Below are 115,343 nucleotides of genomic sequence, written 5' to 3'. Positions count from 1 at the left end.
GTGCAGCAAAGCCATGCCGACTACAGCCTGCTGGTGCCGGCCGGCGCCGAGGCCAAACGCATTGCGGTGATGCCCGGCGATCGCCTGACCCAGCTGTAATCCTGCTCGAATAACCGCCAAACGCTCGGCACGACGTTGCACCCTCAGGCGAAATTTGCAATATTGTGCCGGCCTTGTCCCCGTAGTTTAATGGATAAAACAAGCCCCTCCTAAGGGTTAGATGCAGGTTCGATTCCTGCCGGGGACGCCAGCCATCGATCCTCCCGCGCCTTTTCTGCTACATTGGCCCCAGCTTGATAACGGGAGCCATTCATGACCAAGTCTGTTCTGATCACCGGTTGCTCAACCGGCATTGGCCACGCCGCCGCTCATTACCTGCACCGCCGGGGATTTCAGGTTATCGCCTCGGCCCGGGCCGAACAGGACGTGGCGCAGCTGCAACAGCAGGGGCTCAGGGCGGTGCAACTGGATCTGGCCGATGACGCCAGCATAGAGCGCGGCCTGGAGCAGGCCCTCACGCTCACCGGCGGCCAACTCTACGGCCTGTTCAACAACGGCGCCTATGGCCAGCCCGGCGCCCTGGAAGATCTGCCCACCGCGGCCCTGCGCGAGCAGTTCAACACCAACCTGTTCGGCACCCACCACCTCACCCGGCTGGTGCTGCCGCTCATGCTCGAGGCCGGCGAAGGCCGCATTATTCAGAACAGCTCGGTGCTGGGGCTGGTGGCCATGCAATACCGCGGCGCCTACAATGCCACCAAGTTCGCCCTCGAAGGTTACACCGACACCCTGCGGCTGGAGCTGGCCGGCACCCGTGTGCATGTCAGCCTGCTGGAACCCGGCCCCATTGAAACCCGCTTTCGCGCCAACGCCAAAGCCGCCTTTCTGCGCCATATCGACATGGCGCACAGCCGGCACAAGGCCGGCTATCAGCAGACCTTGGCCCGGCTGGAAAAACCCGGCCCCGGCTCCCGCTACAGCCTGCCGGCGGACGCCTGCCTGCCGCCCCTGCTGCACGCCCTCACCAGCGACCGTCCCAAAACCCGCTATCCGGTCACCCGTCCCACCATCATGCTGGGCTGGCTGCGCCGGTTGCTGAGCGACCGGGCACTGGATCGGCTGATGCTGAAGGCCGGCGGCTGACGTCCACCTCTTATCATCACGGCTGGCATGCCAAGCGGAGAGTCTCATGAAACGGATGTTGCATTTTTTACTGTGGCTGTGGTGCACTCAGGCACTGGCCGCCCCCGCTCTGTGGCAGGCCACCAAGGGAGAGCGGCAACTGTGGTTGTTCGGCTCGGTTCATGTTGCCGATGAACGCCTTGCCACCCTGCCGCCGGCCCTGCTCGCGGCGCTGGATAGCAGCGAGCTGCTGTTGCTGGAAATCGACCCCCTTGCCCTTCACTTTAACGACTTCGCCCACCTGATTGAACGCGATACCGACTGGCGCGAGCGGCTCGGCCCCCGGCTGGCCTTCGAGCTGGAGCAGGCCGTGGCCCGCAGCGGTCGCCCGGCCCTGCGCGAGCTGCCGCCCTGGTTTGTGGCCCTGCAACTGACCCAGCTGCGCGCCGCCGAGCTGGGTTTTCACAGTCGCCAGGGCGTCGACATGCAGCTGCGGCTGCTGGCCCGGGACCGGCAACTGCCGGTGGCCGGGCTGGAGCAGCCGGCGCTGGTGATGGGACTGCTGTCGTCGCTGCACCGGCGCGACCTTGAACGGGACTTTGTGGCCCACAGCCTGGACGAACTCAAGCACATGCAGGATCACCTCGATCATTTGCTCAGAGCCTGGCTGAGCGGCGACGAACAGACCCTGCTGGCCTTGTTGCAGGATGAGCAAAGCCCGACGCTCACCCGTTTTATCGAGAATGAGCTGCTGGCACAACGCAATCGCATGTGGCTGACGCGGCTGGAGCAACTGGCGCCCCGGCGGGCGCTGATGGTGGTGGGCGCGCTGCACCTTTATGGTGATCGGGGTCTCATTGCCCTGCTGAAACAAGCGGGTTATACCCTCAATAAAGTGGAGGACCCGCCGCTTTATTGATCAGGATCAGCATGTGCCACTGTGGTCCCGTTAGGATGGCTTCAACGGAGAGCGCGAAAGGAGACATCCCATGGAATTCTGGCTCGATTTGATGTTTGGCAGCGATGTGGGCTTGATGTCCATGCTGGTCATCATTGCCACCACCCTGTTGATCAGTTTTTACGCCGGTTACTTCATTTACAAGGTGATGAAGTCAGAGCCCGGCCACGAAGCCGGTAAATAACCCTCAGGTTTAATAACGGCGGAATCCGACCTCCTCCTCCCCCGGGTTCCGTCGTTCCCCCTTTTATCCCATTTGCTTATACTGCGGCTATGCCTGAATCAAAGGAGCCGCGCCATGAGCCATTCCGACTGGTCGTCCTTTCTTGATGAACTGGACGGACTCACCCCGCTGGAGCAGGATACCCTGCCCACCGGCCACCGCGACCCGCGGGACGCCGTCGCCCTCGCCGAACGCCGTCGTGCCGCCGAGATCCAGGCCGAAGCCGCCGATCCCGGCCTGTCGCTGGACAGGGTGGTACTGCTACGCCCCGACGACATGATCAGCTACAAGAAGCCCGGGGTGCAGGACGGCGTGTTCAAAAAGCTGCGCCTGGGCAAATATCCGTGCGAGGCCCGGCTCGATCTGCATCACCACAGCGTGGAGCGGGCCCGGAGTGCCCTGCTGAACTTTATTCGCGCCTGCCTGCGTCAGGATCTGCGCTCCGTGATCATCGTTCACGGCAAGGGCGAGCGCAGCCAGCCGCCGGCCCTGCTCAAGAGTTATGTTTCCGGCTGGCTGCCCCAATTGCCGGAGGTGCTGGCCTGCCACAGCGCCCTGCGCCAGCACGGCGGCAGCGGCTGCCTGTATGTTTTGCTGCGCAAGAGCGAGCAGGCCAAACAACACACCCGCGAGTGGCTGCAAAGCCACCGGGGCTGACTTTTTAGCGCAAGGATCACCGCATGTCTTATTCCGCACTGGAACAACATTTTGAACAACTGCACCACCTGCAGCATCTGGGCGCCATCTGTGGCTGGGATCAGGCCACCATGATGCCCCCCGGCGGCAACGAGGCCCGGGCCGAGGCTTTGGGCACCCTGGCGGTGCTGTGCCACCGGCAACTGCAGGATCCGCGCCTGGGCGACTGGTTCGCTCGGGCAGAGAGCGAGCCGCTGTCACAGGAGCAACAACAAAGCCTGGCCGAAATGCGCCGGGCGTGGCGCGATGCCACCCTGCTGCCCGCCGACCTGGTGCGCGCCCGCTCCCTGGCCGGCTCCCGCTGCGAGCACGCCTGGCGCAGCCTGCGTCCTGCCAACGACTGGGCCGGCTTTCTGCCGCTGTTCGAGGAGGTGGTGGCGCTGTCCAGGGAAGCCGCCGCAGCCCGGTCCGAGGCACTGGGGCTGTCGCGCTACGACAGCCTGCTCGAGCTATACGAGCCGGGCATGCGCACTCAGGCGCTCGACACCCTGTTTGGCGAGCTGAGTGGCTGGCTGCCCGGACTGATTGCCGAGGTGCAGGAAAAACAGCGGCTTGAAACCGTGCTGTCGCCGCAAGGCCCCTTTGCCACCGATAAACAAAAAGCCCTGGGGCTGGAAGTGATGAGCTGGCTTGGCTTTGACTTTCACCACGGCCGGCTGGATGTCAGCGCCCACCCCTTTTGCGGCGGCGTCAGTGAAGACGTGCGCCTCACCACCCGCTACGACGAGGCCGACGTGGCCCAGGCGCTGATGGGCATTATTCACGAAACCGGCCACGCCCGTTACGAGCAGGGTCTGCCCGCGGCCTGGCGCCGCCTGCCGGTGGGGCAGGCCAGATCCATGGGCGTGCACGAGTCCCAGAGCCTGTTCTTTGAGATGCAGCTCGCCCGCCACCCGGCCTTTATTGCCCGGCTGTCGCCGCTGCTGGCACGATACTTCGGCGATCAGCCGGCCTTTGAACCCGGCAACCTGGCCCGGCTCTACACCCGGGTGCAGCCCGGGCTCATCCGCGTGGATGCCGACGAAGTCACCTACCCCGCCCACATCATGCTGCGTTACCGCATCGAACGGGATCTTATCGAAGGCACGCTGGCGCCCCGTCATCTGCCGGAACGCTGGAACCAGCTGATGCAGCAGTACCTGGGGCTCAGTACCGAAGGCAATGATAAAGACGGCTGCCTGCAGGACATTCACTGGACCGACGGCAGCTTCGGCTATTTTCCCAGCTACACCCTGGGCGCTATCTACGCCGCTCAGCAGGCCGAAGCCATGCAGCAGCAACTGGGGCCTTTTGAGCGGCTGATCGACGACGATCTGACCGCCGTATTTGGCTGGCTGGAGCACCACATCTGGCGCCACGCCAGCCTGTGCTCTACCGGGGAGCTGATGGCCCGGGCCACCGGCCATGTGCTTGACGCCGCCCCCTTCCGCCGTCACCTGGAGCAACGTTACCTGGGCTGATTCAGGCTATGCTTAAGTACAGGCCTCAGGGAAGCAGGCCAGGGAGGGCAAACATTGGATGAAAAAAAGCCGCGCCACCGGCTGGTGGTGTTTTATGACGGCTCCTGCGAGAGCTGCATCAGGGACCGGGCCCGCTATGAACGCTGGGCCGGCGACAGGGGCCACGAGATCTGCTGGTTTGACATCACCGACCGGGAAGAGGTGCTGCTCAGCCTGGGCATCAGCCCCCAGCAGGCGCTGCAGGAGCTGCATGTGCAAACCGCCGAAGGCGAGATCTACTCGGAGCTGGACGCCTATATTCTGCTGATGCGACGCGTGCCCCGGCTGAGGCCACTGGCCATGCTGATTGGCCTGCCGCTGATACGGCCGGTGCTGTCCCGGCTCTACCGTTACTGGGTACGCAGCCGGCTGGAGCGGGAAGGCCGGCTGTAAAGCCGGGTGACAGTGCCCTCGGGCTTGGGCATAATCGGTTGAAAACCCATCAACCAACGGGAATGCCATGCGTTATGCCAATATCACCGGCTGGGGCAAGTGCCTGCCCCCGGCCGTGCTCAGCAACGACGATCTCGGTAGCTTTCTCGATACCTCCGACGACTGGATTCAAAGCCGCACCGGCATTCGCACCCGGCGTATTTCCCACGTCAATACCTCTGAGCTGGCCACGGTAGCGGCAAGGCATGCCCTGGCCGCCGCCGGCCTTGAGCCAACCCAGATTGACGGCATTATTCTGGCCACCGCCAGTCCCGACAGCCTGGTACCCAGCGCCGCCTCGGCGGTACAGCGCAATCTGGGCATTCCCGCCGCCGCCGTATTTGACCTTAACGCCGCCTGCACCGGCTTTCTCTATGGTCTGAGCGTGGGCTCGGCGCTGATCAAGGCGGGCGGCATGAACCGGCTGCTGGTGATCGGCGCCGAGCGCCTGACTCACTACCTGGACTGGACCCGCCGCGATACCGCCGTGCTCTTTGGCGACGGGGCCGGCGCCGTGGTGCTGGAAGCCTCCGAGGCGCCGGTGGGCCTGCTGGCCGACAAGCTGGGCTGCGACGCCGAGGCCAGAGACATACTGGCGGTGCCCGACTCGGGCACCTGCCGTACCCGCTTTGCCCATGTGGACGGCCTGTTTGAAGTGAACTTCGAAGGGCAGGAAATCTTCAAGCGGGCGGTACGGGGCATGGGCGAGGCCGCCGCCGTGGTACTGGACCAGGCCGGCGTGGGCCCGGAGCACATCGACTTGCTGCTGCCCCATCAGGCCAATGTGCGCATCATCGAGACCCTGGCCAAAAAAATGGCGCTGCCGCCGGAAAAGGTCATGATCAATATCGCCGACTACGGCAATACCTCGGCGGCCACCGTGCCCATTGCCCTGTGCGAAGCCCTGGAACGAGGCCGCATTCGCCCCGGAGCCCTGCTGCTCACCGCCGCCTTTGGCGCCGGCCTCACCTGGGGCGCCGGTGTAATCCGCTGGGGGGAACGGGTCACGCCTCTTGGCCGCAGCCAGGCCGCCCTGCCCCCCTGCGAGCACAGTGCGCTGGAGCTGCTGGCGCCGGCCATTGAAGGCTGCCGGCGGGCTAAACGTGAGACGTAAAACGGGAGACGTGGAGACGTTGGAAACATCAGACGTCAAACGTTTACGTCTGATGTTTGACCTTGAGCAACTCAGGCGGTGGCGTGCACCGCCTGCACTACCTCCAGCAGGCGCTCGGGCTGCCGGGGCAGGCAGGCATTCAGTTGGCCCTGCATGCGCGCCAGAGTGCGGGGATGCAGGTTGGCGGCCACTTCCGCCGGCAGTTCATCGCGGGAAGGTTTAAGCGGCTCGCCGCGCATGGCCAGCAGCAGCCGCAGGCTGTCCTGTTGCAGCTCTCCCGCCAACTGGCTCAGACCGGTGGCCCGGGCCTGGTCCACCGCCTCGGCAAACAGGGGTGGTGTGGGCTCGGGCAGGGCGAAGTGAGCCCGCCAGTCCGGCTCACTCAGCCCGGCGGCCGGCTCATCAATGCGGGGCAGATCCCGCGCATCGTCCGACAGCATGGCCAGCAACAGGCCAAAATCGCCGCGCCGGCCCTGGTGGACCGCCCGGTTAAGGCTGTCTCCCAGCTGGCTGTCGTTGATCAGCAGATTGGCGTGAACCGGTGTGGCCATAATGCGAGAAAAGTTTAAAAGTTAAGCGTTTAAACCCTTATCGGCCGGTAAACGCCGAATTTTAGTAAATTAATTGCCTTTCAGGGGTTCACATCGCCGTTCGTTTTGGTAGTATGCGCCCCACTGATGTGGAGGGGTTCCCGAGTGGCCAAAGGGATCAGACTGTAAATCTGACGGCTCAGCCTTCGCTGGTTCGAATCCAGCTCCCTCCACCACCTGTTCAGCTGTAACGCACTGGCGTTAAGCACACAATTTGCAAGTTTACTCGTGGAGGGGTTCCCGAGTGGCCAAAGGGATCAGACTGTAAATCTGACGGCTCAGCCTTCGCTGGTTCGAATCCAGCTCCCTCCACCATCATTGAAAAGCCGGTGCACTGCACCGGCTTTTTTGTATTTGTTGCATGGGCCATACTTGAAGTATCTCCGAGCGCCACGACACCGGGCCGTGGCCGAGCAGTAAAGGAGATATGTCATGGCATATTCATTCGTTCACACCGGCCGTTGGTGGCTGCCCCTGCTGGCGGCCCTGCTGCTGTCTTCACCGGCCCAGGCCGACAGGGAAAGCCGCTGGCACGACAACCGGCTGCGGGGCTATGACCAGCCTTACGGCCAGTACCGGCACCAGGGCCTGCGCCACCGGCATGAGCACAGGCACAAGACCTATGGTCATTACCGCAAGCACAGGCACTACCGCCCCCGGGTACGGGTAATTGAGCGTTACCATTATTCGGCACCGCGCCATTATTACCACGCACCGCGCCGCGATCACGACAGGCCCCGGGCCGGCATCTCGATTGTTCTGCCCCTGGGCAGCCTGGTCCGCGAGTTGCCCGGCGGTTACATCAGCCTGCATTTCAACGGCCATCCCTACTATTACCACGGCGGCAATTACTATCGCCCCCACCGGCGCGGCTACACGGTGGTGGCTCCGCCCGGCTGGTAAGGATCAGTCGGCCTCGCTCAGCTCGGCCGTCAACCGGCGCTGCTGATGCTGTGGCGAGCGGGTGCCCCGGGCCAGCATGCGGTACATGGCCGGCACGATAAACAGGGTGAGCAGGGTGGCCAGGGCCACACCGCCAAACACCACCATGCCCACCGCCTGACGGCTTTCCGCCCCGGCTCCGCCGGCCAGGATCAGCGGCACGGCGCCGGCCACGGTGGTAAAGGCGGTCATCAGAATGGGCCTGAGCCGGCGCACCGCCGCCTCGGTCAGGGCATGATCGAAGTCCTGGCCCTGATCCCGCAACTGGTTGGCGAACTCCACAATCAAAATGCCGTTTTTGGTCACCAGGCCGATCAGCATCACCATGGCAATCTGGCTGTAGGCATTGAGGGTAATGCCCGACAGATACAGCCCCAGCAGGCCCCCCACCAGCCCCAGCGGCACCGTCAGCAGCACGATGAAGGGATGTACAAAGCTTTCGAACTGGGCCGCCAGGATCAGAAACACCACCACCAGCGCCAGCCCGAACACAAAGGCCACGTCGCTCTGGTTGGAGCGGTATTCCAGCGACTCGCCCTTGTAATCGACGGTGGCGGTATCGGGCAGGTTGTCCCGCACCAGGCCGTCGAGGTAGTCCAGCGCCTCGCCCAGGCTGTAGCTGCCTTCAAGGTTGGCGCTCAGGGTGATGGCCTTTTTACGGTTGTAATGATTGAGCGAGCCCGGCGCGCCCTGCTCACGCAGATCGACCAGGTTGTCGAGGGACACCAGCTCACCGCCACCGGTGCGCAGATAAATGGAGGCCAGATCATCCAGCCGGCTGAAGTCGGCCTCGCGGCCCTTGAGGAAAACGTCATACTCCTCGCCCTGGCGGGAATAGGTGGTAATGGCCTGACCGCCCAGCATCACATTGAGGCTGTCGGCCACCTCGGTCACCGAAATGCCCAGGCTGGCGGCCCGCTGTTTGTCGACCTGTACCAGCAACTCGGGTTTGGTGCGGTCAAAGTCGAGCTCCAGATCACTGAGCCCCGGGTTGTTGCGGGCCAGGGTCCTCAGCTGCTCGGCCCATCCCAGCAGTTCATCGTAATCGGCCCCGCCCAGCACGAATTCCACCGGCGTGCTGGAGCCGCCGCGAATGGAGGACGGCAAAATGGGGATCACCAGCACGTCGGTCACATCCCGGGTCAAGGCACGAATGCGCCCGGCCACCGCTTCTGCCGGCATGTCCCGTTCATTCCAGCCGGACAGGCTGGCAAACATGATGCCGCTGTTCACGCCACCGCCAAAGCCGGGCGTGCGCACCGTCAGGCTGCTGATGACGCCCTGTTCACGCAGCGGCATCAGCCGGCTTTCCACCTCGCCCATGGCCCGGCTCATGCGCTCAAAGCTGGCGCCTTCGGCGCCCTTGACCATCACGAACACCACGCCCCTGTCTTCCTTGGGGGTCAGGCTCTGGGGAATTTCCCGAAACAGCAGCACCATCACTCCCAACGCCGCCACCATGACCACCGGCGCCCACCAGCCGTGGCTGAGCTCCTGCTCCAGCAACCGGCGGTAGCCCGCCTCAAGGCGGGCAAACAGCGCATCGAAATGGCGCGCCAGCCAGCCCGTGGACGGTTGCACCCGCAACAGCTTGCTGCCCATTACCGGGCTCAGGGTCAGCGCCACCAATGAAGAAAAGCCCACCGCCGCCGCCAGCAGCACCGCAAACTCGGTAAAGATACGGCCGATCACTCCGCCCATGAACACGATGGGCAAAAACACCGAGATCAGCGTCAGGGTGGTGGCGATCACCGCAAAGCCCACCTCCCGGGTACCGTGCCAGGCCGCCGCCAGCGGCGAGCGCCCCCGCACCAGATGATGATGGATGTTTTCCAGCACCACGATGGCGTCGTCCACCACCAGGCCGATGGCCATGATCAGCGCCATCAGGGTAATGAGGTTGACCGAAAAGCCCATGACCAGCGCCACGATAAAGGCGCTCACCAGCGACACCGGCACCGTCACCGCCGGGATCAGGGTGGCGCGCACCTGGCCGAGAAAAATGTAGATCACCAGCACCACCAGGGACATGGTGATCAGCAGGGTCTGATACACCTCGTTGATAGCGCTTTCAATAAACACCGAGCTGTCGTAGGTCCAGGTGAGCTCGGTGTTGTCGGGCAAAAACGGCTGCTGGGCCAGCACCGCGCGCTTGACCCCGGCGATCACGTCCAGGGTATTGGCCTGGGTCTGCTTGACGATGCCAAGGCCCACCACGTTCTGGCCGTTGGAACGAAACAGGGTATCTTCCGGTTTTTCTCCTTCCCGAATCTCGGCCACGTCCCGCAAATACACCCGCTCGCTGCCAAGGCGGCGGATCACCAGATTGCTGAAATCCTCGGCGCTCTTGTAACCCCGGGCAATGCGGGCGGCGAAATTCTGCTGCTCGTTTTCCAGAGTCCCCGCCGGCAGCTCCACGTTCTGGCTGCGCAGGGCGGCGGCAATGTCGGCCACGGTCACCCCCCGCACCGCCATGGCGGCGGTATTGAGGCGCACGTTCATCACCCGCTCCTTGCGTCCGCCCACCCACACCGAGCTGACCCCGTCGAGCAGGCTGAAGCGATCCGCCAGCACATTTTCGGCGTAGTCTCCCAGCTCCAGCGCCGACAGCCCGGTGGATCTCAGGGTCACCCACAGGATCACGTCGTTGCGGCCGGTGTCCTTGGTGACCACGGGGGCATCGGCGTCGCCGGGCAACTGACGCGAGGCCCGCGACACCGCCTCGCGCACATCACTGGCGGCGTTGTCCAGATCCCGCTCGGGGTTGAATTCCACGGTAATGCGGGAGCTGCCATCACTGGTGCTGGAGCTGATAAACTTGACACCGCTGATCCCCGACAGCTCGTCTTCCAGCCGTTTGGTGACCTGGCTTTCCATCACGCTGGCGCTGGCGCCGGTGTAGTCGGTGCGCACGGTGACAATAGGCGAAGTGGTGTCGGGCATTTCCCTGAGCGGCAGCTCAAAAAAAGCGATCAGGCCAAATACACACAGCATCAGGCTGATCACCGTGGCCAGCACCGGCCGGGCAATGGCGATGTCAGAGAGCTTCACCGGCCACCTCCACCTGCACGCCGTCGCGCAGCTTGACCACACCTTCGCTCACCACCCGCTCACCGGCGCTCAGGCCGGCGCTGACCTGGACCCAGTCCCCCAGGTTGCGCCCCACTGTGATGCTGCGCCGGCTGACCGTGCCGGCCTCGTCCACCACAAACACATAGCGCTGGTTGCCGGCATAGAGCAGGCTGCTGGCCGGCACCGCCAGGCTGGCGCCGTCGTCCAGGGTCAGCTGCACCCGCATCAGCATGCCCGGCACCAGGGCGCCGTCGCTGTTGTCGAATTCCAGCCGCACCCGCGCATTGAGGGTGTCGGCATCCACCGCCGGTGCCACCACCGCCAGCCGGCCGCTAAACCGGCGATCACCGTGCGCCTCGGTGGTGGCCTGCAGGGTGTCCCCCACCTTTAATTTAAGAAAATGCTTTTCCGGCACCGCCAGATCCAGCTTGAGCCGGCTGGCGTCAAACAGTTCGGCCACCTGCTCATTGGCGCCGAGCAGGCTGCCCGGGGCCACATCGGTGAGCCCCATCACGCCGGCAAAGGGCGCCTTCAGGCGGAGGTAATCCGCCTGTACCCGGGCCGCCTGCAAGCGGGCCTCGGCCATCGCCACCGCCGCCTGCTGGCCTTCCAGCTCGGTCTGGGTGACCGCCTTGCGTTTGAACAGCGCCTGGTAGTTGACCAGAATGCGCCGGGCATCCTGCAGCGCGGCCCGGGCCTCGCTGATGTCAGCCTTCGCCGCCCGATCATCCAGGCTCAGCAGCAACAGCCCTTGTTCCACCCGCTGGCCCGGCACAAAGTGCACCCCGGTAACCCGGGCGCCCACCTGAGGGGCAATGGCCACCCGCCGGTTGGCCTTGAGGGTGCCCACCAGCTGCAGCCGGGCCGGCAGCTGCTGCTCGGTGACCGTAATGGTGCTGACCACGGGGCCGCCCCGGCCGGCGGCAACGGCGGAAAACAGCAGCAAGCCGAGCGCCGCCAGGGAATAATGATGTTTTTTCATGCACTTGCTTCCAATACAGACTACTCCCAGTGTACCTGTTTGGCATGCACAGACTATGTCAATGTCCGGCAAAGTTGTCACAAAATGTGGCAGGGGCATCAGACCGGCGGCAGCGGGCAAAAATCCCGCTACGCTTATTGTGACAAGGCGGCACGCAGGGAGGCGGCATGAACAGCGGCAATATCGTGATCACCGGGGCGGCCCGCGGGCTGGGACTGGGCATGACCCGTTATTTTCTGGGGCACGATTATCAGGTGCTGGGCGTGGATCTCGACAAGGAAGCCCTTGCCCGGCTGGATCAGGCACAGGTGCCGGGGCTGCAGCTGGTGCACCTGGACGTGACCGAAGAGTCTTCGGTACAGAGCCTGGCACGGCTGGTGGAAAGCCGCTTTGGCCGCCTGGGCGGCATTATCAACAACGCCGCCATCAGTCAGCCTTACCATGAACCCATCGACAAGCTTTCACTCAGCCACTGGCAGCGGGTGCTGGCGGTCAATCTCACCGGCCCCATGCTGATCTGCAAGCACTTGTCACCGCTGCTGGAGCAGGGAGGCGCCATCGTCAATATCGGCTCCACCCGGGCACATCAGTCAGAGCCCAACAGCGAGGCCTATGCCGCGTCCAAAGGCGGGCTGGTGGCGCTGACCCACGCCCTGGCCATCAGCCTGGGGCCACGGGTGCGGGTGAATGCCATCAGCCCGGGCTGGATTGACGTGTCGGCGCTGCAGCCCGGTGACACCCCGGCCCCGGGACCGGAGGATCACGCCCAACACCCGGCCGGCCGCGTGGGACTGGTCAACGATGTCGCCGCCATGGCACGCTTTCTGCTCTCAAATGAAAGCGGCTTTGTCACCGGCCAGGAATTTATTGTGGACGGCGGCATGAGCCGGCGCATGATCTACCGGGATTGTGCCACCGACACACCGGCTGCCGAGTAGGCCGCTTTCTGCTAGCATGGGGCCAAATTTTTCAACCCCATTGCATCATGAAAATCATTTCCTTCAATATCAACGGCCTGCGCGCCCGCCTGCACCAGTTGCAGGCGCTTATCGACAAGCACGCTCCCGACATTATCGGCCTGCAGGAAACCAAGGTGCACGACGAGGCCTTTCCCCTCGAAGCGGTGCAGGCCATGGGCTACCACGTCTATTTTCACGGCCAGAAGGCCCATTACGGCGTGGCCCTGCTGAGCAAGGAGCCGGCCCAGGCCATTGTGAAGGGCTTTCCCACCGACGACGAAGACGCCCAGCGACGCATGATCATCGGCCGCTTTGCCCGCCCCGACGGCAGCGCCATGACCGTGCTCAACGGCTATTTTCCCCAGGGGGAAAACCGCAAGCATGAAACCAAGTTTCCGGCCAAGGAGCGTTTCTACCGGGATTTGCAGCAGTACCTGAATGAACATCACCAGCCCGACGAGGCGCTGGTGGTGATCGGCGACATGAACATCTCCCACACCGATGCGGACATCGGCATCGGCGAGCCCAATCGCAAGCGCTGGCTGCGGGACGGCAAATGCTCGTTTCTGCCGGAAGAGCGGGAGTGGATGGAGCGCCTGCTGGGCTGGGGCCTGTACGACACCTGGCGCAAGCAGAACCCGGACAACGCCGAGACCTATTCCTGGTTCGACTACCGCAGCAGGGGCTTTGACGACAACCGGGGCCTGCGCATCGATCTTATCCTGGCCACCCAGCCGCTGCTGGCGCAGCTGGCCGACACCGGAATCGACTATGAACTGCGCGGCATCGACAAACCCTCGGATCACGCTCCCATCTGGGCCAGCTTCAGGGATTAAGAGCGTCTTTAAGCCCGGGGCTGTAGGCCCCAATTTATTGGGGCAATAGCGTTACGGTATGTATGGCTTGCCCGAATAAATTCGGGCCTACCAGTCCCTATTCCCCGGGTCAGGCCTTGCGCGGCCGCAGGTGCCGGAACCAGCGGTGTTCCAGCCGGCGAAAGCCCCAGACCAGCAGAAAAGTCAGGCACATATACAGCAGTCCCGCCGCCAGGAACGCCTCAAAGGGCGAATAGTAGCGGGAATTGACGATACGGGCCGCACCGGTGAGATCCACTATGGTAATCACCCCCGCCACCGCCGAGCCGTGCAGCATGAAGATCACCTCGTTGCTGTAGGCGGGCAGTGCCCGGCGAAAGGAATTGGGCAGAATAACGCGCCGCAGGGTGGTCAGCCGGCTCATGCCAAAGGCATAGGCCGCTTCGATTTCCCCTCTGGGCATGGCATTGATGGCACCGCGAATAATCTCGGCGGTATAGGCGCCGGTATTGAGGGTAAAGGCCAGCACGGCACAGAACCAGGCCTGACTGAACCACTCCCAGGCCGCCGACTCCTTCAGCCACTGCCACTGGCCGGCACCGTAATAGATCAGAAACAGCTGCACCAGCAGCGGCGTGCCGCGAAAGAAATAAATGTAGGCCCAGGCCGGCCCCTTCAGCAGCCAGTTGCCGCTGTTGCGCATGATGCCCATGGGCACCGCGATCAACAACCCCAGCACCAGCGCCAGCGCCACCAGCCAGACGGTGGTGTACAGTCCCTGCCAGTACACCGGCCACTCGTTGAGAATGATTGAAAAGTCCATGGCTTACCTTCCCGGAATGGCGTAGTGGCGTTCGGCCCAGCGCAGCATGGAGGTAGACAGGCTGGTGAACAGCAAAAAGATCAGCGCCACCGCCATATAAAAGGTAAAGGGCAACTGGGTGGCCCCCGCCGCCAGTGACGCCTTGCGGACCATGTCGTCGAGGCCAATGATCGACACCAGCGCCGTGGTCTTGAGCAGCACCAGCCAGTTGTTGCCCAGGCCCGGCAGGGCGTGGCGCATCATCTGCGGAAACAGCACCCGGCGAAACACCAGCCAGGGGCGCATGCCGTAGGCCCGGGCCGCTTCCAGCTCGCCCTTGTCCACCGCCAGAATGGCACCGCGAAAGGTTTCCGCCATGTAAGCGCCGAAGATAAAGCCAATGGTGACAATACCGGCAATAAAGGGACTGATCTCGATGTAGTCGGGCACATAGCCGGTCCACTCATGGCCGGGGTCGCCACCGCCAATCCACTCATTAAGGGTTTCGTTCAGACCGTAAAGGGAATTGTTCAGCAGTACCTGGCCGCCAAAAAAGATCAGCATCATCAGCACCAGATCGGGAATGCCCCGAATCAGGGTGGTGTAAATCGTCGCCAGCCAGCGGGCCGGGCGCACCGACGACAGCTTGGCCAGCGCCCCCAGCAACCCCAGGGTCACCGCCAGCAACAGAGACAACAGGGCCACCTGCAGGGTGACCCAGGCGCCGTCCAGCAGGGCGCCTTCATAACCTTTTAAATCGAACATCACGACTTCCTGTTATGCCGGCCTGTAGCTCCACTCCGCCCATCGGTGAAAGTCAGCTTCAACCGCAGACTCGCCGTAAACCCATCCATGGGGGCTCCGCCGCGCCGTCCCTGGCGCAGAGGGTCTGCTTGTCGAAGCCTGACTGTCACCTTGCCGATACCAGAGCCGGTGCCGGCCAGCGCCGATTACTCGCCGTATACGTCGTAATCGAAGTACTTGCTGTTCACTTCCTGGTATTTGCCGTTTTCACGCAGATCCAGAATGGCCTGGTTCAGCATCTCTTTCAGCTCCTTGTCCTGCTTGCGCACGGCAATGCCAAAACCCTCACCGAACCAGCGTTCATCGGTCACCGAAGGGCCGACGAACTCAAAGGCATCGCCGCCTTCCTTGTTGAGCAGACCTTCCTCAATGGCGGTGGCGTCGAGGAATACATAATCCACCCGGCCGGCCTTGAGATCCAGGTAGGCATCGTCGGCGTTGCCGTAGCGCACCAGGGTAACATCATCACCAAAGTTGTCGGTCAGGTACTTGTCGTGGGTGGTGGCGATCTGCACCCCCACCTTCTTGCCGGCCAGGCCTTCCTTGCTCAGCTCAAACTCGGCGCCTTTCGGCGCCACAAACTTGTTGGGCACCAGGGCATACTTGCCGGTAAAGTCCACGGTGCGCTTGCGCTCTTCGGTAATCGACATGGCGGCAATAATGGCGTCATACTTGCGCGCCAGCAGGGCGGGAATAATGCCGTCCCAGTCCTGCGCCACCAGCTGGCATTTCACCTGCATCTGCTCACACAGGGCATTGGCCATGTCCACGTCAAAGCCCTGCAGCTCGCCGTTTTCATCGGTCCAGGAAAACGGCGGATAGGCGCCTTCAATGCCGAACCGCACGGTTTTCCATTCCTTTGCCTGCACGGCGCCTGCCGCCAGGGCCGCCATAATGGCGCCCGCAACCCACACTTTTTTCATGGACTTGCTCCTTGTGTTATTCACCTTGATTCAGTAAACCGAAGAAATAAATTGCCGGAACCGCTCGGAGGAAGGGTGGGCAAACACCTGTTTCGGATCGCCCTGCTCTTCCACCACGCCCTGGTGCAGAAACATCAGCTTGTTCGACACATCCCGGGCAAAACTCATTTCGTGGGTCACCACCAGCATGGTACGGCCTTCTTCCGCCAGGCTGCGCATGACCCCGAGCACCTCGCCCACCAGCTCCGGATCCAGCGCCGAGGTGGGCTCGTCAAACAGCATGACTTCCGGCTCCACCGCCAGCGCCCGGGCAATGGCGGCGCGCTGCTGCTGACCGCCGGACAAATGACCGGGGTAATAATCCCGGCGCTCGTAGAGTCCTACCCGTTTGAGCAGCGCTTCCCCCTTCTCAATGGCTTCTTTTTTGGGTACGCCCAACACATGCACCGGCACTTCAATGATGTTCTGCAGAATGGTCATGTGCGACCAGAGGTTGAAACTCTGAAACACCATGGCCAGGCGGGAGCGAATCCGCTCCACCTGACGCATGCTGGCCGGCTCGCGTTCACCGGCGCGGTTGGTGCGCATTTCAATCAGTTCGCCGTGCAACCGCACTTCACCGGCGGAAGGCATTTCCAGCAGGTTGATGCAGCGCAGAAAGGTGGACTTTCCCGAGCCGGAAGAGCCGATAATGGAGATAACGTCTCCCTTGTCGGCGGTGAGATCGATGCCTTTCAGTACTTCCAGCGAGCCATAGTGCTTGTGCAGGCCCGTGACTTCGAGGGCGGGTTTGCTCATCCGTTAGACCTTTAGTTGCCGGGCCGTTTGCGTGGCCCTGTCCTTTACCTGAATGGTTAACAAGCTGTTAACCTTTGCGAGAAAAGTTACCACTTGTCCTGCTCAATAACAACATAATCAGCCATAAAGAGCCAATGACGTCGGTTTTTTATACTAAAAATAGACACTCCACAGTATAAAATTATGCACCAAACCAGAATAAAATATCACCCCCAAATTTCGCACCACAGTACAGAGCGCACCACAGCGCTGACAGAGTGCATAAGCAAGTAGAATCAAGCCGTTACTCATAAAAGCCGATATCCGCGGCTTTTTTTTAACGACTTGCTCACGTATGCTGTCGCAACGAACATTAATGGTCAAAAATTGCGCCTTAATCCCGAACAGGAAGATTATTCTCATGTACTCCGGCATGCTCATCGTCTTATTGCCCCTGGCCCTGGGCTACTGCATTCCCTGCCGCTCCCAGTCGCTGGTGCACTTTATCAATGTGGCGGTGGCACGCATGGTGTACCTGATCCTGTTCCTGATGGGCATCAGCCTGGCCTTCGTCGATAATCTTAGTACTCATCTGGGAACAATCTTCACCCTGTGTGGTGTTTTTCTGGCCTGCATCACGGTGTGCAACCTGGCCGGACTCTGGCTGCTGGACCTGCGCCGGGGCCGGACGGAAGGCGAGCGGGGCGCCCCCGTCATCAGCAAATGGGCGCTGTTGCTGGACTCCGTCAAGCTGTGCCTGGTGATCCTCGGTGGCCTGGCCCTGGGCCAGTTTCTCGACCCGGAGTGGTTCGCGGTAGACACCCTGAGCGAGTGGGCGCTGATGCTGCTGCTGCTGCTGATCGGCGTTCAGTTGCGCAATTCGGGCATGAAGCTGCGTCAGATACTGCTGAACCGCTGGGGCCTGGCCATCGCCCTGATGGTGGTGGTCAGCTCCTGGCTCGGGGGCCTGATGGCCGCCTGGCTGCTGAGCCTGCCACTGAGCCAGGGGCTGGCCTTTGCCTCGGGTAACGGCTGGTATTCGCTGTCGGGCATTCTGATTGGCGATGCCCTCGGCCCGGTGATAGGCAGCGCCGCCTTTCTCAATGACCTGGCCCGGGAGCTGATTGCCATTCTGATCATTCCGGCGCTGATGCGCCGCCATCCGTCCTGTGCCATCGGCTATGGCGGCGCCACCGCCATGGACTTCACCCTGCCGGTGCTGCAACGCTCCGGCGGCGTGGCCATCGTGCCGGTGGCCATCGTCTCGGGCTTTGTGCTGAGCCTGGCGGGACCCGTGCTTATTCTGAGCTTTCTGTCGTTTACCGCCGGCTGAGCCCGTCACGGCCGGGGTCAAAAAACCACCAGCGCATTTTGCTTTCCCCTTGCACCTTTGCGCGCAATCAGTATTGTGGATGGCAGGTTTTTTGATTCTCTTTCAAAGAAAGGACACTGAATGATGAAAAAAGTAGGTCTGGTCGGCTGGCGCGGTATGGTCGGCTCCGTTCTGATGAGCCGCATGGTGGAAGAAGGCGATTTCGCCCGTATCGATCCGGTCTTCTTCACCACCTCCCAGGCCGGTCAGCCTGCCCCCGACTTTGGCAAAAGCGCCGGTACCCTGCAGGACGCCTACGACATTGAGGCCCTGAAGGCGCTGGATGTGGTGCTCACCTGCCAGGGCGGCGACTACACCAAGGAAGTCTACCCCAGACTGCGTGCCGCCGGCTGGAACGGCTACTGGATTGATGCCGCCTCCGCCCTGCGCATGGACGACGAGGCCCTGATCGTGCTGGATCCGGTCAACGGCAAGCAAATTCAGGACGCCCTGGCCAAGGGTACCAAGACCTTTGTCGGCGGTAACTGCACCGTGAGCCTGATGCTGATGGCCCTGGGCGGCCTGTTCGAGCAGGATCTGGTGGAGTGGGTTTCCGTTGCCACCTACCAGGCCGCGTCCGGCGGCGGCGCCCGCCATATGCGCGAGCTGGTCACCCAGATGGGCATGCTGCGCGACGAAGTGGCCGAGGAGCTGGCCGACTCAGGCTCGGCCATTCTGGAGCTGGAGCGCAAGATCACCGAGAAAACCCGCAGCGGCGACCTGCCGGTCGACAACTTCGGCGTGCCCCTGGCCGGCAGCCTGATCCCCTGGATCGACACCCAGCTGGACAACGGCCAGAGCCGGGAAGAGTGGAAGGGTCAGGCCGAGACCAACAAGATACTGCAGACCGGCGCCACCATTCCGGTGGATGGCCTGTGCGTGCGCATCGGCGCCCTGCGCTGCCACAGCCAGGCCTTTACCATCAAGCTGAAGAAAGACATTTCCATTGCCGAGATCGAAAAGCTGCTGGCCAGCCACAACGACTGGGTGAAGGTGATTCCCAACGATCGCCAGCAGTCCATGGACGAGCTGACCCCGGCCGCCGTCACCGGCACCCTGAGCGTGCCGGTGGGCCGCCTGCGCAAGCTGAACATGGGTCCCGAGTACCTGTCCGCCTTTACCGTGGGCGACCAGCTGCTGTGGGGCGCCGCCGAGCCCCTGCGCCGCATGCTGCACCTGCTGCCGTAAGCAGCTCCCACTGTTGCTGAAAACGCCCGCCCCGCGCGGGCGTTTTTGTTTCCGCTTGTTCAAATTATCGCCCCGGGTTAGGATCGCTCCCCTTTTTTGCCGATCACGCCCGAGGTACCCATGAAAACCTTTATTCCCAGCAAGGATGCCGCGCTGGAAGACTCCATCAGCCGTTTCCAGGACAAGCTGCAGGCCCTGGGCTTCAACATTGAAGAAGCCTCCTGGCTGAACCCGGTGCCTCATGTGTGGTCGGTACACATTCGCGACAAGGACTGCCCGCTGTGCTTTACCAACGGCAAGGGCGCCACCAAGAAAGCGGCACTGGCCTCGGCCCTGGGCGAATATTTCGAGCGTCTGGCCACCAACTACTTTTTTGCCGACTTCTATCTGGGCCGCAACATCGCCGAGGGCGACTTCGTGCACTACCCCAATGAGAAGTGGTTCCCGCTGCCGGCCGACAACGGCCTGCCCGCCGGCCTGCTCGACGACTACACCCGGGGTTTTTACGATCCCGAGGGCGCACTGACCGCCGACATGCTGATCGATCTGCAGTCCGGCAACGAGGAGCGCGGCATCTGTGCCCTGCCCTTTGAGCGCCAGGGTGACAACCAGACCATCTACATTCCCATGAACATCGTCGGCAACCTGTATGTGTCCAACGGCATGAGCGCCGGCAACACCAAAACCGAGGCCCGCACCCAGGGGCTGTCGGAGGTGTTTGAGCGCGCCATCAAGAACCGCATCATCAGCGAGCGCATCAGCCTGCCGCAAATTCCCGACGAGGTGATGGCGCGCTACCCGCACATTCAGGAGTCCATCGCCACGCTGGAAGCCGAAGGCTTCCCCATCTTCGCCTACGACGCCTCGCTGGGCGGCCGCTTCCCGGTGATCTGCGTGGTGCTGTTCAACCCGGCCAACAGCACCTGTTTCGCCTCCTTTGGCGCCCATCCGCGCTTTGCGGTGGCGCTGGAGCGCACCGTGACCGAGCTGCTGCAGGGCCGCAGCCTGAAGGATCTGGACGTGTTTGTGCCGCCCTCGTTCGACGACGACGAGGTCGCCGATCACCATAACCTGGAAACCCACTTTATCGACTCCTCCGGCCTGATCAGCTGGGATCTGTTCCGGGAGCAGGCCGACTACGACTTTGCCGACTGGGACTTCAGCGGCAGCTCCGAGGAAGAGTTCAATCACCTGATGGCCATCTTCAACGAGCTGGAGCAGCCGGTGTACATCGCCGACTATGAACATCTGGGGGTGTATGCCTGCCGTATTCTGGTGCCCGGCATGTCCGACATCTACCCGGTGGAAGATCTGGAACTGGCCAACAACAACATGGGCGCCGGCCTGCGTGCCACCCTGCTGAGCCTGCCGGGCAGCGATGCCGACGGCGAGCAACTGATGGGCCTGTATGACCGGCTGGAAGAAGAAGGTCTGGACGACTTTACCCGGGTGCGCGAGCTGATTGGCATCGCCCCGAACAAGGGCACCGCCTGGCACACCCTGCGGGTGGGTGAGCTGAAGTGCATGCTGGCGCTGGCCGCCGGCGAGCTGGAAACCGCCCTCGACTACGCCGACTGGACCCTGAGCTTTAACGCCTCGGTGTTTACCGAGGAACGCGCCCGCTACTACCGCTGCCTCAAGGCCTCGCTGGAGCTGCATCTGTCCGAAGACCGCGAGCCGGCCCAGTACCGCGCCGCCTTTGACCGCATGTTTGGCGAGAACACCGTGGCCGAGGCCTGGGCCCAGATCGACGGCAGCGCCCGTTTCCACGGCCTGACCGCCGCCGACGAAAGCCTGACCGACTTCGCCGCTCACCAGGCGCTGCTGGCCACCTACGAGAAACTGCAGAAGGCCAAGCGTGAGGCCAGCTGGAAGTAAAACACGGGGACTAGGGACTAGGGACTAGGGACTAGGGACTAGGGACTAGGGACTAGGGACTAGGGACTAGGGACTAGGGACTAGGATGACAGGTTGGCGATGAGCACAGCGAATCCCAACATTTAGCCTGCACTGCGCTAAAACAAAAAGACCCGGGCCTTGGCCCGGGTCTTTTGCTATCGGAAGATGGAAAAACCGGAACGCTTTCACGCTCTCTGGTCCATTCCCTAATCCCCGCTTTTAATTACGATTTCTGCTTGGCCAGAATGTCCTTCAGGCCGGCTTCATCGATGGCGCCGGGCACCAGGGTGCCGTCGGGAAACACCAGGGCCGGGGTGCCGTTCAGCCCCAGCGCCCGGAACAGGGTCAGGTTCTGATTGAGCTTGTCGGCGATGACGTCGCTGTCGGCTTTGGCCTGCAGCTCTCGGGCGTTCAGACCGGCCTTGTCGGCGATGGTCGCCAGTGCCGCCGCCTGCACCCGCTTCTGGCTCATCAGCGCCTGGTGCAGCTCTTCATACTGCTTGGGGGCATCCTGGGCCGCCGCCAGCGCCAGGCGCGCCGCCTTGACCGAGTCCGGCCCCAGAATGCCGATGTCCTTGACGATAATCTTCAGCTCCGGCTCGCTCTTCAGCACCTCCAGCAGGGTCCGGTTCAGCCGGTGGCAATAGGGGCAGTTGTAGTCGGTGAAATACACCATCTCAATCTTGCCCCTGGGGTTGCCCATGATGCCGTCGGTCTTGTTGGCAAACAGCTGGGCCGACTGCTCCTTGAGCTGTTTGGCAAACTCGGCCTGCTGGGCCAGTCGGTCGTTCTCTTCCAGCTTGACGATGGCATCCCGCAGCATCTCCGGCTCGGCCATCAGGGCTTCCCGCACCCGTTGCTGAAATTCTTCCCGGCTCAGCTCGGCCAGAGCCGGGGTCGCTAGGCCAAGGGCCAGTATGGGAACCAGAATTTTCAGTGCACGATGTTTCATGTTGTTCTCGCTTGTACGCAATGAGTCGACACAGCCTACCAGAGCCCGCCGGCCACCAGAAGCCATGTTACCTGTTGTTCAGGTAGTCCCTGTCATAAAAGGTGCACATCCACTGGGGCCGGAACACCACCAGCAGGGTAATGGCCATGCCGTTGAGCAGCGCCTCCGGGAACAACAGCAGCGGCAGGATACTGAGATAGTCGCTCTGCACCGTCTGCCAGCCGTATTGCCCCGACCACACCATGTAAGCGGCCATGGCCAGGCTCTTCACCGCCATGGTCAGCGCCGCATTGAAAAAACCGGCCACGAAGATATACACAAACAGATGCCGGTACAGGTAACTGTAGGTCAGCAGAAACACGAAGTAGCTGACCGCGATGGGCAGTATCACGCCCAGCCACAGATTGACGCCAAACTCCGGCCAGCTTTCCACCCCAAAGGCGGTGACCAGCAGCAACGCCAGCAACGCCATCAGCTGGCTCAGGCGCCAGCCCAGCATCAGCGCCAGGGTGGTCAGTCCGAGGAAATGCACCTCCAGGCCGTCGCGAATGCCCGCCTGCAGCATCCACAAGAACACCAGCGCCATGGCCGCGCCAAAACACAGATGCTGCCGGCCCTTGTCCGCCAGCAGGGCACGCCAGTCTACCCGCCACGCCACCAGCAGCATGATTACCGCGCCCAGAATCCACATCATGTGTCATGCCCTTCATGTCTGCCCTGCCTTCAGGGTATCACAGAAGCCCAAAGGCCCGAATGTCACCCGTTTCTCCCGGATTTTATTCCGAATTTTCAGACCATACTGCCAAAGGTTTCTGAAAATCCGGAACCCCTCCCCTCCACACCCTATATAAATCAAACGGTTACCTTAAATAACAAACGAGAAACAAGTGGCATCAAAACTGCAACACTGGTGGCGCAACTACATAACCAAGGGGATTGACTCAATGAAACGGATCAAACTTTGCCTGCTCGGCGCCTCCCTGGCGCTGTCGGTGACCGCCGCTCAGGCCGGCGAATTTATCAACGTGCTCACCGGCGGCACCAGTGGTGTCTATTACCCGCTCGGGGTGGCCATGTCCCAGCTGTATGGCAAGGAGATTCCCGACGCCCGGGTGCAGGTCCAGGCCACGCGGGCATCGGTTGAAAACCTGACCCTGCTGCAAAAGGGCCGGGGTGAAATCGGCTTCGCCCTGGCCGACAGTGTGGCCGACGCCTGGAACGGCGTGGAAGAGGCCGGCTTCAATGCGCCCCTCAGCAAGCTGCGGGCCATCGGCGCCACCTATTCCAACTACATTCAGATCGTGGCCCGGGCCGACAGCGGCATCACCAGCCTGGAAGATCTCAAGGGCAAGCGCGTGTCGGTGGGCGCCCCCCGCTCCGGCACCGAACTCAATGCCCGTACCATCTTTCAGGCCGCCGGGCTGAACTATGACGATTTCGAGCGCACCGAATATCTGCCCTTTGGCGAGTCGGTGGAGCTGATGAAAAACCGCCAGCTCGATGCCACCCTGCAGTCTGCCGGCCTCGGCATGGCCGCCTTTCGCGATCTGGCGTCCCACGCCCCCGTGGTGTTCATTCCCATTCCCGCCGAGCTGGTCGCCGGCATCGGCAACGATGCCTATCGCCCCGGCGTGATCCCGGCAGGCACCTACTCCGGCCAGGACAGCGACGTGCCCACCGTAGCCATCAGCAACCTGCTGATCACCCATGACAAGGTCTCTGACGAAACCGCCTACCAGATGGCAAAACAGGTCTATGAAAACCTGCCGGCGCTGCGCAATGCCCATAACGCCGCCAACGGCATCGATCCGGCCCAGGCCACCGCCGGCCTGCCGCTGCCGTTGCATGCCGGGGCCGAGCGTTACTTCAGGGAAAAGGGCCTGATCCAGTAAACAACCGGCGCCTTCGTCCCTGAAGGCGCCATCCCTTCGGCCAATACCGACATAACAACAGCCTGGCCGTTCTGCCAACGGCACGGGCGGGGAGATAATAATGAGCAGTTCCGAGACCCGGCATCATGCGCTGATCTTTTACGGCGCCCTGTGTTTTTCCATTTTTCAGGTGGTGACCGCCGCCTTCAGCCCGCTGTCCACCACGGTAGTGCGGGCGGTACACGTGGGCTTTTTGCTGTTTCTGGTCTACCAGCTTTACGGTGGCCGTGGCCAGCCGCTGGCCCGCCCTTCGGTGTGGGGCATGCTGCTTGGTGCCGCGGCCCTGCTGTTTGCCTTTTATCACTGGTGGTTTGAGGCCGACCTGATCTACCGGGCCGGCGACATGAGTCAGGCCGACTGGGTGATCGGCAGCGTCACCCTGATCATGGTGTTTGACGCCGCACGCCGGCTGATGGGCTGGGCCCTGCCGCTTATCTGCCTGAGCTTCGTGGGCTATGCCCTGTTTGGCCAGTACCTGCCCGACGCCCTGATGCACCGCGGCTATGGCCTGGATCAGGTGGTGTCCCAGCTCGCCTTTGGCACCGAGGGCATTTACGGCACCCCCACCTATGTTTCATCCAGCTACATTTTCCTGTTTATTCTGTTTGGCGCCTTTCTCGAGCAGGCCGGCATGCTCAGGCTGTTCAACGATGTGGCCATCGGCTCGGTCGGCCATACCCGTGGCGGTCCGGCCAAGGTGTCGGTATTGTCCTCGGGCATGATGGGCACCATCAACGGCTCCGGCGTGGCCAACGTGGTCAGCACCGGTCAGTTCACCATTCCCCTGATGAAAAAGTTCGGCTACAAGGCCGACTTTGCCGGTGCGGTGGAAGCCACCAGCTCCATGGGCGGTCAGATCATGCCGCCGGTGATGGGCGCCGTGGCCTTTATCATGGCCGAAACCATCAACGTGCCCTATGTGGACATTACCAAGGCGGCCCTGATCCCCGCCGTGCTCTACTTCTTTACCGTGTTTCTGATGGTGCACCTGGAAGCCGGCCGCGCCGGCCTCAACGGCCTGCCCAGGTCCGAGTGCCCCAGGCCGCTGGCGGCGCTGAAACAGCGCTGGTACCTGCTGATGCCACTGGTAGCCCTGGTGATCATGCTGTTCTCCGGCTTTACCCCCCTGTTTGCGGGCATGATGGGCCTGGCGCTGACCGTGGTGCTGATCATGGGCAATGGCGTAGCCAGAAAACTGAACGCGAAGGGATTGCGTTACGGCTTCTGGATCCTGCTTGGCCTGGCCTGTGCCAGCTTCAACCACTTCGGCATTACCGCCATTTTTGCGGTGGTGGCCGTGCTTACCCTGTTGCTGCTGGTCAAGCGTGAGCAAAGCATGCTCGCCACCGTGGTCAACGCCCTGTACCAGGGCGCGCTGCATGCCCTGCCAGTGGGGGTGGCCTGTGCCCTGGTCGGGGTGATCATCGGTGTGATTTCGCTGACCGGCGCCGCCACCATAGTGGCGGGCTTCATCATTCAGCTGGGTGAGCACAGCCTGCTGCTGTCACTGGCACTGACCATGGTGACCTGCCTGGTGCTGGGCATGGGCATTCCCACCATTCCCAACTACATCATTACCAGCTCCATCGCCGCCCCGGCACTGCTGGAACTGGGCGTGCCGCTGATCGTCTCGCACATGTTCGTGTTCTATTTCGGCATCATGGCGGATCTGACCCCGCCGGTGGCCCTGGCCGCCTTTGCCGCATCCCCCATCGCCAAGGCCTCGGGCCTGCGCATAGGCCTGCGCTCGCTGCAGATCGCCATCGCCGGCTTTGTGGTGCCCTATATGGCGGTCTATGCCCCGGAGCTGATGTTGCAGGGTGACGCCGGCATGCTGGCCACCGTGTTCGTGGTGTTCAAGGCGCTGCTGGCCGTGTCCCTGTGGGGCATGGGCGCCATCGGCTACTGGCTGCGGCCCTTTGCCCGGTGGGAGCGGCTGATCGCGGTGACGGCCGCCGCCCTGCTGGTATTCTCGCTGCCGATGACCGACGAACTGGGACTGGCCCTGGCCGCCCTGGTGCTGGGTCGCCACTGGTGGCAAAGCCGTCGCCGGCACCCCGTGGCGGTAGCTGGATGATCTGCCTGCTTTCCGCCTCCACCACCGTGATGCTGCTGACCGGCAGCATCACCCTGAGCTGGCAACACTCGGTGGAAAAAACGCGCTGGGAGGAGACCTACCGGGCCGAAGGGCGGCAACTGCGCCTGATCGAGGCCAGTGTTCAGGGCTCGGGGGCCGGCATGGAGCCGCCCCCCGAGGCCCGGCTGGAGCAGGGAGTCTGGCGCTGGCAGCCAAACCTGCTGCTGGACCAGGTCACCCTTGCCGGGTCGGCGTTTACCGGCGAATATACCCTCTGTGACGCATACGAGCGCTGCCATCCGCTCAGCCACTGGCTGCCCCCCGGACAGACAGTGACCCTTGCCATCTGTGACCCGGAGGCCCACTGAAGCCCTTATTGAAAAAGCGCCTGCCCTGGCTGCTCGCCCTGCTGGTGTTTGCCCTGTTGCTGACCCTGGTCTGGCGAGCCAGCTGGCGGCATCAGGTTGAAGAGCAGGAACTGCGCGCCCAGCAGCAGCTGCAGGTCTACCGCACCGCTCTGGAGTCGGAAATTACCCGGTTTGAAAATATTCCCCGCGCCTTGCAGTCTCACCCGGTACTGACCCGCGCCCTGCAGTATCCTAGCCGGGACGACGCCATCGAGCAGGCCAACCGGCTGCTGCAGCACCTGGCGCAAGAAACCGGGGTGGAAGCCCTGTATCTTATCGGCGCCGACGGCGTGACCCTGGCCGCCAGCAACTGGCACCTGCCACACAGCTTTATCGGCCAGAACTACCGTTACCGCCCCTATTTCAGTGATGCCCTGCGCGGCAGCGTGGGCGAGTTTTATGCTCTGGGCGCCACCACCCGTACCCCCGGCTACTTTTTTGGCCTGCACATGACGGGCCCGGATGGCGCCAAAGGCGTGCTGGCGGCCAAGATCACCCTGCTGCCACTGGAGCACAGCTGGCAACCGGCCCGCGAACTGGTGCTGGTGGTGGACAGGGAAGAGGTCATCGCCCTGTCTTCCCGGGCCGAGCTCAAGTTCCGCACCCTGGCACCGCTGACTCCGGCGGCACGCCAACGGCTGGAAGACGCCCGCCAGTATACTCCCATGCCGCTGACGCCCCTGGCCGTCACCTACGACCGGCACCAGGTGGAGTGGCAGGGCGAGCAGTACGGTGTCAGTGAGCTGGCCCTGCCCCGCCTGCAGTGGCGCATGCAGCTATGGTGGCCAAGCCGGCAGCTGGCCATGAATGCCACCCAGCTGAGCGCCCTCACCGGCGTCGGTCTTATCGCCGTGCTGCTGCTGTTGCTGTACTGGCGCCAGCGCCGGCGCTATTACCGCATGCAGCTCAGGGCCCGCAGCGAGCTGGAGCAGCAGGTGATGTCCCGCACCGCCGCCCTGGCCGCCACCAACCGGGAGCTGGAACAACAGATACAGGAGCGTATTCAGGCCGAAGCCAGGCTCAGATCCATGCAGCATGAGCTGATCCACAGCAACCGGCTGGCCGCCCTTGGCCAGATGGCCGCCGGTGTCGCCCATGAGGTCAACCAGCCGCTGACGGCGTTGCGCAACCAGTCGGTGAATACCCTGCTGCTGAGTCAGCATGGCCGCCATCACGAGCTGGAAGCCAGCCTGCAGACCATGGGCCGGCTGATTGATCGCATCGCCCGGCTGACCTCCCAGCTCAAGCTGTTTGCGGCCACCCGCCGCCATACCCGTGGCCAAACACGGCTGAACGAGGCGCTCGACAACATACTGAGCTGGCTGGCGCCCCGGCTGGCCGAGCAGCGCATTCATCTGGAGCGTCCCACAGCGGACGAGGTGATCCTGCCCATGGAGCTGCACGCCCTGGAGCAGGTGCTGGCCAACCTGCTGACCAACAGCATCGACGCCCTGACCGGCACCAATCCGGCCCGCATCATCATTACCGCCGGACCAGACTGGCTGCAATGGCAGGACAATGGCCCGGGCATTTCCCCTGAACTGGCCGACAAGGTCACCGAGCCGTTCTTCTCCACCAAGCAGACAGGCCATGGCCTGGGCCTGGGTCTGTCCATCGTGCGTGATCTGGTGGAGGCCAGCGATGGCCGGCTGAACATTCAACACCCGCCCGAGGGCGGTATTCGATTTCGTATTGACTGGAGTAACCATGACCCCGACACCCATTGACGTCTGGCTGGTGGAAGACGACGATGACGTACGCCAGACCCTGCTGCAGACCCTGCAGCTGTCCGGCATCGGCGCCCGGGGCTTTGCCCGGGCAGAGCAGGCATTGCAGGCGCTGCCGGCCGAAGCTCCCGTGGTCATGCTGTCGGATGTGCGCATGCCGGGCATGGACGGCCTGACCCTGCTGAAACAGCTTCAGGCCCGCGATGCCGAACTGCCGGTGGTGCTGCTGACCGGCCATGGTGACATTCCCATGGCGGTAGAGGCCATGCGCCTGGGCGCCCACGACTTCTTTGAAAAGCCCTACCCGCCCGAGCGGCTGCTGCACAGCCTGCGCCGGGCCATGGACAAGCGCGCCTTGGTCCTCGACAACCGCCGGTTACGCCAGCAGCTGGCCGCAGGCAGGGATCCCGGCCTGCTGCTGGGCCACACACCGCAAATCGAATTGCTGCGCCGGCAGATTGACAATATTGCCGATACCAGCGCCAGCGTGCTGATCCTCGGTGAAACCGGCACCGGCAAGGAAATGGTGGCCCGCAGCCTGCACCAGGGCAGCGGACGCAAGGGCCACTTTGTGGCGGTCAACTGCACCGCCCTGCCCGAGTCCATCTTTGAAAGCGAAATGTTCGGGGCCGAGCCCGGCGCCTTTACCGGCGTAACCAGGCGGCGCATCGGTAAAATCGAGCATGCCGACAACGGCACCCTGTTTCTGGACGAGATTGAAGGCATGCCCGTGACGCTGCAGGCCAAGCTGCTGCGCGTGTTACAGGAATCTGTGCTGGAGCGGCTGGGAGGCAACCGGCTGGTGGAAGTGGATGCCCGCATCGTGGCGGCCACCAAGGTCGATCTGCAGGAAGCCGGACGCGCCGGCCTGTTTCGCCCGGATCTCTACTTTCGGCTGAATGTGGTGACCATGTTCCTGCCCCCGTTGCGCGAACGACGCGCCGATATTCCGCTGCTGTTTATGCATTTCGTTGAGCAGGCCCGCACCCAATACAACCGGGACGCCGCGCCGCCATCCGATGACTTGCTGCAACAGCTGATCTGCCGGGACTGGCCGGGCAACGTCCGTGAGCTGCGCCACGCCGCCGAACAGTATGTGCTGGGCGTGCTGCCGGTGGCGGAGCAACCGGCGCCACTCTCGCTTCCCGGCCAGCTCGCCGCTCTCGAACAACAGCTGATCCTTGAGGCCATGCACAAGGAAAACGACAATGTGGCACGGGCCGCCGAACGCCTCGGCATTCCCCGCAAGACGCTGTACGACAAACTGGCCAGATACCGCCGTTAACCTGCATTCAGCACGACCAGTCATGTCCCGTCAGTGCGCGGAGGAAGACACCTTTGCCAGCCGGTAAGCCATCTTGCTGAGGGTGGCGGTCACCGCCAGCTGGCGGTTTTCCTCGTGGCTGATCTGCACCAGCAGGTAGTCGAGCTCGGGGGCCACCCAGAAGCGGGTTTTGCGTTTGCTGTCGCCCCGGTCACGCTCCACGATCAGGGTATCCAGGGTGCCAATGCCGGTGCGCAGCGCCTCGGTACCCACCACCTTGAAGGGGGTGGCCTTGATTTCGCCGTCGCGGATCACCCTGTAATCAAAGGCCTGTTTGCCCGCCATCAGATCGCAGCGGGCCTCAAAGAAAAAGCTGACCGGGTCAAACACGCCCCCCTGTGCCGACAACAGCTTGTCGCCGTCCTTGTCCTGGTAGAGCACCATGTCGGTGCTCTGATCGAACACCAGCCGCTCTTCCCGGGTAACCCCCAGGGCCTTGGCCTTGTAATTGAAGGTGTCGGGCCGGGCGGTGCAATCCTGCCAGCCGAAACTGGCCTTCTGATCCACGTCCAGCAGCCAGTGGCGCAGGGAAAAGTGCACATGGTACTGATCCCGGTTGCGATCTATGGTCAGGGTGTTGACCCCCCGGGTGGGGTCGCCGTTGAGAATGACCGAAAATTCGGCGCGCAGCTGCTCTATGTCCCGTGCGGCGGCGGTGCTTGCCATCATCAGGCCGGCCATCGCCAGCAGGCATTTTTGCAACATCATTGTTCCTCTTGTCAGTGGGCCTGAACATCTGGCAGGCCCTGTGCCAACCATACACCAAGAATCGTCAGCAGCGAAAACACCAGGATCACCGCCAGCCCCGACAACAGCGCCAGCAGCATGCTCAGCGCCCCTGCTGCCAGCAACAGCAAGCCCATCAGGGTATTGCTCACCGCCACGTAATCGGTGCGTCTGTCGCCACCAGCCAGATCCACCAGAAAGGTTTTACGGCCCACCCTCACCCCGGCGTGAGCCAGGCTGAGAATAAAGACGACCCCGGCAAAATACCCCGCCGGCGCCGTTCCCCCCAGGCTCAGGTGCAGCCACACCGCCAGCCCCAGGCCGGCGGCGATCATGCCGGCCAGTTGCATCACCCGCCGGGACGACACATCCGCCAGCCGGCCCCAGACCCAGCTGCTGGCAAACTGCGCCAGCCCCTGGGCGAGCACCAGTCCGCCCAGGGACTGCAGGCCGCCCAGGGACTGCAGGCCGCCGTTGTAGTCCCGGGCCAGCAGCACATAATAGGGCGTGACCAGGGCGGTGGACATCAGCAGGGTACGCACCAGCAGAAAACGCCCGAAGGCCGCATCGTCCCGCACCAGCCGAAGGCTGTTAATGGCATGGCGCCAGCCATTCACGCCCCCCTCGGTGGCGCCGGGATATTCCCGTATCTGACGGTAACAGAGCATGCCCAGCGCCCACACCAGCGCCGCCGCCAGCAGGATCAACACATAGCCCCACAGCGGCAGCTCACCGGCCAGGGTCAGCAGCAAACCAAACACCAGGCCCACGCCGCCCGCCAGGCTGGCGCCGGTACCGGTCACCCCGCCCCGCTCGTTTTTGGGAATGGTTTTGCCGAGCACGTCCTTGGCGGCAATGGAACAAAGCCCCCGCGACAGGCTCATCAGCGCCAGCAGCAGCAACAACAGCACACCGGCCAGCCAGCCACTGCTCAGCAGCGCCGCCACCGCCATCAGCACCAGGCAGGCCGCCTGCAGCCCGGCACCCCACAACCAGGCCCCCTTGCGCAGCGGCATTTGCCGTACCCGCGCGCCCAGCATCAGCTGGGGCAGCATGGAGCCGCTTTCGCGTATCGGCACCAGCCAGCCGATCAGCCATACCGGCGCGCCTACCGCCTGAAACAGCCAGGGCAGCACGGTTTTGGCATTGATCATCAGCTCGGCCAGGGCGGTGGCCAGCTGCGCCAGGATCAGCCTGCGCCGGTTGCCGGCTACCTGCCGGCAGGCGTCATCGGGAATGTCCTTGCAGACACGGGCGTCTTCATCGTTACTCAGCAAGCCTGCCAGCAGGGACTGACGCTTGCCCGAGGATGGCGGATTATGGCCAGACATCGTTCAGCTCATTCTGTCGGATCACGAAAATGGCGCCAGGCGGTTCTCAGCCAGGCAGCAAACCCCTATCATACAATTAAAAGTGGAATCAGCTTCCATTGAATACTTTACCGAACACAAGGATGCAGCACTGATGGACACGGGTTACAGCATTATTATTGCCGATGACCACCCCCTGTTTCGCAACGCCCTGCATCAGGCCGTGCAACTGGCGGTGCAGGGCGCCCGCCTGCAGGAAGTGGACAGCATCGACAACCTGTTGCAGTTGCTGGCGAGCACCGACGAGGTCGACCTGCTGCTGCTGGATCTGAAAATGCCCGGCGCCAGCGGTTTTTCCGGCCTGACCCGGCTGCGCGCCCTGTATCCGGCGCTGCCGGTGGTAGTGGTGTCGGCCAGCGAGGAAGCCGCCGTGGTGCAGCAGGCCATGCGCCTGGGGGCGGTGGGCTTTATTCCCAAGTCGGCGCCCATGGCCACCCTGGTGAGCGCGCTCAACACCGTGCTGGAGGGCGACGGCTGGTTTCCCGAAGGCATCAGCCCGGACGACGCCCCCGAAGATGACATGGCCGAGCGCCTGGCCAGCCTCACCCCCCAGCAGTTCAAGGTGCTCACCATGCTGTCGGAAGGCAAGCTCAACAAGCAGATTGCCTACGAGCTGGAGGTGTCGGAAGCCACCATCAAGGCCCATGTCACCGCCATTTTCCGCAAGCTCGGGGTCAAGAACCGCACCCAGGCGGTGATCGCCCTGTCGCAACTGGAAGGTGGCGAGTTCTGACAATAGGGACTAGGGACTAGGGACTAGGGACTAGGGACTAGGGAACAGAATAAACTCCCGCTAATCCCTAATCCCTCAGTTCACGAAACCGCAAGCGCCTTCATGTTGGAATTCGCTGCGCTCATTCGCAACCTACTCATTCCCCTTATCCCCCCTTCACCAAATGCTGCAACAGTGCCCGCAGCTTCAGCGGCTTGACCGGCTTGCTCAGGTAACCGAGATCCTGCTGCTGCAGTTGCTGCTGCAACTCGGGCTGGCGGTCGGCGCTGATCACCACCGCCGGAATGCGGCCAAACTCCAGCCGCAGCATGTTGATCGCCGAGACCCCGTTTTCGCCGTCGTCCAAATGATAATCGGAGAGGATCACCTGAGGCGAAAAACCGTCACGGCACAACGCCCTGGCCTCATCGCCACCGCCGGCCAGACGCACCTCGCAGCCCCAGCGCCCCAGCAGGCTGTTCATGGCGGTGAGAATGTCGGCCTCGTTGTCGATACACAGTATCTTCAGCCCGGCCAGCCGGTTGCCGCCGCCGGCCACCGCCACCGGCACGGGCACTCCGGCGCCGGGCGGCCGGTGAGCCCGCGGCAGGGTAATGCTGAATACCGAGCCCCTGCCTTCCCTTGACCGCACCCCGAGCCGGTGGCCCAGAATGCCCGCCAGCCCCTGGGCGATGGCCAGGCCCAGGCCCAGGCCCTGCTGATGGCGCTGGCCCGCTTCCAGCCGGGTAAACTCGTCAAAGATCAGATCCAGCTTGTCGGCGGGAATGCCGGGACCGTTGTCCCACACCTCTATGCGCACCTGCTCGCCGGCCCGCCGCAGCCCCAGCACAATGTGGCCGCCGGCGCTGTAACGCAGGGCATTGGTGAGAAAGTTCTGCAATATGCGCCGCAACAACCGGGGATCGCTGTGCACCCCAAGCCGGCTGCCCACCACCGAAAACGCGCCCCCCTGCTGTTCAGCCAGCACCCCGAACTCGGCCTTGAGGGTGTCGAACAACTCCTCAATGGCAAAATCCTGGGGTTTGGCGGTGAGCTTGCCCGACTCCAGCCGGGACATGTCAAGCAAATCGCCGATCAGCTCTTCTGCCGCCGTCAGGGAGCGGTCGATATGGCCAGCCAACCGCCGGCTTTCATCGTCACTGGAGGTTTCCAGCCAGGACGAGGCAAACAGCTTGGCGGCGTTGAGCGGCTGCATCAGATCGTGGCTGACCGCCGCCAGAAAACGGCTCTTGGAGGCATTGGCCAGCTCCGCCTGGCGGTTGGCCGCCAGCAGTTGCTCGTTCACCGTCGACAGCTCGCGGGTGCGTTCCGCCACCCGCTGCTCCAGCATGACGTTGGCGTCTTTCAGCACCTGCTCGGCCTGGCGAAAGGTGGTGATGTCGTTAAAGGTCATCACAAAGCCACCGCCGGGCATGGGATTGCCCTGCACCTCGATCACCCGGCCGTCGGGCCGGGTGCGCGCCGACACATGGCGGCTGCCCGCCTTCATAAAGGCCACCCGCCGGGACACATGCTGGTCCACATCGCCGGGGCCGCACAGGCCCTGCCCGGCGTTGTGACGAATAATGTCGGCAATGGGCCGGCCCACCCGGATCAGCCCGGGCGGATACTGGAACAGCTCCAGGTAGCGCCGGTTCCAGGCCACCAGCCGCAACTCCTTGTCCACCACCGAAATGCCCAGGCTGATGTGCTCGATGGCGCCCTGCAGCAGGCCCCGGTTAAAACGGAACACATCGCCGGCTTCGTCGACGATGGTGGCCAGCTCGTCCAGCTCCATGGAGCGGCCCTGCACCGCCGACGCCAGCACCAGCCGGGCCGACGAGGTGCCGAACACCCCGGCCAGCACCCGCTCGGTATGGCGGATAAGGCTGGCCGGGGCCTGCATGCTGCCTTCCAGGGTGCCCTGCTCGCCGGCATAGCGGGCAAAGGCCCGCTTGACTCTGGCCTCGCCCACAAAACGCGACGCCAGCTGCTCCAGATCCCGCACCGTCACCTTGGCCCGGTACACATCGTCGTCATCCTTGTGGGGACGTCCCACAAAGGCGGCGGCCTGAAAGCGCTCGCTCACCGAAGGCACCGACAGCCAGGAGCCCGCCAGGTAGCCGGCCAGGTTGCACAGCAGGCTGAGCAGAATGCCCCAGGTCACCGGGCTCATCTCGGCCAGCCAGCCCACAGTCGGCGGCGTCAGCAGCCAGAGCACCACGTTGGTGCTGGCGTCGCCGGCAAACAGCCCGGTTTCCGCCATCAGGTTGAGCAGCCACATCAGCATGCCCAGGCTCAGTCCCCAGTAGGCACCGCGGCGGTTGCCGCCGCGCCACAGCAACCCCAGCACCAGCGCCGGGGCAAACTGGGCGATGGCGGCAAAGCTGAGGTAACCGATGCGCGACAGGCTGCTGATGTCGCCCAGCCACAGAAACACCAGCCAGGCGGTGGCCATGATCACCATAATGGCGGTACGGCGCACATTGAGCAGCAGCTGGGCCACGTCCTCAAAGCCGGCCCCCTGCAGCTGGCGCCGGCGCAGGATCATCGGCAGCACCAGATCGTTGCTGATCATGATGGCCAGGGCGATGGTGGAAATGATCATCATGCCGGTGGCGGCCGAGGCGCCGCCGATAAAGGCCAGCATGGCCAGATTAGGGTGCCCCAGATCCAGGGGGAGGCTGATCACATAGGTATCGGGCGAGGTGCCCGCCGACAGCCACTGCTGCCCCGCCAGCGACAACGGCAGCACCAGCAGGCCAAACAACAGCAGATACACCGGAAAAATGCGCCGGGCCCAGCGCAGATCCGCCGGACCATGGTGCTCCACCACTGCCACGTGAAACTGGCGCGGCAGGCAGATAATGGCGCTCATCGACAGCAGGGTATACACGCCGATGTCAAGCAGGTGACCGCCGCTGACCACACTCAGGGAGCGAATAAAGTCCTCGGTTACCATCACCCGCTGCTGGTTGGGAAAGGCCAGGATCAGCCAGAGCGCAAATCCGCCCACCACGATAAAGGCCACCAGCTTGACCACCGACTCGGCGGCAATGGCCACCATGACCCCGCGCTGGTGCTCGGTGGCGTCGATATGGCGAGTGCCGAACAGCAGAATAAACAGGGTAAACAGCAGGGTCACCATCAACGCCACCTCGCCGGCGTTGCGGCCGGCGCCGGCCACCACGTCCGGCGCCATCAGGTTCAGCCCCATGACGATGGCCTTGAGCTGCAGGGCGATGTAGGGCAGCACACCCACGATGGCGATCAGGGTGATGAACACCGCCAGCCGCTGGGACTTGCCGTAGCGGGCGGCGATAAAGTCGGCAATGGAGGTAATGTGCTCGCGCTTGGCCACGTCGATCAGCCGGGCGATAAAACGCCCGCCCAGGGTGAACATCAGAATGGGGCCGAGATAAATGGTGAAATAGGTCCAGCCGTCGGTGCTGGCCTGACCCACGGTGCCGAAAAAGCTCCAGGAGGTACAGTACACCGCCAGCGACAGGCTGTAGAGCAGAGGCCTGAAGCGCCGAATGCGGTTGCCCATGCGCGGCTGATCCCCCAGCCAGGCCAGCAGAAACAGCACCCCCAGGTAGGCCAGTGCGATATTGATTACGGTCCAGCCCTGCATCATGGCTGCTTTTGCTCCTTCAACAGGGGCCTGGCCAGCAGCCAGGCCACCGGCAGCACCATCGCCGCCATTAACCAGAAAGTGTGCCCGCCAAACTGCCCGTAGAGCGGGCCCGACACCATCAGCACGACTCCCGACACCATGCCGAGAGAAATGGACGCATACAAGGCCTGCGCGCCAAAAACCGCGCCCTCATCCAGTTCCCGGCTGATAAAGCGCACCGCCCCCAGGTGGCTGAGCCCGAAGCTGCCCGCGTGCAGCAGCTGGGCCAGCACCAGCCACACCAGTTCGGTGGTGGCGCCCAGTATCAGCCAGCGGCACAGGGCACAACACAGGCCGGCCAGCAGCAGGGGCCGGGCCCCCAGGTGACCGAGCCACTTGCGATCGCCGGCAAACACCAGGATCTCCGCCAGCACGCCCAGCCCCCACAGATAACCGATCACACTGGTGCTGTACCCCTGCTGCTGCCAGTACAGGGCACTGAAGCCGTAGTAAAAGGCGTGGCTGCCCTGCAGCAGGGCGGTGATCAGCAAAAACCGCCCCACCCCGGGGCGGCGCAGCACACGCCCGATGCCCTCGCCGGCCCGGCTGGCCGGCTGCTCCGCCGGCAGCGGCTGAGGCCGCGTCAGGCTGAGCAACAGCATCAGCCCGAGCGACATCACCATGCTGTGCAAAATCCACTGGCTGCCCAGCCGCTCGTCGAGCAGGCCCACCACCAGGTTGGCGGCAATAAAGGCCGCCGATCCCCACAGTCGGGTCTGGCCGTAGTCGAGCTGAATTTGCACAATATAGCGGCTGGCCATGGCCTCGCTGAGGGGAATAAGCGCCGGGTAGATCAGGTTGACCAGCACCGTCAGCACCAGCAGCCCGGTGCTCGACTGCCAGCCGTAAAAGGCGGCAAAGCCCAGCAGGCTGAGCAGACTCAGCCCCTGCATCACCGGCAGCAGGTGACGGGCCGCCCGCACCCGGCTCATTACCCCGAGAATGCCCACGCAGCGCACCGCCATGCCCAGCCCCAGCAGCAGGCCAATCAGCCCCGCCGTGGCGCCGGCATGCTCCAGCCACAGCGCCCAGAAGGGCAGAAAGGTGCCGTAGCCGAAGTAATACAGGGCAAAAAACAGTGAAAGCCAGTATGCGGGCGCCATGTCCGTATTGGTTGGAGTAGGATGCCGGCTATGATAATCACTTTACCGGCGAATTGCCGTTAACCATTTATTGAAAGGTGACTCATGCGCTCCCTGATCACAGTGCTGCTCACCCTGGCGCTGCTTGGCTGCCAGGCCGAGGCCACTCCGCCCGCCACCCTGTTTGACTACCGCTTGCTGGATGACCAGGGTCGCCCGGTCTCGCTGGCCGAGGCCGCCGGGCGGCTGGATCGGGCCGATGTGATCATGGTGGGCGAGCTGCATGGCCATGCCGGCGTGCACCGCTTTCAGGCCGAGCTGCTGGCGCAGTTGCTGACCCGGCCCCGGCCGCTGGCACTGGCCATGGAGCAGTTCAGCCGCGACAGGCAGACCGAGGTGAATGCCTACCTGGCCGGTGAGCTGGGCGAGGACGCCTTTATCGAGCGGGCGGATGCCTGGCCCGGTTACCGTCGCGACTACCGGCCGCTGGTGGAGCTGGCCAAAGCCGCGGGCATTCCGGTGCTGGCCGCCAATGCGCCCCGGGCCATCGTGCGCTGCATTGGCCACGAAGGACCGGATTACCTGAACCGGCTGCCGGCCAGCCACCGGGGCTGGGTGGCCGAGCGACTGACCCTGGACAACGACGCCTACAAGGCCCGCTTTATGGCCAGCCGCTTTCACGGCCAGGCTCCCACCGACCACCAGTTCGCCGCCCAGACCAGCTGGGACGACACCATGGCCGAAAGCATTGCCCGCTACCTCGAGCGTCACCCCGGCCACCGGGTGATGCTGACCGTGGGCCGCTTTCATATCGATGAGGGCCTGGGCACCGCCCAGCGTCTGGCCCGGCGCAACCCCAACCTCAGCATCGCACTGATTTACCCGGTGCTGCCCGGCGAAACTGCGCCGCCGGGCTGGACGCTCAGGGTGCAGGCCCTGCCCACGCCCCGGCTGAAGGGCGAACCCCTGCCGAAGATCAACATGAGCACGCCCGAGTGCCGCTAGCCCGGCTGCTGCCCGTCAGCCGGCAGCCATGCAGCGGTTGCGGCCCCCGGCCTTGGCCCGGTACAGGGCCTCATCGGCCCGCTTGATAAGCTGCGCATAATCCGGATGACCATCAAAGGTGGCGACACCGCCACTGATGGTCACTTTCAGTGACTGCTGATTTTCCAGCTCCAGCTCGCTGTTCATCAGCTTTTCGCGAATTTTGTCCGCCACTTTCAGGGCATTTTGCGCATCCGCTTCCACCAGCACCACCAGCAGCTCTTCACCGCCGTAGCGAAAGCAGAAGTCACTGCTGCGTATACTGCCGGCCACCAGCCCCGCCACCTGCTGCAATACCAGGTCACCGCCCTTGTGGCCGTGGTTATCGTTAATGGATTTGAAATGATCCACATCGAACAGCACCACCGAGAAGGTGCCGCCGCCACGCATGGCCAGGCGCACTTCCCGGTTGAGCACCGCCGGCAAAAAGCGCCGGTCCAGCAGCCGGGTGAGGGTGTCCCGGCCATGCTCAAGTTCGATAAAGCGATCAAACAGCTTGCTCAGCACATAGGACACGGCGCGCAGCTGTTGCTGCAGGGCGGCCATGTGCTCTGCCAGCCGGGCTCTGTCTTCCAGCACGCAGGCCAGGGCCGGCAGATGCTGCTCATCAATCTGGTTGAGAATCTGCTCGATTTTTTCAAGCTCGGGAGCACCTTCAAACACCGACACCGCCTGATGGTAAAACCAGAGCCCGAACTCGGACTGACGCAGCGGCTGCAATGACATGCCGGGCTGATGCAGAGTAAACATCAGCTCCTGACTCCAGTCGAGCAAGGACGCCCGTTGCCGCTCCCGCTCCACCGACAGGTTCAGCCCCAGGCTGTGCAGCCGGTAGGCCTCGGCCGCCCGGCTCTTATCATCCGCCTTGGACACAAATGCCAGGCTCATCAGCTCAATGGACAGGTCAATCACCTCGGCCAGATAGGTGGCCGCCTGCAGCCAATCACCGGGGCCGGACCAGTGCTGCGTTACCTGCTCAAGCAGACGCTTTTTATGCAACCGGGCCCCGGCCGAGACCAGGCTGATGGGCAGGTTGATGCGGGCGTGCACCCGACCCACTTCAAACTGACGCTCCACCGCCTCATCGACCTGAGTGAGTTCCTGCACCGAAAACACCTGCTCCAGCCAGCGGGTCATGGATGCCTTCAGTTGCCGGTTGACCTGCTCATGTTCGAGAAAGCGTCGGGCGTCGGGCTGCTCCATCATTTGCTGATAGAAATTCACCGCCAGCGCCCGGCTGTGAGCCCGCACCAGCTCGCTCATGTCGTGGCGCAGTACCGGTGAGTAGTCGTGAAGAATTTGCCGCCACTGAGACCGGCCATAATCAAGAGGATTTATCATAAGAAAAAACGACGTCGAAAGGTTGATACTGGTTACGAAAGCAAGGCAGAACCGTACTCGGCGGTCAGTTTACGATAAACTCGCCCATATCGACCGTTTCTTTTGTAACTGAGCCGAATGTTGATGAATGCATATCTGCTGCTGACTCTGGCCATTGCCGCGGAAGTGGTGGCCACCACGGCCCTCAAGGCCGCCGCCGGCTTTACCCGGCCGGGGCCGTCGCTGCTGGTGGTGGCCGGTTATGGCCTGGCCTTCTGGCTGCTGGGGCTGGTGGTGAAAACCGTGCCGGTGGGCATCGCCTACGCCATCTGGTCCGGCGCCGGCATCGTGCTGGTGACCCTGCTGGCGGTGCTGTTTTACCGGCAGATGCCGGATCTGCCGGCCATGCTCGGCATGGCGCTGATCATTGCCGGTGTGGCGGTGATCCAGTTGTGGTCCAGGACCGGGGGACACTGACATGAAGCTTTGCGGCCACCGGGGCGTGGCGGCGCTGGCGCCGGAAAACACCCTGGCCGGCCTGCGCGCCGCAGATGCACTCGGCCTGAAGTGGGTGGAAATCGACGTGCAGCTCAGCCGCGATGATGAGGTGGTGCTGATCCACGACGCCACCGTCAACCGCTGCAGCAATGGCCGGGGCCGGGTGCGCGAACTCACCTGGCCGGAACTGGCCCGGCTGGATGCCGGCGGCTGGTTTGGCGCCGAGTTTGCCGGCGAGCCCCTGCCCCGGCTGGCGGATTACCTCTCCCTGGCCGGTACACTGGGCATGAGCGTGAACATTGAACTGAAAATGAATCCGGGAGCCGATCCCGAACGCCTGAGCCGGCGGGTAAGTAAGGTGGTTAACGAGCAGCTAATGCCCGCCGGCGCCCTGCTGTTTTCCAGCTTTGCCCCCGCCTGCCTGGCTCACCTGCGGCAACTGGCCCCGGCCATTACCCGCGGCCTGCTGGTGGAGCGGCTGCCCCCCGACTGGCACGCACAATTGCTGCGACTGGGCTGCGTGGCGTTACACTGCAACCAGCGCTACCTGACCCAACGCCAGGCCCGGGCCGTCAAGGCCGCCGGTTTTTTGCTGCACTGCTATACCGTGAACGACCCCGACCGTATGCGCACGCTTGACCACTGGGGCGTGGACATGGTCTTTACCGACGATCCGCGCGGGTATCACGCCGGCTGACACCGCTTTTTATGGCTTTTGCCGCTTTTCTGTTATCATGCCGCCACTTTGCCCACCGGCAATCCCTCAATCGTCCGCCAGGACCTTGTTAGTTCGGAGTCTCATGTCATTTGCTTCCCTCGGCCTGAACGAAAAGCTCGTTCAAGCCATTCACGAATGTGGTTACACCCAGCCGACCCCCATTCAGCAGCAGGCCATTCCGCTGGTGCTGAAGGGCGGTGACCTGCTCGCCGGCGCCCAGACCGGCACCGGCAAGACCGCCGGCTTCGGCCTGCCCATGCTGCAGCGCCTGAGCGAAACCCAGGCCCGCCCCCTGGCCAACGGCCGGGCGCCGGTGCGCGCTCTGGTGCTCACGCCCACCCGCGAGCTGGCCGCCCAGGTGGAAGAAAACCTGCGCGCTTATGCCAGGCACACCAACCTGCGCACCCTGGTGATGTTCGGCGGCGTCAGCATCAACCCGCAAATGAAAGCCCTGGGCCGCAAGGTGGACGTGGTGGTGGCCACCCCGGGCCGGCTGCTGGATCACGTGTCCCAGCGCTCCATCGATCTGTCCCGCATTGAGATGCTGGTGCTGGATGAGGCGGATCGCATGCTCGACATGGGTTTTATTCGCGACATTCGCCGCATTCTGGCGCTGCTGCCCAGACAACGGCAGAACCTGCTGTTTTCCGCCACCTTCTCCGACGACATCAAGGCCCTGGCCGAAGATCTGCTGAACCAGCCCGAGCACATTGAAGTGGCCCGCCGCAACGCCACCGCCGAGACCATTGCCCAGCGCTTTTTTGAGGTGGACAAGGGCCGCAAGCGCGCCCTGCTCAGCTACCATATCGGCCATCACAACTGGCGTCAGGTGCTGGTGTTTACCCGCACCAAGCACGGCGCCAACCGCCTGGCCGAACAGCTGAGCAAGGACGGCCTGCCGGCCATGGCCATTCACGGCAACAAGAGCCAGGGTGCCCGCACCAAGGCCCTGAGCGAGTTCAAGAGCGGCGGCATTCGCGTGCTGGTGGCCACCGACATCGCCGCCCGCGGCATCGACATCAGCGAGCTGCCCCACGTGGTCAACTATGAGCTGCCCCATGTGGCGGAAGACTATGTGCACCGCATTGGCCGCACCGGCCGGGCCGGCAGCAACGGCGAAGCGCTGTCGCTGGTGAGCGCCGAGGAAAAACCGCTGTTGAAGGCCATTGAAAGGCTCATCAAGCAGACCGCCACGCTGGAGCGGGTGGCCGGTTTCGAGCCCGATCCCAACGCCCCGGTGACTCCCCTTGAAGACACCCGCGGCGGCAACCGTGGCCGTAATGGTGGCGGCCAGCGCTCTGGCGGTCAGCGCAATGGTGGTAATGGGGGCCAACGCAATGGCCAGCGTGCCGGTGGCAACCGCAGCGGCGGCAACGGCCAACGCAGCGGTCAGCGTGCCAATGGCAACCGCAGCGGTGACGGCGACGGCCCGCGCGCCGGTGCCCCCCGCCGCCGCTCACGCCCTCAGGCCGAGCACAGCAGCTGACAGCAAAACCCCGGGGCTTGCCCCGGGGTTTTTATTTTAAGGGCGGCGCCGGCTGTTCAGCCAGTGTACTCCCCCGCCAATCACCAGCCCCCAGAAGGCGCTGCCGACACCGAGCAACGACACCCCGGACGCGGTCACCATAAAGGTGAGCAGGGCCGCATCCCGCTCCTGCTCGTCGCGCAGGGCCACGGTCAGGCTGTTGCCAATGGTGCCGAGCAACGCCAGGCCAGCGATGGCCATGATAAGCTCCCCGGGCAGGGCCGCAAACAGCGACACCACGGTGGCGGCAAACAGGCCCATCAGCAGGTAAAACAGCCCGGCCCAGAGGGTGGCCCTGTAACGCCGCTCGGGGGCGGTATCCACCTCCGGCCCCATGCAGATGGCGGCGCTGATCGCCGCCAGATTAAAGGCAAAACCGCCAAAGGGCGCCAGCACCACCCCGGCCAGGCCGGTGACACTCACCAGCGGCGAGGCCGGTACTTCATAGCCGTGGGCGCGCAGCACCGCCACGCCCGGCACGTTTTGCGAAGCCATGGTCACCATAAACAGCGGTATGCCCACGCCAATCAGGCTGGCCAGGCTGAACTCGGGCCACATCAGCACCGGCATGGCCGGCCGCCAGTCGAGCCGCTCCATATGCAAAAGTCCCTGCCCTGCCGCCAGCGCCAGCCCGGCCAGCAGACACAGGGGGATCACATAGCGGGGCAGGCGCCGGCGCAGCGTCAGGTAGACCGCCAGCATGGAGAGCACCAACGCCGGCGCCTGTTGCACCGACACAAACAGGTTCAGACCAAAGTCGAGCAGCACGCCCCCCAGCATGGCTGCCGCCAATCCCCCGGGCAGCAGCCGCATCATGTGATCAAACCAGCCGGTGAGGCCGCACAGCAGCAACAGCGCCGAGCTGAACACAAACACCCCCACCGCCTCGCCCATGGGCAGGCCGGCCAGGGCGGTCACCAGCAGCGCCGCCCCCGGGGTGGACCAGGCGGTGAGCACCGGCTGGCGGTAACGCAGGGTCAGCAACAGGGTGGTCAGGCCCGAGCCCAGCCCCAGCGCCCACAGCCAGGAACTGGTCTGGGCCTGACTGGCGCCGGCCGCCGCGGCAGCCTGAAAGATAATGGCGGCCGAGCTGCTGTAGCCGACCAGCACGGCGATAAAGCCCGCGGAAAGATGAGACAGGCTGAACATGAAGGCTCCAAAAAAACAGGCGCAGCCGGGCTGCGCCTTGTTTCACGACAACAGTGATTAACCCCGGCTTTTCAGCAGCTCGGCGCACAGACGCACAAAATCGGACGAAGTCACCATGCCCTGCAGCCGGCCCTCGTCGTCCACTACCGTCAGGCAGCCATGCTTGTTGCTGAGAAAAAACTCCACCACCTCGGTCAGCGGCGCCTGCACATCCACACTTTCCATGTCGGGGTCAATGATCTCCATTACCCGGCACTGGCGTTCGCGCCGCTCCAGGGCACTGACGCCATAGTCGGACAGCAGCCCCATGATGGTGGCGATCATGCGCTTTTGCGTAAGCACCCCCAGCAGCTTGCCGGTGAGTGGATCCACCACCGGAATATGGCGAATGCTCTTTTCCCGCATCAGATCATGGGCATCCTTCAGGGTCGCGGTCTGATCCAGGGTGAGCAGCTCACGGGTCATGATGTCACCAACGTATTGCAAAGCCATGAGAAACTTCCTTTTTCCTGTTTATCACTACAACCAGTTAGTATGTGTCCTGTTTTGGCACAGTGGCGAATTGGTTGCAACAAAAACAAAATCCCGCGGGCCGAAAGACACGGGCGTGCCGGTTACCGGATCAGGTACAGCCCTCCACCAGAGCGTCTCCGCTCACCGCAAAGGCCTGGCCAAAGCCCTTAACAAACACCCCCTGTGTGGGCACCAGCCGGAACAGGTGAAAATCTTCCAGCCCGGCCAGGCCGGCAACAGTGTCGCCATGGCGGGCGGTGAGCGCCGCCATGCCACTGTGCCAGGCGGCGCTGTTGCGCGCCAGCCGCTCGGGCACGGCGTCAAAGGTCAGCCGCCGGCGGGCAAACAGGCTGCGGCTGTCCTGCTCGTCTTCCACCATCATCAGCGACACCCTGGGATTGGCCAGCAGGTTTTGTGTATGCCGGGCCAGTTCGCTGATCAGAATGTAATAGCCGTCTTGCCGCGGGGCAAAGGGCGCATAGCTGACGTTGGGCGCCCCCTCGGCACTCACCGTGGCCAGCACCAGAGTGTTCATGCTGTCGCGAAACGCTCGTATTTCAGGCGCAAGGCGGCCCTGTTTTTCTGTGTGGTCAACCATATGGTTACTCCTTCAGTGCATGAAAGGTGGCCACCTGCCGCGGAAGCGGCACGCCCTGCCCCTCTCGGCCCGAGTCACTCTCAAACATACCCTGCTCCCGGTTATCGTAAAACGCAATGGCGCCAGCTTGCCTGTGCCGGTATGGCCCGTTCTCCCCCTTCGGGAAAGAGCCGCAGCCAGCGCTGCAAGATAATGCAACCCATTATCATTTGAATAGACATTGCGATAAAAATCCGTATGATTTGGGCTTCATTTTTATCCATCTGATTGAAAAGGTGAACGGTGAGCCTGAAACGCTACGGCCTCTTTATTATGACGTCGCTGCTGCTGCACGGGCTGCTGGCCGACGCCGTAGAGCCCGAACCACTGGAAATGGCCCTGTCGCCGGCCGATAATCCCGGCCCCATCAGCGTGCAAATGATGCCGGCCGTGGCCAAACCCACGCCCCCGGAGCCGCCTGCACCGGCTCCCAAACCCGAGCCCAAGCCTGCACCCAAGCCTGAACCGGTCAAACCCAAGCCGACGCCCAAACCCGAGCCGAAACCGGCGCCCAGGCCTGAGCCGAAACCGGCACCGAGACCAGAGCCCAGACCCGAGCCCGTGCCAGCCCCGTCGCCCGAGCCGGTACAGGAAACGCCCAGGCCGCAGCCCCAACAAACCCGAGACAGCGCCCCCAAACGCATCGAAACGCCGAGCTTTCGCACTCAGCCCTCACCCATTGCCTATCCGGTGCAGGCCCGCCGCCGCGGTCTGGAAGGCACAGTGGTGGTGGAGGTGTGGCTGAATGAACAGGGCCAGCAGATCAAGCGGGTACTGGCCCGCTCTTCCGGCACCGGCCTGCTCGACAGGGCGGCACTGAAGGCCATCGCCAAATGGCGCTTTTCTGCCTACGTGGAAAACGGCCGGGCACTGGCCCATCGCGTACAGATCCCCATTCGTTTCAAACTGGACTAAATCATGGCGTTTATTAACCAACTGCATGCACAACTGGGCCTGATGAGCTGGCCCCTGCTTATCTGCTCCGTTATTACCCTGGCCATCTGGCTGGAGCGTGGCCTGACCCTGTTCTGGACCAGCCTGCGCGGCGAGCAGGAAAAACGCCGGCGCCGCCGCCAGGGGCGGCTCTACCCCGCCGGAGAGGAGGCCAGGCCGGCGTCCGTCATGCTGCGGGGCTGCCAGTTGCTGATGCGGCATCAGCAGTGTCCCAAGGCCCTGCGCGAAGACCTGGCCGCGGTCTGGCTGCAACAGCAGCGCCGCCGGCTGCATGCCGGCCTGCGGGTGCTGACCCTGGTGGGAGTGATCAGCCCCCTGCTGGGCCTGTTGGGCACCGTGCTGGGCCTGATTGACATGTTCGGCAGCATTGGCGAAAGCGGCGGCCCGGTCACGCCGGCCCTGCTGGCCGACGGTCTGGGCCTGGCCATGAGCACCACCGCCGCCGGCCTGCTGATCGCCCTGCCCGCCATCGCCGGCGCCCAGCTGTTCGGGCTGTGGGCCGATCGCCTGCTTGATGGCCTGACCCACGAACTGAACCGCTGCAACCTGCACCTGGAAGGCCTCAAGGCGGGAGAAGCACCATGATCAACAGCCCCAACGCCGGCGCCGGCGGCTGGCGCGCCCTCACGCCCGATATCACCCCCCTGCTCGATATTATTTTTATCGTGCTGGTGTTTTTGCTGCTTACCGCCAACATGCCGCTGCAGTCGCTGGAAGTGGACCTGCCCAAGAGCGACAGCGAGGCACTCTCTGTCGTACAGGAAGAAAAAACCATGACCATCAGCCTGCTGGCGGGCAGCCCGGCCTGGGCCCTGCAGGGAGAGCAATACGACGACTGGGCCGCCTTTAAGCCGGTGCTTGAACAGAACCTGGAAGCCCTGAAGAAGACGGAGCTGATGCTGGCGTCCGATGCGACCGTCACCGTGGACAACATGATGAAGCTGCTGGCCTTTTTGCAGGAGCATAACATTCAGGCCACCCAGATTCTGATGGAGGAAGAGTAAGGGGCGGCCATTTCCTGCGGCTGACGGGCCCGCGGTAGCGGTGTAAAAATAATCATGTCGCCCGCTTCTGGCTTTGCGTGAGCCGTGCTATAAGCAAGGCTTCTGTTTAACCGGAAGTGCTTCAATGAAAACCATCAAAATAAGAAAAGGCTTGCTCTCCTGCCTGTTGCTGGCGGCGCTGTGGACTCCCCTGCTGGTGTCTGCCGCCGTTATCGACAAACACGCGCAAAAACCGGTCTGGATGGACTGGGCGTTTCTGGGCAATACGGTGGCTTCCGCCTGTCTGACCCGCTGGTGTAATAACCGGGATCCTGAATAACACCAGAGGCCGCAAGGAGGCGGTCCTGCCGGTTAATTCTCCCCTCCCTTCCCTGCTTTTGTGACTCTCCCCGCAACAACGTAAACAATCCGTTAACATCTGAAAGACAGAAGTATAGGATTTTTTGCGCCAAAAAGGTTTACAACCCACAAATAACGCAGAAACAATCAAGGAAGACACCATGAACAAAACCACTCGCAACCTGCTGGTCGCCGCCGGCCTGGCCCTCACTCCCCTGGCTCAGGCCATGGCGGCAGAGCAAACCGACATTGCCGTGCTGATCCCCGGCAAGCACGACGACGGTGGCTTTATGCAGGCCGCCCACCGGGGCTATGAAAAGATTCGTGATCAGCTGGACGTGAACGCCATCTTTGTATCCAATATTTCCGCCACCTCGGATCCGGTATTGCTCACCGAGGCCATGCGCGAGCTGGCCCGGAAAGGCCCGGACATGATCATCGCCCACGGCGGCCAGTGCAACGGCCCGGCCGAAACCGTGAGCAAGGAGTTCCCCGACATCAAATTCGTGGTGATTCAGGGCCATGTGCAGGGCCCCAACCTGTCCAGCTATGTGGTGCGCCAGGAAGACTCCGCCTGGCTGGCCGGTGCGCTGGCGGGCCTGACCACCAAATCGGACGTGGTGGGCCACATCTCCGGCGCCTGGCCCAAGCCCGGCCTGATTGGCCGTGCCGCCTTTTATGACGGCCTGATGCACGTGAACCCCGACGCCAGATTCCTGACCTGGTTCACCGGCGATCTGGACAACACCGGCATCAACGCCGAGGCCGCCGCCGCCGAAATCGCCCATGGCGCCGACGTGATTTACACCATGCTCAATGCCGGCCGCCAGGGTGTGATTGACGAGATCAAACAGCACAACGGCGAGGTGCGCCACATCGGCAACGTGTCCGACTGGACCCAGGTGGACGACACCTTTGTGGGCTCGGCAGTGGCCGACGCCAGCGTGGCCATTCTCAACGCCGCCCAGGACTTCACCACCGGCAAGTGGCAGCCCAACCAAATCACCGAAATCGGCCTGGGCCAGGGTGATGTAGTCAAGCTGACCCTGGCGGACGACGTTTCCCCCGAGGTGCGGGCGACACTGGACGAGCTGGCCGAAAAGCTGATCAGCGGCGAAATCACCATGAAAACCACCTATGAAGGCAAGGAATTCCACCCCGCCACCGGCGACTTTGTGGAGCAGTCCTTCAAGGAAACCCTGAAGACCAAGTCCTGATGCATAAGTCCTGATAAACAAGCCCCGCTCACCGAGCGGGGTTTTGCGTTGGCCTGCTGACAACAACCGTCAGATATGCCGCACCCTCTGCGCCAGGGATGGCGCAGCGGAGCCTACATGGGGCGAGCTTGCTCGCCGTGGCTCAATGTTTCATCCCGACCGAACATGCAGTATGTTCGCAGCGGGTTGAAACATTGAGCGGCATATCATCACGGCGTGTCGGCGAAGTAGTGCTCCTTGTCCGACGATATTCAAGAAATCAACAGACGACCTTTACCCGCAAACGACTACCTTCCTCGGCATCAAAGCTTCGCTTTTCACTCCACTCGCCTCTGGCATTCCCCGCCCAGCCAAGTACCATATAGCGCCATGGCCCTGCGTTGGCCGCGGGCTGATTCACAGCCTGCCAGGACGGCCTGTCAACTCACTGATTTATCAGGACAATATAGAAATGGCTCAATTTGTTTACACCATGCACCGCGTGGGCAAGGTGGTTCCGCCCAAGCGTCATATTCTGAAAAATATCTCCCTGTCGTTCTTCCCTGGCGCCAAAATCGGCGTACTGGGTCTGAACGGCGCCGGTAAATCCACCCTGCTGCGCATCATGGCCGGCATCGACACCGAAATTGAAGGCGAAGCCCGCGCCCAGCCCGGCATCAAGATCGGCTACCTGCCCCAGGAGCCCCAGCTCAACCCCGAGCACACCGTGCGCGAGGAAGTGGAAGCCGGCGTGGCCGAGGTGGCCGGCGCCCTGAAAGAGCTGGACGCCGTCTACGCCGCCTACGCCGATCCGGACGCCGACTTCGACAAGCTGGCCAAGCGTCAGGGCGAGCTGGAAGCCATTATTCAGGCCCACGACGGCCACAACCTGGACAACCAGCTCGAGCGCGCCGCCGACGCCCTGCGCCTGCCCCCCTGGGATGCGGTGATCGGCAAGCTGTCCGGTGGTGAGCGCCGCCGTGTGGCCATGTGCAAGCTGCTGCTGGAAAAGCCCGACATGCTGCTGCTCGACGAACCCACCAACCACCTGGACGCCGAGTCCGTGGCCTGGCTGGAGCGCTTCCTGCACGACTACGAAGGCACGGTAGTGGCCATTACCCACGACCGTTACTTCCTCGACAACGTGGCCGGCTGGATCCTGGAGCTGGACCGGGGCGAAGGCATTCCCTGGGAAGGCAACTACTCCTCCTGGCTGGAACAGAAGGACGCCCGCCTGGCACAGGAGCAATCCTCCGAGGCCGCCCGTCAGAAGTCCATTCAGAAGGAACTGGAATGGGTGCGTCAGAACCCCAAGGGGCGCCAGGCCAAGTCCAAGGCCCGTATGGCCCGCTTTGAAGAGCTGCAGAACCAGGACTTCCAGAAGCGCAACGAGACCAACGAGCTGTTCATTCCGCCCGGTCCGCGCCTGGGTGACAAGGTCATCGAGGTGGAAAACCTGACCAAGTCCTACGGTGACCGCGTGCTGATCGACGACCTGTCGTTCAGCATACCCAAGGGCGCCATCGTCGGCATTATCGGCCCCAACGGTGCCGGCAAGTCCACCCTGTTCCGCATGCTCACCGGCGCCGAACAGCCGGACAGCGGCAACATCACCCTGGGGGACACCGTGCAGCTGGCCTCGGTGGAGCAGTTCCGCGACGCCATGGACAACAACAAGACGGTGTGGGAAGAAGTGTCCGGCGGCCTCGACATGATGCGCATCGGCAACCTGGAGATCCCCAGCCGGGCCTACCTGGGCCGGTTCAACTTCAAGGGCACCGATCAGCAGAAGCGCGTGGGCGAGCTGTCCGGTGGTGAGCGCGGCCGTCTGCACATGGCCAAGCTGCTGCAGACCGGCGGCAACGTGCTGCTGCTCGACGAACCCACCAACGACCTGGACGTGGAAACCCTGCGCGCGCTGGAAAACGCCCTGCTGGAGTTCCCCGGCTGCGCCATGGTGATCTCCCACGACCGCTGGTTCCTCGACCGCATCGCCACCCACATTCTCGACTACAAGGACGAGGGCAAGGTGGAATTCTTTGAAGGCAACTTCACCGAATACGAAGAGTGGAAGAAAAAGACCTACGGCGCCGAAGCCATTCAGCCCAAGCGCATCAAGTACAAGCGCATCGCCAAGTAAGGCCTGCTTCCTGTGCTGCCAAAGGCCCGCCCCGTGCGGGCCTTGTTATATCTGTGATCCTGCCGCCTCGCCCTTGCCGCCCGCTATGGTATGCTGTCGGTTTTACGTCTTCACACGCGGAATTCCTATGGATACCCATGCGGCCCAGGCCCGGCTGGACCGGCAGGACACCTGGCAGGGCTTCAAGCAACTGCTGCCCCTTTCCTTTTTTGTGGCCGCCTTTGGCCTGGCCTTTGGCCTGGCGGCGCACCAGACCGGCCTTGGCGACGGCCATATCGTGCTGATGAGCGCCGCCGTGTTCGCCGGCACCTCCCAGTTTGCCGCCCTCGATATCTGGGGCCTGCAGGTGCCCGTGGTGCCGCTGGCCATCACCACCTTTGCCATTAACGCCCGCCACCTGCTGATGGGAGCCACCCTCTATCCCTGGCTGCGCCACCTGCCACCGGCCAGGCGCTACGGCATCATGCTGTTTGCTTCAGATGCCAACTGGGCCCTGGCCATGCAGCAATTTCACAAGGGTGAGCGGGCGCTGGGCATTCTGTTTGGCGGCGGCATGGCGATCTGGAGCTTCTGGATGGTCGGCACCTGGCTCGGCATTCGTTTTGGCAGCGCCATTGAAGATCCGGTAAGCATCGGCCTCGACATGGTACTGGGCTGCTTTCTGCTGGCCATGGCCCTGGGGGCGCGCAAGGACATACGCACCCTGGCCATCTGGGTGGTGGCCGCCGCCTCGTCCATGGCGGCGTACTGGTGGCTGCCGGAAAACAGCCATGTGGTGGTGGGCGCCCTGGCCGGCGGCCTGCTGGGCGCCATCTGGATGGAGAAAGGCGAATGATGCTGGAAACCGCCGGCAACGGCACCCTGATTATTATTGCCGTGATGGCCGTGGTCACCCTGTTCACCCGCCTCGGCGGCGTGCTGGTGATGTCGTTTATTCCCATCAACCGCCGGGTGCAGAACTTTATCAGCGCCATGTCGGGATCGGTGCTGATCGCCATTCTCACTCCGCAGGCGGTGAACGGCGACGGCGGCGCCCGCGCCGCCCTGCTGGCCACCGGCCTGGTGATGCTGGTGCTGAAAAAGCCGCTGCCCGCCATCGCCGCCGGCGTGCTCACCGCGGCGCTGTGGCGGCAAATGCTTTAAAGCCTTCATCAGGCTCCTCTTGCCAGCAAATAAAAAACGAAACAATATGTCTCATATTATTTCGTTTTTTTGTCTATGATGTATCTGTTCGGTAACAGTACAATTCGATTTATCGAAAGCAAGGGAGAGCATCATTCATGTCCGCCTTATTTCACCTGGACAGAAGCGCCCCGGCCACCCTGCAACGACAGGTGAGGGAACAGCTGGTCAGTGCCATTCTGGAAGGGTTTATGTCCCCCGACAGTCCGCTGCCTTCCTGCCGTAACCTGGCCAAAAACCTCAATGTGTCCCGCAATACCGTGGTACTGGTATACGACAGCCTGGTGGCCGATGGTTATCTGGTTTCCCGGGAGCGACACGGCTATTTCGTCAACCCCCACTTTCAGACCGAGGCGATCGGGGCTACCGCGCCCGGCAATAGCGACAGACCAGGGGCCGGTCTGGACTGGACCAGCCGGCTCAAAACCCGGCCGGGCCAGCAGCCCAATGCCAGCCTGTCTCACAACTGGCAGCGTTACCGTTATCCCTTTGTCTACAGCCAGCTCGACAACAGCCTGTTTCCGGTTCAGCACTGGCGCCGGTGCTGGCGTGATGCGGTGAGCGTGCAGGCCATTCGGGACTGGGGCTCAGACAGATACGACAGCGACGACCCCATGCTGATCGAACAGCTGCAAAAACGCATTCTGCCGAGCCGGGGCATACGGGCCAGCAATGATGAAATATTGATCACCGTCGGCTCCCAGCAGGCGATCTATCTGCTGGCTCAGCTGTTGCTCGATAAAAGTGCCTGTTTTGGTATTGAGGATCCGGGCTACCCCAGCGCCGCCCATATCGCCCGCCTCTTTGGCGCCCGCGTTCGAAGCCTGCCGGTGGACGAGCAGGGGCTGGTGGTGGACGACCGCCTGTCCGGCTGCGACGCCATCTACCTGACCCCCAGCCACCAGTGCCCGACCACGGTCACCCTGCCGCTGGAACGGCGCCAGGCCCTGCTGCAACAGGCCGAACAGCATGATTTTCTGCTGATTGAAGACGATTACGAAATGGAGATGAATTTCGACAGCCACCCCACCCCGGCGCTGAAAAGCCTGGACGACAGGGGCCGGGTGCTTTACGTCGGCAGTCTGTCAAAAACCCTGGCGCCGGGCCTGCGCATGGGCTTTCTGGTGGCGCCGGCCCCGGTGATTCGGGAGGCCCGCAACCTGCGCCAGCTGATGCTGCGCCACCCGCCCCTGAACAACCAGCGTGCCGTCGCCCTGTTTCTTTCCCTGGGCTACCACGATGCCCTGGTGCGCAAGCTGGCGCGGGTATTTGAAGAGCGGGCCCGTTGCCTGGAGAACGCCCTGAAGCAACATCTGCCCGACTGCCGGGTTTCGTCCATCGGCGGCTCGTCCTGCTGGCTGACCCTGCCCCCCGGGCTGGACGGCGCGGCACTGAAGCGGCTGGCGGCCGAACACGATCTGCTGCTCATCAGCGGCGACAGCTATCACATTGGCGAAGGCCTGCCGACCAACACCCTCAAGCTTGGCTTCTCGGCCATTCCGCTGGAGCGCATCGAGCCGGGCATACGGCTGCTGGCAAAGCTTAAACGGCAGTTGAGCGCCGGGTAAATCCCACCGGTACCGGGACTGCCGGTTACAGATCGAGCACCTTTTCCAGCTGCAGGGCCGCCCGCCGCAAGGCGGGTGCCCATTCCATCAGGCTGGAGAGCGGTTTGCGAATAGTGGGAGCGTGCACCGCCACCGCCGCCCGCACCTGCCCCACCTCGTTATAGATGGGCACCGCCAGTGCCACCATACCCTCAATCAGTTCCTCATTGTCGGTGCTCAGGGCCTGGGCCGCGATCTTGTCCAGCTCCTGCTCCAGCTGCGCCCTGTCGGTAATGGTGTGCTCGGTATGGGCACTCAGGCTCAGCGCCGACAGCAGCGCCTTGCGCTGATGCACCGGCATCATGGCCAGAAACAGCTTGCCGCTGGCGGTGCAGTGCAACGGCATGCGCGAGCCCGGATGCAACTGAATGCGCACCGGCCAGTTGGTTTCTACCCGTTCGAAATAAACCAGTTCATGACCGTCGAGCAGGGTCAGGTTGCAGGTTTCTCCCAGCTCGTCCGCCAGCCGTTGCAATACCGCCCGGCGGGCGGCGCCCACACTGCGGTGGGCCAGCACCCCCAGGGCCATGCGCCGCAGCCGGGGGCCCGGCGCCAGGTAACGGCCATCGGGCTCTTTTTGCAACAGGCCTTCCTGCTCCAGCTGGCCAATCAGGCGATGTATGGTGGGCTTGGGCACATCGAGCCGCTGGCACAGTTCGGCGGCCGTGATCCCCCTTTCTTCCGCAAGAACTTCCTCAAGCAGGGCAAAGGCTCTCAGCAGGGTGGAATTGGTTGCGCTGGCGGCGGTGCTCATAGGCTCTCCTGTAACATTGAACAGGCATCTTATCATAGGAAAATCAGGATGCTACGCCACCGGCCTGCCCTTGCGCATCCCTGCTCAGGCCATCGAGCCAGCGCCGGCACAGCCGCTCATCCTCGGCCAGGGTACGGCCGCTGACCCCCAGGCCGGCCACAGGTTGCCGGCCAGTGACAGCGGCCAGCCTCCGGGCAGGGAGGTCAGCCCGTCGTCCTGAAAATCGGCCAGGGTCAGCCTTTCCCGCTCCAGCCGCTCACGAAAGGCCTGGGTCGGCTGGCCCATTCTGACCGCGGTATAGGCCTTGGCGGTGGCAATGGCCACCAGCCGGGCCGGCGCCCCGGCCATGCGATAGAGGTAAACCAGGGCACCGCTGCCATCCACCACCGCCAGGCACACCGGCGGGCCGGGCTCGTTTTCCAGGGTTTCGGCCAGCCGGCCCGCGGTCTTCACCGCCCGGTATAATGGCTCATTCATGGGCACTCCTTGATAACAAAAGGGGGCCAGCAGGCCCCCTGATATTTGGCGGTTACAGCAACAGCAGGGACAGGGAAGGCACATAGGTGATCAGCAGCAACACCGCGATCATCACCAGCAGATAGAGCCAGATATGGCGAGCCAGCCCTCCGATACTCACCCTGGCGATGCCGCTGGCCACAAACAGGTTGACCCCTACCGGCGGTGTGACAAAGCCGATGGCCAGGTTCATCACCATCATCACACCGAAATGCACCGGATCCACGCCCACGGCAGTCACCAGGGGCAGCAGTATGGGGGTCAGGATGACGATGGCCGCCAGTGCCTCCATGAAAATGCCTATCCACAGCAGGAACAGGTTGATCATGATGAGGATCGCCCACTTGTTGCTGGTGATCGACAGGATCAGATCGGCAATGGTCTCGGGAATCTGCTCTATGGTCATGATGTTGCCGAAAATGGTGGCCATGGCCATCAGCACGATAATGATGGAAGAAATGCCCACCGCTTCCTGGCTGGCGTGCCACAGGCTGGCCAGCGACAGCTCCTTGTGAATAAACAGCCCCACCAGCAGACCGTAGAAGGCCGCCACCGCCGCCGCCTCGGTCGGGGTCATGATGCCGCCATAAATACCGCCGAGCACGATCACCGGCACCATCAGCGCCCACTTGGCCTGCCAGGTACTGGCCAGCAGGGTTTTCAGGGAGCGCTCGCGCGCCTCGCCATACCAGCCGTTTTTCTTTGACACCACATAAACCACCACCATCAGCGCCCCCCCCATAATGAGTCCGGGCACAATACCGGCGATAAACAGCTCGCCAATGGAGACCTGGGCCGATACGCCATACACCACAAAAGGGTTGCTGGGCGGAATAATCACCCCGATGGCGCCGGCACAGGCCACCACGGTGGCGGCAAAATACTTGTCGTACCCCCGGGCAATCATGGCCGGTATGGTAATGGAGCCGATGGCCGCCACCGTGGCCGGGCCCGAGCCGCTGATGGCGGCAAAGAAAATACAGGTCATGATGCTGGCCAGTGCCATGCCCCCGGGCAGGGCGCCCACCAGCTCATCGCCCAGCGCCAGCAACCGGCGGGACAGCCCGCCTGCCCCCATGAACACGCCGGCGGCGATAAAGAAGGGAATGGCCATGATGGGAAAGGAGTCGATGGACGAAAAGGCGATTTGCGCCAGGTAATCCACCGGCAGGGTGCCGGCTCCCAGCACCGTGACCAGACCGGCCAGGCCGAGGGCAAAGGCAATGGGCACCCCCAGCACCAGAAACAACACAAAGTAGCCAAACAGCAGGCCGGTGGCGCTCCACTCATCCGACAGCAGCACGGGCATGAACAGCAGGACCGTCAGGGCCAGTCCCAGCACCACACTGACCAACGGCATGGCCCGGCCCTGGCGCCACAGCGACTGCAGGGTCCGCACCGCCATCAGGCCAAAGCCGATGGGCAGGATCAGATACGGCAGGTAATAGCCAATCTGCAGCGCCGGCGTGGTCTGCGGCATGGCCAGTTGCATCCGTACATAATCGGCCCCCATTACCGCGAACATGCTAACCAGCACCAGGGTGCAGCCGTCAATGGCTATCCACAGGGTTGCCTGGGCGCGTTCGGGCAGGCGGTTGTGCAGCACATCCACCCGTATGCCACTGCGGTTCAGAATGGACAGCGACACCGCCAGGTAGGAGATCCAGATAAAAATGTAACGGGCCAGCTCTTCGGTCCAGATGCCCCAGCCGGCGGCACTGCGCAGGGCCTGTCGCAGCGCTTCGGGATCAATCAGACCTTCCACCACCGGCCCGAAACCGGGAGACGCCACCAGCTCCAGCAGGGCCGACAGGGTGTAACGAAAGAAGGTCTGATAATTGATGATCAGGATCATCGCCAGCAGACCGGTAAACAGCAGGGGTTTTTCAAAGTCTTGAAGCAGCCGGCTCAGTGGCCGGCCCGGCTTGTTGTGCCCTAGGGCACTGTCCAGCTTCAGGGTTTCCATAGGGGGCTCCGGAATCGGGTTGGACCAGGCCCGGGAAGCCTCCCGGGCCAACAGGGACGGCTCAGCTCTGGGTGTCCTGTACCAGCTTTACCAGCTCGGCGGGCAGGCGTTCGGCAAACTCTTCAAACACCGGTCGGGTCAGCTCTCGAAAACGGGCCATGTCTTCTTCGCTGGTTTCATGAATGCTCACCCCGGCAGCCAGCATGCTTTCCCGGGCCTTCTGCTGATCGGCGGGATAGGCCACGGTACGCTGGTATTCCAGAGCCTCGGCCGACGCCTGCTCCAGGATTTCTCTGGCTTCCGCCGGAAGGCTGTCCCACCATTTCTTGTTGGCCATGGCCACCTGCATGCCGTAGTTATGGGCCGAAGTAATGGCGTATTTCAGGTTTTCATGGTGCTTGGCCCCGACCATCAGATCAAAGGTATTGCCCTCGGCGTCTATGGTGCCCTGCTGCAGGGCGGTATAGACCTCGCCCCAGGCAATGGGGGAAGGATTGGCGCCCAGCGCCTTGGTCACCGCCACGTCCACCGGCGAGTCGGTGGTGCGCATCTTGAGCCCGGCCAGGGCGTCGGGCCCGGTGAGCGGACGGTCTTTGGACACGAAGTTGCGGTAGCCGTATTCGGCATACATCAGCGGCTGCAGGCCGATATCGTTGGCCGCCCGCTCCAGGTAGGCATGCAGCGGCTGACCCTTGTCGAGGGCGCGGTACAGCTGTTCCTGTTTGTCGGGGCTGGTGATATAGGGCAGATCAAACACCTGGAAGACCGGTGTAAAACTGGCCAGATTGGGCGTGGAGCTGACCCCCACCTCCAGGGTGCCGCGCTGGGCCCCTTCGATCATCACCCGGTCGCTGCCCAGTATCGCCCCCGGAAACACCTTGACCCGAATACGGCCATCGGACTTTTCCTTGACCAGGTCGGCAAACTTCTTGTAGGCCGCGGTGATATGACTGCCCGGAGGTGCCGGGTGAGCCAGCTTGAACTGAACCTTGGGCCCCTGATATTCGGCGACGGCGTGGCCGCTGAGCAACATGGCCAGCACGGCGGATGAGACAACACCTGATATGCACTTCATAAATGACCTCTCCCTGTCTCTCGTTGGAATGTTAAAAAACGGTTACTCACTAGCAACGAGTGGAACTATAGAAATCGATTGACTAAAGTGTCAACAGGTAAACACAAAAAAGTGATACATAAAGTTTCATTTTATTTAAATCACATATCTTTCAGTGCATTACCTTCCTTTACCCCCCTGGCCCCACGGTCCTATGGCCGTATCACCGACTATCAGAGCCATAAAAGCGGTGACGCCGCCAGCAAAAACATAACAAAAAACCAACAAAAAACTTGCCAACGAGACCATTGTGTATATTTTGATACAAAACGTCTCATTTTCATGGAGTGATTATGTCCCTGTATCAAAACCGTGTGTTTGGCGAGTTTGACTATATCGTGGTGGGTGCCGGCTCGGCCGGTTGTGTGCTGGCCAACCGGCTCAGCGAAGACCCCGCCATTCGCGTGCTGCTGCTGGAAGCCGGTGGACGAGACTGGAACCCCTGGATTCACGTGCCGGTGGGCTACTTCAAGACCATGCATAATCCGGCCACCGACTGGTGCTATGTCACGGATCCGGATCAGGGCATAGACGGACGCCGGCTGCAGTGGCCCCGGGGCAAGGTACTGGGGGGCTCCAGCTCGCTGAACGGACTGCTTTACATTCGCGGCCAGCACCAGGACTACGACGACTGGGCAGCCCTCGGCAACGAGGGCTGGAGCTTTGATGAGGTACTGCCCTACTTTAAAAAGTCCGAGTGCCAGTCAAGGGGCGAGGATGCCTACCACGGCGTGGACGGGCCGCTGAAAGTGTCCGATTTGCGCCTGCGCCGGGAAATTGCCGAGCGCTTTATCGAAGCCGCCCGGCAGACCGGCATTCCCGCCAACCCGGACTGCAATGGCGAACGTCAGGAAGGGGTAGGCTATTTTCAGCAAACCGCCCACAAGGGCCTGCGCTGCAGCAGCGCCAAGGCCTTTTTGCGGCCGGCGCTCAAGCGCCCCAACCTCACCCTGCTCACTCATGCTCACACCCGGCGCATTCTGCTGGAAGGCAAACAGGCCACCGGCATTGAATTTGAACACAAGGGCAAGCGCCTGCTGGCCCGGGCCACTCGGGAGGTGGTGCTGAGCGCCGGCGCCATCGGCTCACCGCAAATCCTGCAATGCTCCGGTATTGGCGAGCCCGAGCACCTGGCCTCGGTCGGAGTGGACTGCCGCCATCCCCTGCCCGGGGTGGGTGAGAACCTGCAGGATCACCTGCAGATCCGTCTGGTGTTCAAAACCCGTTGCCGCACCCTGAACGACGAAGTGAACAATACTCTGAAGAAAATGGGCGTCGGCATGCAGTATGCGCTGTCGCGCACCGGTCCCCTTACCCTGGCCGCCAGCCAGGTCTATATCTTCACTCAGTCCCGGGACGGGCTGAGCCGGCCCGACATTCAGTTCCATATGCAGCCTTTGAGCGCCGACAAGCCCGGTGACGGAGTACACCCCTTCTCGGCCTTTACCGCCTCCGTATGCCAGCTGCGCCCACACAGCCGGGGCCGGATCCGCATTCGCAGCGCCGATCCGCATCAATACCCGTCCATTCAGCCTAATTACCTGTCTGCCGAGGAAGACTGCCGGGTGGCGGTGGATGCCATCAAGGTGGCCCGGCGCATTGCCGAGGCCGATGCCCTGCGTCCGGTGATCACCGACGAATATGTGCCCGGGCGCCAGTACCAGAGCGATGAAGAGCTGCTGCAGGCGGCCCGGCGTTTCAGCCAGACCATTTACCACCCCACCAGCACCTGCAAGATGGGCCAGGACGACATGGCCGTGGTCGACAGCCGGTTGCGCGTGCACGGCATTACAGGACTGAGGGTCGCCGACGCCTCCATCATGCCGGTGATTGTCTCCGGCAATACCAATGCGCCCTCGATCATGATCGGCGAAAAAGCCGCCGACATGATTAAGGAAGATCAGGGACATCACTGACAGAAAGACATCAACCAAAAGGCCCGCTGTTCAGCGGGCCTTTTGCATTCACGGTCAGGGCGACTGAATCAACGCCGCCACACCACCGGGAACCAGTCTTCACGCATTCTGTCGCCGGTTCGCAGGTTGATGCCGTCAAAGGGCGGTGAGGTGGGGCCGCCGCGATTCACGTAACGCACGTCGTCACCGATAAAGCGGGTGGAAAAGGCCCGGCGGCGGTGTGGGGTCTGGTTGCCCGGCGCGCCGTGCACGGTTTTGAAGTTGAACAGCAGGGCGTCGCCCAGTTCCAGCTCGGGGATCAGGATCTCGAAGTCGCCGTTGTCGATGTCCGGCATCTCCATATAGGGGCTGTCGTCGGCATACCAGGAGGCGTTGGTGGACCACTTGCTCGGGCGCACCGGTTTGGGCCAGCGGTGGGAGCCCAGCACCACCTGCAGGGCGTTTTCCGGCGTAATGGGGTCGAGGGGGATCCAATAGCTGCCGGTCTGCTCGCCGTCCACGCAGTAATAGGGATTGTCCTGGTGCCAGGGAGTGGCCTTGGAGGTGCCCGGCTCCTTCACCAGAATGTGCTCGTGAAACACCTGAATGGCGTTCGAGCCGGTGGCTTCGCCCACAATGGCGGCACCGGGGGACTGCTCAATCCACCGGCGAAACTCGGGAATGCGCTGCCAGTTGCAATAGTCCTCAAAAAAACGGCCGGTGTCGTTGCCGGTGACGTTTTCCCGGCCATGCTCGCTCGGATCCTGCAACACGCGATCAAAGCCGGCGCGCAGCGGCTCAATCCAGTCCCTGAACACGCCCTTGATCACGATGGCGCCGTCGCGCTGATAGGCAGCGACTTGCTCGTCGGTGAGCCAGGTCTGGCTGGCGGTTGCGGTAGTCATGTCTCACTCCTTCCCCGGTGTGTTGATTACGGCTCGACTTTAACAGCCTTTTTACATAGCATAAAAATACAGTTTAAATATAAAGCTCATAGCATAATGGCTATACCCTTTACCTTTCGCCAGCTCGGCTACTTTGTGGCCGTGGCCCAGCACGGCAGCATCAGCAGGGCGGCCGAGGCACTGCATGTGTCCCAGCCGTCGGTGTCGGTGGCCATCAACCAGCTCGAGGGCCTGCTGGGCCAGCCGCTGTTTCAGCGCCACCGGGGCCAGGGGGTCAGCCTCAGCCCCAGGGGAGAAGTGCTGTTCAGGGAAGCCCGGCATATTCTGACCCTGTCCCACAACCTGCTCGACAGTCAGCACCAGCACGAAACCGACGTGGAAGGCCAGCTGGTGATCGGCTGCTTTCGCGATATCGCCCCCTACTATCTGCCGCGGCTGGTGAGCGAGTTTGAACGGCGCTACCCGCGCATTCGCGTGATCATGCAGGAGCAGGATCTGGCCGGCGTGCGCCGGGGACTGGAGCAGGGCAAAAGCGAACTGGTGCTGAGCTATGCCCTGGGGCTGCCGCCGGAATGCAGCCCCCAGGTGCTGGATGAACTCAGGCCCTATGCCCTGCTGCCGGCAAACCATGCCCTGGCGGGCCTGCCACGACTGAGCCTGGCGGCGCTGGCGAATGAAACCCTGATCCTGCAGGATCTGCCGGTTACCCGGGAATATTTTCTGTCGTTGTTCTGGCAGCGGGATCTGCAGCCGGCGCGCATTCACCATACCCTGTCGTTTGAGATGCAGCGCGGCCTGGTGGCCCACGGCCACGGGGTGGCGCTGTCGTGCACCCGGCCCGCCGGGGATCACAGCTACGACGGGGCCCCCATCGCCTGCGTGCCGCTCTCCGATGACGTGCCGCCCCAGCGGGTGGTGCTGGCCCATTCTCCCGCCTTTCCGCTGTCGGTGCCGGCCCGGTTGTTTGTGAAGCAGGTGACGGCTTGCTCCGCCACCGGCTGAGCCTTGGGAATGATCGCGGCGGCGAAGCGCCGGCGAAACGCTACACTGCGAGGGAGCCCATAACCCCGAGAGCCCGATGGCCATGACCACTCGCCCCCACCCCGCCCACTCCGACTTGCCGCAACAGAGCGCGGACCGCGCCTTTCGGCGCTACTGCCGTGAACGGCTGCCGGAACTGGGCCTGTTGCAACGGCTGCTGCGCCGGGGCACCCCGGCCCTGCGCAGCCGCGTGCTGACGGAAGTGCCGGATGGCCGCTGGCAACTGCCGGTGCACGCCCTTGAGCTGGGCAGCAGCAGCCCCACGGCCCCGGTGCTGCTGCTGTGCGGCGGCGTGCACGGCATTGAGCGTATCGGCACCCAGTTGCTGCTGGCCCAGCTCGCAACCCTGCTGCAACGACTGCGCTGGGATGCCAGCCTGCAGCAACAACTGGCGCGCATTCGCATTGTGATCTGCCCGCTGCTCAACCCGGTGGGCATGGCCCGGGGATGGCGCTGCAACGGCAACGGCATCGATCTGATGCGCAACGCTCCGCTCGAAGCCGAGCAACCCGGCCCCTGGCCGGTGTCCGGACACCGCCTGGGCCGCTGGCTGCCCTGGTACCGGGGCCGGCCGAACCAGCCCATGGAGCCCGAGGCCCAGGCCCTGTGCACCCTGGTGCAGGAGCAGATTGCCACGGCGCCGTTGGCCCTGGTGCTGGACTGCCATTCGGGCTTTGGCCTGCGCGACCGGATCTGGTTCCCCTACTCCGGGTGCCGGCAACTGCTGGAGCACGCCGCCGAACTGCACGTGCTGCTGCGGCTGTTTGAGCGCAGCCACCCTCATCATCCCTATCTGTTTGAGCCTCAGCATCATCATTACCGCACCCATGGCGACCTGTGGGATTACCTCTACCGGCAACACCTGCAACGCGCCGGCCAGGTATTCCTGCCGCTGACACTGGAAATGGGCTCCTGGCTGTGGGTCAAGAAAAATCCGCGCCAGCTGGCCAGTTACAGCGGTCTGTTCAACCCCCTGGTGCCCCACCGCCACCAGCGCACCCTGCGCCGCCATCAACTGTTGCTGGACTTTCTGCTGCGGGCGGTGCATGCCTGGCAGCAATGGCTGCCCGGTGAGCCGGCACGCCGGCACCATCAGCACCAGGCCGAACGTCGCTGGAGCGCCCGGTGAGCGCCCCGGGCTCTTCCCCCTCACCGCGCCCCTGCTGGCTGCTGCTGCGCGGGCTGGCGCGGGAATGCCGCCACTGGGGCGAGGTTCCCGCCCGCCTGGCCGCCCGCCTTGACGCCGAGGTCCGTTGTCTCGATCTGCCCGGCAATGGCCGTTATCACCGGCAACAAAGCGCCGTCTCGGTTTCCTGCATGCTGGAGCAGATACGGCAGCGGGCCCGGCCGCACCCTCGAGTGCACCTGCTGGGGTTGTCGATGGGAGGCATGATAGCGGCGCAATGGGCCATGCGTTACCCGCGGGAGGTGGCCGGGCTGGTACTGATAAACTCCAGCAGCGCCCTCAGCCCGCCCTGGCAGCGCCTGCGCCCAACGGCCCTGCCGGCGTTATTGCGGGCGCTGCTGTTGCCCCCCGCACAGCGGGAAGCCCTGGTGTACCGGCTGACCTGCGCACGCCGTGAAGAGCGCCACGCCACCCTGCAAGACTGGACTCGCTACGCCGGCGACTGCCCGGTATGGCGCAGCAACCTGCTGCGCCAGCTTGCCGCCGCCGCCCGCTACCGGCTGCCCGCCGGGGCGCTGCCGGTCGCGCCGCTGATCCTGTGCAGCCGCCATGACCGGCTGGTGGACTACCGCTGCAGCCTCGCCCTGGCCCGCCACTGGCACACTCGGGCGCACGTGCATTACTGGGCCGGCCACGATCTGCCCCATGACGACCCCGACTGGCTGCTGAGCGAACTGGCGGATTATGTGAACAAACAAGAAAAAAGCGCCTTTCGGCGCTGATACGGATCACTGATGGCCATCGCCCCGATAAACCGGAGAGAACTGTTACAACACCTGGGCCGCTATCCAGCCAAAGATCACCAGCGGAATGTTGTAGTGAATAAAGGTGGGGATCACCGAGTCGCGAATATGATCGTGCTGGCCGTCGGCGTTCAGGCCGGCGGTGGGCCCCAGGGTGGAGTCCGACGCCGGCGAGCCGGCATCGCCCAGGGCGCCGGCGGTGCCCACCAGCGCCAGGGTGGCCAGGGGCGAAAAGCCAAAACTGATGGCCAGGGGCACGTAAATGGCGGCAATGATCGGAATGGTGGAAAATGACGAGCCAATGCCCATGGTGATAAACAGTCCCACCAGCAGCATCACCAGTGCCGCCAGCCCCGGATTGTCGCCAATCAAATCGCCGGAGCCCGCCACCAGCTCGGGAATGGCACCGGACGCCTTCATCACCCCGGCAAAACCGGAGGCGGCAATCATGATAAAGCCGATCAGCGCCATCAGCCGCATGCCCTGGGTAAACACGTCATCCTGATCCTTCCACTTGAACAGGCCGTTCATGGACAGCAACGCAAAGCCCAGCAGGCCACCGAGCACCATGGAGCCGGTGCTCAGCTGCACCACCAGGGCGCCGACAATGGCCACGCCAATCATCAGCAGTTGCTTGCGGCTGAGCGCCGGCCGGCTGACCTTTTCGCCCTTCACCTCATTCAGCGGCGACCGGTAGCCCCGGGGGCGGCGGTAACTGAACAGCACCGCCACCAGCAGCCCCAGCACCATGCCCAGCGCCGGCAGCAGCATGGCCCTGGGCGCCATGGCGGTGGTCACCTGCATGCCCAGCTCCTCACCGGCCTGATTGACGCTGTTGGTGAGAATGTCATTGAGGAAAATGGTGCCAAAGCCCACCGGGGTGGTCATGTACATGATGGTGATACTGAAGGTGATCACGCAGGCCACCGCGCGCCGGTCCAGTTGCAGCATGTTCATCAGCCCGAGCAGCGGAGGCACCAGAATGGGAATAAAGGCAATATGCACCGGCACGACCGTGCCCGAGGCCGCCCCCACCAGGATCAGCGCCACAAACAGCAGCCATTTGATGCCGCCCCCCTGGCCGCTTGCTTCCCCGGAAACATTGCCCCGGGCCCCGACCCAGGCCAGGGCTTTGTCGGACACCATGGCGGTAATGCCGGTGCGCGACAGCGCCACCGCAAAGGCGCCCAGGGTGGCGTAGGCCAGGGCCACGGTGGCACCGCCGCCCAGTCCCTCGTTAAAGGCCGAAATCACCTGGTCCACCGACATGCCGGCCCAGAGCCCGCCCACCAGGGCAGCCACCACCAGTGAAAACACCACCGATACCCGGGCCAGACACAGGCCCACCATTACCACTATGGCCAAAACTATGGCATTCATCGGATCCTCTCCCTTTTCGCTCGCGTCCTGTCAAGGGTGCACCGGCCCCGATGCACAACAAAAAATTAACACCCGGTTTGCATTTAAAATGAATATATTTTGCGTATGTTCCATATAGCCTGCCGGCTATGTTCAGCCAGCCAGGGCCTGACCCACCAGCGCCTGCATGGCCGGCGACAACGGCAATGCTAGGGCAGCGTTATGCCCTTTTTCCGACATTTTCCGCCAGGTTTTGCCGATAATATCCACGACCTTGGCCTTGTCGTGGCGGGCGGCGAAATCTTCCAGGTAATACTGCAGGAACACCAGACAAATCACGTCTTCCAGAGTCTGCACGCCCACATCCTGCTTGAGCCGCTTTTTCAGCAGCAAGTCGCGGACCCGTTGTTGCGCCTCCTCACCGTAACCCGCATCGGCCATCAGTTGAGTGATGAGATCGGCATGATATTGCGCCAGTTCGCTGCGCCAGCGCTTGTAGCCGGCCCGGTCCATGGGGTAACCGGCCCGGGGAATGGCCCAGCGGCGAACATGCTGCCCCCGGGCGGCAATGTGCAGTAATTCGTCGGCATCGGGAGCAAACTCGCAGAGTTTTTGCGTCATGCGCTCGCTGTAAAGCAGCTCCTTGGGCCAGCTTGTTCCATCGCTGGACTGCTGGTTGGGATCTTCGCGGTTGATCTGATCAATCGCGGAAATTACTCGCTCAAAACCCGATAAAGACGACATTTGGCAGACTCCTTCCGTATAAGGTCCGCAATAATAGCGGCTGCGCCGTCACAGCTCGAGCCTGTGGCATAAAAAAGGCAAAAATTCATTGATGCATTTCAAATGTACCTATATTATTCGCGACCATTAAGTAACATTTTAAATACCCCTTAATTCGAGCAACGAGGTACTTATGCTGGATGCCCGCACCATTGATATCGTGAAAAGCACCGTTCCCCTGCTGGAATCGGCCAACACCGCCCTCACCCAGCACTTTTACCAGCGGATGTTTCGCGATAACCCCGAGCTGAAGGATGTCTTCAACCTCAGTCACCAGCACACCGGCCGCCAGCCCGCCGCCCTGTTTGCCGCCGTGCTGGCCTATGCCAAAAACATCGACAACCCGGCGGTGCTGAGCGCCGCCGTGGAGCGCATTGCCCACAAGCACACCGGTTTTGCCATTCAGCCCGAGCAGTACGCCATTGTCGGCCATCACCTGCTGGAAACCATCAAGGAGCTGGCTCCCGACGCCGCCACCCCCGAGGTGATCGGCGCCTGGGGCAAGGCCTACGGCGCCCTGGCCGAGATTTTTATTGGCCGGGAAGCGCAGATTTATCAGGACAACGAAACGCGGGCCGGCGGCTGGCGTGGCACCCGGGCCTTTGTGGTGAAACAGAAACGGGTGGAAAGCGAGCAGATCACCAGCTTTCTGCTGGTGCCCGCCGACGGCGGTGCCGTGCTGGACTTCAAGCCCGGCCAGTACCTGAGTCTGCACCTGGACTCTCCCGCGCTGAAGCACAGGGAATACCGCCAGTATTCCCTGTGCCAGGCGCCCAACGGCGAAAACTACCGCATTGCGGTCAAGCGCGAGCAGGGCGGGGTGGGCTCAAACTTTTTGCATGACCAGGTACGGGAAGGCGATACCCTTCAGGTGCTGCCCCCGGCCGGCGACTTCTTTATGGAGGTGAGCGCCGAAACCCCTGTGGTGCTGATCTCCGCCGGCGTGGGCCAGACCCCGGTGCGCGCCATGCTCGACCAGCTGCTGAGCCAGAGCCACAGGGCCCCCATTCACTGGCTGCACGCCTGTGAAAACGGCGCCCAGCACGCCTTCAGGGCGGACATTCGGGCCCGCCGCCGGGCCCATGCCAACCTGCACACTCACATCTGGTACCGGGCGCCGCTGGCAGACGACCAACCGGCGGAAGACTTCAACGCCACCGGCCTGATGGACCTGAACAAACTGCGTGAGGCCATCAGCCAGCCCGCCGCCCACTACTACTTCTGTGGCCCTCTGCCCTTTATGGCCATGGTCAAGGATACCCTGTCGGGCTGGGGCATTGCCGACGAACAACTGCACTACGAGGTGTTCGGCCCGCACCAGAGCCTGTAACAGACAGCATATCCAGGCTGCAGGCGCCGCTTTGGCCGGCACACCCCTGAACACTGTCCTTGGAAGGGGGGTTACACAGGGCGCTGTCGGCGCAAGCGACAGCCACGATAAAGAATACCAGGCCCGTGCTGCTTGCAGCCGGGCCTGGTTTGTTCTAAACAGAAGATTCCTTCACTGCCTGCTTTGCTCTGGCAACGGGTTAAACGGAGTTTTCTTATGAATATCAATGCGCTGCAGACCCTGCTGTTTGTCCCGGCGAACCGCCCCGAGCGGTTTGCAACGGCGCTGAGCAGCGGCGCCGACGCCGTGATCATCGATCTGGAAGATGCGGTGCCAGCGGCGGACAAGGACGCCGCCCGCAACATGCTGGCCAACTGGTTAACAGAACAACCGCCGGCGTCGGTACTGGTGCGCATCAACGGCACCGGCAGCCCCTGGTTCAATCAGGACATGGCCCTGTGCCGCTCCGATGCGGTGGCCGCCGTGGTGGTGCCCAAGGCCGAAGACGCAGAAGCGCTTGCGGAGCTGGCCCACGTCACCGACAAGCCGCTGTTGCCCTTTATCGAATCGGCCCGGGCACTGGCCCGTCTCGATGCCATTGCCAGTGCCAACGGCGTGGCCCGGCTGCTGTTCGGCCAGCTCGACATGGCGCTGGATCTGGCCATGGACTACCCGCCCCCGCCCGGCGAGCCCGATGATCAGGCTCCCTTTCTGCCCATTCGCAGCCAGCTGGTGGTGTGTTCACGGGCCCATGACCTGGCCGCCCCCCTGGACGCCGTCTATACCGCCTTTCACGACGACGCCGGGTTGCAGGCCTATGTGCGCGAGGGCATGAAGCTGGGCTTTGGCGGCGTACTGCTGATCCACCCGCGCCAGGTCGCCCCCGCCGTGCAGGCCATGGCCCCCACTCCGGCCCAGGTCGCCTGGGCCGGGAGGGGGCTGGCTGCCGAGCAAAGGGTCAACGGCGCCGTGGTGGCGGTCAACGAACAGATGGTGGACAGCCCGGTGATGGCACGGGCAAGGCGCATACTGCGCCAGGATGGCCAGCGGTAAACAAGCATGCCGGGGCAGGCCCCGGCATGGCATTGGCGCTCGGGCCGGTTACAGCCGGTTTTGCACGTCCCGTGCCGCTTCCTGCACCGCTTCACCACCCTGTTCAATGTCCTTGCCGGCACCGGCCAGGGTATTGCAGCCGGCCAGGGTCAGCACGGCCAGTATCCATAACGCCAGATGTCGTACTGTCATGGTGTTCATCCTTCCAACAAGCAACCGCTATCAGTATAGCCGTGCCGGCAGCATGCCAGACCTGAATTCAGAGCGCTGCCATGTGCAGCCAGGTGCTCAGTTGCGGATGGGGTCGTCCCACATGGTAACCCTGGGCATGATCAATGCCGGTGGCGCGTACCATGGCCAGAACTTCCGCATTTTCCACGTATTCGGCCACGGTTTTCACTCCCAGTTGCTTGGCCAGCTGAGTGATGCTGCTGACAAAGGCCAGATCCCGGCTGTCGTGGCTCATGTTGGCAATAAATTCGCCCTCGATTTTCACAAAATCGATGGGCAGGTGCTTGAGGTAGTGAAATGACGAGAACCCCGAGCCAAAGTCGTCGATTGCCAGCAAAAAGCCGGCATCCTTCAGGGCCCGAACAAACTGCTCCAGCAGCGTCATGCTCTTGATGGTGTCGCGCTCGGTGATCTCGAACACCACCCGCCCCGGATCAATGCCATAGTCGGCCACCAGGGTGCGAACGCGCATGAGAAAATCCCCCACCAGCACGGCCCGGGGCGACAGATTGATAAACACCAGGCCGTCAAAGCCGGTCTCCCGCACCTGGGCAAAGGCCTTTTCCATCACGATGTAGTCGAGCAGGTGCACCTTGCCCATGGACTCGGCGATCTCGATAAACTCACCGGCATTCATCAGGCTGTCGTCGGCCAGGCGAATGCGGCTCAGCACTTCCACCGCCACGGGAGCGCCGTTCTGCAGCGGCAGTATGGGCTGGAACACCGGCAACAGGGTACGTTGTTCAATGGCCTGATTCACCAGCAGGGTCTTTTCGCTCATGTTCCGAAAAATGTCGGCCACATCCTGCTCGCCGGGCAGGCAGACCCGGTTCTTGCCCTGACTCTTGGCGCGATACATGAGGTTGTCGACGAACATAAACAGCTCCTTGGCGTTAGCCGCATGTTCGGGGTAAATGCCCACACCCACAGAGCAGGTGACTCGGATCTGGCCGCCGTCGTGGTCCATGGCAAAGCCGTCTACCGCCGCCAGAATACGCTCGCCCGCTTCCCGGGCCCGCGCCATGCCCGCTTCGGTAAGCACGATCACGAACTCGTCACCGCCGTAACGGGCCAGCACGTCGCCGGTGCCGAGCTGCGCCTTGAGCAGCCCCGCCAGTTCGGTCAGCAGCAGGTCACCGCAGGCATGGCCGTAGCCGTCGTTAATCGACTTGAAGTTGTCGAGATCGAGCAGCAGCATAGCCACCGGGTAGTCGTGCCGGCGGCTGCGCTCCAGCTCGTAGTCGAGCAGCTCCCACAGCATGCGCTGGTTGTAGAGGTTGGTAAGCGGATCCCGAGTGGCGTAATACTCCAGATCCCGAGTGTACTTGTAGATGGCCTTGACCGAGCCCACCACGTTGAGCAGGGTGGAGAGAATGCTCTCCAGCACCAGTACCCGGGTCTTGTCCTTGACGATGTCGGCCTGCACTCCGATGCCGACAATGCCACCGATCTTGGGCGCTTCCACCAGCAGCGACTTGGTCTGCAGCTCTATGTCCCGTTCGTCGAGCTCCAGCAGATGATCATGATCGTGTTTGACCACATTGTGATGCACGGAAAATTCGCCATGGCTGAAGGGCGTCTCGCTGCCGCGCAGCCTGGCCAATACCGCCTGCTCCATCATGTGGCGGGTGGCCGGTGTGGGCGTGTGCAGCCAGAAGATTTCCAGATCGAACAGTTCGTCGTCCACCTTGAAGATGGAAAACATGGTGTAGATGTCGAGCACCTTATTGATGTCGAGCATCAGTACATTGACGTATTCCCGCCAGTCGCGCACCACTTCCGAGGTGATCACGAATTTTTCCAGCAGCCGAATCTCAAACTCCAGCAGATCCTTGTCCACCGCAATGTTGCGCAGCTTGTCGGCCAGCTGTTCGACCTGGCCGAAAATCGAGTTCATCTCGATAAAACGAAATGGCTGCCGCTCGCTGCCCATGCGCGACAAGTCGGACAGACTTTCCACCTGGTCAATGCTGCGGGACAGGTGCAGCACCGAGTCGTTGATGTGCAGGCTCACCCGCCGCACCGCCCAGAAGGCAAACAGCAGCGGCAGCGGTGATAACCACAACAGGTAATAAAGCAGGTTGCGGTTGGCCATGCTCAGCTGACCGGAGAGATCCTGCTCCACCGTAATCACACCCAGGGTATCCCCCACCGCGGCATTGGAATGACAGGCCAGGCAGTCGGCCCGGGCCTTGAGCGGATAGAGGTAGCGCAGCCGCTCTCCCAGATCCAGAGCGCTGATGTCGCCGCTGGCGGCGGCAGCCAGCAGCGGCTCATCGGGCTGGCGCTGCTCGATGGCGCCAAAGCGCTCGCTCACCAGCTCGCCCCGGTACAGGCCGATATGAAAGCCCTGCTCCCGGTTGCCCTGCTCCAGCTGCTGCAAAAAGGTTTCCAGCTGATTGCGGCTCCAGCCCTGGCTCATGATGGAATACATGGAATTGAAGGTAGTCTGGGCCACCGAGGCCGCCACCTGGCGCGCGCTTTGCCGCACACTGCTCTGATAGGCCTGGTTGGCTACCACCAGCAGCAGCAAAAAACCGATAACGGAAAACAGCAGGGTACGGTTAAGCAAATACCGCCGTATGGTGGTCGGACGTCCGGCCATGATGAGGAACACTCCCTGTTTTCAAAGCCGCGAGTATATCCGAGGGTGTCACGTGGCACAGCGGACAATGATACTTTTGTTGATCCACATCAAACAGCCTCTACTGGCTCAGATGGCCATGACCGTCGAATCAATGAAAGTCATACTGAAGAGCTACTCTCAAGAGCTGCTGCCACTTTCTTGATAATCGTCTGTCGGTTAAAGGGCTTGATGATAAAACTGCAGGCACCAAGGTTGATGCATTCGAGAATGACATCCCGTTGGTTATACCCGCTCGTAATGATGATGGGAATATTCTTGCTCAGGGGAGACGTTTTTATCAGACGGGTGGTTTCAATGCCATTAATGCCTGGCATCATGATATCCATTAGAATCAGATCCGGCGTACTATGCTGTAACATGCCAATGGCCTCTTCACCGCTGGCGGAAAACTGCACATCATAGTCATCACTTCTAAGCAGTGCGACCAGCAGATTACGTTGAAAGGCATCATCTTCCACTACCAGAATACTGGCTTTAGTTTCTCCTCTCTTTTTATTTAAACGTCGGGATGTTCTGTCACTTTGATGTGAAAATGAGTCAAAGTCACGGGTGGCTTTTCTGATACTTTTTATCCCCCCTCTCAGTTGCTCGAGATCAAAAACTACCGACTTCCGCCAACCATCACCGTGTTTGGCCATGAAGGTATCATTGATATAACCTTCCACCCGGTCAACAGCATGATTAACCTGCAGTGTAAAGTTACTGCTTTCCTTCAACTGTCTGGCCAACAGCGCTTCCAGATTAACAAGGTGATTTCGCTGTTCGCGCGTTACCTTGTCCTTTTCGCGCAAGTGATGAATTTTGTCCAGTTCAACCAATGCCTGATGTATCGACATCAATAAACGGAACGGATCATAAGAAAGAGGCCAGAATACCACATAATTGTCAAACTTACCGTCGCGACAATAGTCATAGGCTACTTTTGCCTCATGCTTATTGCATAACAACAGGGCCTTGTGAGGTAAAAGATTAATCTTTTTACTGTGACGGCATAGCAAATCATATACCTCGCCGGATTGAACAACCTCATTGTATGCCAGCACCAATACACAAGCACCAGATGCATCAAATTCTTTGACAACATGCTCCGTCGATGTGCATATGATCAGTCGTTCAAACTCAGGTATCAGCATCTGACTGATGATTTCTGCCGTACTGTTGCTTCCCGTAGCGACAAAAACGTCGGCGCTTCCTTTGATAACCATCACTACCCTTCACCTTAAAGTCATATTTTTACCGCAATAACAGGGTGCTCATTCCTTGGAAGCCACTCAAGTACCGTCTCTATTGGCATGGGCCTTGCCAGCAGAAACCCCTGGGCAAAATTGCAACCAGTGCTTTTCAGTAAATTCAAATCATCAATGTTCTCCACCCCTTCGGCCACGACAGTCATACCAAGGTCTTTGGCCATGGCAACGGTAGAGTTATATATATTACGTTTTGACACGCTTTCACTGATGCCATCAATAAATGAACGATCCAGCTTCAATTCATCAAAGGGATAGTCCCTTAGCTGACGTAGGCTGGAATATCCTGTCCCATAATCATCGATGGACAGACCAAACCCCAGCATTTTTAATCGTGTCAGTATTTCCAGAGGCTGACGCCTGTCATTCAGCACGTGGCTTTCCGTGACCTCAAAGGTGATCCGACGAGGAGAAACACCATGCTCCAGCACCAGATGGTAAAGGCCCGTCATTACCTCGGGCGATGACAGGCTCAGCATGGATATATTGATCGACACCGACAATGGCTCCTCAGCCTGCAAGCAGGCTCGGCAATCCCGCAGAGCATTTTCCACAACCAAGTGAGTAAGCGCATCAATATGGCCATAATGCTCTGCCGCTCCAATAAACCGGTCGGGCCCCATCAGCCCCAGCCCGGGGTACTGCCACCGAACCAGCGCCTCCAGCCCGGCTACGGCGCCGCTGGCAAGACAGATTTTGGGCTGGTAGTGGTTAACCAGCTCGCGCTGCTCAATGGCGGCAGCAAGCTCACGACCAGCAGGCTGCCACTCATGGCGGCCGGCTTGAATGCCCTTGTCATCAAGTCGTTCAAACAGCTCGGCCAGACTGGACTGAGTGGCCGGTTTTTCTATATGCCCTACCAGGTTGACTTTGCACGCTCTGGATAACTCAATGGAAGAGTGCAGTATTTTCTTGTCCTGGCCACTGACCAATACCAAATCACCATTGAACTGCATGTTTTCCAGCTCTCTGATCAGGGCCAGTCCGTCCATGCCAGGCATGTTGATATCCAGAAAAACCAGATCGGGAACATGGTTCTCATCCTTTATCAACCGCAGGGCATCCGTTGCACTTTCGACGCCCCTGACATTCGAAAAACCCAGCTTTTTTAAATGATGAATTAACAGCTTGAGTGACACCACATCATCGTCGACAACCAATATGTCCATAACAGTCTGCCCCGTGATTATTTTTTATTAAGTTTCAGAAATTCGATCACTCGTGCGGCTTCCATTTCCAGCCGTTGCACACGGTTCCGGGATAATTGCTGCGGATCAGTATGACAGGTCACTTCCACTTGATGGCACACGTCGCCAAGCGCCAGGGCCCCCACCGAGCGGGAAGAGGACTTCATGCTGTGTACGAGTTCTTCCAGACGCTTTATATCACCGATATCAGCGGCCTCGCGCACTTCCCGTATCTGCCGCTCCAGCTGCTGTTGATAGTCTTGCAGTAATTCTGCGCACAGTGCTTCATCACCCCCCACCAGTTCTCTGAGAACACCGGCATCTACCGGCTCGTTTACCGGCTCAGACTGAGTTTTTGTCATTGCCGGTGAAGACAGTGGCGCCGATAGCCAGCGGCCAAGCATCTCCTTCAGTTTCTCCAGCTCTACCGGTTTGCTCAGGTAATCATTCATTCCCGCTTCCAGGCAGCGGGCCATGTCTTCCTTGAAGGCATTGGCCGTGAGGGCAATGATGGGAATGGATGCCTGGCTGCCATCCTCCTGACGCAGCCTTCTGGTCAGTTGATAACCGTCCATTTCCGGCATGTTGAGATCGGTAAGCAGCAGATCATAATGATGCTGCCGGTAAAGCGCGAGAGCGACGGCCCCATTGTCGGCCATATCGGCCTCATAACCCAAGAGCGCCAGCTGTTGCCAAATGACCTTTTGATTCACCACATTGTCTTCGGCCACCAGAATGCGCGCCCCCGGCCGCGGCGCCAGTGTTTCCCTGGCCTTCGCCCGGGCCATCAGGGCCTGTTTGTCGGGCAGCTCAACATAGCCGGCGGCTCCGGCCACGGCTTCAATAAAGGCCGCCCTTCTGAGCACATTGGCATCGAGCATCACATGATCATCGGCCACCTTTCTCGCACGCCGGCGAGCACCGCGCTCCAGCGTAACAAAACTTACCCTGTGCTCGGGCCATGCCGCTGCCGCCTGCCTGAGCTGCGCCACAGGAAATCTCTGGCGGGTGGCATCATAAATCCAGATACAGCGCCCTTCTGGATAGAGGTCACGCAGTTGGCGGGCAGACTCGATATCGGGGGCAAAATGCACTCGCGCCCGTTCATGCCTGAGGTAACACAGCAGATCTTCAGATACCCCCTGATTGCCACCAATCACCAGGCAACCCAGCCCGTCGAGCCGAGTGTCGTACCGGGGGCTGGGGCTATATTCATGCTCAAGCTCGAACGGCAGCGTCACCGTAAAGCAACTGCCCCGTTCGGGCTCGCTCTGCACCTGAATATCACCGTTCAGCAGGGTGATCAAATGATGACTGATGGTCAGCCCCAGTCCGGTGCCGCCAAAGCGACGGGTAGTGCCCGAGTCGGCCTGGGTAAAGGCCTCGAAAATACTGGCAATGGCCTCCTGGCTCATACCCACGCCATTGTCGGCCACCTCAAACTGGACCACGATGGACGAACGGCCGTTGTCCGACAGGCTGGCCCGTACCGAAACCTTGCCCGGCTTCCTGATACTGCTGAACTTGATGGCATTGCTGACCAGATTAAGCAGGATCTGTCGCAAACGCAGGCTGTCGGAAATCACCCGCTCGGGCAGTGAGGGATCCACAAACAGCATGAGCTCCACCCCCTGGGCACTGGCCTGCTGATCCAGCGCCACACAGGTTTGTTCAATCATGTGAATGATATCAAAGGGCGTTTTTTCCAGCTCCACCTTGCCGGACTCGATTTTGGAAAACTCCAGAATCGCATTGATCAGCTCTTTCAGCGACAGGGCGGAATACTGAATGATATCCAGGATCTCTTGTTGCCGGCGGGTCAGATCGGTCCTGGCCATCACATCCAGCATGCCGATCACGCCATTGAGCGGCGTTCTAATCTCATGGCTCATGGTGGCCAGAAAATAGGACTTGGACTGATTGGCCCGCTCGGCTTCCTGTCTGGCCTGCACCAACTCGGCAGTTCGCTCCCTGACCCTGTCTTCGAGTTGCCCTGTCAGGGCTTTCAGCTCCTGAGTACGTTCGTCTACCAGGCCTTCCAGCGACTGGTTCATGGCCAACAGCATCTGGCCGCTTTTTTTCAGATTATCTTCTGCGGTTTTGCGTTCGGTGATATCAATGGCGGAAATGATCACCTTTTCCACTTCCCCCCGACCACCGGAAATCGGGATCACGTTTACATCCACAAAAAACGGCTGGCGGGATTGTCGGTAAAGCATGAAATCCCTTCGTGTACGAAGACCTTGCCAGGCCCTGTTAAGATCCCGTTTCAACTGTTGCCTGGCGGCCGGCAGGTTCTGCAGCCAGGGGATATCGGTAATCTGCCGCCCCAGCAGTTGCTGTTTGTGTCCCCCATAGTCATTGAGCAGTGACTGGTTGACCTTGGTAACACGGCCGGCGGCGTCAACTTCAACAATGTAATTGGTCAGGCTGTCCAGAATGCCGGCCAGCTCCATTCTGGTTTTTTTCAAGGCTTCGGTGCGCCTGGCAATTCGTTGCACTGTGCGCACATTATGGAGCTGGGTATTGACGACATAGGAGGTCACCAGCAGCATCAGTACCATTCCGCCCAGCATCCAGAGTTGCATAAAAAGTGACTGGGCCGGCTGCCAGGGACTCACAGACCAGCTTTTCATCAAAAAGGTTCTGTCGGCAAGATATTCCGGGTGATTAAACCAGTCGGGCGCCCTGTTTTTTTGCGCCGGACCGCGGTTATCCAGAATGGTCACGGGATCCGTGCCATCGTGTGCGGTCATGGTCACGCACACGCTAACGCCACGGGCTTCCATGCTGTGCGCCAACGCTTTGGCCAGCTCGTCGAAATAGATCAGCACGCTGGCAAAGCCAAGAAAAGAACCTTGCCTTTCCTGAGGCGAAGCCTGCTCGGCATTAAAACCGGGCATATAGACCGGCATCAGATAACGCCAGTCATCGGGTCTTTCGGGCTCTTCGGCATGAATGGCACTGCGCCGCAGCAACACAGTCCTGCCGCTGGCAATGGCCTGCTCCAGTGCGGCAGCCTGTTCGGTGCTGCCCAAATCAAAGCCAGCCATGGGAAGGCGGCCGCGAGGAACAACCATCAAGGCAAAGGGATAATACATCGCTCTGGAGCCGGCATATTGCAGGCCGCCCCGCCCATCCTGCTCACGAATGGCAATTCCCGCTTCGCCCTCAAAACGGGCACGCTCAGCAGCAGAAACCCGAGGGATCCAGGCCAGCCCTTCTATGCCCTCTTTATTCAGCAGGCGCCGGGCATAGTAATCAAATTCTGCCGGCTCCACCTTATGACTGCTGAGCATAAAAGCGGCGAGCGCCTTGATGATTTCGTCCAGCGACAACAGGGCGCTTTCAAAGTGCTCATGCAACAAATCACTCAACATGGAAAACTGTTGATCACTTTCCGACTTTTCGGCCCTGGCCAGGCTGATGTTCGCCACCACCAGCAGCAAGCCGACCACCAGCGGCAGCAACCTGAGCCTGAGGCTGTCAAAACGACGTTTTCGGTTACCCGTGATACTGGCGTTGTGAATAAAGGGCACGACCGCAAACAACGCCAGACATTCCGACATCCAAGGTCAGCCAGTTACCGATCAGAACCCCTTCAGACTGGGGCTGATACCACTGCAAACTGACAATGCCCGGAGTGGCCGACAGAGCCGCAGCCACCGGCACCGCCAGAAACAACCGCCAGATAATACGGCCTTCTCCCAGACGCCTGGTGCGCTCCAGCATCAATGGCTGCAGCAAGATAACGCTGACCAGAGCCATCAGCAGGGAGCCGAGTGCAGTGGCACCTGTAACCAACAACAGTTCCGGCTCGGCAGCATGCCCGGTAATCCAGGTTTTGTGCAACATGTCTGCCGACCAGGCCGCCAGCCAGATCACGTAACAATATCGCCGCCCCCACAAGCTCAGGCAGTACACGGCAAGTCCCGTTGCCGGCCAGATGGGGGCACTGTAAAAGGGCGGCACCGCCAGCCACATACCCAGCTCGGCAAGGGCAAAATACCCGCCAAACAACAGCACTGCTCTTAGCCATGACTGCTGCGTAATTCCCGACGCCAGGCGTTGTTCTGAGCGAAGGTTTTTTTGAACCGACCAAAACACAATGGGCCACCACTTTGAGAACATATCCTGACCCGGGCCAGATTGAATGGGAAACCGTCCCTTGATAATGCGGCATGAACGCCTGACAGACCCGCCACCATACGACTTTGATCTTAAATGAGTATCAACAGTGTTACAAGAATGTCAAAAACAATCGGTATTTATACCAGCCAGAGACATGCTGCAATCCCCCCTGATATGGCAGGTCTCACCAAGGATAGTCTTACTACCTACAAACCGGAGATATGTATACTCACCGGTTCACAAAAGTATGCCGCACAATAAAAAATGTCTGCTTCCAGCCTCCGACATATACGGTTAAACGTTCGGGAGAGCTGTGGCATTATCGGCATTCCTCTTTTCAGACACAGTTACTCATCATGCTTTCGGTATTCTGGCAATTTTTTATGCTGGGCTGGGTCAGTTTTGGCGGACCGGCCGCCCATATCGGTTATTTTCAGCGTCATTTCGTGCAAAAGCTGGGCTGGTTGCCTCAGGAGCGCTTTGCCGCCACCCTGGCGCTGTGCCAGTTTTTGCCGGGTCCGGCTTCCAGCCAGCTGGGGTTTGCCATCGGTTACCAGCGCGCCGGCCTGGGCGGTGCCATCGCCGCCTTTGTGGGCTTTACCCTGCCGTCCTTTGTGCTGATGCTGGCCCTGGCGCTGCTGGGCCGGCAATACGCCGGCTCGGCCATCACCCTGGCAGTGGTGAGCGGTCTCAAGCTGTTTGCGCTGGTGGTGGTGGCCGACGCCGTGCTGACCATGGCCGGCCAGTTCTGCCGCCAGCGCCTGCCGCTCACCTTGGCGGTAGCCACCGCCGCCGGGCAGTGGCTGTGGCCGGGGCTGGCCGCCCAGTTTGCGGCGCTGCTGACAGCGGCGCTGATCGGCGCCCTTTGGCTGCGCCGGGGCAAGGGCGAGCCCGGGCATTCTCCTGTGCTTAACTGGCCCTTTCTGCTGCTGTTTGCCGGCCTGTTCCTGCTGCTGCCGCTGGTGACGAACACGGCTTCTGCCAGGCTCTTTGCCGACTTCTACCAGGCCGGCAGCCTGGTATTTGGCGGCGGCCATGTGGTGCTGCCTCTGCTGCAGAACCTGCTGGCGGACGAGCTGTCGAGCGAGGCGTTTCTCACCGGCTACGCCGCCGCCCAGGCCATGCCCGGTCCCATGTTCAGCCTGGCGGCCTTTCTCGGGGCCGAGCTGTTGCCGGCGAGCCCCCTGACCGGCGCACTGGTGGCCACCTTTGGCGTGTTTCTGCCGGGCTTCTTGCTGGTGCTGGCATTGCTGAACGGCTGGCAGACGCTGGCCTCAAACCCGCGCATGGCCGGGGCCATTGCCGGAGTGAATGCGTCTGTGGTGGGCTTGCTGCTGGCGGCCCTGTATCAGCCGGTATTTGTGGCCAGCATCACCGGTGCCCCGGCGCTGGCCGCCGCGGCACTGGGACTGCTGGCCCTGCGGGTATTTCGCTGTCCGCTGCTGGTCCTGATCCCGGCCTTTATGCTGCTGGGATTCTGGCTGTAACCGGCGTTACATCATGTTCCAGGGCACCTCCCGGGGAGCGGCCGGTCTGGTGGAGTGGAGCACCGCCTGAACCTTGTTCAGCAGCACCTGCCGGCTGAAGGGCTTGACGATAAAAGTGGAGGCGCCCAGCTGGACGCTCTCCACGATAACGTCCTTTTCGTTGTTTCCGCTGATCACGATAACGGGAACATGCCTGCTCCAGTCGTTCTGGCGCATGATCCTGATGGCATCCAGCCCGCTCATGCCCGGCATGTTGATATCCATCAGCACCAGATCCGGGGTTGTTTCCTGCAACAGCAGCAGGGCCTCTTCCGCCGAGGGCGCCACCAGCACCTGATAACCGCCGGCACTCAGCAGGGCCACCATCAGGTTGCGGTGAAAGGCATCATCCTCCACCACCAGTATGGTTCCCCTGAAGGTTTTAATATCGCTGAGGGCCGCTTTGGAGGACTGACAGTTTTTCCGGGAAAGGGCCTCAAAGCTGCTCGCCATGCGCCCCAGATTTTCCAGACGCTGATACAGAGCCTCAATGCCGGCGCCTTCCCGGTGGTCGCGGTCAGTGTCACGGAGCGGCCCGGCCTGGGCCGTCTGCTCATATTTCAGCGCCAGCACCGATTTCACCGTATCGGTCAGCGCGTGGCCACCTTCCAGCTGCCGGGCCATGATGGCCTCCAGCGCGGTGACCGCCTTGTGAAGATCCGCCAGCTTTTTTACCCTGTTTCGAGTGCGTTCCAGTTTGTCGAGCTCGCGAAACTCCTGCAGGATGGACATTTTCAGCCGGTGCGGATCATAGGCCATGGGCCAGAAGACGATGTAGTTGTCAAACACCCCCTTGCAGCAGAGGTCAAAGGCGCGCTCCACTTCAAACTTGTCACACAGCACCAGCAACCGGCAGGGCCGGCTATGCAGCCTTTGGCTCTGCTGACGCAGCCGTTCGTTGAGCTCCACCGCCTGCTCCACCTCGTTGAAGGCAAATACAATCACCTTTGCTTCGCTATCGTCAAAGGCCCTGACCATGTCGGCGGAAATGTCGGGAATAATCACCCGGCTCACCGCTCCCCGAAGAAGCGCGCTGACCGACTCCACTGTGCTGGTGTTGTTGGCGGCCAGAAACAGGGTGCCATTAAGTTCTCTGTGCATATTCCGATCTCCCTCAGCCGTTGCCCGCATGGGTCGTATGACGCTCCCCTTGAGTCATCTTCAGCCGCCCTGCCGGGCTCCGGTATTGCTCAAGAACGCGCTGCACCCGTTGCCGTTCGTTTTCGTAGTCCGACCACTCCCTCATTTGCCAGCAGTCCCTGCCCTTATGACAGGCGCGCTCCAGGAGCTGGCACAGCTCCCCCAGCCTGTTGGCCCCCACGGCCCGGGATGAGGACTTTAACGAATGCAGATGACGCTCAACGGCGTTGCCATTTTTCTGACCAATGGCCACCTGCAACTTTCGGTGTATTGCCTCCAGCTGGCCGAGGTAATCCCCTATCAGCTCGCTTTGCAGCTTTGCATCCCCTCCGGTCAGCTCTTCCAGCACGGACAGCCTGATGGTGTCGCTGCCTGCTTCACCCTCTTCGGACGGCACGCTCTGGTCCGCCTGCGCTGCCGGCAGCGGCAGCCATTTGTCGAGCATGGCCTGCAATTGCGGCAGATGAACCGGTTTGATCAGGCAGTCGCTGAGTCCGGCACTGTACATGTTTTCAATGTCCTCTCTGAAGCCGTTGCCGGTCAGGGCTATCACGGGAATATTGCTGCCGCTCGCCCGAATACGACGGGTCAGCTGATATCCGTTCATGTGTGGCATGCGAATATCGGTAAACACCAAATCAAAGCGTTCCTGGTCAAACAGGGCCAGAGCCTCGCTGCCGTTGGCGGCAATCTCGGCACTGACCCCCAGCACGTCCAGCTGACGGGCTATCACCTTTTGGTTGACGTCGTTATCCTCCGCCACCAGAACCCGGCAGTGGCGCCTTGCCGGCGGAACGTGCTGCCGGTCTTGCACCTGGCCGGCCAGCCCCGACACCGGCGGCGCATGGCCGGCGGCGACCGCCACGGCCTCGACCAGGGCCGCACAGCCGAGCACATTGGCATCCAGCATAAAGGCGTTATCGCCGCATTGCCGTACCCGCCGCCGGTTACCCCGCTCCAGCACCAGCAGGCGAACCGGGCCCTGCCAGCGGGCGACATGGCGCCGGATCATTGCCAGATCCGCATGCCGCCTGCCCGAGTCATGGACCCAGACGCAAGGGCCGGCCGGCAGCAGGCCGGTCATGGCCACCGCCTCATTCAAATTACGGGCAAACAGCACCTCGGCCCCGGCATGCCTAAGGTAATGAAACAGCTCATGCTCCACACCGTCATTGCCCCCGATCACCAGACAGGACAGACCTTTCAGCAACGGAATGGCCGGCGGTGCCGTTCCGCTCAGCCCCACCGGCAATACCACGGTAAAACAACTGCCCTCCCCCGAGCGGCTGCGCAGAAAAATGGCGCCACCCAGCAGCCTGATCAAATGATGAGTGATGGCCAGCCCCAGACCGCTGCCCTGAAACTGGCCGATGCTTGTTTCATCCTGGCGGGCGAAATAATCGAAAATGTTTTCCTTGAAGCTTTCATCCACTCCTATGCCGTTGTCGCTGACCTCCAGATTAAGCAGGGCCCTGTCTTTTCGCCGGGCAGACAGGGTGGCCCGTAAGGACACACGGCCCGAGGCGCTGCCGCTGGAAAATTTGATGGCATTGCTCAGCAAATTGGTGAGGATCTGGCAGATCCTCAACCGGTCGCCGCACACCTGCTCTGGAATGGCAGGATCCACAAACACCCGAAGCTCCACGCCCTGTTGCTCCGCCTGCTGTTGTTGCAGCAAACAGGTCTGCTCCACCACCTGGGTGATCGACAGTGGCGCGGACGCTATTTCCAGCTTGCCCGCCTCAATACGGGACAGCAGCAGAATATCGCTGGTCAGCTCCGCCAGGCTGTTGGCAGAAAACCTGATCACCTGCAGCATCTCCCGCTGATCGGCAGTCAGTCCGGTGCAGGCCAGCACGTCCAGCATGCCTACCACTCCATTGAGAGGCGTACGGATCTCATGACTCATGCTGGCCAGGAAGTGGGATTTGGAGCGATTGGCAGACTCCGCCTGCTCGGTTGCCCGTTGCAGCTCCAGGGTGCGCCTGGCCACGCGCTGGTCAAGCTCCTGATGCAGCTGCCGCAGGCGCTGTTTTTTTCGTTTTGCCGCCCGCAGGCCGCTGCGGCGCAGGTGCAGCAAACGTACATGCTGCTGCATGCTGGCCAGCACAAACCATACCGTCGACAACATCACCAACATGCAGCCCAGACCGAGCCAGAGCACGGGGGAAAAAGCAGGGCGGGCCATCAACTCGCCGCCGGTGAGCAACAACATGATCATGCCCAGCAACAACAGGGGCAGCCATTGCAGGATCCGCACCTCGCTTTTTTCTGCCGCTGAAATCCGGTATGCGGGAGGCAGCACAAAGGGAGCAACCACCAGTACTCCCAGGGTATCGGTCGTCCACCAGAGCAGCCAGAGATCCGTCATGGCCTCGGCGGGCTGCGCCGGCTGCAGGTGCAGTCCTGCCAGCCCCAGACTGGCGGCCAGGGCACAGCCCAGGGGGATCACCAGCAAGGCTTTCAGCAGGGCCGTACGCATGTGTTGCCGCCGCCTCACTTCTCCCGCCTTTCGCAGGCTGGCGGCGGCCATGGTCGCCGCCAGCATGGCCCCGAGAGCCCCTCCCCCCGCCAACCACATGGCGGGTACACCGGGCGGCGTGCCCGCCGTCAAAAAACGGCCCAGCCAAAGGCCGGCGCTCAAGGTCAGCCACAACGGCAGGCGCCTGCCCCCTGCCATCAGGCCATACAACGCCAGAGCGGAAGCCGGCCAGACGACCGTTTCAAGGCTAAACAAGGCTGCCAGCCCGGTGCCCGACACCGACAACAGTAGGCCGCCGAGCAGCACCATTACCATTGGTCCCTTCATGCGTCTTCCTTACCCGTTTTGCCAACGGGCTCCCGTGCTTTGGGCTTATAGGTGTTACTCAAATGTATCCCAATTGAGTATTGACATTTTTACGGGACTTTCACGGTAGGGAGGATATTTTTAGCGGTTTTGCCGGCTGGCGCATTGTTTGCCTGTGCAGAAGACAGGAATTGAGCAGAAAGGAGAGAGGGACTGCGTCGTCGCCTGCGGCGTTGATACCGCAGGCGACCGTAGGGTTAAAAGGTAACCTTCACCGCGCCGGCGGCACGGCGGGCCTTTTCTCTTGCAGCATCGATGCTTTCACTCAGGGCCAGGGCCACGCCCATGCGGCGGCGGCCGTGAATTTCCGGCTTGCCGAACAGGCGCAGCTCGGTGTCGGGCTCGGCCAGGGCCTCGCTCAGGTTACCAAAGGTGGTCTGGGTCGAGCTGCCTTCCGGCAGGATCACCGCCGAGGCCGCCGGGCCATGCTGGCGAATGGCGGGAATGGGCAGGCCGAGAATAGCGCGGGCGTGCAGGGCGAATTCCGACAAATTCTGGGAGATCAGCGTCACCATGCCGGTGTCGTGGGGCCGGGGCGAGACTTCGCTGAACAGCACCTCGTCACCGCGAATAAACAGCTCCACGCCGAACAGACCACGGCCCCCCAGCGCGGATGTGACTTTTTCCGCCATGGCTTCGGCCGCCGCCAGCGCCGCCGGGCTCATGGCCTGGGGCTGCCAGGACTCCCGGTAATCGCCGTCCACCTGCACATGGCCGATGGGGGCGCAGAAGCCGGTGCCCCCGGCATGACGCACGGTGAGCAGGGTAATTTCGTAGTCGAACTGCACAAAGCCTTCCACTATCACCCGGCCGGCGCGGCCGCCTTCCTGGGCGTAGTGCCAGGCGGCGTCGATGTCGGCCTCGGCTTTCACCGTGCTCTGGCCCTTGCCCGACGAGCTCATGATCGGCTTGACCACACAGGGCAGGCCGATCTCGGCCACGGCGGCACGGAATTCCTCCCGAGTGCCGGCAAAGCGGTAGGGGGATGTGGCCAGCCCCAGCTCTTCCGCCGCCAGCCGGCGAATGCCTTCCCGGTTCATGGTGAGCTGAGTGGCGCGGGCGGTGGGCACCACGGTAAAGCCCTCATTCTCCAGCTCGCCAAGAGTATCGGTGGCAATGGCTTCTATCTCCGGCACGATCAGGTGGGGCTGCTCTTGTTCGATAACGGCACGCAGGGCGGCGCCATCGAGCATGGAGATCACATGGGAACGATGAGCCACCTGCATGGCCGGGGAGTTGGGGTAGCGATCCACCACGATCACTTCAACGCCCAGGCGCTGCAGCTCGATCACCACTTCCTTGCCCAGCTCACCGCCGCCGCACATCAAAACCCGGGTGGCAGTTGCCGACAGGGGGGTACCCAGAGTTGTCATAACGGAGTTCCTGTTTTGTGAGAAAGCGCACATTGTACCAAGTCGGGTCCATTAAGTGACCCCGCATGAGCGGGGCCAAACTTAACAAGATCCCGGCTCGAAGGCCGGCATGACGGCATTTTTTACGCCATACCGGGCTTGGCCCGGTATTCGGCTTACCCCGCGGGCGACAACCGCTTCAGCCGCAGGGCATTGGTCACCACAAACACGCTGGACAGCGCCATGGCGGCAGCGGCCAGCATGGGCGACAGCAGCAGGCCAAGGGCCGGGTAAAGCACGCCGGCGGCCACCGGGATCAGGCACACATTGTAGGCGAAGGCCCAGAACAGGTTCTGGCGAATGTTGCGCAGGGTGGCCCGGCTGATGGCCAGCGCCTGGGGCACGGCACGCAAGTCGCCCCGCATCAGCACCACCTGTGCCGCCTCGATGGCGATGTCGGTGCCGGTGCCAATGGCCAGACCCACGTCCGCCGCCGCCAGCGCCGGGGCATCGTTGATGCCGTCGCCCACAAAGGCCACGGCACCGTGTTGCTGGCGCAGGTGCTTCAGCGCCTCGACCTTGCCGTCGGGCATCACCTCGGCCTCCACCGCATCAATGCCCAGCTCGTCGGCAATGGCCCGGGCCGTGCCCTGATTGTCGCCGGTGATCATGGCTACTTTCAGCCCCAGATCATGCAGGGCGGCAATGGCGGCGGGGGTACCTTGCTTGACCTTGTCGGCCACCGCCAGAATGGCCGCCGGTTTGCCGTCGATGGCGGCATAAAGGGGCGTTTTGCCCTCGCTGGCCAGTCGTTGGGCGGCACCGGCAAACACCGACAGATCCATATTCAGGGACTTGAGGTAGCGATCGGCGCCCACGTCTACGCGCACACCGTCGACCTTTGCCCTCACCCCCATGCCGGTAACGGTGTCGAAGTCGCTCACCTCGGGCAGGCTCAGGTTGCGCTCTCTGGCCGCCGCCACCAGTGCCTCGGCAATGGGATGCTCGGAGCGCCGCTCCACCGCGGCGATGTGCGCCAGCACGGCGTCTTCGTCAAAGCCTTCATTAACGTGCAAATCGGTAAGCTGGGGCTTGCCTTCGGTCAGGGTGCCGGTCTTGTCAAAAGCGATCACCTTGACGCCGTGCAGGGCCTGCAGCGCCTCCCCCTTTCGAAACAACACCCCCAGCTCGGCGGCCCGGCCGGTGCCCACCATAATGGAGGTGGGCGTGGCCAGCCCCATGGCGCAGGGGCAGGCGATGATCAGCACCGCCACCCCGTTCACCAGGGCAAAGCTGAGCGCCGGCGCCGGCCCCAGCCACCACCAGAGCACAAAGGTGAATGCCGCCAGTCCCATGACCACGGGCACGAACACTCCGGTCACCTTGTCCACCAGCGCCTGAATGGGCAGCTTGGCCCCCTGGGCCTGTTCCACCATGCGAATGATTTGCGAAAGCCTTGTCTGTTTGCCCACCCGGGTCACCTCCACCAGCAGGGAGCCCTTGCTGTTGACGGTGCCGCCGGTGACCTCACTGCCCTTGCCTTTTTCTACCGGCTCCGGCTCGCCGGTGAGCATGGACTCGTCCACCCAGGAGCTGCCTTCAATCACGGTGCCGTCCACCGGTATGCGCTCGCCCGGGCGCACCCGCACTCGGTCCTTGACCCTGACCCGTTCCAGGGGCACGTCTTCACTGTGGCCGTCGCGCTCCACCCGGGCGGTGGGCGCCTGCAGGCTGAGCAGCTTTTTAATGGCCTCGCCGGTGCGGCCCTTGGCGCGAGCCTCGAGAAAGCGCCCCAGCAAAATCAGGGTGACGATCACCGCCGCCGCCTCGAAATACACCTGGCGGCTGCCGGCGGGCAGCCAGTGGCCGGCAAAGGTGGCCACGGTGGAATAGCCCCAGGCCGCCAGGCCACCCAGCGCCACCAGGGAATTCATCTCGGGCGCGCCCTTCAGCAGTGCCGGCAGCCCTTTTTTCAGAAACAGGAAACCCGGACCAAACAGCACCAGGGTGGCCAGCACAAACTGCAGCTGCCAGTTCAGCGTCTGGCCCAGGGTGGCTTCAACCCAGTGATGCATGCCGGGCACAAAGTGGGCCCCCATTTCCAGCACAAACACCGGCAGGGTAAGCACGGCAGCAACAAGCAGGGAGCGTTTCAGTGACTGTTGCTCCCGCTCACGGCCATCGTTCTCATCGGCTTTGGGGGCATCGTCGGCGGCCTCGGCGCTGAAGCCGGCCTTTGCCACCGCGGCGCTCAGGGCGCTGACATCCTGACTGCCGACAAGCAGCTCCACATACGCCCGGCCGGCGGCCAGATTCACATTGGCCGACAGCACCCCGGGCAGCCGGCTTAATACCTTTTCTACCCGGCCGGTGCAGGACGCGCAGCTCATGCCCTCAATCACCAGCTCCACCTGCTCCAGCGGGCACTGGTAGCCGGCCTTTTCCACCGCCGCCACCAGCTCGGCGGTGGCGGCACTCTGTGCCACTTCCAGCTCGGCACTGTTGGTGGCTAGGTTGACGCTGGCCGAGCGCACGCCTTCCACTGCCCCCAGCGCCTTTTCCACCCGGGACACGCAGGAGGCGCAGCTCATGCCCTCGATGGGCAGACGCAGTTCCGCTGTTTTTGTGGTCATGGCCGCCTCCGTGTTATTCGCAGTCGTAGCCGGCGTCGCTCAGGGCCGCGACAATCTGTTCCCGGGGCAAGTGAGTACTGATGCTCACCTTGCGGGTGGCCAGCTCAAAGTTCAGTTCACAGTCCGGATCCAGCTCGGTCAGAATGCCGGAAATCACGCCCACACAGTGGCCGCAGGCCATTTCGGGTACGGTAAGGGTCAGCATGGTTTATCTCCTGATTAAGTTTGACGCCCTTACTTTGAACCCTGACACAGGGGGAAGGTCAAGCTTCGAATTGATGCTGGTTATGAAATGCTGTGAATTCACTTCGCTCATAGCCATGTCTACGGCCCTGCTGCACAAGGCAGTAGCAGGGCTTGCCATAACCGACCGTCACATGCCAGGGAAGGCATGTGCCGAGCGCCCCATGGATGGGCTCGAAGCGTGTCGGTGGAGGCAACCCTGCTGATGCCTTGTGACACTCCGGCACCACAGGTTTTGCCTGGTTTAAAACAAAAAAGGCGGGCACAAGGCCCGCCAAATGATTTGACATCGACGTATTCACCGGCTCAGATGAGCTCGGTCAGCACCTGCTCAAGCAGATCCAGACCTTCACTGACCACCTCCAGTGGTGAGGTCAGGGCGGGCAGGAAGCGGATCACGTTGCCGCGCACACCGCAGGACAACAAAATCACCCCTTTCTCGATCCCCTTGGCCACCACGGCCCTGGTCAGTTCCGGGTTGGGCTGGTCCACATCCCCATTGTGCACCAGCTCCATCGCCACCATGGCGCCCAGGTTACGCACCTGGCCGATATGGTGAGGATACTTGGCCTGCAGCGCGTGCAGGCGCTTGTTCATCAGCTCGCCCAGGGCCAGGGCCTTGTCGCACAGCTGTTCTTCTTCAATGATGTTCAGCACTTCCAGGCCGGCGGCGCAGGCCAGCGGAAAGGCGGCATAGGTGCCACCCAGGCCGCCCGGGTTGGCGGCGTCCATGATGTCGGCCTTGCCCACCACGGCAGACAGCGGGAAACCGCCGGCAATGCCCTTGGCCATGGTCATCAGATCCGGCTCGATGCCGGCGTACTCGGTGGCGAACAGTTTGCCGGTACGGGCAAAACCGGTCTGGATTTCGTCGCACACCAGCACGATGCCGTGCTGATCACAGATGGCACGCAGCTTTTGCAGGAAAGACGGCGGCGCCGGGTAGAAACCGCCCTCGCCCTGCACCGGCTCGATGATCAGCGCCGCCACCCGGCCCGGCTCGATGTCGCAGTGGAACAGCTCGTCCAGGGCCTTGAGGGACTGCTCCTCGGTCACACCGTGGTAGGCGTTCGGATACGGCAGGTGGTAGATCTCGCCGGGAAAAGGTCCGAAACCGGCCTTGTAGGGCGCGACCTTGCCAGTCAGACCCATGGCCAGGTTGGTGCGGCCGTGAAAACCGCCGTTAAAGGCAATGACACCGCTGCGCTTGGTGTGGGCGCGGGCAATTTTCACCGCGTTTTCCACCGCTTCGGCACCTGTGGTAACGAAAATGGCTTTTTTCGGGCTGTTACCCGGAGCCAGCTTCACCAGCCGCTCGGCCAGTTCAACGGCGCTTTCGTAAGGGGTGACCATGGCGCAGGTGTGGCTGAAACGCTGCAGCTGCTCGTTCACCGCCGCCACAATGCGCGGGTGGCTGTGGCCGGTGTTGACCACGGCGATGCCGGCGGCGAAATCGATAAAGCGCTTGCCGTCCACGTCCCAGATTTCGTTGTTCTTGGCGTGATCCACATACACGGCGGCCATGTTGCCCATGCCGCGGGCAAAGACGGCATCCTTGCGCTGCTGAAGTTGCTGGTTCTTGCTCATGATGTTTCTCCTTTTCTTGCTGTTCAGCGAATGCCGCCCATGCACAGGTATTTGGTTTCCATGTAATCGGCCAGGCCTTCGGCGGAGCCTTCCCGGCCCAGGCCCGATTCCTTCACGCCGCCAAAGGGGGCGATCTCGTTGGACAGAATGCCCTCGTTGATGCCGATCATGCCGTATTCCAGCTGCTCGGCGACGCGCCAGATGCGGCTGTGGCTCTCGGTATAAAAATAGGCGGCCAGGCCGTAGGGGGTATCATTGGCGATGGCCACGGCCTCGGCCTCATCTTTGAAGCGAATGACCGGCGCCACCGGGCCGAAAATCTCCTGATTGGCAATGGCCATTTGCTGAGTCACATTACCCAGAATGGTCGGGGCATAGAACAGCTCGCCGGCCTCGTGGCGGCGGCCGCCGGTCACCAGGGTGGCGCCTTCGGTGAGGGCCGCATCCACCATGCCGGCAATCTTGTCGACGGCGGCCTTGTTGATCACCGGACCAAGGGTGGTGGCATCATCCAGGCCGTTGCCGATCATGAACTTCTCCACCTCGGCCTTGAAGCGGGCCATGAATTCGTCGTAGATGCCATCCTGCACCAGAATGCGGTTGGCGCACACGCAGGTCTGGCCGGCGTTGCGGAACTTGGAGATCACCGCGCCGGTGACGGCGGCGTCGAGATCGGCATCGTCAAACACGATAAAGGGCGCATTGCCGCCCAGTTCCAGGCTGAGCTTTTTCACGGTATCGGCGCTCTGGGCGTAGAGCAGCTTGCCCACCCGGGTGGAGCCGGTGAACGACAGCTTGCGCACCCGGGCGTCATTGGTCAGCACCTTGCCCACCGCGGCGGCCTGGCTGGAGGTCACCATGTTGATAACGCCATTGGGAATGCCCGCCTGCTCCGCCAGGGCCATCAGCGCCAGGGCGGAGAACGGGGTTTCTTCCGAGGGCTTCACCACGGTGGTGCAGCCCGCCGCCAGCGCCGGGGCCAGCTTGCGGGTGATCATGGCGTTGGGAAAGTTCCAGGGGGTGATGGCCGCCACCACGCCGATGGGCTGCTGAATGCTCAGGGCCCGCTTGTCGCCGGTGGGGGCCGAGAACACCTTGCCGTAGGCACGCTTGGCTTCTTCGGCGTACCACTCGATGTAGGAGGCGCCGTAGAGCACCTCGCCCCGGGTTTCGAACAACGGCTTGCCCTGCTCCTGGGTCATCAGCCGGGCCAGGTCTTCCTTGTGCTCGATCACCAGATCGAACCAGTTGCGCAGCAGGCGGGCGCGCTCCTTGGGGTTGAGCGCGCTCCAGGCCGGCAGGGCGCGGCTGGCGGCGTCGATGGCGGCGCGGGTTTCGGTTTCGCCCATGTCGGGCACCTGACCCAGTTGTTCACCGTTGGCGGGGTTGTATACGGCAATGGTGGCGCCGCTCTCGGCCTGACACCAGCGACCGTCGATATGGCCGCTTTCTCTTACCAGGGTGCTGTTGACTGCAGAAATGCTCATATTGGCTGCCTCATGTTGATTCCATCCGCGCCCGTGAGTCCAAAATTCCGGCTTTGCCGTGAGCGGCGCCACAACGGCACGGGCCATGGTTTGACAACATGCTAGCCCCGGGCGCAAAGTCCGGTAAATGATGCCCTTTCAACATACACATTGAAGCATTTCAAACTATGAGCCAGACCAACCGGCCCGTGCTGGGCCAGATCGGTGATTATGAAATTCGCCTGCTGAAGCTGTTCAAGACGGTGGTGGAATGCGGCGGCTTTTCGGCGGCGGAAACCGAACTCAACATCAGCCGCTCCACCATCAGCGTGCATATGGCCAACCTGGAAAGCCGGCTCAAGCTCAAGCTGTGCCACCGTGGCCGCTCGGGATTTTCCCTCACCGACGACGGCGAGGTGATTTACGACTCCACCAAGCGGCTGTTCAGCCGGCTGGAGGAATTTCGCTATACGGTGAACGAGCTGCACGAGCAACTGAGCGGCGAACTCAAGATCATCTCCAGTGACAACATCTGGCTGGAAGACGAGTTTTCCATGGTGGAGGTGTTCGCCGCCCTGGGTGAACAGGCGCCGGACGTGAACGTGAGCGTGGATGTGGCCTACATGGGCGAGATCGAGCGCCGGGTGCTGAGCGATGAGGCCGATGTGGGCTTTATTCACTACCACCGGGATCTGGAAGGGCTGGATTACCATCACCTCTACCAGGTGCGCTGTTTTCTCTATTGCAGCGACCGCCACCCGCTGTTTGCCGAGCAGGACGACACCGTCATTGCCGAGCGCCTGCCCGAGTTCAAGCTCATTCACCCCGGCATTCACACCAATCCGGAAACCAGCGCCCAGCATGCGGGCCTGAAGCTGGCCGGCCGCGCCTACCACTACGAGCCCCGGGCGGCGCTGATCCTGTCGGGCCAGTACATCGGCTTTTTGCCGGAAAGCTATGCCCGCCGCTGGGTGGACGGCGGACGCCTGCGCCCGCTGCTGCCCCGGCAGAAAACCCACCTGCTCGGCATTTCCGCCATTACCCGCAGCCACGGCCGCCAGAGCCGGCTGCGCCAGCTGTTTCTGCAGTTGCTGAAAAACCAGCTGAACCGCCCCTGAGTCTCACGGCCGGCGGCGGGTGCCGGCCGTAACAATATGATCATACTCACAATTTATGCCAACAGTTATGCTGACCCAAAAGCTGACAGTGGTGCTAACTGCTGTATATATAAGGCTTTTACGTTTTTTGTTTGATTACCATCAATCCTAAGTTGAATGTTCGTGTATTTAACCGGACGTTAACCTGACGCAGACTGCCAGCCGCCCCCCGGGGATACAGCAAATACACGACTTCGCGTCCGGCACTCACGCCGGGCCGAAGCAGACGGAATGTGATAAACAAGGGACGCACACAATGACCAGACTCTGGAGCTCTGCCCGGACCAAGATCGCCGCTTCACTGATTGCCGTTGCCGGCATGGGTGCCGCCATGGAAGCCATGGCCGCCGATGTTACCTGGCGCTTTACCAACCTCTACTCCCGCGGCACCGCCTTTGGCGATGTTTACCAGGCCTTTGCCGACAAGATTGAAGCCGACTCCGACGGCCGCATGAAGATCAACATGCTCTACGCCGGCGAAGGCGTCGACACCAAGGGCATTATCAGCGCCACCAAGTCCGGCCTGCTGGACATGGCCGCCCCCTTCCAGCCCATGCACGCCGGTGAGATTCCCTTTGGCGTGGTGGAAGTGGGCCTGCCCGGCTCCGACGGCACCCTGGAAGAGCTGAACGCCCTGTTCCATGAAAAAGGCTGGAGCCAGGTGCTGACCGAAGCCTACGACCGTCACAACCTGGTGTGGCTGGATCCCTACTTTCAGCCCGGTGTATATGTCATCACCAAGAAGAAAATCGAGTCCATCGAGGACTTCAAGGGCCTGAAGATACGGGCGCCCGGCGCCTACGGCCGCTTCTTCCGCGAGCTGGGGGCCTCTCCGGTCAACCTGGCCTGGGGGGAAACCTACACCAGCCTGGCCACCGGCGTGATCGACGGCACCATTGGCTCCAACCTGATCGACCATCGCGACGGCAACTTCGCCGAAGTGGCCAAGTACATGTATCCGCTGCCGGTATCCAGCGCCCAGGCCCTGCCGGTGCTGGTGAACAAGAACGCCTGGAACAAGCTGCCGGACGATCTGAAGGAAGTGGTGCGCAACGCCGCCAAGTGGCACGCCGAGCAACAGGCCGAGAAATCCGCCCTGTGGGAACAGGAAGCCGTGGCCGACATGGAAAAACTGGGCATGACCTGGAGCCCGGAAGCGTCTGAAGCCGACAAGAATAAGTGGCGTGACGCCGCCGAGGCGGTCTGGGCTCATTACGGCCAGACCGACCAGTACAGCGCCCGTCTGGTAGAACTGCTGAAGTAAGCCCCCACCACTGCCCCGCTTCGCGGGGCAGTCTGCATGACCCGGATGTATCATGAAAACACTGCTTAGTATCTGGTGCAGGGCCACCGGCTGGCTGGTATCGGCCACCAGCCACACCATTTCCCTGGCCCTGCCGCTACTGGCGGGCACCGTCGCCTTTGAGGTGTTCTCCCGCTATGTACTCGACCGTCCCACCCTCTGGGCCTACGACGTGTCGCTGTTTCTGTTCGGCTATATCGGTGCCCTGTGCGGTGCCCACGCCCAGTTGAAAAAGTCCCATATCAACGTCGACATCGTCTATCTGGCGGTATCCCAGCGCTGGAAAAACGCCTTTGACCTGCTGGCCAACACCCTGGGCGGCTTTTTCCTGCTGGTGATCGCCAGCAAGGGCTGGGAAAAGGCGGTGGAAGCCATGGAATTCGGCTATACCCGCCAGTCGGAGTGGGCCCCGTCCATTTCCCATTTCTGGATCATGGTCACCGCCGCCGCCGTGCTGTTTCTGCTGCAGCTGTCTGCCGACATGATCAGGGATGCCTGGCAACTGGTCACCGGTGAGCCGCTGCTGAGCGAGGAAGAACAACAATGAGTATTGAACTGATCACCGGCCTGCTGCTGCTGGGCGTGCTGGTGTCCTTTATCATGGGTGCCCAGGTGGGCCTGGCGCTCGGCGGTGTGGCCATGCTGCTGGGCTATGCCACCTGGGGCGAAGGCATTTTCAATATCGTGCCAACCACCATTGAAAGCACCCTGTTCAGCTTTGTGCTGCTGGCCATTCCCCTGTACATCTACATGGGCCAGTTGCTGACCCGCTCCGGCATTGGCGATGCCATGTTCAAGGCCAGCCAGCTGGTGATTGGCCGCATTCGCGGGTCGCTTGCCATCAGCGTGATCGGCGTCTGCTCCATGATCGGTGCCATGGTCGGCATTATCGGCGCCGGCATCATGACCTCGGGCAGCATTGCCCTGCGTCCCATGCTGGAGCGCGGCTACGACAAGAAGCTGGCGCTGGGCGTGATCATGGCCGGCGGTGGCCTGGGCATTCTTATTCCGCCCAGTATTCCCATGATTCTGTTCAGCTCCACCACCCAGAACTCGGTGGGCAAGATGTTTATCGGCGCCCTGGTGCCGGCACTGATCTCCATTACCGTGCTGATGCTCTATGTGGTGATCTCCTGCAGGCTGAACCCGGAACGGGCTCCCCTCGGCCATGCCCTGGATGCGCCCAAGAACCGGCGGGAAAAACTCATCACCCTGCGCGACGGCTTTATGGCCCTGGGCCTGATCGTGCTGGTGCTGGGCAGCATCATCAGCGGCATTGCCACCCCCACCGAGTCCGGCGCCATCGGCGTGGTCGGCGCCCTGCTGCTGGCCATTGTCTACAAGCGCTTCAAGCTCAACATGATGAAACGCTCCGGCGCCGAAACCGCGCTGCTGGTGAGCGTGGCCATCTGGATTGTGCTGGGCGCCTCGGTGTTCAGCAACTTTCACCTGCTGATGGGCGTACAGGGCATGGTGGCAGACTTTGCCGCCGGCCTGGATCTGCCCCCCATCGCCATCATCATCATGATGCAGGTGGTGATGCTGTTGCTCGGCTTTATCATCGACGAGATGATCATCGTGCTGATCTGCGCGCCCCTGTTCACCCCCATTGCGGTAGGCCTGGGCTACGACCCCATCTGGTTCGGCATATTGATGATTCTGAATATCGAGATCGCGGTGCAGACCCCGCCCTACGGCTTTGCGCTGTTCTACCTCAAGGGCATCGCCCCGCCCGGGGTGACCATGATGGATATTTACAAGTCCATTCTGCCCTTTGTGATGCTCAAGCTGGGCGTACTGATCCTGTGCATGCTGGTGCCGGAAATCGTGACCTGGCTGCCCAACAAACTGATGGGGTAACGACTCATGTTCAAGGAAATACTGCTGCCGCTCGACTTTGAGCACGAGGATTTATATACCCGGGTGGTGGAGTCGGCGCTGCGGCTGTGTCATTCACAAGGGCACATTCACCTGCTGTATGTGAACCCGGCCCGGGTACACCACGCCGCCGCGCCCTTTTATTCGCAAGAGCAGCTGGAAGCGCAGGATCAGGCCATTCGGGCCCGGCTGGAAGAGTTTATGCAAAGCCATGTTCCGGCCGAGTACCGCGGCCGGCTGGAAATTCGCCACGGCGTGGTGTACGACACCATACTGGCCCGGGCCAGGAAGCTGGCGGCCGACCTGATCATCATGCCCGCCTCCCGTCCGGGCGCCAAAACCTACCTGCTGGGATCCAACTCCTCCAAGGTGGTGCGCCACGCCGACTGTGCCGTGCTGGTGGTGCGGTAAGGACTGGGGACTGGGGACTGGGGACTGGGGACTGGGGACTGGGGACTGGGGACTGGTATTCTGTAGGCCCCGTTTTAACGGGGCAAATATATCTATATGTCACACGGTTTGCCCCAATAAATTGGGGCCTACAGCCAGCCTAGCCTTTGTTGATTACCCCTTCCCTTTCGGCCAGAGCTGCTCCATGGCCAGCGCCAGCAGGGTGCCGGTGAGCAAACCGTTGCCCAGCAGGTATTGCGCCATGCTGGGAAAATGACGGTACAGGCCGGCGGGCAGGAACATGCAGCCCACGCCCAGCAACAACGCCACGCCAATAATGGTGCTGGCGCGGTTGTCGAGACCGTTTTTGGTCAGCAGCTGAAACGCCAGGCTCACCAGCTTGATAAAGGTGGCCAGCAGCGCCGCATTGGCCACCGGCGCCGGCAACAGTGACAGTACCCCCACCGCTCCCGGGAACAGCGCCACCAATGCCAGCAGGGCGCAGGCCAGCAGAAAGGGGCCACGCCTGTCTTCACCGCTGAGCTGAATAAAGCCGGCGGTCACCGGCAGCGGCACCACGGCAATGGTGGAAAAGCAGCCGGCCAGACCGTGGCTGACGCCCGATATCCGGCTGCTGCGGTTGATCACGGCGTGCTCGTCTTTCTGACGCTCACGCACCACCGCCGACACCGCGGTGACCGCCGCAATCTGGTTGGAAAACAACAGCAGCGAGAACAGCACCGCCACCACCAGCATGCCGGCATCCAGCCGCGGCAGGCCCCAGGCAAACAGCGCCGGCAACGCCAGGCCGGCTTCTGCTGCCACCGCCAGCGGCGACAACCCGAACAGCCAGAACGCCGCCCAGCCCAGCACGATGCCCACCAGCACCGCATAGGTACGCAACAGGTTGTGGCGGCTGAAGGAGCACAGCAACACCCCGAGAAACACCAGCAGGCCAATCAGCAGCACCGGCAGGCTCATGGTGCCGGTGCGCGGATCCGTGACCATGCCGCGCACAAACACCCCGGCGAGCTGAATAACCAGCAGCAGAATAAAACAGCCGGTCACCAGCGGCGTGAACAAAAACAGCAGCCGGTGCACCTGCCGCGCCAGTCCCAGCACCAGCATGATAAGGCCGGCCACCAGCACGCCGCCGGAAAGCAATTGCAGGGTGTCAAAACTGTTCAGCCCCTGCTCCCGGCCGATATAGGCCATCACCACAAACACGATGGCCCAGGAGCCGGCGGGCCCGTCGGCAATCGGATAACGGTGCCCCAGCCAGGCCTGCAGTCCCGAGCTTAACCCCACCACCAGCAGGGTACGCTGTACCAGTCCGGCCACCTCGGTACCGTCGAGCCCAAAGGCCTGGCCAAGTACAATGGGCAACGCCAGGGCATTGGCCAGCAAAAACACAAACCACTGAGTCACGCTCAGCCCCCACCCCAGGTGGTGTCGCATGGATGTCTCCCATGTTGAAAAGATGAAACGCGGGCAGGCACCAGCCTGCCGCTATCGGGCATGACCAGACAGGCCGCGGCAGGCGGCCCTTTCAGGGGGCATTAACGGGCGTTATTGTCGGTATTCTCAAGCTTGCCGTCCAGCGCTTCCAGAATGGAGCAGTGCTCGGCGCTTTCCAGCCCGCCACAGCAGGCCTCGGACAGCTGGTGCAGCGAGCGGCGAAAATGCTCCAGTTCGCGAATGCGCTCTTCCACCTCGGCCAGCTTGCTGTCGGCCACCGCCTTCACCTCGCGGCAGGTGACCTGGCAGCTGCTGATGCGCAGGGCCAGCAGCTCCTCGATGTCCTTCAGGGAAAAACCCACCTTCTTGCTGCGCAGAATAAAATGCAGCCGTTTTTTATCGTCTTCGCTGTATTGCCGGTAGCCGGTAGGCGTACGCAGACTGGGCACCAGCAGCCCTTCCTTTTCGTAAAAGCGCAGGGTATCGGTTTTGATGCCGAAGGCCCTGGCCAGCTCGCCGATGCGATACATTCGACCCCCTTGAAGCTGGATTGATTAGACGTGAAGCCTCTCGACACCAAACCAAATAGTCCGGCAAGACGCGGCAAAAACGGGTAGAATATGCCGCCTTCTGTTCTGGCGTACCAGGCGGTTTGGTAAAGCCGGTGGCGTCCTTTCGCCGATTTTACCAAACCCCCCGATGAATCGTTAAAGGAACGAGAACATAATGGAAACTGCCCGACCCATTCGCCGTGCTCTGCTGAGTGTGTCCGACAAACAAGGCATTGTGGAATTCGCCCAGGGGCTGCACGCCCGTGGTGTGGAGCTGCTGTCTACCGGCGGCACCGCCCGCCTGCTGGCGGAACAAGGCCTGCCCGTGACCGAAGTATCCGACTATACCGGCTTTCCGGAAATGATGGACGGTCGCGTCAAGACCCTGCATCCCAAGGTACACGGCGGCATTCTGGGTCGTCGCGGCCAGGACGACGCCATCATGGCCGAGCACGGCATTGCGCCCATCGACATGGTCGTGGTCAATCTCTATCCTTTCGCCAACACCGTTGCCAGGGCCGACTGCAGCCTGGAAGACGCCATCGAGAACATCGACATCGGTGGTCCCACCATGGTGCGCGCCGCGGCCAAAAACCACAACGACGTGGCCATTGTGGTCAACGCCTCCGACTACGATCGCCTGCTGGCCGAGCTGGATGCCAACGGCAACAGCCTGACTCAGGCCACCCGCTTCGATCTGGCCATTGCCGCCTTTGAGCACACCGCCCAGTACGACGGCATGATCGCCAACTACTTCGGTACCATGGTACCGGCCTACCACCAGGCCGCCGAAGGCTCGAAGTTCCCGCGCACCGTCAACTACCAGTTCACCAAGAAGCAGGATCTGCGCTACGGCGAAAACAGTCACCAGAGCGCCGCCTTCTACGTGGAAAACAACGTTGACGAAGCGTCCGTGGCCACCGCCACCCAGCTGCAGGGCAAGGAACTGTCCTATAACAACATCGCCGACACCGACGCGGCACTTGAGTGCGTGAAGGAATTCGATGAGCCGGCCTGTGTCATCGTCAAGCACGCCAACCCCTGTGGCGTGGCCCTGGGCAAGGACCTGCTGGAAGCCTACGATCGCGCCTACCAGACCGATCCCACTTCCGCCTTTGGCGGCATCATCGCCTTTAACCGCGAGCTGGACGAAGCCACCGCCCGCGCCATTATCGAGCGCCAGTTTGTGGAAGTGATCATCGCCCCGTCCATCAGCGCCGAGGCGAAAGCCGCCGTGGCCGACAAGAAGAACGTGCGCCTGCTGGAATGCGGCCAGTGGGCCGGCAAGACCAAGGGCCTCGACATCAAGCGGGTGAACGGCGGTATTCTGGTGCAGGACCGGGATCAGGGCATGGTGGACCTGGCCGACCTCAAGGTGGTGACCAAGCGTCAGCCCACCGAGGAAGAGCTGAAAGATCTGCTGTTCTGCTGGAAGGTGGCCAAGTATGTCAAATCCAACGCCATCGTCTATGCCAAGGGCAGCCAGACCATAGGTGTGGGCGCCGGCCAGATGAGCCGGGTGTACTCCGCCAAGATCGCCGGCATCAAGGCCGCCGACGAAGGTCTGCAGGTGGAAGGCTCGGTGATGGCTTCTGATGCCTTCTTCCCCTTCCGTGACGGCATCGACGCCGCCGCCGCCGCCGGCATCAGTTGCGTGATCCAGCCCGGTGGTTCCATGCGCGACGAAGAAGTCATTCAGGCCGCCGACGAGCACGGTATGGCCATGGTATTTACCGGCATGCGCCACTTCCGCCACTAATCGGAACGAGGAAACAAGCATGAACGTATTGGTTATCGGCGGAGGCGGCCGTGAACACGCCCTGGCCTGGAAAGCCGCCCAGTCTCCCAAGGTCAGCCGAGTGTTTGTGGCACCGGGCAACGCCGGCACCGAGCTTGAGCCGGCATTGACCAACGTGGCCATTTCCGCCACCGACATTCCGGCCCTGCTGGCCTTTGCCAAGCAGGAGCAGGTTGAGCTGACTATCGTCGGCCCCGAGGCCCCCCTGGTGGCCGGCGTGGTTGACGCCTTTGAAGCCGACGGCCTGGCCATTTTCGGCCCGACCGCCGGTGCGGCCCAGCTGGAAGGCTCCAAGGCCTTTACCAAGGACTTCCTGGCCCGCCACAACATCCCGACCGCCGCCTACCGGAACTTCACCGAGGTGGAGCCGGCGCTGGAATACCTGCGTGAGCAGGGTGCCCCCATCGTAATAAAGGCCGACGGCCTGGCCGCGGGCAAGGGCGTGATCGTGGCCATGACCCTGGCAGAAGCCGAAGATGCGGTGCGCGACATGCTGGCGGGCAACGCCTTTGGCGACGCCGGCAGCCGGGTGGTGATCGAGGAATTCCTCGAGGGTGAGGAAGCCTCCTTTATCGTGATGGTGGACGGCGAGCACGTGCTGCCCATGGCCACCAGCCAGGATCACAAACGCGTGGGCGACCAGGATACCGGCCCCAACACCGGCGGCATGGGTGCCTACAGCCCGGCCCCGGTGGTGAGCGCCGAAATCCATGATCGCATCATGGAGCGAGTGATCATGCCCACGGTGCGCGGCATGGCGGAAGAAGGCCATGTGTACAAGGGCTTTCTCTATGCCGGCCTGATGATTGACAAGTCAGGTCAGCCCAAGGTGATCGAGTTCAACTGCCGCTTTGGCGATCCGGAAACCCAACCCATTATGCTGCGGCTGAAGTCCGATCTGGTGGAGCTGTGCCTGGCCGGTTGCAAGGGTGAACTGGACCAGGCCACCGCCGAGTTTGACCCGCGCGCTGCCGTGGGCGTGGTGCTGGCCGCCGGCGGTTACCCCGGCGCCTACCGTCAGGGTGACGCCATCACCGGCATTCCCGCCGAGGCCGAAGGTGCCAAGGTGTTCCACGCCGGTACTCAGTTCAGGGGCGATGACGTGGTCACCGCCGGCGGCCGGGTGCTGTGCGCCACCGCCCTGGGCGAGAGCGTCAGCCAGGCCCAGCAAAAGGCCTATGAGCTGACCCGCCAGATTAAATGGGACGGCGTGTTCTTCCGCAACGACATCGCCTGGCGGGCGATCGCACGGGAACAGGCAAAATAAAAGCTGGAAGCCGAAAGTAAAACGGGGCCAGTTTGGCCCCGTTTTTTATTGTCCGGTGATCGCGCCGGCGAAGGAAAGTCAGTCGTCCCCACCCTGCAACTGCGCCGCCAGCCACTGGTCAAAACCGGGCACGGCGCCCAGATGCGGCAACTGGGTGAACTTTACCCCCGGATATTGTTCCTTTTTCTCCGCCAGCACCGAGGGCAGATCCTTCACCACGTGCTTGCCTTCCGCCAGAAAATAGGGGAACAGGGTAATGTCCCGGGCGCCGGCCGCCACCTGGGCGTCGATTACCTGGGCCAGAGACGGCTCCGCCAGCTCCCAGAAGCCGTAGCCCACCAAATCAAAGCCGCCATTCATGGCGGCCATCATACGCTGGGCAAACCCGGCAATCTCCTCGTTGGCGGCCGCCCGCCGGCTGCCGTGGGCGACCAGAATAAAGCCTTTCATGCTACTCCTTGTTGATACACACATCCGGCGGCTGGGCCGCCAGCACGTCCACACAAAAGTCCCAGCAGGCAATGCGGTAGTGCTGTATGTCTTCGTCCAGGTGGGCCCCCTGGGTTTCCTGGTGAAACCAGGTGAGAAAGCGGGACGGGGTGATCAGCTGAACCTGGCTGTCGATGTCGCCATCGTCTTCAAGCAGCTCGGGCACATCGGCCCCTTCCAGCACGCGGTAACCATAGAGATGACCAAAACTGAGCCAGTAAACAATGTGTGGCGGGGTGTCCATGTCGGACGGTACCCCCATGGCCAGCTCCAGGCAGCCGCTCCAGACATCCTGATGCAGCTCGGTGAGCATCAGCCCCGTGGTCAGTCCGCGGGCTCCGGCCCATGGCACGGCGACCTGACGAATTGCGTTCACTTCCATAACAGCCTCCCTGGTTCGGGACAGGACCTGCTTCAGTTATAACAACCTAATGATCGCCGGGGCAAGCGCAGGGTTAAAAAAACCCGGCCTGGGCCGGGTTGGATGTGTTCTGACTGAGTCTTAGTTGACCGCGTCTTTCAGCGCCTTGCCGGCCACAAAGGCGGGCACGTTTGCCGCTGCAATCTGGATTTCCTTGCCGGTTTGCGGGTTGCGACCGGTGCGGGCGGCGCGGTGGTTTACCTTGAAGGTACCAAAGCCCACCAACTGAACAGGATCACCTTCTTTCAGGCTCTGAGTGATACCGTTGAGTACTTCTTCCAGGGCAGCCTTGGCCTGAGCCTTGCTCAGATCGGCCTTGGCGGCGATTGCATCGACAAGCTGAGTCTTGTTCATAGGGTATCCTTTCTCACTTGGCATTAAGCGGTTGCCCACTCTATTCAAATTCCAGGCTCAAGCAAAGCCTTTGGCTCAAGCCCTCACATCAAGTGCCGTTGTTTTGTGCGGAAACTGCGGAAAACATCACATAACCGCGAGAGCAACGCTCCGGGTAAGGCCGGAGCAGTGCTCAGCATAGCCGAGCGGCACGGCCTCTGCCAAGACCCGCGGCCCGGCTCAGGACTCCAGAGCCCGAATCACCACGGTGGAATCGCAGCGCCCCATGCCTTCGGCCAGCAGGCGTTCATAGACCTGGTGCACATGCTCGGTCAGGGGCAGGGTCAGGCCCTGCTGGGCAGCCTCGTCCAGGCAAATGCCCAGATCCTTGTGCATCCACTGGGCGGCAAAACCGAAGTCGAACTGGTCTTCCGCCATGGTCTGCGCCCGGTTCTGCAACTGCCAGCTCTGGGCCGCACCGCCGGCCAGCACCTCGATCAGGGTGGGAATATCCAGGCCGGCCTTTTTGGCGATCATCAGCCCCTCGGCGATGCCCTGCACGGCGCCGATCACACAGATCTGGTTGACCATCTTGCAGCGCTGGCCGGCGCCCACCGGGCCCAGCCGGGTCACCTTCTTGCCGTAGGCCGCCAGCACCGGCGCCGCCTCGGCCACATCGGCCTCACTGCCACCGATCATCACGGTAAGGGCGCCGTTTTCCGCCCCCAGCTGGCCGCCGGACACGGGCGCATCGATAAAGCGCACGCCCCGTTTGCCGGCAGCCTCGGCCAGCTCTTCCGCCAGTCTGGCCGAGGTAGTGGTGTGATCAACCAGCAGGGCGCCGGCCTGCATGCCCGCCAGCACGCCCTCGTCGCCGTAGACAACGGAACGCACGTCGTCGTCGTTACCCACGCACAGCATCACCATGTCGGCGCCCTGTGCCGCCTCGGCCGGGGTAGCACCACTGGTACCACCAAAACGGGCTACCCAGTCCGCCGCCTTTGCTGAATTACGGTTATACACGCACACCTGATGCCCGGCCTGCTGCAGATGGCCGGCCATGGGAAAGCCCATTACGCCCAGTCCGATAAATGCCAGTTTCATGGTTCGGCTCCTTTGAATGAATGTCATCGGCGAGCATGATCCCATGCTTTCGCCCTGAGGAACAAGACGGACCGGCCCCTCAGCCAAACTGGCGCAGCAGTTGACTGTCGTCGTGGCCGGCACGGGCAAACTGCGGGCTGTCCCGAATGATCTGCGCCAGACGGGCGCTCGCCTCATTGAGCCGCTCGGCCACAAACAGGCTGGTGTGGGTTCCGGGCAGGGGTGGCAGGCTCGGCTCCACCACCAACCCCTCTTCCAGAGTGCTGCGGGGAACAATACCCACGCCAATGCCCGCCCGCACCGCCGCCAGTACTCCGGCCCGGCTCTGGCTGGTAAAGGCAATGCGGCAAGGCTTTTCCCATTGCGCCAGCGCTTGCAACGCCGCGTCCCTGTGATAACAGCCTTCCACAAACACCGCCAGTGGCAGGGGCTCCCGCAAATGAGCCGAGTGCACGGCTGAGCGCACCCAGACCAGTTCGTCACGGCCCAGACGCTGGCCGTCATGTGAGTGCAGCGGCATCTCCACCAGGGCCAGATCCAGCTTGCCCTGCTGCACCAGCGTCACCAGCTGCCGGGGACGATGATCGCACTGCACCTCCAGCCGCACTTCGGGGTAATTGACGACAAAGGTTTCCAGCAAGGGCGGCAGGCTGCGGGTGGCGTATTGATCATGAGTGCCGAAGCGCACCTTACCGCCGATGTCCGCGTTCAGAAAGGATCCCAGTATTTGATCATGCTGGTTCAGCAGCAACTGGGCATGGGAGCGCAACTGCTCCCCTGCCGGCGTTAACCGAACGCCGTATTGGCCCCGCTCCAGCAGGCCGGTGGACACCAGATCTTCCAGCCGGCTTAACTGCATGCTGATGGTCGACGGCGCCCGGTGCAGGCGACCGGCGGCCACCGTCAGATTAAGGGTTTCCGCCACCACCACAAAGGTCCGCAGCAGAGCAATGGGCAAATCACGCATGGCAGATTTCAACCTTGTTGAACGAAGATATGAATATTCATCAATTTACCGAAAGCCGGCAAGTGGTCAGGATGTGAGCATGAGCGGTTCATCACAGGATCAAGGAGCGTCAAGGATGAAAATGGCCGTTGTATTTGGCATGAATCAGGTGGTCAGTCATGGCTTTGGCATGTTTTTGTTTGCCGCTCTGGTGCCGCTGATGCGGGACACCCTGGCACTGAGCCACTGGCACCTGGCCGCCATCGGCGCGCTTACCCAGCTGGCCTACCTCACCGGCGCCATGCTGCTTGGTGTGTTTGGTCATCGCCTGGGCACGGAGCGGCTGGCACTGCTCACGGGAGGGCTGACGTCGGTGTTGCTGCTGATCATGGCCGGCCTTGAGCGCCCGCAGGTGATCATAGCGGTACTCACCTGCCTGGCGGCCAGCGCGGCCATCAGCTGGGGCACCCTGGTGGAGATTATCAGCCGCCATGTTCAGCCCAACCAACGCTCAACCTGCCTGTCCACCGTCTCAAGCGGCACCGCCTGGGGCTATGGACTGAATGGCCTGCTGATCCTGCTGGTGGTGCCGGTGCTGGGCTGGCGACAGGCCTGGTTACTGGCGAGCGGAACCGGCCTGCTGGTGGTACTGCTGACCTGGCAACTGCTGAAAGGCCTGAAAAAGCCCGTTGCCGCCGCTGCCATTGCCGCTCCCGGCATGTCCGCGTCACGGTTGCTTGTGGTCATTTGCCGTGAACGCACCGCCTTGCTGGCCTGCCTGATCTGTTTTCTCGCCGGCCTGACCACCATGCCTTTTTCCAGCTGGCTCAATACCTACCTGGACCAGCTGGCCCTGCCCGCCAGCCTCGGCGGCTATACCTGGACCACGGTGGGCGTTACCGGCATGGTAGCCGGCCTGCTCACCGGCAGGCTGGCCGACCGGCATGGCCACGGCCTGGCCCTGCTGGTGATCTTCAGCGGCTTTGCCCTCGGTATGCTGGCGTTTGTGTATAATCCCGCCCGGTTTGCCCTGGTGGCCGGCTTTGGCTATGGCCTGATGTATTTTCCCATGTGGGGCATTCTGGCGGGCTGGGTGGGCAGGCACTATTGCGCAACGGCCACCATGCAGATAAGCGGAGCCTGCATGGTCACCTTCGGCCTGGGCGGCACCGCGGGCAACCTGCTGGCCGGTTACCTGCGTGCAGCCACCGGCTCACTGGATGCGGTTTTCGTTGCTCTGGCGGGAGCCGCAGTTTTACCGGTGCTGCTGGCAGGCTGGATATGGGCCAGGGGCTCTGCAGTGGTTCCCGGCACTCCGGCGCCGGAAACCCCGCTGCCCTGACATGCCCCCTGCCTTTGCGTCAGCCAGCAGGGGAAGCATGGCCGTTACTCATCCACGACCGGCATCGGTGCTTTCAAAGATCCTGTCCGCCGAGGCCGCCACAAAGCCGGTATAGAGCTCGCCGTCGGGTTTGGGATAGCGCAGGGCAAACTCGTAAAAGCAGCTGGGCAGGGCCGCTTCACCGTCGGTAAACTGCACCAGGGCGGTGTCGGCCAGGGTGGACGACTGCTCCAGCAGCACCCCGGGCGAGCCCTTGATCTCGCCGCCGGCGTCATTGAGGCGGAATCCCGCCTGCTTGAGGGCACTGTTCACCGCCTCCAGGCTGTCGTAATCCTTGAGGTGGTTCACGCTCACGGTAAAGTGGTTGGCGCGATACCCATAGGCCGCCAGCCAGCCGGCATATTCGCTTTCCGCGGCCAGGGTCTGGTAGTCGGCGTAGCACAGGCGCCAGGGCGCCCCGGAATAGAGAAAGTCTTCCCGTGCGGTCAGGCCGTCATCCACCTGCGCGACCAGCCCGGCCACAATACGCTGCAATTCCGGTGAGCACTGCTCCAGCAACAGCTCGCTGATAAACACCTTGGGCACCGTCGGGTCCGGGTGCTCATAGTGGCGGGCGTAAAGCTTCTTGGCCTCAAAGTGGTACTCGCCCTTTTGCTCGTAGCCCAGCGCCAGAAAATGGGCCGCCAGCTTGTCCAGGCCCAGCCTGGGATGATTAAAGGTGCGAAACGCCACATGATCGTTGACGATGGCCTCACCGCCGCCCAGCAACTGGTGAATTTTCAGCGCGCTGGGGGTCACGGCCAGGTAATGCTGCCACAGGGCCTCGAACAATGCGTTGACTGACGTATGCATGGCACTCACTCTCCTTGTGTTCCTTAAAAGCTGAGCCCGGGCGACAGGGTCTCGGGCATGACCAGATCTTCCCCTTCCACCGAGGCCACCGGATAGGCGCAATAATCGGCGGCATACCAGGCGCTGGCTCTGTGGTTACCACTTTCCCCCACTCCGCCAAAGGGCGCGGCACTGGAAGCGCCGGTAATGGGCCGGTTGCGGTTGACGATGCCGGCACGAATGTGGCGATAGAAGTAGTCCCAGTCGGCTTCACTGTCGGACAGCAGGCCCGCCGACAGGCCGTAGCGGGTACGGTTGGCGATGGTCAGCGCCTCAGGCAGATCCTGATAGCGGATCACCTGCAGCAGCGGACCGAAATATTCCTCGTCGGGCAGCCGGGCCACACCGGTCACGTCCACGATGCCCGGTGACACCAGGCCGGTGCCCGCTTGCAGGTGCTTCAGCATCAGCAACGACGTGCCGCCAAAGGCCAGCAGATGGGCCTGGGCCGCCACCATGCCGCGAGCGGCACGCTCGGAGATCATGGAGCCCATAAAGGGCTGGGGATCGGCGTCGTACTGGCCCACACGAATGGCCCGGGTGACCGCCACCAGCCGCGCCAGCAGCCGGTCGCCGGCTTCGCCCTGCGGCACCAGCAGACGGCGGGCGCAGGTGCAGCGCTGGCCCGAGGTAATAAAGGCCGACTGCACAATGGCGTGCACGGCGGCGTCTTCATCGGACACATCGGTCACCACCAGGGGGTTATTGCCCCCCATCTCCAGCGCCAGGATCTTGCCCGGCTGGCCGGCGTACTGCTGGTGCAGCAATTTGCCGGTGTTGGACGATCCGGTGAAGAACAGGCCGTCGATGTCCTCGTGAGCCGCCAGCGCCTTGCCGGTGCTCACTTCGCCCTGTACCAGGTTGAGCACGCCGGCGGGCAGGCCCGCTTCCGCCCACAGCCGCACCGTCTCCTGAGCCACCAGCGGCGTCAGCTCCGACGGCTTGAACACCACGGTATTACCGGCGATCAGCGCCGGCACTATGTGGCCGTTGGGCAGGTGACCGGGAAAATTGTAGGGGCCGAATACCGCCACCACGCCGTGGGGCTTGTGCCGCACAAAGGCGCGGGCGCCGGGCATGGGGTTTTCCACCGTGCCGGTGCGCTCGAAATAGGCCTTTTCGGAAATGCCGGCCTTGCCCACCATGGCGCCCACCTCGGTCTGCGCCTCCCACTCGGGCTTGCCGGTTTCCCGGGCAATCAGTTTCGCCAGTTGCGGCTTGTGCCGCTCCAGCAGACCGGCAAAGGTCCTGACCACGGCCAGGCGTTCTTCCAGCGGACGAAAGGCCCAGTCGGCGCTGGCCGCCCGGGCCGCCGCCACCGCGGCGTCCACCTGGGTGGCATCGGCGGCCGCCCCCTGCCAGATCACCTCGTTTTTGGCCGGATCGAGAGATTCAAACATCTCTCCCGCTCCCGCCAGCCACTGACCATTGATGTATTGCACGGCTTCAGTCATGGTGTTTCAACTCCGCTACCCTGACGGTATCTCCGTCTTCCACTTTCAGCAGGCGTGCGACCTTGGCGGTCAGCACCGCCTGCCCCTGTTGTTCGTTCACCGCCATGTCGCCCAGCAGGGCGCGAAAGCCCTCAAAGCGGGTGTTGCTGATCAAATGGGTTCTGGCCTGCACCGGGTGACCAATGCGCACCGTCAGCCGGCGGCTGCTGCGCACGGTGCGTATATGGCGCACTTCGCATTCCACCGTGGGGCCGGCGTCGAAAATATCGACATACCCTCGCCAGCAGAACCCCTCCTCCTCCAGCAGGTGCAGGGCCGGCCGGGTCTTGTCGTGGGTCTTGCCGATCACCGCCCGCGCCTCTTTTGACAACAGGCTGACGTAAATCGGGTACTTGGGCATGAGGTCGGCAATAAAGCCTTTCTGGCCGATGCCGGTGAGGTAATCCACGGTGGGGAAGTCCATGGAGAAAAAATGCTCCTGCAACCAGCTCCAGAACGGGCTGTTGCCGGCGTCATCGGAAACCCCGCGCATCTCCGCCAGCACCCGCTGATCGAACAGCTCGGGAAATTCGGCCAGGAACAGAAAACGGCATTTCGACAGCAGCCGGCCGTTCAGCCCCTGGCGGGCGGGCTCGCGTAAAAACAGGGTACACAGCTCGCTCACCCCGGTGTAGTCGTTGGTAAGCGTCAGGGTTTCCACCACGTTGTGAATGCCCAGCTTGCGGGAGCTGTGCACCTGCTTGCCCAGCAGGTAGGTATAGAAGGGAGACGACAGCCCCACCGCCGACTCCAGCGCCGTGGTGCCCAGCACCTCGCCGGTTTCGCTGTCTTCGGCCACAAAAAAGTAAAGGCACTCACCCTTGCCGCCGGCCCGGCTGGCAAAGGATGCCATGGAATGATCGATCTTGTTTTGCAGCAGTTCGTCGTTCACCGGCAGCGAGGTGAAACCATGGCCGGATTCGATGGCGATCTGCTTGAGAATGGCGAAATCACGCTGCTCTATGGGTCTTATCACCAGCATGCAGCACTCCTTATGACGATGTTGGCGGGGCACCCCTGCCCCGCCGGTAACTACGGTGGCGACCTCAGCCGTTGACCACCCGGGCCACGGCACGCTCAAAACGGGCCAGGCCTTCCTGTACTTCTTCCCGTGTGATCACCAGCGAGGGCGCAAAGCGCACCACATTGGCGCCGGCGATCAGCACCATCAGTCCCTCTTCCGAGGCGGCCGTCAGAAAATCCTTGGCCCGCCCCTGGAACTGCTCGTTGAGCACACAGCCCAGCAGCAGCCCCTTGCCGCGAACTTCCGTAAAGCAGCGGTGTTTTTCATTGATTTTAGCCAGCTCTTCGCGGAACCAGCCTTCGCGCTCCTTCACGCCGGCCAGCACCTCGGGGGTATTGACGGTGTCGAAGGCGGCCTCGGCCACGGCGCAGGCCAGGGGGTTGCCGCCGTAGGTGGAGCCATGAGTGCCCGGCTTGAGCGAGGCGGCAATGTCGGCGCGGGTGAGCATGGCGCCGATGGGAAAACCGCCGCCCAGGGCCTTGGCGCTGGTGAGAATGTCGGGAGTGACGCCGGTATCCATGTAGGCATAAAGGGCGCCGGTGCGGCCCACACCGGTCTGTACCTCGTCAAACACCAGCAGCGCCTGGTGCTGATCGCACAGCTCGCGCACCGCCTGCACAAACTCCGGTGCAGGGCTGATGATGCCGCCTTCGCCCTGCAGCGGCTCCATTACCACGGCACAGGTGCGGCTGGACATGATGGCCTTGAGCGCCTCGAGATCATTGTAGGGAACGTGATCGATATCGGCGGGTTTGGGGCCGAAACCGTCGGAATAGGCGGCCTGACCACCCACGGTCACGGTAAAGAAGGTGCGACCGTGAAAGCCCTGCTGAAAGGCGATGATCTGGGTTTTTTCCGCTCCAAAGTGCTCAATGGCGTAACGGCGGGCCAGCTTGAGTGCCGCCTCGTTGGCCTCGGCACCGGAATTGCAGAAATACACCCGCTCGGCAAAGGTGGCGTCCACCAGCTTCTTGCCCAGACGCAGCGCCGGCTCGTTGGTCCAGACGTTGCTCAGGTGCCAGAGCTTTTCACCCTGCTCCTTGAGCGCACGCACCAGCGCCGGGTGACAATGGCCAAGGCAGTTGACCGCAATGCCGCCGGCAAAGTCGATAAATTCCTTGCCCTGCTGATCCCAGACCCGGGCTCCCTGGCCCCGAACCGGAATGCTCTGGGCGGGTGCATAGTTGGGCACCATCACCTGGTCAAACAGTTCGCGGGTAACAGTCATATCAGACATGCTTTCTTCCTCCGGTTACCGCAGCATGTTCTGCGATAAAAGTTAAATCCATGTAAACACGCGAGCATTATCGCAAAGTGACCGCAACTTGTCTCTATACAAAGTCACAACTTTGGTTATTTATTTTTGACCAGTTGAAAATTGTAGTCATTTATCTTGCATAAGCTCGCAACTCGCCGAGCCCGGACCGGCGACCTCAAGGCACCGGTTGCATAAACAGGCATGAAAAAAAATTTTGCGCCGGACTCACACTCATTATTCCCGGTGGTGCAATGGCTTGCGAGCGAGAAAGTCTGATGGGGAAAACAAGAAAAACTAATAGTTGGCTGTGGCAGGGAATGACTGGGCCGGCTTTACCTCGGGCCAAAACAGCATGCCTGGCAACAGCGCTCCGGCTGCCAGGAGATGTCCTTGTGCGCAATCGACAGGACGCGTGAGTTTGCCGTCCTGCCAGCCGGAAAGTGATTACAGCAGAGTAAGGAAATTGCGCAGCAACTGGTGGCCACCTTCGGTGAGAATGCTTTCCGGGTGAAACTGCACGCTATGCACCGGCAAACTCTGGTGCTGCATGCCCATGATCTCGTCGCGCTCACCCGGTTTCTGTTCGCTCCAGGCGGTGATCTCAAAGCAGGCAGGCAGACTGCCGGCTTCAACCACCAGGGAATGGTAGCGGGTGACGGTCAGCGGATCGGGCAGTTGTGCAAACAGGCCGGTGCCGCTGTGGCGAATGGCCGAGGTCTTGCCGTGCATCACTTGCCGGGCCCGGACCACCCGGCCGCCAAAGGCCTGGGCAATGGCCTGATGACCCAGGCACACCCCCAGTATCGGCAGCTCGCCGGTAAAGCGCTCAATGGCCGCCAGTGATACCCCGGCCTCGTTGGGCGTGCAGGGACCGGGGGAAATGATCAGCCCCGCCGGCGCCAGGGCGGCGATTTCATCCAGACCGATGTCGTCGTTGCGGCGCACCACCACCTCCTGCCCCAGTTCACCAAAATACTGCACCAGATTCCAGGTAAAGGAGTCGTAGTTGTCGATCATCAGCAGCATGAGAAGAAAGCCTTAAGGTCACAGCAAAACACGGGGCGCATCTTCGCACGTATCGGTTTGGCGGAAAACCTTGAGCCGGCTTTGGCGTACTCGCCAGTTGCTGTTCCCGCCTTGCCTGGCTCAGTACACTCTGGGCAGATCGCCGATGCGGGTGGTGTAGGCAGGTGACAGGAATGCCCGCTTCATTTGCCAGCCTTGCCGGGTGCCTTCGGCGGCCAGAAATACGCGCCCTTTACCGGAACGGTTGATACGGTCCATGACCTGCATCAGCGCCCGGCTGCGGGGTTTGCTCTCATGCACCTCAAACAGGCCGGGCTGAAAACTGCCCGGCGGCCAGAAGTCGGTCAGCATGACCGCCGCCTTCTGGTAGACAAGCCCGGGCCGCCAGATATGCAGCAGACAATGGCAGGCCGCCTGCACCAGCTCTCGACTGTCGTCGGTGGGCAACGGCAGCTCGGCCATGGCGCTGTTGCCGTAAAAGGGCTCGTTCATGGCAAAGGGGCTGGTGCGCACCGCTACGCGCACCAGCCGGCAGTATTGCTTCTGCTCCCGCAGTTTTTCCGCCGCCCGGCCGGCATACTGGCTGACCGCTTCCCTCAACGGCTGCCACTCGCTCACCCGCCCACCAAAACTGCGGGAGCTGATGATTTGCCGTTTAGGCTCGGGCAACTGATGCAGCGCCAGGCAACTTTCCCCGTTGAGCTCGCAGATGGTGCGTTCCATTACCACCGAAAAGTGCCGGCGCATGACCTTGGCATTAGCCTGGGCCAGCTGCCCGGCGGTGTGAATGCCAAGCCCCCGCAACCGACGGGCCAGCCGGAGGCCAATCCCCCACACCTCATCCACCGGCACCCGTTGCAACAGCCGCTGCCGGCGCTGCGGGCACGTCAGATCCACCACACCGCCGGTGGCAGGCCAGCGTTTGGCGGCGTAATTGGCAAGCTTGGCCAGGGTCTTGCTGGGGGCGACGCCCACCCCCACCGTGATGCCGGTCCAGCGTTGCACGGTGGCACGAACATGCGCCCCCAGGGCGGCCGGCGCCTGAATACCTGACAGATCGGCAAAGGCCTCGTCAATGGAATACACCTCCACCCGCGGCGCCAGTTGTTCCAGCACGCTCATCACCCGGGCGGAAATATCCGCATAGAGTGCATAGTTGCTGGAAAACGCCACACCGCCGGCGCGTTCAAACTGCGCCTTCACCCTGAACCAGGGTGCTCCCATGGGCACGCCAAGAGCTTTGGCCTCGGCGCTGCGGGACACCACGCAACCGTCGTTGTTGGACAACACCACTATGGGCCGGCCGGCCAGATCAGGGCGAAACAGCCGCTCACAGGACACGTAAAAGTTGTTGCAGTCCACCAGTGCAAACAGGAGGTTCATGGCACCAGCCTGCGCACCACGCTGGTGACCACGCCAAAGATCTCGAGGCTGGTCCCCTCGCCCGGTACCAGCGGCGCATAGTGTGAGTTTTCCGCCACCAGCCGTACCTCAGGGTGAAGCTCCAGCCGCTTGCAGGTCATTTCACCGTTGACGCAGGCAATCACAATGCGGCCATGAGAGGCTTCCAGACTGCGATCCACCACCAGCAGATCGCCGGGATAAATGCCGGCGTTGATCATGCTGTCACCGGCGGCCTGCACCAGATAGGTGGCCGCCGGATGACGAATGCAGTAGTCGTTGAGATCGATGCCCTGCTCCACGTAATCCCGGGCCGGACTGGGAAACCACAGGAAATCCGCTCCGCCAGCAGCGGCAGCAAGAAATGCCGGTGCGCCTGCATCGGCCCCATTAAAGTTGCCATATTTATCCGCCAAATCACTGTATATAAAAACAGTATATTTCGAATTCTGCCAGGCGCAATGTTCAAATATCAAAATGGCCCCGCCCATGTTTCCATAAGACCACGCCCGCCCGGTGGCAAGCGGATTGCCGGGCCTGGTAAAGGGCATGATCGGCGGCTTTCGGCACGGCCTTGATGCCGGCATGCGGCTCGGCAAAATGGCTCCCAAATAACATGGTAAAACGCCACTCCATGTCGTTTTCAAGAATAATCCGAAGCCGGCCCTGGCATTTGCCAACGGCGCCGGAAACCCACAGAATGAGTCATCTTTTTTCTTTTATTTCATTAAGATATAAAAAATATGGCGATGGACGATCATCTCACCACCCATTTCGGGCGCATCTGGCCGGCTCATGTGGAGGCACTGACCGAACTGCTGATCCAACTGCGGCAGCAGTTTGACGGCGATCTCGACCTGATGTTGATCCTGGGTATTATCGGCACCAGGGTGCTGCCGGCGCGCCAGGCCAGTGCCATGACCTATGGCCAGTTTATGGCAGGCAATCGGCCGGTGCCGGCAGGACGGCCCATTAATATCCAGTCGGTGGCGGAGTGCAGCGGCATTGCCCGGGAGACGGTACGCAGAAAGGTGAGCAAACTGGAACGCATGGGGCTGGTTACCCGTGAAGCGAACGGCAACCTGCTGGTAACCCCTCAGGCCACCGGCGCGTTAGCCCCGGCTACCGAAGCCAGCCTGCATTATATGGCGGAGATGCGAAAGCATTATAAAGACTGAAGCAGCAGCAGGGGTGCACTCCGCCGACACGCTTCGAGCCCATCCTTGGGACGCTCGGCACATGCCTTCCCTGGCATGTGGCGGTCGGCTCCGGCAATCCCTGCTGCTGCTTCGTGAAGTGAGTGGTGAGTATCTTGTCGCTACCGCTTTAACCGGCAGGGCCTGTGTTACAGGTCTCCCCCACCGGTAATACCCCCGTTACTACTCATCCCAAAACGCACCAATTGCATTTCCTTCAGCCGGCTCAGGGTTCGGCGAAACGGAAAGACCAACGCACCGTCAGCATAGAGTTCATCCATGGCTACCGCCGCGTCAATATAAAGGGGAATGCCGCGGTCGTAGCATTCATCCACCAGGGCGATAAAACGGCGCACGCCGTCGTCCTGACGCGACAGCACCGGCAGAATGCGATCACCGGCGGCCACCTGAGTAGCACCGTCTTCGGTACCCCGGGCAATGGCGGCTTGCCGGCTGTTACAGCTGAGCCGGGGCAGCTCACTCAGCAACACGTGGTCAAACCGATCACACAAGGCAATAAAGTCCTGGGCCGCCAGGGGCTGCTCGCACAGCTCGGCATAACGGCACCAGAGCACCCGCTTATTGCGCCCCAGCACGGGGATAAGCCGGTTACCCAGCGTGAGTGGCTCGGTGTTCTTGGCGGTACCGGTCAGTTGCTCAAACAGAGTGGCAAGGGCTTCGGGCTCATTCACCCAATAACGCTGATGCAGCCGGCCCGGATGAAGGCGGTGATCCTGCTCACCCTGCACCGGCACCACGCGCATATGCCGGGTGATGGCGGCCACCGCGGGCAAAAACTGCTCCCGGTTAAAACCATCTTCATACAGGCTTTCAGGCGACTGATTGGAGGTCATCAGCAATACCAGCCCCTGCTCAAACAGGTGGCGCAGCAGCCGACCCAGCAACATGGCATCGCCAATGTCGCTCACAAACAGCTCGTCCAGGCACAGCACCCGTATCTCGGCGCTCAGCTCCCGGGCCAGCACCTGTAACGGATCTTCGGTGCCGGTGAGCTGAAACAACCGCTTGTGCAATTGCTGCATAAAATGATGAAAATGCAGCCGCCGGGCCGGAACGCCAGCGCCTTGCAGACTGGTGAAAAACTGGTCCATCAGCCAGGTTTTTCCCCGTCCCACCGGCCCCCATAAATACACGCCCCGAGCTCCCGGCTCGTTCGCCAGCACACCGCGATAACAGCCTTCCAGCCACTCAACGGCATGGTGCTGGGCGGCATCGTCGGCAAACCCGGATTCCAGCGCGGAAAGCCAGGCAGAATAGGGGGATAAAGGGTTCATTGTGGCACCGGTTTAAAAAGTAAAAAACTACATTAAATATGTAAAATAAAAAATAACTGACTTATATATCCCTAACTTCATCAAAGTAAGGATGTTCCATAGCTTCTCTTGCCGTTAACCTTTCCTGGTGATCTACCTTCAATACTTTAGCAAGCAAATCCAAAGCCAACTCTGATTTAAACACAGACTCTGCTTGCGCCAAGGCCAATTTACTATCTTCTCTGGGAGTGGCAATAGCTTCAAGGCTCACCTTATCCACATCATTTATATTATACTTTTCAATGTAATCCCAAAACTCACCTTCCCCGAATAACCCTGACATGTTACGAAGTAAATCAACTTCCTTTTTCCCTTTCATGAAGGGAAAATCATTGCAAACAACACCAGCAAACAAGCAAGCAAAAGACCACATATCCAGAGAGTAGTCATATTGTTTCATACCAAGCAACAACTCAGGTGCTTTATAGTAATGAGAGCTAACTCTAAGGTGGTATTCTTTATAAGGGTGATAAAACTCAGCCATTCCCCAGTCAATAATTTTCAGGCGTTTTCGTTTATTATTAATAACAATATTAGAGGGTTTAATGTCTCTATGCATAACCCCTCTACTATGAGCCTCATCAAGCCCATTAAGCAACTGAAGAATATAGCATTTCATGTCAAACTCAGAAACTTCCGTGTTTCTTTTTATTAACCCATCATTCGCATAATAGTGCATGATGATATACTTTTCATTGGCAACCCCACCTTTCACAACATCAAAAATATGTGCATTATTTTTACTTCCCTTTATTCGCTTAAGCACAGAGACCTCTCTTTTTATCTTTTCAGCCCTGTTTTTTACCAACCTCCTCACAGTAACATTGGTTTCTGTTTTCTTATGCATACCTTTAAACGCCTCAGAAAAGGTTCCTTCGCCAAGCTTCTTGCCTAATTCATAATCTTCAATCTTACCCCAGTTGATTTTTTTATCTTTGTAATTCCACTCTGCTTCATTCACAGAAGAGTTAACATTCTGATAGCTCCTGGATATTGATTTCTTGCCAGCACCTTTCTTATACATAATGACTCAAAGCTCTTTCAATGAAGAAGACTGTGAAAAATTCTTAAGCGCACTAACAACTTCACACAAACGAATACCGTTAGATGATTTTACCAATAGCAAGTCTCCTTCCTGAAAATCCTGTTGCAGGCTACTCATCACAGCTCCAGCATGTTCAAACCAGCAACATGATATACCTTCCTCAAGTAACCGCTCGGAAACAGCTTTCATATAATCCCCAACAAGATATACCTTATCGGGAGAGCTCCTTATTATTTCCGCAGCCAGTTCAAAATGGTACTGCTGCGCCTGCACACCCAACTCAAGCATATCCCCCAGGATAAATATCCTCCTTCCATATCGAGGATCACAACTCACAGTGTTAGCCATCTCAATTGCCGATTTCATCGAGGAAGGA

At 61.8% G+C, this 115,343-nt stretch carries 103 protein-coding genes and 3 tRNA genes (2 of these 106 running past the window's edge); 52 read left to right on the top strand and 54 right to left on the bottom strand.

Features of this window, described 5'->3' with window-relative positions:
* The 9 genes from PU634_RS02900 to PU634_RS02860 all read left to right on the top strand — a co-directional run.
* A protein-coding gene (locus PU634_RS02900) for a flagellar assembly protein T N-terminal domain-containing protein (RefSeq protein ID WP_306762574.1) crosses the window boundary here: on the top strand, positions 1–99 show its final stretch. It extends 1,035 nt beyond the left edge of the window; the window shows 99 of its 1,134 coding nt (coding positions 1,036–1,134); the start codon falls outside the window, past its left edge; it ends in the stop codon at positions 97–99.
* A 76-nt stretch (positions 100–175) separates the two neighbouring features.
* Positions 176–250: transfer RNA gene (locus PU634_RS02895), tRNA-Arg, on the top strand.
* A 62-nt stretch (positions 251–312) separates the two neighbouring features.
* On the top strand, positions 313–1,143 hold the full coding sequence (locus tag PU634_RS02890; protein WP_306762573.1) for an SDR family oxidoreductase: 831 nt from the start codon (positions 313–315) through the stop codon (positions 1,141–1,143).
* A gap of 46 nt (positions 1,144–1,189) precedes the next feature.
* A complete protein-coding gene (locus PU634_RS02885; protein WP_306762572.1) occupies positions 1,190–2,041 on the top strand; it encodes a TraB/GumN family protein in 852 nt (283 codons plus the stop codon).
* A 70-nt stretch (positions 2,042–2,111) separates the two neighbouring features.
* Complete coding sequence (locus tag PU634_RS02880) at positions 2,112–2,264, top strand: DUF3149 domain-containing protein (RefSeq protein ID WP_306762571.1); 153 nt, start codon at positions 2,112–2,114, stop codon at positions 2,262–2,264.
* A gap of 114 nt (positions 2,265–2,378) precedes the next feature.
* Positions 2,379–2,960, top strand: a complete 582-nt coding sequence (smrA, locus tag PU634_RS02875; RefSeq protein ID WP_306762570.1) for a DNA endonuclease SmrA — start codon at positions 2,379–2,381, stop codon at positions 2,958–2,960.
* Between the two features lie 23 nt (positions 2,961–2,983).
* Positions 2,984–4,459, top strand: a complete 1,476-nt coding sequence (locus tag PU634_RS02870; protein ID WP_306762569.1) for a carboxypeptidase M32 — start codon at positions 2,984–2,986, stop codon at positions 4,457–4,459.
* A 54-nt stretch (positions 4,460–4,513) separates the two neighbouring features.
* Positions 4,514–4,891, top strand: a complete 378-nt coding sequence (locus PU634_RS02865) for a thiol-disulfide oxidoreductase DCC family protein (RefSeq protein WP_306762568.1) — start codon at positions 4,514–4,516, stop codon at positions 4,889–4,891.
* Between the two features lie 67 nt (positions 4,892–4,958).
* Entirely contained in the window at positions 4,959–6,044 is a 1,086-nt protein-coding gene (locus PU634_RS02860; RefSeq protein ID WP_306762567.1) for a ketoacyl-ACP synthase III, read from the top strand.
* Positions 6,045–6,115: 71 nt separating this feature from the next.
* Here the strand turns inward: PU634_RS02860 and PU634_RS02855 are convergent, their stop codons facing one another.
* A complete protein-coding gene (locus PU634_RS02855) occupies positions 6,116–6,595 on the bottom strand; it encodes a VC2046/SO_2500 family protein (protein WP_306762566.1) in 480 nt (159 codons plus the stop codon).
* A 130-nt stretch (positions 6,596–6,725) separates the two neighbouring features.
* On the opposite strand from PU634_RS02855, the gene PU634_RS02850 reads away from it, so the two are divergent.
* The 3 genes from PU634_RS02850 to PU634_RS02840 all read left to right on the top strand — a co-directional run bounded on the left by PU634_RS02850 (position 6,726) and on the right by PU634_RS02840 (position 7,537).
* Positions 6,726–6,810, top strand: a tRNA-Tyr gene (locus tag PU634_RS02850).
* Between the two features lie 54 nt (positions 6,811–6,864).
* Positions 6,865–6,949: transfer RNA gene (locus PU634_RS02845), tRNA-Tyr, on the top strand.
* Positions 6,950–7,066: 117 nt separating this feature from the next.
* Positions 7,067–7,537 (top strand): DUF6515 family protein, encoded by a 471-nt coding sequence (locus PU634_RS02840; RefSeq protein ID WP_306762565.1) that lies wholly within the window; start codon positions 7,067–7,069, stop codon positions 7,535–7,537.
* Between the two features lie 3 nt (positions 7,538–7,540).
* Here the strand turns inward: PU634_RS02840 and PU634_RS02835 are convergent, their stop codons facing one another.
* Both PU634_RS02835 and PU634_RS02830 read right to left on the bottom strand, forming a co-directional pair.
* A complete protein-coding gene (locus PU634_RS02835; RefSeq protein ID WP_306762564.1) occupies positions 7,541–10,627 on the bottom strand; it encodes an efflux RND transporter permease subunit in 3,087 nt (1,028 codons plus the stop codon).
* Positions 10,614–11,630 carry an efflux RND transporter periplasmic adaptor subunit gene (locus PU634_RS02830; protein WP_306762563.1) on the bottom strand — a complete coding sequence of 339 codons (1,017 nt, stop codon included), beginning with the start codon at positions 11,628–11,630 and terminating at the stop codon, positions 10,614–10,616. The genes PU634_RS02835 and PU634_RS02830 overlap by 14 nt, the downstream gene beginning before the upstream one ends.
* Positions 11,631–11,797: 167 nt before the next feature.
* Here PU634_RS02830 and PU634_RS02825 point away from each other — a divergent pair, with 167 nt between their 5' ends.
* Both PU634_RS02825 and xthA read left to right on the top strand, forming a co-directional pair.
* Positions 11,798–12,568: an SDR family oxidoreductase gene (locus PU634_RS02825; protein WP_306762562.1), complete on the top strand. Its 771-nt coding sequence runs from the start codon at positions 11,798–11,800 to the stop codon at positions 12,566–12,568.
* 47 nt (positions 12,569–12,615) lie between these two features.
* The gene (gene xthA / locus PU634_RS02820) at positions 12,616–13,425 is read left to right on the top strand and encodes an exodeoxyribonuclease III (RefSeq protein ID WP_306762561.1); all 810 of its coding nucleotides are present in this window, start codon (positions 12,616–12,618) and stop codon (positions 13,423–13,425) included.
* 109 nt (positions 13,426–13,534) lie between these two features.
* Here xthA and PU634_RS02815 read toward each other — a convergent pair whose 3' ends face one another.
* From PU634_RS02815 to PU634_RS02800, 4 genes are all read right to left on the bottom strand, one after another.
* Positions 13,535–14,227, bottom strand: coding sequence for an ABC transporter permease (locus PU634_RS02815; protein ID WP_306762560.1), 693 nt, complete (start codon positions 14,225–14,227; stop codon positions 13,535–13,537).
* A gap of 3 nt (positions 14,228–14,230) precedes the next feature.
* Positions 14,231–14,971 (bottom strand): ABC transporter permease, encoded by a 741-nt coding sequence (locus PU634_RS02810; RefSeq protein ID WP_306762559.1) that lies wholly within the window; start codon positions 14,969–14,971, stop codon positions 14,231–14,233.
* A gap of 185 nt (positions 14,972–15,156) precedes the next feature.
* A complete protein-coding gene (aotJ, locus tag PU634_RS02805) occupies positions 15,157–15,933 on the bottom strand; it encodes an L-arginine-binding protein AotJ (protein WP_306762558.1) in 777 nt (258 codons plus the stop codon).
* Positions 15,934–15,963: 30 nt separating this feature from the next.
* The gene (locus PU634_RS02800; protein ID WP_306762557.1) at positions 15,964–16,731 is read right to left on the bottom strand and encodes an ABC transporter ATP-binding protein; all 768 of its coding nucleotides are present in this window, start codon (positions 16,729–16,731) and stop codon (positions 15,964–15,966) included.
* Positions 16,732–17,131: 400 nt separating this feature from the next.
* Between PU634_RS02800 and PU634_RS02795 the strand changes: the two genes are divergently transcribed.
* The 3 genes from PU634_RS02795 (at position 17,132) to ycaO (ending at position 21,148) form a co-directional block, all read left to right on the top strand.
* Positions 17,132–18,043, top strand: a complete 912-nt coding sequence (locus PU634_RS02795) for a LysO family transporter (RefSeq protein WP_306762556.1) — start codon at positions 17,132–17,134, stop codon at positions 18,041–18,043.
* Positions 18,044–18,166: 123 nt separating this feature from the next.
* Positions 18,167–19,270: an aspartate-semialdehyde dehydrogenase gene (asd, locus tag PU634_RS02790; RefSeq protein ID WP_306763649.1), complete on the top strand. Its 1,104-nt coding sequence runs from the start codon at positions 18,167–18,169 to the stop codon at positions 19,268–19,270.
* Between the two features lie 120 nt (positions 19,271–19,390).
* Entirely contained in the window at positions 19,391–21,148 is a 1,758-nt protein-coding gene (gene ycaO / locus PU634_RS02785) for a 30S ribosomal protein S12 methylthiotransferase accessory factor YcaO (protein WP_306762555.1), read from the top strand.
* Between the two features lie 244 nt (positions 21,149–21,392).
* Here ycaO and PU634_RS02780 read toward each other — a convergent pair whose 3' ends face one another.
* Together PU634_RS02780 and PU634_RS02775 are read right to left on the bottom strand one after the other, a co-directional pair.
* Complete coding sequence (locus tag PU634_RS02780; protein WP_306762554.1) at positions 21,393–22,121, bottom strand: DsbA family protein; 729 nt, start codon at positions 22,119–22,121, stop codon at positions 21,393–21,395.
* Positions 22,122–22,188: 67 nt separating this feature from the next.
* Positions 22,189–22,815: an energy-coupling factor ABC transporter permease gene (locus PU634_RS02775; protein WP_306762553.1), complete on the bottom strand. Its 627-nt coding sequence runs from the start codon at positions 22,813–22,815 to the stop codon at positions 22,189–22,191.
* A gap of 250 nt (positions 22,816–23,065) precedes the next feature.
* On the opposite strand from PU634_RS02775, the gene PU634_RS02770 reads away from it, so the two are divergent.
* The 5 genes from PU634_RS02770 (at position 23,066) to PU634_RS02750 (ending at position 29,548) form a co-directional block, all read left to right on the top strand.
* On the top strand, positions 23,066–24,013 hold the full coding sequence (locus tag PU634_RS02770) for a TAXI family TRAP transporter solute-binding subunit (protein WP_306762552.1): 948 nt from the start codon (positions 23,066–23,068) through the stop codon (positions 24,011–24,013).
* Between the two features lie 100 nt (positions 24,014–24,113).
* Complete coding sequence (locus tag PU634_RS02765) at positions 24,114–26,129, top strand: TRAP transporter permease (RefSeq protein ID WP_306762551.1); 2,016 nt, start codon at positions 24,114–24,116, stop codon at positions 26,127–26,129.
* Positions 26,126–26,497, top strand: coding sequence for a DUF1850 domain-containing protein (locus PU634_RS02760; RefSeq protein ID WP_306762550.1), 372 nt, complete (start codon positions 26,126–26,128; stop codon positions 26,495–26,497). Before PU634_RS02765 ends, PU634_RS02760 begins: the two co-directional genes overlap by 4 nt.
* Positions 26,498–26,505: 8 nt before the next feature.
* Entirely contained in the window at positions 26,506–28,263 is a 1,758-nt protein-coding gene (locus PU634_RS02755) for a sensor histidine kinase (protein WP_306762549.1), read from the top strand.
* On the top strand, positions 28,244–29,548 hold the full coding sequence (locus PU634_RS02750; protein ID WP_306762548.1) for a sigma-54-dependent transcriptional regulator: 1,305 nt from the start codon (positions 28,244–28,246) through the stop codon (positions 29,546–29,548). Before PU634_RS02755 ends, PU634_RS02750 begins: the two co-directional genes overlap by 20 nt.
* Before the next feature lie 30 nt (positions 29,549–29,578).
* On the opposite strand, the gene PU634_RS02745 is transcribed toward PU634_RS02750, so the two are convergent.
* Together PU634_RS02745 and PU634_RS02740 are read right to left on the bottom strand one after the other, a co-directional pair.
* A complete protein-coding gene (locus PU634_RS02745) occupies positions 29,579–30,295 on the bottom strand; it encodes a DUF3108 domain-containing protein (RefSeq protein ID WP_306762547.1) in 717 nt (238 codons plus the stop codon).
* Between the two features lie 11 nt (positions 30,296–30,306).
* Entirely contained in the window at positions 30,307–31,644 is a 1,338-nt protein-coding gene (locus PU634_RS02740; RefSeq protein ID WP_306762546.1) for an MFS transporter, read from the bottom strand.
* Positions 31,645–31,777: 133 nt separating this feature from the next.
* Here PU634_RS02740 and PU634_RS02735 point away from each other — a divergent pair, with 133 nt between their 5' ends.
* A complete protein-coding gene (locus PU634_RS02735; protein WP_306762545.1) occupies positions 31,778–32,416 on the top strand; it encodes a response regulator transcription factor in 639 nt (212 codons plus the stop codon).
* 145 nt (positions 32,417–32,561) lie between these two features.
* Here the strand turns inward: PU634_RS02735 and PU634_RS02730 are convergent, their stop codons facing one another.
* Positions 32,562–36,032 (bottom strand): hybrid sensor histidine kinase/response regulator, encoded by a 3,471-nt coding sequence (locus tag PU634_RS02730; protein ID WP_306762544.1) that lies wholly within the window; start codon positions 36,030–36,032, stop codon positions 32,562–32,564.
* Positions 36,029–37,174: a 3-phenylpropionate MFS transporter gene (locus PU634_RS02725; RefSeq protein ID WP_306762543.1), complete on the bottom strand. Its 1,146-nt coding sequence runs from the start codon at positions 37,172–37,174 to the stop codon at positions 36,029–36,031. The genes PU634_RS02730 and PU634_RS02725 overlap by 4 nt, the downstream gene beginning before the upstream one ends.
* 84 nt (positions 37,175–37,258) lie before the next feature.
* On the opposite strand from PU634_RS02725, the gene PU634_RS02720 reads away from it, so the two are divergent.
* Positions 37,259–38,158 carry a ChaN family lipoprotein gene (locus tag PU634_RS02720; protein WP_306762542.1) on the top strand — a complete coding sequence of 300 codons (900 nt, stop codon included), beginning with the start codon at positions 37,259–37,261 and terminating at the stop codon, positions 38,156–38,158.
* Between the two features lie 15 nt (positions 38,159–38,173).
* On the opposite strand, the gene PU634_RS02715 is transcribed toward PU634_RS02720, so the two are convergent.
* A complete protein-coding gene (locus PU634_RS02715; RefSeq protein WP_306762541.1) occupies positions 38,174–39,538 on the bottom strand; it encodes a GGDEF domain-containing protein in 1,365 nt (454 codons plus the stop codon).
* A gap of 123 nt (positions 39,539–39,661) precedes the next feature.
* On the opposite strand from PU634_RS02715, the gene PU634_RS02710 reads away from it, so the two are divergent.
* The 3 genes from PU634_RS02710 to PU634_RS02700 all read left to right on the top strand — a co-directional run bounded on the left by PU634_RS02710 (position 39,662) and on the right by PU634_RS02700 (position 42,219).
* Positions 39,662–39,994 carry a DMT family transporter gene (locus PU634_RS02710; protein WP_306763648.1) on the top strand — a complete coding sequence of 111 codons (333 nt, stop codon included), beginning with the start codon at positions 39,662–39,664 and terminating at the stop codon, positions 39,992–39,994.
* Position 39,995: 1 nt separating this feature from the next.
* A complete protein-coding gene (locus tag PU634_RS02705; protein ID WP_306762540.1) occupies positions 39,996–40,712 on the top strand; it encodes a glycerophosphoryl diester phosphodiesterase in 717 nt (238 codons plus the stop codon).
* A gap of 103 nt (positions 40,713–40,815) precedes the next feature.
* The gene (locus PU634_RS02700; RefSeq protein ID WP_306762539.1) at positions 40,816–42,219 is read left to right on the top strand and encodes a DEAD/DEAH box helicase; all 1,404 of its coding nucleotides are present in this window, start codon (positions 40,816–40,818) and stop codon (positions 42,217–42,219) included.
* Between the two features lie 36 nt (positions 42,220–42,255).
* On the opposite strand, the gene PU634_RS02695 is transcribed toward PU634_RS02700, so the two are convergent.
* The 3 genes from PU634_RS02695 to hutZ all read right to left on the bottom strand — a co-directional run bounded on the left by PU634_RS02695 (position 42,256) and on the right by hutZ (position 44,518).
* Positions 42,256–43,407 (bottom strand): benzoate/H(+) symporter BenE family transporter, encoded by a 1,152-nt coding sequence (locus PU634_RS02695; protein ID WP_306762538.1) that lies wholly within the window; start codon positions 43,405–43,407, stop codon positions 42,256–42,258.
* 57 nt (positions 43,408–43,464) lie between these two features.
* Entirely contained in the window at positions 43,465–43,899 is a 435-nt protein-coding gene (locus PU634_RS02690) for a CBS domain-containing protein (protein ID WP_306762537.1), read from the bottom strand.
* Between the two features lie 130 nt (positions 43,900–44,029).
* Entirely contained in the window at positions 44,030–44,518 is a 489-nt protein-coding gene (hutZ, locus tag PU634_RS02685) for a heme utilization protein HutZ (protein WP_306762536.1), read from the bottom strand.
* Positions 44,519–44,800: 282 nt separating this feature from the next.
* On the opposite strand from hutZ, the gene PU634_RS02680 reads away from it, so the two are divergent.
* The 9 genes from PU634_RS02680 (at position 44,801) to pdxR (ending at position 52,940) form a co-directional block, all read left to right on the top strand.
* On the top strand, positions 44,801–45,472 hold the full coding sequence (locus tag PU634_RS02680) for an energy transducer TonB (protein ID WP_306762535.1): 672 nt from the start codon (positions 44,801–44,803) through the stop codon (positions 45,470–45,472).
* 3 nt (positions 45,473–45,475) lie between these two features.
* Positions 45,476–46,096: a MotA/TolQ/ExbB proton channel family protein gene (locus PU634_RS02675; RefSeq protein ID WP_306762534.1), complete on the top strand. Its 621-nt coding sequence runs from the start codon at positions 45,476–45,478 to the stop codon at positions 46,094–46,096.
* A complete protein-coding gene (locus PU634_RS02670) occupies positions 46,093–46,515 on the top strand; it encodes an ExbD/TolR family protein (protein ID WP_306762533.1) in 423 nt (140 codons plus the stop codon). Before PU634_RS02675 ends, PU634_RS02670 begins: the two co-directional genes overlap by 4 nt.
* A gap of 124 nt (positions 46,516–46,639) precedes the next feature.
* Positions 46,640–46,834: a hypothetical protein gene (locus PU634_RS02665; RefSeq protein WP_306762532.1), complete on the top strand. Its 195-nt coding sequence runs from the start codon at positions 46,640–46,642 to the stop codon at positions 46,832–46,834.
* A 181-nt stretch (positions 46,835–47,015) separates the two neighbouring features.
* Entirely contained in the window at positions 47,016–48,071 is a 1,056-nt protein-coding gene (locus PU634_RS02660; protein ID WP_306762531.1) for a BMP family protein, read from the top strand.
* Positions 48,072–48,522: 451 nt separating this feature from the next.
* Positions 48,523–50,190 (top strand): energy-dependent translational throttle protein EttA, encoded by a 1,668-nt coding sequence (gene ettA, locus PU634_RS02655; protein WP_306762530.1) that lies wholly within the window; start codon positions 48,523–48,525, stop codon positions 50,188–50,190.
* 127 nt (positions 50,191–50,317) lie between these two features.
* Positions 50,318–51,025 (top strand): AzlC family ABC transporter permease, encoded by a 708-nt coding sequence (locus PU634_RS02650; RefSeq protein ID WP_306762529.1) that lies wholly within the window; start codon positions 50,318–50,320, stop codon positions 51,023–51,025.
* The gene (locus tag PU634_RS02645; protein ID WP_306762528.1) at positions 51,022–51,333 is read left to right on the top strand and encodes an AzlD family protein; all 312 of its coding nucleotides are present in this window, start codon (positions 51,022–51,024) and stop codon (positions 51,331–51,333) included. Before PU634_RS02650 ends, PU634_RS02645 begins: the two co-directional genes overlap by 4 nt.
* Positions 51,334–51,470: 137 nt before the next feature.
* Entirely contained in the window at positions 51,471–52,940 is a 1,470-nt protein-coding gene (gene pdxR, locus PU634_RS02640) for a MocR-like pyridoxine biosynthesis transcription factor PdxR (protein WP_306762527.1), read from the top strand.
* Positions 52,941–52,965: 25 nt separating this feature from the next.
* On the opposite strand, the gene PU634_RS02635 is transcribed toward pdxR, so the two are convergent.
* The 4 genes from PU634_RS02635 to PU634_RS02620 form a co-directional block, all read right to left on the bottom strand.
* On the bottom strand, positions 52,966–53,733 hold the full coding sequence (locus PU634_RS02635; RefSeq protein ID WP_306762526.1) for an IclR family transcriptional regulator: 768 nt from the start codon (positions 53,731–53,733) through the stop codon (positions 52,966–52,968).
* Between the two features lie 84 nt (positions 53,734–53,817).
* Positions 53,818–54,210, bottom strand: coding sequence for a GlcG/HbpS family heme-binding protein (locus PU634_RS02630; RefSeq protein ID WP_306762525.1), 393 nt, complete (start codon positions 54,208–54,210; stop codon positions 53,818–53,820).
* A gap of 52 nt (positions 54,211–54,262) precedes the next feature.
* Positions 54,263–56,215 carry a TRAP transporter large permease gene (locus PU634_RS02625; RefSeq protein ID WP_306762524.1) on the bottom strand — a complete coding sequence of 651 codons (1,953 nt, stop codon included), beginning with the start codon at positions 56,213–56,215 and terminating at the stop codon, positions 54,263–54,265.
* A 61-nt stretch (positions 56,216–56,276) separates the two neighbouring features.
* Positions 56,277–57,290 carry a TRAP transporter substrate-binding protein gene (locus tag PU634_RS02620; RefSeq protein ID WP_306762523.1) on the bottom strand — a complete coding sequence of 338 codons (1,014 nt, stop codon included), beginning with the start codon at positions 57,288–57,290 and terminating at the stop codon, positions 56,277–56,279.
* Positions 57,291–57,622: 332 nt separating this feature from the next.
* Between PU634_RS02620 and PU634_RS02615 the strand changes: the two genes are divergently transcribed.
* Positions 57,623–59,245 (top strand): GMC family oxidoreductase, encoded by a 1,623-nt coding sequence (locus PU634_RS02615; protein ID WP_306762522.1) that lies wholly within the window; start codon positions 57,623–57,625, stop codon positions 59,243–59,245.
* A gap of 68 nt (positions 59,246–59,313) precedes the next feature.
* Here PU634_RS02615 and PU634_RS02610 read toward each other — a convergent pair whose 3' ends face one another.
* A complete protein-coding gene (locus tag PU634_RS02610; protein WP_306762521.1) occupies positions 59,314–60,129 on the bottom strand; it encodes a phytanoyl-CoA dioxygenase family protein in 816 nt (271 codons plus the stop codon).
* Between the two features lie 96 nt (positions 60,130–60,225).
* Here PU634_RS02610 and PU634_RS02605 point away from each other — a divergent pair, with 96 nt between their 5' ends.
* The 3 genes from PU634_RS02605 to PU634_RS02595 all read left to right on the top strand — a co-directional run bounded on the left by PU634_RS02605 (position 60,226) and on the right by PU634_RS02595 (position 63,078).
* Entirely contained in the window at positions 60,226–61,131 is a 906-nt protein-coding gene (locus PU634_RS02605) for a LysR substrate-binding domain-containing protein (RefSeq protein WP_306762520.1), read from the top strand.
* Between the two features lie 82 nt (positions 61,132–61,213).
* A complete protein-coding gene (locus PU634_RS02600; RefSeq protein ID WP_306762519.1) occupies positions 61,214–62,299 on the top strand; it encodes a M14 family zinc carboxypeptidase in 1,086 nt (361 codons plus the stop codon).
* Positions 62,296–63,078, top strand: a complete 783-nt coding sequence (locus PU634_RS02595) for an alpha/beta fold hydrolase (RefSeq protein ID WP_306762518.1) — start codon at positions 62,296–62,298, stop codon at positions 63,076–63,078. The genes PU634_RS02600 and PU634_RS02595 overlap by 4 nt, the downstream gene beginning before the upstream one ends.
* 45 nt (positions 63,079–63,123) lie before the next feature.
* Here the strand turns inward: PU634_RS02595 and PU634_RS02590 are convergent, their stop codons facing one another.
* Positions 63,124–64,479, bottom strand: a complete 1,356-nt coding sequence (locus PU634_RS02590) for a Na+/H+ antiporter family protein (RefSeq protein WP_306762517.1) — start codon at positions 64,477–64,479, stop codon at positions 63,124–63,126.
* A 132-nt stretch (positions 64,480–64,611) separates the two neighbouring features.
* On the bottom strand, positions 64,612–65,202 hold the full coding sequence (locus tag PU634_RS02585; RefSeq protein ID WP_306762516.1) for a DUF4202 domain-containing protein: 591 nt from the start codon (positions 65,200–65,202) through the stop codon (positions 64,612–64,614).
* A 172-nt stretch (positions 65,203–65,374) separates the two neighbouring features.
* On the opposite strand from PU634_RS02585, the gene hmpA reads away from it, so the two are divergent.
* Positions 65,375–66,571 carry an NO-inducible flavohemoprotein gene (gene hmpA / locus PU634_RS02580; RefSeq protein WP_306762515.1) on the top strand — a complete coding sequence of 399 codons (1,197 nt, stop codon included), beginning with the start codon at positions 65,375–65,377 and terminating at the stop codon, positions 66,569–66,571.
* A gap of 216 nt (positions 66,572–66,787) precedes the next feature.
* A complete protein-coding gene (locus PU634_RS02575) occupies positions 66,788–67,624 on the top strand; it encodes an HpcH/HpaI aldolase/citrate lyase family protein (protein ID WP_306762514.1) in 837 nt (278 codons plus the stop codon).
* Between the two features lie 48 nt (positions 67,625–67,672).
* On the opposite strand, the gene PU634_RS02570 is transcribed toward PU634_RS02575, so the two are convergent.
* From PU634_RS02570 to PU634_RS02545, 6 genes are all read right to left on the bottom strand, one after another.
* Positions 67,673–67,816 (bottom strand): entericidin A/B family lipoprotein, encoded by a 144-nt coding sequence (locus tag PU634_RS02570; protein ID WP_306762513.1) that lies wholly within the window; start codon positions 67,814–67,816, stop codon positions 67,673–67,675.
* A gap of 67 nt (positions 67,817–67,883) precedes the next feature.
* Positions 67,884–70,460, bottom strand: coding sequence for a putative bifunctional diguanylate cyclase/phosphodiesterase (locus tag PU634_RS02565; protein ID WP_306762512.1), 2,577 nt, complete (start codon positions 70,458–70,460; stop codon positions 67,884–67,886).
* A 140-nt stretch (positions 70,461–70,600) separates the two neighbouring features.
* Entirely contained in the window at positions 70,601–71,707 is a 1,107-nt protein-coding gene (locus PU634_RS02560) for a response regulator (protein WP_306763647.1), read from the bottom strand.
* Positions 71,708–71,727: 20 nt separating this feature from the next.
* Positions 71,728–72,918 carry an EAL domain-containing response regulator gene (locus PU634_RS02555; RefSeq protein WP_306762511.1) on the bottom strand — a complete coding sequence of 397 codons (1,191 nt, stop codon included), beginning with the start codon at positions 72,916–72,918 and terminating at the stop codon, positions 71,728–71,730.
* Between the two features lie 17 nt (positions 72,919–72,935).
* Positions 72,936–76,505 (bottom strand): response regulator, encoded by a 3,570-nt coding sequence (locus PU634_RS02550; protein WP_306762510.1) that lies wholly within the window; start codon positions 76,503–76,505, stop codon positions 72,936–72,938.
* Complete coding sequence (locus PU634_RS02545) at positions 76,441–77,067, bottom strand: MASE1 domain-containing protein (RefSeq protein ID WP_306762509.1); 627 nt, start codon at positions 77,065–77,067, stop codon at positions 76,441–76,443. Before PU634_RS02545 ends, PU634_RS02550 begins: the two co-directional genes overlap by 65 nt.
* A 356-nt stretch (positions 77,068–77,423) precedes the next feature.
* Between PU634_RS02545 and chrA the strand changes: the two genes are divergently transcribed.
* The gene (chrA, locus tag PU634_RS02540; protein WP_306762508.1) at positions 77,424–78,554 is read left to right on the top strand and encodes a chromate efflux transporter; all 1,131 of its coding nucleotides are present in this window, start codon (positions 77,424–77,426) and stop codon (positions 78,552–78,554) included.
* Between the two features lie 6 nt (positions 78,555–78,560).
* Here the strand turns inward: chrA and PU634_RS02535 are convergent, their stop codons facing one another.
* From PU634_RS02535 to PU634_RS02505, 7 genes are all read right to left on the bottom strand, one after another.
* On the bottom strand, positions 78,561–79,694 hold the full coding sequence (locus PU634_RS02535; protein WP_306762507.1) for a response regulator: 1,134 nt from the start codon (positions 79,692–79,694) through the stop codon (positions 78,561–78,563).
* Positions 79,695–79,707: 13 nt separating this feature from the next.
* Positions 79,708–82,542 (bottom strand): response regulator, encoded by a 2,835-nt coding sequence (locus tag PU634_RS02530; RefSeq protein ID WP_306762506.1) that lies wholly within the window; start codon positions 82,540–82,542, stop codon positions 79,708–79,710.
* Positions 82,543–82,778: 236 nt separating this feature from the next.
* Entirely contained in the window at positions 82,779–83,954 is a 1,176-nt protein-coding gene (purT, locus tag PU634_RS02525) for a formate-dependent phosphoribosylglycinamide formyltransferase (protein WP_306762505.1), read from the bottom strand.
* A 155-nt stretch (positions 83,955–84,109) separates the two neighbouring features.
* On the bottom strand, positions 84,110–86,566 hold the full coding sequence (locus PU634_RS02520) for a heavy metal translocating P-type ATPase (RefSeq protein ID WP_306762504.1): 2,457 nt from the start codon (positions 86,564–86,566) through the stop codon (positions 84,110–84,112).
* Between the two features lie 13 nt (positions 86,567–86,579).
* Entirely contained in the window at positions 86,580–86,771 is a 192-nt protein-coding gene (locus tag PU634_RS02515; protein ID WP_306762503.1) for a heavy-metal-associated domain-containing protein, read from the bottom strand.
* 344 nt (positions 86,772–87,115) lie between these two features.
* Positions 87,116–88,396 carry a 4-aminobutyrate--2-oxoglutarate transaminase gene (gene gabT, locus PU634_RS02510; RefSeq protein ID WP_306762502.1) on the bottom strand — a complete coding sequence of 427 codons (1,281 nt, stop codon included), beginning with the start codon at positions 88,394–88,396 and terminating at the stop codon, positions 87,116–87,118.
* 23 nt (positions 88,397–88,419) lie between these two features.
* Positions 88,420–89,883, bottom strand: a complete 1,464-nt coding sequence (locus PU634_RS02505) for an NAD-dependent succinate-semialdehyde dehydrogenase (protein WP_306762501.1) — start codon at positions 89,881–89,883, stop codon at positions 88,420–88,422.
* 167 nt (positions 89,884–90,050) lie between these two features.
* On the opposite strand from PU634_RS02505, the gene PU634_RS02500 reads away from it, so the two are divergent.
* From PU634_RS02500 to PU634_RS02480, 5 genes are all read left to right on the top strand, one after another.
* A complete protein-coding gene (locus PU634_RS02500) occupies positions 90,051–90,980 on the top strand; it encodes a LysR family transcriptional regulator (protein ID WP_306762500.1) in 930 nt (309 codons plus the stop codon).
* Positions 90,981–91,275: 295 nt separating this feature from the next.
* Positions 91,276–92,283 carry a TRAP transporter substrate-binding protein gene (locus PU634_RS02495; RefSeq protein ID WP_306762499.1) on the top strand — a complete coding sequence of 336 codons (1,008 nt, stop codon included), beginning with the start codon at positions 91,276–91,278 and terminating at the stop codon, positions 92,281–92,283.
* 52 nt (positions 92,284–92,335) lie between these two features.
* A complete protein-coding gene (locus tag PU634_RS02490; RefSeq protein ID WP_306762498.1) occupies positions 92,336–92,869 on the top strand; it encodes a TRAP transporter small permease subunit in 534 nt (177 codons plus the stop codon).
* A complete protein-coding gene (locus PU634_RS02485; RefSeq protein ID WP_306762497.1) occupies positions 92,866–94,182 on the top strand; it encodes a TRAP transporter large permease in 1,317 nt (438 codons plus the stop codon). Before PU634_RS02490 ends, PU634_RS02485 begins: the two co-directional genes overlap by 4 nt.
* A gap of 6 nt (positions 94,183–94,188) precedes the next feature.
* Positions 94,189–94,611, top strand: coding sequence for a universal stress protein (locus PU634_RS02480; RefSeq protein WP_306762496.1), 423 nt, complete (start codon positions 94,189–94,191; stop codon positions 94,609–94,611).
* A gap of 153 nt (positions 94,612–94,764) precedes the next feature.
* Here PU634_RS02480 and PU634_RS02475 read toward each other — a convergent pair whose 3' ends face one another.
* Together PU634_RS02475 and zntR are read right to left on the bottom strand one after the other, a co-directional pair.
* Positions 94,765–96,048, bottom strand: a complete 1,284-nt coding sequence (locus PU634_RS02475; protein WP_306762495.1) for a purine/pyrimidine permease — start codon at positions 96,046–96,048, stop codon at positions 94,765–94,767.
* A gap of 101 nt (positions 96,049–96,149) precedes the next feature.
* Positions 96,150–96,578, bottom strand: coding sequence for a Zn(2+)-responsive transcriptional regulator (gene zntR, locus PU634_RS02470; protein WP_306762494.1), 429 nt, complete (start codon positions 96,576–96,578; stop codon positions 96,150–96,152).
* Positions 96,579–96,774: 196 nt separating this feature from the next.
* On the opposite strand from zntR, the gene purH reads away from it, so the two are divergent.
* On the top strand, positions 96,775–98,358 hold the full coding sequence (purH, locus tag PU634_RS02465; protein ID WP_306762493.1) for a bifunctional phosphoribosylaminoimidazolecarboxamide formyltransferase/IMP cyclohydrolase: 1,584 nt from the start codon (positions 96,775–96,777) through the stop codon (positions 98,356–98,358).
* 19 nt (positions 98,359–98,377) lie between these two features.
* On the top strand, positions 98,378–99,664 hold the full coding sequence (gene purD, locus PU634_RS02460) for a phosphoribosylamine--glycine ligase (RefSeq protein ID WP_306762492.1): 1,287 nt from the start codon (positions 98,378–98,380) through the stop codon (positions 99,662–99,664).
* A 78-nt stretch (positions 99,665–99,742) separates the two neighbouring features.
* Here purD and PU634_RS02455 read toward each other — a convergent pair whose 3' ends face one another.
* From PU634_RS02455 to PU634_RS02435, 5 genes are all read right to left on the bottom strand, one after another.
* Positions 99,743–100,114, bottom strand: a complete 372-nt coding sequence (locus PU634_RS02455; protein WP_306762491.1) for a sirohydrochlorin chelatase — start codon at positions 100,112–100,114, stop codon at positions 99,743–99,745.
* A gap of 1 nt (position 100,115) precedes the next feature.
* Positions 100,116–100,535 (bottom strand): hypothetical protein, encoded by a 420-nt coding sequence (locus tag PU634_RS02450; protein ID WP_306762490.1) that lies wholly within the window; start codon positions 100,533–100,535, stop codon positions 100,116–100,118.
* 120 nt (positions 100,536–100,655) lie between these two features.
* The gene (gene hupA / locus PU634_RS02445; RefSeq protein WP_014293303.1) at positions 100,656–100,928 is read right to left on the bottom strand and encodes a nucleoid-associated protein HU-alpha; all 273 of its coding nucleotides are present in this window, start codon (positions 100,926–100,928) and stop codon (positions 100,656–100,658) included.
* A 219-nt stretch (positions 100,929–101,147) separates the two neighbouring features.
* Positions 101,148–102,011, bottom strand: a complete 864-nt coding sequence (locus PU634_RS02440) for an NAD(P)-dependent oxidoreductase (protein ID WP_306762489.1) — start codon at positions 102,009–102,011, stop codon at positions 101,148–101,150.
* A 79-nt stretch (positions 102,012–102,090) separates the two neighbouring features.
* Positions 102,091–102,978: a LysR family transcriptional regulator gene (locus tag PU634_RS02435; protein ID WP_306762488.1), complete on the bottom strand. Its 888-nt coding sequence runs from the start codon at positions 102,976–102,978 to the stop codon at positions 102,091–102,093.
* A 115-nt stretch (positions 102,979–103,093) separates the two neighbouring features.
* Here PU634_RS02435 and PU634_RS02430 point away from each other — a divergent pair, with 115 nt between their 5' ends.
* Positions 103,094–104,299 carry an MFS transporter gene (locus PU634_RS02430; RefSeq protein ID WP_306762487.1) on the top strand — a complete coding sequence of 402 codons (1,206 nt, stop codon included), beginning with the start codon at positions 103,094–103,096 and terminating at the stop codon, positions 104,297–104,299.
* Between the two features lie 48 nt (positions 104,300–104,347).
* Here PU634_RS02430 and PU634_RS02425 read toward each other — a convergent pair whose 3' ends face one another.
* The 7 genes from PU634_RS02425 to umuD form a co-directional block, all read right to left on the bottom strand.
* A complete protein-coding gene (locus tag PU634_RS02425; RefSeq protein ID WP_306762486.1) occupies positions 104,348–105,151 on the bottom strand; it encodes a DUF1338 domain-containing protein in 804 nt (267 codons plus the stop codon).
* A 23-nt stretch (positions 105,152–105,174) separates the two neighbouring features.
* Entirely contained in the window at positions 105,175–106,644 is a 1,470-nt protein-coding gene (gene astD / locus PU634_RS02420; protein WP_306762485.1) for a succinylglutamate-semialdehyde dehydrogenase, read from the bottom strand.
* Positions 106,637–107,665 (bottom strand): arginine N-succinyltransferase, encoded by a 1,029-nt coding sequence (gene astA / locus PU634_RS02415; RefSeq protein WP_306762484.1) that lies wholly within the window; start codon positions 107,663–107,665, stop codon positions 106,637–106,639. Before astA ends, astD begins: the two co-directional genes overlap by 8 nt.
* 64 nt (positions 107,666–107,729) lie before the next feature.
* Positions 107,730–108,944, bottom strand: coding sequence for an aspartate aminotransferase family protein (locus tag PU634_RS02410; RefSeq protein ID WP_306762483.1), 1,215 nt, complete (start codon positions 108,942–108,944; stop codon positions 107,730–107,732).
* Between the two features lie 465 nt (positions 108,945–109,409).
* On the bottom strand, positions 109,410–109,991 hold the full coding sequence (locus PU634_RS02405; RefSeq protein ID WP_306762482.1) for an anthranilate synthase component II: 582 nt from the start codon (positions 109,989–109,991) through the stop codon (positions 109,410–109,412).
* A 120-nt stretch (positions 109,992–110,111) separates the two neighbouring features.
* A complete protein-coding gene (gene umuC, locus PU634_RS02400) occupies positions 110,112–111,374 on the bottom strand; it encodes a translesion error-prone DNA polymerase V subunit UmuC (protein WP_371319617.1) in 1,263 nt (420 codons plus the stop codon).
* Positions 111,371–111,808, bottom strand: coding sequence for a translesion error-prone DNA polymerase V autoproteolytic subunit (gene umuD, locus PU634_RS02395; RefSeq protein ID WP_306762481.1), 438 nt, complete (start codon positions 111,806–111,808; stop codon positions 111,371–111,373). Before umuD ends, umuC begins: the two co-directional genes overlap by 4 nt.
* A gap of 333 nt (positions 111,809–112,141) precedes the next feature.
* Here umuD and PU634_RS02390 point away from each other — a divergent pair, with 333 nt between their 5' ends.
* Positions 112,142–112,570, top strand: coding sequence for a helix-turn-helix domain-containing protein (locus PU634_RS02390; RefSeq protein ID WP_306762480.1), 429 nt, complete (start codon positions 112,142–112,144; stop codon positions 112,568–112,570).
* Positions 112,571–112,737: 167 nt separating this feature from the next.
* Here the strand turns inward: PU634_RS02390 and zapE are convergent, their stop codons facing one another.
* The 3 genes from zapE to PU634_RS02375 all read right to left on the bottom strand — a co-directional run.
* A complete protein-coding gene (gene zapE / locus PU634_RS02385) occupies positions 112,738–113,883 on the bottom strand; it encodes a cell division protein ZapE (protein WP_306762479.1) in 1,146 nt (381 codons plus the stop codon).
* Between the two features lie 61 nt (positions 113,884–113,944).
* Positions 113,945–114,946 carry a protein kinase domain-containing protein gene (locus PU634_RS02380; protein ID WP_306762478.1) on the bottom strand — a complete coding sequence of 334 codons (1,002 nt, stop codon included), beginning with the start codon at positions 114,944–114,946 and terminating at the stop codon, positions 113,945–113,947.
* Positions 114,947–114,952: 6 nt separating this feature from the next.
* Positions 114,953–115,343, bottom strand: partial view of a UDP-N-acetylmuramoyl-tripeptide--D-alanyl-D-alanine ligase gene (locus PU634_RS02375; RefSeq protein ID WP_306762477.1) — the end only. It continues 2,786 nt past the right edge of the window; the window shows 391 of its 3,177 coding nt (coding positions 2,787–3,177); its start codon lies beyond the right edge, outside the window — the gene reads right to left on this strand; it ends in the stop codon at positions 114,953–114,955.

Source organism: Oceanimonas pelagia (genome assembly GCF_030849025.1).
GTDB lineage: Bacteria > Pseudomonadota > Gammaproteobacteria > Enterobacterales > Aeromonadaceae > Oceanimonas > Oceanimonas pelagia.
The sequence above is the reverse complement of the archived record's forward strand: the minus strand, read 5'-3'. Positions and strand labels throughout refer to the sequence as shown.

Coding starts and splice junctions, on each gene's coding strand:
- PU634_RS02890 (WP_306762573.1), top strand. CDS start 313: ATGACCAAGTCTGTTCTGATCACCGGTTGCTCAACCGGCATTGGCCAC.
- PU634_RS02885 (WP_306762572.1), top strand. CDS start 1,190: ATGAAACGGATGTTGCATTTTTTACTGTGGCTGTGGTGCACTCAGGCA.
- PU634_RS02880 (WP_306762571.1), top strand. CDS start 2,112: ATGGAATTCTGGCTCGATTTGATGTTTGGCAGCGATGTGGGCTTGATG.
- smrA (WP_306762570.1), top strand. CDS start 2,379: ATGAGCCATTCCGACTGGTCGTCCTTTCTTGATGAACTGGACGGACTC.
- PU634_RS02870 (WP_306762569.1), top strand. CDS start 2,984: ATGTCTTATTCCGCACTGGAACAACATTTTGAACAACTGCACCACCTG.
- PU634_RS02860 (WP_306762567.1), top strand. CDS start 4,959: ATGCGTTATGCCAATATCACCGGCTGGGGCAAGTGCCTGCCCCCGGCC.
- PU634_RS02855 (WP_306762566.1), bottom strand. CDS start 6,595: ATGGCCACACCGGTTCACGCCAATCTGCTGATCAACGACAGCCAGCTG.
- PU634_RS02840 (WP_306762565.1), top strand. CDS start 7,067: ATGGCATATTCATTCGTTCACACCGGCCGTTGGTGGCTGCCCCTGCTG.
- PU634_RS02830 (WP_306762563.1), bottom strand. CDS start 11,630: ATGAAAAAACATCATTATTCCCTGGCGGCGCTCGGCTTGCTGCTGTTT.
- PU634_RS02825 (WP_306762562.1), top strand. CDS start 11,798: ATGAACAGCGGCAATATCGTGATCACCGGGGCGGCCCGCGGGCTGGGA.
- xthA (WP_306762561.1), top strand. CDS start 12,616: ATGAAAATCATTTCCTTCAATATCAACGGCCTGCGCGCCCGCCTGCAC.
- PU634_RS02815 (WP_306762560.1), bottom strand. CDS start 14,227: ATGGACTTTTCAATCATTCTCAACGAGTGGCCGGTGTACTGGCAGGGA.
- PU634_RS02810 (WP_306762559.1), bottom strand. CDS start 14,971: ATGTTCGATTTAAAAGGTTATGAAGGCGCCCTGCTGGACGGCGCCTGG.
- aotJ (WP_306762558.1), bottom strand. CDS start 15,933: ATGAAAAAAGTGTGGGTTGCGGGCGCCATTATGGCGGCCCTGGCGGCA.
- PU634_RS02800 (WP_306762557.1), bottom strand. CDS start 16,731: ATGAGCAAACCCGCCCTCGAAGTCACGGGCCTGCACAAGCACTATGGC.
- PU634_RS02795 (WP_306762556.1), top strand. CDS start 17,132: ATGTACTCCGGCATGCTCATCGTCTTATTGCCCCTGGCCCTGGGCTAC.
- asd (WP_306763649.1), top strand. CDS start 18,167: ATGAAAAAAGTAGGTCTGGTCGGCTGGCGCGGTATGGTCGGCTCCGTT.
- ycaO (WP_306762555.1), top strand. CDS start 19,391: ATGAAAACCTTTATTCCCAGCAAGGATGCCGCGCTGGAAGACTCCATC.
- PU634_RS02780 (WP_306762554.1), bottom strand. CDS start 22,121: ATGAAACATCGTGCACTGAAAATTCTGGTTCCCATACTGGCCCTTGGC.
- PU634_RS02775 (WP_306762553.1), bottom strand. CDS start 22,815: ATGATGTGGATTCTGGGCGCGGTAATCATGCTGCTGGTGGCGTGGCGG.
- PU634_RS02770 (WP_306762552.1), top strand. CDS start 23,066: ATGAAACGGATCAAACTTTGCCTGCTCGGCGCCTCCCTGGCGCTGTCG.
- PU634_RS02765 (WP_306762551.1), top strand. CDS start 24,114: ATGAGCAGTTCCGAGACCCGGCATCATGCGCTGATCTTTTACGGCGCC.
- PU634_RS02760 (WP_306762550.1), top strand. CDS start 26,126: ATGATCTGCCTGCTTTCCGCCTCCACCACCGTGATGCTGCTGACCGGC.
- PU634_RS02750 (WP_306762548.1), top strand. CDS start 28,244: ATGACCCCGACACCCATTGACGTCTGGCTGGTGGAAGACGACGATGAC.
- PU634_RS02745 (WP_306762547.1), bottom strand. CDS start 30,295: ATGATGTTGCAAAAATGCCTGCTGGCGATGGCCGGCCTGATGATGGCA.
- PU634_RS02740 (WP_306762546.1), bottom strand. CDS start 31,644: ATGTCTGGCCATAATCCGCCATCCTCGGGCAAGCGTCAGTCCCTGCTG.
- PU634_RS02735 (WP_306762545.1), top strand. CDS start 31,778: ATGGACACGGGTTACAGCATTATTATTGCCGATGACCACCCCCTGTTT.
- PU634_RS02730 (WP_306762544.1), bottom strand. CDS start 36,032: ATGATGCAGGGCTGGACCGTAATCAATATCGCACTGGCCTACCTGGGG.
- PU634_RS02725 (WP_306762543.1), bottom strand. CDS start 37,174: ATGGCGCCCGCATACTGGCTTTCACTGTTTTTTGCCCTGTATTACTTC.
- PU634_RS02720 (WP_306762542.1), top strand. CDS start 37,259: ATGCGCTCCCTGATCACAGTGCTGCTCACCCTGGCGCTGCTTGGCTGC.
- PU634_RS02715 (WP_306762541.1), bottom strand. CDS start 39,538: ATGATAAATCCTCTTGATTATGGCCGGTCTCAGTGGCGGCAAATTCTT.
- PU634_RS02710 (WP_306763648.1), top strand. CDS start 39,662: ATGAATGCATATCTGCTGCTGACTCTGGCCATTGCCGCGGAAGTGGTG.
- PU634_RS02705 (WP_306762540.1), top strand. CDS start 39,996: ATGAAGCTTTGCGGCCACCGGGGCGTGGCGGCGCTGGCGCCGGAAAAC.
- PU634_RS02700 (WP_306762539.1), top strand. CDS start 40,816: ATGTCATTTGCTTCCCTCGGCCTGAACGAAAAGCTCGTTCAAGCCATT.
- PU634_RS02695 (WP_306762538.1), bottom strand. CDS start 43,407: ATGTTCAGCCTGTCTCATCTTTCCGCGGGCTTTATCGCCGTGCTGGTC.
- PU634_RS02690 (WP_306762537.1), bottom strand. CDS start 43,899: ATGGCTTTGCAATACGTTGGTGACATCATGACCCGTGAGCTGCTCACC.
- hutZ (WP_306762536.1), bottom strand. CDS start 44,518: ATGGTTGACCACACAGAAAAACAGGGCCGCCTTGCGCCTGAAATACGA.
- PU634_RS02675 (WP_306762534.1), top strand. CDS start 45,476: ATGGCGTTTATTAACCAACTGCATGCACAACTGGGCCTGATGAGCTGG.
- PU634_RS02670 (WP_306762533.1), top strand. CDS start 46,093: ATGATCAACAGCCCCAACGCCGGCGCCGGCGGCTGGCGCGCCCTCACG.
- PU634_RS02665 (WP_306762532.1), top strand. CDS start 46,640: ATGAAAACCATCAAAATAAGAAAAGGCTTGCTCTCCTGCCTGTTGCTG.
- PU634_RS02660 (WP_306762531.1), top strand. CDS start 47,016: ATGAACAAAACCACTCGCAACCTGCTGGTCGCCGCCGGCCTGGCCCTC.
- ettA (WP_306762530.1), top strand. CDS start 48,523: ATGGCTCAATTTGTTTACACCATGCACCGCGTGGGCAAGGTGGTTCCG.
- PU634_RS02650 (WP_306762529.1), top strand. CDS start 50,318: ATGGATACCCATGCGGCCCAGGCCCGGCTGGACCGGCAGGACACCTGG.
- PU634_RS02645 (WP_306762528.1), top strand. CDS start 51,022: ATGATGCTGGAAACCGCCGGCAACGGCACCCTGATTATTATTGCCGTG.
- pdxR (WP_306762527.1), top strand. CDS start 51,471: ATGTCCGCCTTATTTCACCTGGACAGAAGCGCCCCGGCCACCCTGCAA.
- PU634_RS02635 (WP_306762526.1), bottom strand. CDS start 53,733: ATGAGCACCGCCGCCAGCGCAACCAATTCCACCCTGCTGAGAGCCTTT.
- PU634_RS02630 (WP_306762525.1), bottom strand. CDS start 54,210: ATGAATGAGCCATTATACCGGGCGGTGAAGACCGCGGGCCGGCTGGCC.
- PU634_RS02625 (WP_306762524.1), bottom strand. CDS start 56,215: ATGGAAACCCTGAAGCTGGACAGTGCCCTAGGGCACAACAAGCCGGGC.
- PU634_RS02620 (WP_306762523.1), bottom strand. CDS start 57,290: ATGAAGTGCATATCAGGTGTTGTCTCATCCGCCGTGCTGGCCATGTTG.
- PU634_RS02615 (WP_306762522.1), top strand. CDS start 57,623: ATGTCCCTGTATCAAAACCGTGTGTTTGGCGAGTTTGACTATATCGTG.
- PU634_RS02610 (WP_306762521.1), bottom strand. CDS start 60,129: ATGACTACCGCAACCGCCAGCCAGACCTGGCTCACCGACGAGCAAGTC.
- PU634_RS02605 (WP_306762520.1), top strand. CDS start 60,226: ATGGCTATACCCTTTACCTTTCGCCAGCTCGGCTACTTTGTGGCCGTG.
- PU634_RS02600 (WP_306762519.1), top strand. CDS start 61,214: ATGACCACTCGCCCCCACCCCGCCCACTCCGACTTGCCGCAACAGAGC.
- PU634_RS02590 (WP_306762517.1), bottom strand. CDS start 64,479: ATGAATGCCATAGTTTTGGCCATAGTGGTAATGGTGGGCCTGTGTCTG.
- PU634_RS02585 (WP_306762516.1), bottom strand. CDS start 65,202: ATGTCGTCTTTATCGGGTTTTGAGCGAGTAATTTCCGCGATTGATCAG.
- hmpA (WP_306762515.1), top strand. CDS start 65,375: ATGCTGGATGCCCGCACCATTGATATCGTGAAAAGCACCGTTCCCCTG.
- PU634_RS02575 (WP_306762514.1), top strand. CDS start 66,788: ATGAATATCAATGCGCTGCAGACCCTGCTGTTTGTCCCGGCGAACCGC.
- PU634_RS02570 (WP_306762513.1), bottom strand. CDS start 67,816: ATGACAGTACGACATCTGGCGTTATGGATACTGGCCGTGCTGACCCTG.
- PU634_RS02565 (WP_306762512.1), bottom strand. CDS start 70,460: ATGGCCGGACGTCCGACCACCATACGGCGGTATTTGCTTAACCGTACC.
- PU634_RS02560 (WP_306763647.1), bottom strand. CDS start 71,707: ATGGTTATCAAAGGAAGCGCCGACGTTTTTGTCGCTACGGGAAGCAAC.
- PU634_RS02555 (WP_306762511.1), bottom strand. CDS start 72,918: ATGGACATATTGGTTGTCGACGATGATGTGGTGTCACTCAAGCTGTTA.
- PU634_RS02550 (WP_306762510.1), bottom strand. CDS start 76,505: ATGTCGGAATGTCTGGCGTTGTTTGCGGTCGTGCCCTTTATTCACAAC.
- PU634_RS02545 (WP_306762509.1), bottom strand. CDS start 77,067: ATGTTCTCAAAGTGGTGGCCCATTGTGTTTTGGTCGGTTCAAAAAAAC.
- chrA (WP_306762508.1), top strand. CDS start 77,424: ATGCTTTCGGTATTCTGGCAATTTTTTATGCTGGGCTGGGTCAGTTTT.
- PU634_RS02535 (WP_306762507.1), bottom strand. CDS start 79,694: ATGCACAGAGAACTTAATGGCACCCTGTTTCTGGCCGCCAACAACACC.
- PU634_RS02530 (WP_306762506.1), bottom strand. CDS start 82,542: ATGAAGGGACCAATGGTAATGGTGCTGCTCGGCGGCCTACTGTTGTCG.
- purT (WP_306762505.1), bottom strand. CDS start 83,954: ATGACAACTCTGGGTACCCCCCTGTCGGCAACTGCCACCCGGGTTTTG.
- PU634_RS02520 (WP_306762504.1), bottom strand. CDS start 86,566: ATGACCACAAAAACAGCGGAACTGCGTCTGCCCATCGAGGGCATGAGC.
- PU634_RS02515 (WP_306762503.1), bottom strand. CDS start 86,771: ATGCTGACCCTTACCGTACCCGAAATGGCCTGCGGCCACTGTGTGGGC.
- gabT (WP_306762502.1), bottom strand. CDS start 88,396: ATGAGCAAGAACCAGCAACTTCAGCAGCGCAAGGATGCCGTCTTTGCC.
- PU634_RS02505 (WP_306762501.1), bottom strand. CDS start 89,883: ATGAGCATTTCTGCAGTCAACAGCACCCTGGTAAGAGAAAGCGGCCAT.
- PU634_RS02500 (WP_306762500.1), top strand. CDS start 90,051: ATGAGCCAGACCAACCGGCCCGTGCTGGGCCAGATCGGTGATTATGAA.
- PU634_RS02495 (WP_306762499.1), top strand. CDS start 91,276: ATGACCAGACTCTGGAGCTCTGCCCGGACCAAGATCGCCGCTTCACTG.
- PU634_RS02490 (WP_306762498.1), top strand. CDS start 92,336: ATGAAAACACTGCTTAGTATCTGGTGCAGGGCCACCGGCTGGCTGGTA.
- PU634_RS02485 (WP_306762497.1), top strand. CDS start 92,866: ATGAGTATTGAACTGATCACCGGCCTGCTGCTGCTGGGCGTGCTGGTG.
- PU634_RS02480 (WP_306762496.1), top strand. CDS start 94,189: ATGTTCAAGGAAATACTGCTGCCGCTCGACTTTGAGCACGAGGATTTA.
- PU634_RS02475 (WP_306762495.1), bottom strand. CDS start 96,048: ATGCGACACCACCTGGGGTGGGGGCTGAGCGTGACTCAGTGGTTTGTG.
- zntR (WP_306762494.1), bottom strand. CDS start 96,578: ATGTATCGCATCGGCGAGCTGGCCAGGGCCTTCGGCATCAAAACCGAT.
- purH (WP_306762493.1), top strand. CDS start 96,775: ATGGAAACTGCCCGACCCATTCGCCGTGCTCTGCTGAGTGTGTCCGAC.
- purD (WP_306762492.1), top strand. CDS start 98,378: ATGAACGTATTGGTTATCGGCGGAGGCGGCCGTGAACACGCCCTGGCC.
- PU634_RS02455 (WP_306762491.1), bottom strand. CDS start 100,114: ATGAAAGGCTTTATTCTGGTCGCCCACGGCAGCCGGCGGGCGGCCGCC.
- PU634_RS02450 (WP_306762490.1), bottom strand. CDS start 100,535: ATGGAAGTGAACGCAATTCGTCAGGTCGCCGTGCCATGGGCCGGAGCC.
- hupA (WP_014293303.1), bottom strand. CDS start 100,928: ATGAACAAGACTCAGCTTGTCGATGCAATCGCCGCCAAGGCCGATCTG.
- PU634_RS02440 (WP_306762489.1), bottom strand. CDS start 102,011: ATGAAACTGGCATTTATCGGACTGGGCGTAATGGGCTTTCCCATGGCC.
- PU634_RS02435 (WP_306762488.1), bottom strand. CDS start 102,978: ATGCGTGATTTGCCCATTGCTCTGCTGCGGACCTTTGTGGTGGTGGCG.
- PU634_RS02430 (WP_306762487.1), top strand. CDS start 103,094: ATGAAAATGGCCGTTGTATTTGGCATGAATCAGGTGGTCAGTCATGGC.
- PU634_RS02425 (WP_306762486.1), bottom strand. CDS start 105,151: ATGCATACGTCAGTCAACGCATTGTTCGAGGCCCTGTGGCAGCATTAC.
- astD (WP_306762485.1), bottom strand. CDS start 106,644: ATGACTGAAGCCGTGCAATACATCAATGGTCAGTGGCTGGCGGGAGCG.
- astA (WP_306762484.1), bottom strand. CDS start 107,665: ATGCTGGTGATAAGACCCATAGAGCAGCGTGATTTCGCCATTCTCAAG.
- PU634_RS02410 (WP_306762483.1), bottom strand. CDS start 108,944: ATGTCTGATATGACTGTTACCCGCGAACTGTTTGACCAGGTGATGGTG.
- PU634_RS02405 (WP_306762482.1), bottom strand. CDS start 109,991: ATGCTGCTGATGATCGACAACTACGACTCCTTTACCTGGAATCTGGTG.
- umuC (WP_371319617.1), bottom strand. CDS start 111,374: ATGAACCTCCTGTTTGCACTGGTGGACTGCAACAACTTTTACGTGTCC.
- PU634_RS02390 (WP_306762480.1), top strand. CDS start 112,142: ATGGACGATCATCTCACCACCCATTTCGGGCGCATCTGGCCGGCTCAT.
- zapE (WP_306762479.1), bottom strand. CDS start 113,883: ATGAACCCTTTATCCCCCTATTCTGCCTGGCTTTCCGCGCTGGAATCC.
- PU634_RS02380 (WP_306762478.1), bottom strand. CDS start 114,946: ATGTATAAGAAAGGTGCTGGCAAGAAATCAATATCCAGGAGCTATCAG.